Source organism: Pseudomonas sp. PSPC3-2 (genome assembly GCF_049897085.1).
GTDB lineage: Bacteria > Pseudomonadota > Gammaproteobacteria > Pseudomonadales > Pseudomonadaceae > Aquipseudomonas > Aquipseudomonas paraveronii.
In genome coordinates this window covers 54,760-164,280 of sequence record NZ_JAFCVO010000007.1, presented here as the reverse complement: position 1 = coordinate 164,280, position 109,521 = coordinate 54,760, and the positions used below count along the sequence as shown (strand labels likewise).

Sequence of the window (109,521 nt, the reverse complement as noted above, 5' to 3'; positions counted from 1 at the left end):
CTATCGGGGGCAAGCCCCCTCCCACATTTGATCTCTATTGCCCGGGCTGGATCATCCGGCGCAATACCGTGCAATCCTCGGCATGCCAGTCGGCCAACTCCGGCCATGGGTTCTCCGGCAAGTTGACCAACACGGTCCGCGTGCCTGCGGCGCGGCCGCAATCCAGGTCAAAGCGGTAATCCCCCACCATCACCATCGCACTGGGCGATACGTCCCAGGCCGCCGCCAGTTTGAGCAAGCCACCCGGATCAGGCTTGGGTGGCGCATCATCACGCCCCAACACATCCTCGGCGGCAAAGCAGTCCGCCAGGCCAATCGCTTCCAGGGTGATATGCGCCAGTTCCCGCGCATTGCGGGTCAGGATGCCCAGGCGACAACCGCGCCCGGCCAATTCCCGCACCAGTTCCACCGCGCCTTGCGCCGCAACCGAACCCAGCGCCAGCTCGCGCTCATGCTCAAGCAACCAGGCATGTTTGGCTGCCGCGACATCCGCCGGCAACTCCGCGAGGTGGCTGAGGATGTCGTCCTCTGGCGGAATATCCAGCGCCACGCGAATCGCCGCAAAGTCATGCACGGCCACCGTGAGGGTGCCGTCCATGTCGAACACCCAGTGTTTAATGTCCGCCAGGCTCATGCCCAATCCTTGCGGTGGCGGATCAGGCCTTCCTGGGTGACCGAGGCCACCAGTTGCCCGGCGCGGTTGTACACGCTGCCGCGGGAGAAACCACGGGAATTGCCGGCCCACGGGCTGTCCATGGCGTAGAGCAACCAGTCATCGGCGCGCAAGTCGGCGTGGAACCACAGCGCGTGGTCGAGGCTGGCGACCTGCATGTCTTTCTGCCACACGGTCTTGCCATGGGGCAGCAGCGACGTGGTCAGCAGGCCGAAGTCCGAGGCGTAGGCCAGCAGGTATTTATGCAGCGCCGGGGTATCGGCCAGGGCACCGTCGGCGCGGAACCACACGTACTTGACCGGGTCGGACGGCTGCGGGTTGAACGGGTCGGTTTCGGTCACCGGGCGCACTTCGATCGGCTTGGGGCACAGCAACTTGTCGCGCATGTGCTCGGGGATCAGGTGGGCGCGCTGCTTGGTCAGCTCCAGCTCCGACGGCAGGTTTTCCGGGCCAACCACGTCGGGCATGGAGGTCTGGTGTTCGAAGCCGGCTTCGTCGTACTGGAACGAGGCGCTGCAGGTAAAAATCGGCTGGCCCTTCTGGATCGCCGTCACCCGGCGCGTGCTGAAGCTGCCGCCATCGCGCACGCGGTCCACCGAATACACCACCGGCAATGCCGCATCGCCGGGGCGCAAAAAATAGCCGTGCAGGGAATGCACGTGCCGCTCGGCCTCTACGGTCTGGCTGGCAGCCGACAGCGACTGGCCGAGCACTTGCCCGCCGAACAGTTGGCGAAAACCCAGGTCCTGGCTGCGGCCGCGAAAGAGGTTTTCCTCGATCGGCTCCAGGGTCAGCAAGTCCACCAGATCTTCCAATACTTGGCTCATAGAGCAACTCCTACAATCTATGGGGCATTCCGGGCTGCTTATCCGTGCAGCGTGTCCAACCATTGGGCGCGGGTGATGCGGTACAAAACATGCGGGCGCAGCGGGTCATCAACTGCGACCTTGGGGTGTTCAAAATCTGCCTGGGGATCGTAATGCATCCCGATGGCTTGCATGACTTTTTGTGATGGCAGATTGGTTTGGGTGGTGAAGGCGACGATTTCGTCCAGTTGCAAGCGGTCGAAACCACAGCGCAACGCAGTCCATGCCGCCTCGTTGGCATACCCGAGGCCCCAATGCTCGCGAGCCAGGCGCCAGCCGATTTCCACCGCAGGGGTGAAGCCGGCTTCAAAGCTGACATTCTGCAACCCGGCCAGGCCGATAAATGCGCCACTGTCCTTGCGCTGCAAGGCCCACAGGCCAAAGCCGTATTCGGCGAAATGCCCACGAATCCGGCCGATCAATGCGGCGCTTTCCAGGCGGTCCAATTGGGCCGGGAAATAACGCATCACCTGCGGGTCGGCGCACATGTGCGCAAACTCCGTCAGGTCGGCATCGCGCCATTGGCGCAGCACCAGGCGTGCGCTTTCCAATTCCAGTATCGGCTCCATGGGTCCCCCTCCCTTGCCATGTGCGTGAGTGTAACGCGCTGTTAAGATCCGTCGCAGGTTCCCGTCAGAAAATCCCATGCCTTTGCCATTGATCTACCACGATGACTACAGCCCCGAATTCCCGGCGGACCACCGCTTCCCCATGGACAAGTTCCGCCTGTTGCGTGACCACTTGGTGTCCACCGGGCTGACCCAGGACAGCCAATTACTGCGCCCACCGCTGTGCCCGGCAGAGATTCTGGCCCTGGCCCATGAACCTGGGTATATAGAACGCTACATGAGCGGCGAGTTGTCCCGCGAAGACCAACGGCGCCTCGGCCTGCCCTGGAGCGAAGCCCTGGCGCGACGTACCGTGCGTGCGGTGGGCGGTTCGATCCTAGCGGCAGAACAGGCACTGGAACACGGCCTGGCCTGCCACCTGGCGGGCGGCACCCATCACGCCCACTACGACTACCCGGCGGGCTTTTGCATCTTCAATGACCTGGCCGTGATCAGCCAATACCTGCTGGCCAGCGGCCGGGTCGACCGCGTGCTGATCTTCGACTGCGACGTCCACCAGGGCGACGGCACCGCACGTATCCTCCATGACACGCCAGACGCGATCACCGTGTCGCTGCACTGCGAAAAGAACTTCCCGGCGCGCAAGGCCCAGAGCGACTGGGACATCCCGCTGCCCATGGGCATGGGTGATGCCGAGTACCTCAAGGTGGTGGACGACGCGCTCAACTACCTGCTGCCGCTGTACCAGCCGGACCTGGTGCTGTACGACGCGGGCGTCGACGTGCATAAGGATGACGCCCTTGGCTACCTCAAGCTGACAGATGAAGGCCTCGCCGCCCGCGATGAAAGCGTGATACGCCATTGCCTGGGCCGCGACATTCCGGTGATGGGCGTGATCGGCGGCGGCTACAGCAAAGACCGCCCGGCCCTGGCTCGCCGCCACGGCATCCTGCACCACAGCGCGCAACGGGTGTGGACGTCATCAGGTTGTCATTGAAGTGTGGGCGTTACCCACAATGCCTGTGGAACGGCCTGTGGATAACTTGAGCGTAAAGCGTTGAAAGCCAGTAACTGCATAGCCTGTAGGAAGCTGTACGTTTTTTGATCAGGAACTTGCGGCGTCCTCGGGTAGAATGCTCGGCCTATTCACGCGACCGTAGCCCTGCCCATGCCTCACACCCCTGCTCAACACGTCACTATTATCGGCGGCGGCCCTGCCGGCCTGATGGCCGCTGAAGTCCTGAGCCAGGCAGGCCTGCGGGTGGACGTGTACGACGGCATGCCCTCGGTGGGGCGCAAGTTCCTGCTGGCCGGCGTGGGCGGTATGAACATCACCCACTCCGAGGCTTACCCGGCGTTCCTCTCACGCTACGCCGAACGTGCACCGCAGATGGCGCCATTGCTGCGCGCGTTTGGCGCGCAAGCGCTGTGCGAATGGATTCATGGCCTGGGCATCGAGACCTTTGTCGGCACCTCCGGCCGGGTGTTTCCTACCGATATGAAAGCCGCCCCGCTGTTGCGTGCCTGGCTCAAGCGCCTGCGCGACCACGGTGTGGTTATCCACACCCGCCATCGCTGGCTGGGCTGGAGCGCGGACGGTGGTTTACTTATCCACAGCCCGGACGGCGAAAAAACCATCCACAGCGACGCCGTGCTGCTGGCCCTTGGCGGCGGTAGTTGGTCGCGCCTGGGCTCCGACGGCGCCTGGCTCAAACTGCTGGAAGATAAAGGCGTGCCCTGCGCGCCGTTACAGCCCAGTAATTGTGGCTTCGAGGTGTCGGCCTGGAGCGAACTGATGGTCAGCAAATTCGCTGGCGCGCCGTTGAAAAACGTCGCCATTGGCCTGGGTGATGACAAGCCACGCCTGGGCGAATGCGTGATCACCGCCACCGGCATCGAGGGCAGCCTGATCTACGCGCTGTCGGCGCCGATTCGTGAAGCGATCAATCGCGAGGGCGTGGCCACGGTGCATATCGACCTGCTGCCGAGCAAACCGCTGGACAAGGTCCAGGCCGCGCTGGCTAAACCGCGTGGTTCGCGCTCGATGAGCAAGCATTTGCACAGTCAGTTGGGGTTGGATGGGGTCAAGGCGGCGTTATTGCGCGAACTGGCACCCGCCGGACACTTCAACGACCCGGCGCAATTGGCTGTGGATATCAAGGCATTGCCCCTGAGCCTGGCGAAAACCCGGCCGATGGATGAAGCGATCAGTACGGCGGGGGGCGTGCCGTTTGAGGCGCTGGACGAGCGGTTGATGCTCAAGCAATTGCCCGGGGTGTTCTGCGCGGGGGAAATGCTGGATTGGGAAGCGCCGACCGGCGGGTATTTGCTGACGGGGTGTTTTGCCAGTGGCAGAGCCGCCGGGCGGGGCATGTTGGAATGGTTGAACACTTCAGATTTGCGGTGAACTCTAGTCCGCCATCGGGGGCAAGCCCCCCTCCCACATTTTGAATGTATTCACAGATCAAAACTGTGGGAGGGGGCTTGCTCCAGATAGGCCATCAGCCGCGCCGAAAAATCACTTCTTCTTACGCGGCCCGGTGTTGAACACCGGCACTTTGCGCACCGGCTTGATCGACGGCTCCGCCGGCGCCACTTCGCCACTGTCCACCCACTTGCCCAGGTTGCGCTTACCGCCACCACCGGACGCCTTGGGTTTCTTAGGCTTTTTCGGCTTCTTCACCACCTGCCCACTGGCATCGGTATCCGGCACTCGGTGTTCCGGTTCGAAATCCTGCTCCATATGCCGGGTCAAGGTCTGACGGGTCAGCATCTCGATGGCCGACAGCATGTTCACTTCATCGGCACACACCAGGGAAATCGCTTCACCGGTGTTGCCCGCGCGGCCGGTACGGCCGATACGGTGGATGTAGTCCTCAGCCACGATCGGCAGGTCGAAGTTGACCACCAGCGGCAGGTCTTCGATATCCAGGCCACGGGCCGCCACGTCGGTGGCCACCAGGATCTGCACATCGCTTGACTTGAAGCGGTCCAGCGCACGTTGGCGGGTCGCCTGAGGCTTGTCGCCGTGGATGCCGTCGGCATTGATACCCAAGCCCTGCAGCTTATCCACCAGTGCATCCACGCCGTTACGGGTCTTGGCGAACACCAGCACCTGCTTCCAACGGCCCTTGCGCATCAGGTGGACAAACAGCTCCGGCTTGCGCTTCTTGTCGACCGGCACCACCCATTGCTTGACGGTATTGGCGGCGACGTTGCGCGGGCTGACTTCGATGCTCAGCGGGTCGTTGAGCATTTGCCCGGCGAGCGTGCGGATTTCATCGGAGAAGGTCGCGGAGAACAGCAGGGTCTGGCGCTTTTTCGGCAGCATGCGGTAAATATTCGCCAGCTCCTCGGAGAAGCCCAGGTCGAGCATGCGGTCGGCTTCGTCGAGCACCAGGGTTTGCAGTTGATTGAGTTTCAGCGCGTTCTGGCGAAACAGGTCGATCAGGCGGCCAGGCGTGGCAACCAGCACGTCGACGCCTTTGCGCAGCTTCATCATCTGCGGGTTGATGCTCACGCCGCCGTACACCGCGTAGGTGGTGAGCGGCAGGTTTTGGGCGTACTCAGCAACGCTGGCGTGAACCTGCTCGGCCAGCTCGCGGGTCGGGCACAGAATCAGCGCACGCGCCGAGTTGGCAGCGACTTTCGGCCCTTCCATGGTCAGCAGTTGCAGGAGCGGCACGGCGAAAGCGGCGGTCTTGCCAGTGCCGGTCTGGGCGGCGGCCATCAGGTCGCGGCCGGCCAGCACCGCCGGAATGGCTTGCGCCTGCACCGGCGTCGGAGTCTGGTAGCCGAGCGTCTCAAGGGCGCGCTGCAAGGGTTCGATCAGGCCAAGGGTGGCGAAAGTCATGTGTTTACCGTAGGGAAAATTCAGCGCCTAAGGGGGTAAAAAGGCGTTATGCGCGGCAGTTTACCTTATTTTCGGCCCAGGCTTTCGCCACTGGGGCAGGCTGATCAACAGCACGGCGCTGATGATCACCAACATGGCCAACGCCTCCTCGATACCGATGGACTCGCCGACAAACACAATCCCCAACAACACCGCCACTGCCGGGTTGACATACGCATAGCTGGTCGCGGCCGCCGGGCGCACGTGCTTGAGCAAGTACATATAGGCGTTGAAGGCGATGATCGAGCCGAACACCGTCAGGTAGGCCAGCGCCAGCCAGCCTTCCAGCGGCGGCATGGCTTGCAGGCGCTCACCGGACACCGCACTGCCAATCAACAACGCCACACCGGCCACCAGCATTTCCGCTGCACTGGCCATGGCGCCCTGGGGCAGCGACAGTTGCCGGCTCCAGACCGAACCGAATGCCCAAGAGGCGGCGGCAAACAACAGCAAAGCCGCGCCCATCGGGCTCGATTGCAGGGTGCTGCCCATGTTGAGCATGGCGATGCCGACAATGCCCAGAATCACCCCGGCCCATTCCAGCCGGGTATTGCGCGCCCCCCAGAAGTAACCACACAGCAAGGTGAACAGCGGCACGGTCGCCACGGCCAACGCGGCGACCCCGGACGACACGCCCGCATGCTCCGCCAACGTGACACCACCGTTACCGAAGGTGAGCAGCAAAATCCCGATCATCCCGGCAGCCTTCCACTGCGCCCACGTCGGCGCCGGCACCCCGCGCCAGCGCAAAAACGCGTACATCAGCGCACCCGCCGTACAAAACCGAATCCCCGCCAGCAACAGCGGCGGCCAGTACTCCACACCGATCCGGATCACCAGGTAGGTAGATCCCCAAATCACGTACAACGCAAAAAAGGCGGCGATCAACGGTAAGGGAAAGCGACGTGGGCCAGGCATTGGGCAGCTCTGTGGCAAAAAAAGAGAGGCTTATTCTAAAAAGGCAGGCGCATAAACATAAGTTACAAAACCTGTTTAAACCGCCCATACACTTTTCAAAGCATGGTTATGAAGGCTATAAACCATGTTTTCGAAAGCCGCTTAGCGCTGGAGCCTTTTCATGGACAAATACGACCGCATGCTCCTCAGTGCCCTGCTCGAAGACGGCCGCGCCTCCTTCGCGCAACTCGCACGCACGGTCAACCTCTCCGCCCCCGCCGTGGCTGAACGTGTGGCCAAGCTGGAAGCCAGCGGCGTGATCACCGGCTACCAGGCCAAGGTGGACCTGTCCAAAGTGGGTTTGCCGATCCAGTGCGTGATTGAACTGCGCCTGACCAACCATGGCAGCCAGAAGGTGTACGACGCCCTGGCCGAAATCCCCGAACTGACCGAATGCCACCGGGTGACTGGCGACCCGTGCGTCATCATGCAAGCGGCGGTGGGCTCGATGCCGGAGCTGGAGAGTTTGATTAATCGGATAGCGAAGTTCGGGTTCAGCAAGACCTCGATCATTTTATCGAGCGCGATAGAACGGCGGGTGCCGTTGGGGCAGTTGGAGGGGAATGGCAAAAGTGGTGGCTGATCTACCGTCATCGGGGGCAAGCCCCCTCCCACAGTTTGCATGTATTCGCACATCAAAATGTGGGAGGGACGGTGCGACGATTCGACTTGCCCCCGATGGCGTCAGAGGCCGCACTGCTGATTTGAACGCTGAACGATCAAGTCGACAATTTGCTCGAGGGTGGTGATGTGATCCCAATCTGCCTGCGTCGCGCGCAGCTTGAATTGCCACTTGATCTGCATGACGAAGCAAGTCAAATCGTCATCGATGATCTTGAAGTCATGGATGAAATCCGTTTGCTCCGTCACCTGGCTGCGGTCGATGAAGCCGATGATATCGACGAACAGTTGAATGACCTTTTCGCTGATCTCGGCTCGGGTCAGATTACTTTGCATTTCTTGCCTCGTAGGCACACTTACCAATACTGATTAGATCAAAAACAGCCAACCCCGCAGCCACGAAGGGAATGCCTCGCCCGATAATGCCAAATACCCTGACAGTTCCAAATGTTGCTTTCGCCATTCTGGCCACGGTTGGCTGCCTGATCAATGTACGAGGGAAGAAGCGCATTCCGATGAGGCTAGCCAGGTTCGTCGTTTTGCTGGAGCCGACTTAAACCCAAGTGCCCAAGGCAATTTTGCTTATCGGTATGCCCGCCGCACCAATGAGAACCGTTGCAGCCGTCAAGCCGTAGTGTTGCTTTGTACACTTCCAGAGTTCGTCAAAAGTAGTGCTCGGCACCGAGGATTCCGCATGAATGGGCTTGAGTAACTGATAACTGGCGCCATGGGTCCAGCCTGGCGAATTAGGCAAAGCCATGACTGCCGGGCAGCTTGTCATTGTGTTTCCCATATGAAACGCCATGCTTGAAGTTGAGCCGAAATCGATGCCCTTGCTTTCGAGCTCAAACTTGCTTCGCATGATTGCTGTATGAAGATCGCTTTCCTGCATGCCGTAGTCCCTGTACGTAAATGACAGGCGGATAGTAAGTTTCAGCAAAGGGCGATTGGTGGTTGGCGGGAAAAACCAGAAAGGTCCGACGAAGCAGTAGCGCTTAGCCTACTGACGTTTCAGAAGACCGCTAAAAGCCTCCACAAAGAACTGATGTTTTAGTGGCCAGCAAGACCAATCCCTTTCATTTGCGGGACGTTTCCTAGAGAATTCCACGGCCTTGTTTCCGTCGGATCAGGTCGCTAGTCTCGCTCAGTCATCGAATGTTCGGTGGCCGGACGTGCAAGTCCGACGGCAAGTAGAATCCACAAATCAACATACAGCTTATTAATGCCCAGCTTGATGCTTGGCGTTCGCCCATTATGGCGGCTGTGCGTGGGAGGCCTTCGGGCCTGCTGGGTTTCGCTCCTTGCCCCGGTCTTGCACACCTACGTACAGTTGCCACCCCAATTCGCGTGCAAGCGGACGGTTGCAACTTCTTCCTGCAAGGAGTTCCACCATGGTCAAAGTCACCCCCGATCCACCCAACTTCCTCAGCGAAGACGCCCTACTCAACCGCCGCGCCATCGACTACTACCTCAAAGCGTCCGCCCCGGATGGGCCCACCTTCATCCTGAATGACAACCTGAGCCTCGAAGATGCCCTCGCCCATGCGGCGGACTTGCTGCATTGCGCGGTGAAAACTGCGCACTTGCCGGGAGAGGCGATGAACGCGCAGCAACGGGCGGTGATGCATTTGGTGGAAATGGCGAAGGGCGTGGTGGATCGGGCGCTGGAGTGTGTGCAGCCTCGATAGGCACCGCATAACCAATGTGGGAGGGGCGGTGCGACGATTCGACTTGCCCCCGATGGCAGTGTGTCAGCCAGTACATCTAGTGACTGACACTCAGCTATCGGGGGCAAGTCGAATCGTCGCACCGCCCCTCCCACATTTTGAACGGCGTTGTTCTATCAGAACCCGCGATGCTTCTTCAAATGCTCATTGATCTTCGCCGCCGGGACTTTCTGCAACGTGCACAGCAAGTCATGGGACAGCTCGCGCAAGCCATGGGTCCGCCGCAGTTGCTCGGCCAGGTGTGCCGTCAGGTTGGCGGCCATTTCCGCATCCGCCATGGCCCGGTGCGCCTTGCCGGTGTGGGGCAGTTGGGCGAACGAATTAAGGGTGCCGAGTTTATGGTTGGGTGCCGCCGGCATCAGGCGGCGGGCCAATAGCAGCGAGCAGGCGAATTTTTGCAGGCGGGTACGGCGGATCAGGCCCAGTTCGAAGTCCCAGAACTTCTGGTCGAACGCGGCGTTGTGCGCCAACAGCGGTGTGGTGCCGACGAACTCATTGACTTCGTTCATCACCCGCTCTGCCGCTGGCGCGCTACGCAGCATGGCGTTGCTGATGCCGGTGAGCTGTTCGATAAAGCCCGGTACGCGCACACCTGCGTTCATCAGGCTCTGGTAACGGTCCACGATTTGGCCGCGCTCAAGGATGACCACCGCGATTTCCGTGGCCCGGCAGTGGCTGCTCGGGGTGATGCCGGTGGTTTCAAAGTCGATGACCGCTATACGTTCCAAACCTGTTCCAACTCCGTCTAAGCATTTATTTATTGAGCCGCCGCGCTTATTTGAGCAGCAACGCGCCTTCGATCGGCACGTAGCGGCTGGCGGCGCGTATCAATGAGTTGGCCGTCAACCCCGGCACGCCGTAGGCCACGGCTTCGACGCCATGCTTGTGGATGATGCGGTCGAGCAGCATGTCGAAGTCACCGTCGCCGGAAGCCAACACCACTTCGTCAACGTTAGCGGCGGCGTCCATGATGTCGATAGTGATGCCCACGTCCCAGTCGCCCTTGGCCGAGCCGTCGCTGCGCTGGATGTAGGGCTTGAGCTTCACGGTAAAGCCCAGGTTGCGCAGGATCTGCTGGAATTGCTGCTGCTTGCTGTCGCCACGGTCGATGGCATAGGCATACGCCTCGACGATCTGCCCGCGCGAGCTGATGTCAGCCCACAGGGCGGCGTAGTTAAAGTGACAGCCATACGCCTGGCGCACGGTGTAGTAGAGGTTTTGTACATCGGCGAACACTGCAATTTTCTTCACCGCACTTCCCCATGACTGCCGCTTAGACCCCGGACGCGAAGGTCCGCAAAGGTTGCCAGTATGCCAGTCACGGGAAAGTTTCCGGGAAAAATCAGCCCGGGGCGGCAAAGCGCCCCGGGCCTGGGTGCGTCAGACGAAGGAATCGTCGTCGTCGAAGGAAGAGGAATCGCTATCGGCGAAGCTGTCCGAGGCGTTGTCGCTGCCCCAGCTATCATTGCCCGCGAATTTCTGGTCATCGTTGCCCCAGTTGCTGTTGTCACTGGCGGGCGCCGGCTCTTCACGGATGATTTCTTCCACCACTTGCGGCTGTTGCGAGTTGTGGTTGAACAGGCTGCTGATGCCTTCCGCCAGCATCACGCCACCGGCCACACCCGCTGCGGTTTTCAGGGCGCCACCGAGGAAGCCACTGCCAATCGGGGCGGCGGGTTGTTGTGGCTGTTGATAGTTCTGCTGCGGGGCGCCGTAGTTCTGCTGCGGCGCCGGCTGTCCGAAAGACGGCCGCGCCGGTTCACGCCAACCGCCGCCGGAAGAGGCCGGAGCGCTCTGTGCCGGTTGTGCATCACGTGGACCGCCGCCAAAGATGCTCGACAGAAAGCCACCGCTGCTCGGCGCCGGTTGTGCCGCCTGGGACTTGGCCCGCTGCAGTTCATCCTGCAATTGCTGGATCTGTTGCGCCTGTTGCTTGTTCTGCGCGTCGAGACTCTTGAGCGCGTGTTCCTGCACCAGGATCGACTGGGTCATGTAGTACCCGGCCGCCGGTTGGCGCGTCATATGCTCCTTGATCCGCGCTTCGGCCTGTGCGTCGCGGGGGGCTGTGTCCGTTTCGGCTTGTTGCAGCCGTGAAAACAGTCCATCGATCAGGGTTTGCTCTTCGCTGTTCATGGCGACCTCGTTAGATTGCCGGTAGAAATCATGGTCCGGTCTGTGATCAGGCCCGGTCCTTCTAGTTATGGGGGTGTTACCAGTTGTTTCAATGGTCTTTACTCAAGGTTTACGTTTGCTTGCTCACGGCACCTATCGGTTAAAGTGTGCCCCTGCTTTTTTCGGCCTGTGATGACTCTGATGAATCCGTTAGACGTACTGCGCGACTCCTTCCGCTTCACCCGGCACAACCTGGGCGCCATCGTCCAGCTATGCCTGCCGCTGGTGATCCTCGAAGCCCTGCTGCAACAGGTGCTCGACCACACGCTCGGCCCGGACGCATTCCCAGGCTACAGCGTGGTGGTGGGGTTGCTGGTGTATCCGCTGTACACCGGCGCGCTGATCCTGTTTCTCGATGCCCGCACCCGTGGCGAATCGCCGCGCCCCCAGGATGTGTGGGCCACGGCCCTGACCCTGTGGCCGCGCTTCGCCCTGCTGACGGCGATGAGCACGCTGCTGATATTGCTCGGGCTGTCGCTGTATTTCCTACCCGGCCTGTGGCTGATGGTGGTGCTCGCGTTTGCCGAGTACCTGCTGGTGCTGCGCGGTATGCCCGCACTGCAGGCGATGAAGGAAAGTTTACGTCTGACCCGTGGGCATTTCTGGCGAATCCTGGTGTGCATGCTGTGCGTAATGACGCCGCTGTGGCTGCTCAAAGGCGCCAGCGTGGCGGCGTATCCCGAGCCCGCGCCGTTGCTGGGGGTGCTGATCGACAGTGCACACAGCTTCCTGCAGCTGTTTACCAGTGTGGTGCTGTTCCGTTTATTCATGCTGATCGGTGGCGATGCCGACGCGCGGTGATATGCTCGGTGCCACTCCTGACACGCTATAAGCCGAGCCGATGACCCGTTTCTTGCGCATCACCTTGCTGGGCCTGCTGCTTATTGCAGGCCTGCTGACGGCCCTGATCTACAGCCTGACCTGGCGCCCCGCCGACAAGCAAACCCTGCCCGTGAGCTGCATCGCGCCCCGTGCGCCGACCCTGCTGCCCGGGCAGGCGCTCAAGGTGATGACCTGGAACGTGCAGTACCTGGCCGGCAAGAACTACGTGTTCTGGTACGACACCGCCGACGGCAGCGGCCCGGACGACCGCCCCACCGTCGAAGACATGGCCTTCAGCCTCGACGAGGTGGCCCGGGTGATTCGCGACGAACAACCCGACATCCTGCTGTTGCAGGAACTCGACGAAGGCGCCAAGCCGTCCCACTACCAAGACCAGGTGACGCTGCTCCAGGAGCGCCTGGCCGACCTCTACCCCTGCAGCGCCCAGGCCTTCGACTGGAAAGCCGACTTTATCCCCAACCTGCATATCTTTGGCAGCGTCGGCCGCAAGCTGGTAACCCTCAGTCGCTACCAGATCGAACACGCCGAACGCCTGCAACTGCCCGTGCCGCCCGCCAACTTCATCAGCCGTCAGTTCCAACCCAAACCGGCGTTGCTGCTGACCTACCTACCGCTGAGCGACGGCGGCCAACTGGCGGTACTCAACACCCGTCTGGAGGGCGACGTGCCGGGGCGTAGTGCGGTGCAAGAACAAATCCAGGCCACGGTGAAACTACTCGACAAATTCGAAGGCCGCGGGACGCCCTGGTTGATCGGCGGGGATTTCAATGTGCTGCCGCTGGGGCAATTCCTGCGCCTGGATGCCGGTAAACGCGGGCAGTATTCGCCAGACAGCGAACTGCATCTGCTGTGGGACAAATACCCGATGATCCCGAGCAACAGCGAATCCAGCGGGATTGATCGTGAGCAGTGGCTGACACACTTTCCCAATGACCCGAGCCTTGACGGGCCGGATCGCACCCTGGATTACCTGTTCTACAGCTCGCGGATCAAACGGGTGGAGGCGAAGGTGCGGCAGGCGGATACGTTGCGCATTTCCAACCATTTGCCGGTCATCGCACGGTTCCTGCTGCCGGCCGCGCAATAACCGCCCCTCCCACATTTGAATCGCTGTCACGCTTACTTACGCGGTTTGATTCGGGCGGTGGCCTCGGCCACCAACGGGTCATCCGGCCAGTAATGCTTGGGATAGCGCCCCTTCAGATCTTTCTTCACCTCGGCGTAGGTACTGCGCCAGAAGTTCGCCAGATCCTGGGTCACCTGCACCGGCCGTCGCGCCGGGGATAACAGGTGCAGCTTGACGACCTGGCGCCCGCCGGCAATGCGCGGTGTATCTGCCAGGCCGAACAATTCCTGCAGGCGCACCGCCAGAATCGGCGGATGCTCGCTGTAGTCCAACCGCACCGAAGAACCCGACGGTACTTTCAGATGCTGCGGCGCCAGTTCGTCCAGGCGTTGGGGTAGCGGCCAGGGCAACAGGTTGTGCAGGTAGCTGGAAATATCCAGGTTGGCGAAATGGCTGAGGCGCGAGACCTTGCCCAGGTAGGGCATCAGCCAGTGTTCCAGGCTGGCGAGTAAGGCGCTGTCGCTGACGTCGGGCCATTCGCTGGTTTTGCCGGTGTCGAGCTGGCGCAGTAGCCTCACGCGGGCCTGCCATTGGCGCAGTTCCGGGGTCCAGGGCAACAGCTCCAGGCCTTTGCGCCGGACCAGGTTGACCAGCGCCTGGCTGCGCGCGTTTTCGTCGAGGCCGCTGAGGGGTTCGCGGCTGAGCACCAGTTCGCCGACTTTGCGTTGGCGTTCGGCGCGCAGCACGCCTTCGCGTTCGTCCCAATCCAATTGATCGACGTTGCGCACTTGTTCGGCGAGCACCGTGTCGAACAGCGTCGGATCAAAATCCGCCGCCAGGTAGATGCGTTCTTCGCGCTGGCCCTGGCGGCTGCCCAGGTCGGCAATCACCAGCCAGGCTTGCTTCATCAGGCTGTCAGCCTCGGCGAAGACTGCGGCGCGGCCATTGGCCAGGCGGTATTCGGCGCCGCCGGGTCGGCGTTGTTGGGCGACGCGGTCGGGATAGGCCAACGCCAACAAGGCGCCAAGCCAGCGCGGGTGCTCGGGGTCGGCCACCGGCTGGGTCGCCCGGCCGCGCAAATAGCCACGGTATTGCCGCGCCAACTGCTTGGCGCGCTGCACACCGCCCTGGGTGCCCCGCGCGCGCTCTTCGCCAGACAGCAGGGCCAGGCGAGAGTGCAAATCCGCCCCGCCCCCGCGCAGGATATCGCGCTCGCCCAGCAGCGCCGCGACATCACACGCGGTGGCCGCAAGCCCCAAATCCTGCCCGCGCAACAGCAGATGGGCGATCCGCGGATGGGCCGGTAGCTCGGCCATCTTCTGGCCGTGGGCGGTCAGTTTGTTGTCATTCAAGGCGCCAAGACGTTGCAGCAGGTCCTGGGCCTGGGCATACGCGGCAGCGGGCGGCATGTCGAGCCACACCAACTGTGCGGGCGTCACGCCCCAACGCGCCAGTTGCAAGGCCAGCCCGGCGAGGTCGGCCGCGAGGATTTCCGCGCTGCCATAGGCGGCCAGGCCTTCGTGCTGGTCCTCGGACCACAGGCGATAGCACACGCCCGGCTCCAGGCGCCCGGCCCGACCGGCACGCTGGGTGGCACTGGCGCGGGAGATGCGCTGGGTGTCGAGGCGAGTCATGCCGCTGCCGGGGTCGAAACGCGGCACGCGTGCCAGCCCGGCGTCGATCACCACACGCACGCCATTGATGGTCAGGCTGGTCTCGGCGATGTTGGTGGCCAGCACCACTTTGCGCTTGCCGGCGGGCGCCGGGTCGATGGCGGCACGCTGGGCGTTCAGGTCGAGCTCGCCATGCAGCGGGCAGAGCAGTACATCGGCGCGATCACCCAGAGCGTCCGCCAGTTGCTGGTTGACCCGGCGGATCTCCGCCTGGCCGGGCAGGAACACCAGCACGCTGCCGGTTTCGTCCTGCAGCGCGTCGAGGATAGTCTGCACCAGGCGCGGCTCGATAAACTCACCGACCTGGTACGGCCGCCCCCAGCGCATCTGCACCGGGAACATGCGCCCTTCGCTGCGCAGGATCGGCGCGTCATCCAACAGCGCGGCCAGGCGCTCGCCTTCGAGGGTGGCGGACATCAGCAGGATTTTCAGCGGCTGCTCGTCGCGAAACAGGTCGCGGCCATTCAGGCTCAGGGCCAGCGCCAGGTCGGCGTCGAGGCTGCGTTCGTGGAACTCGTCGAAGATCAGCAGGCCCACGCCGTCCAGCGCCGGGTCGTCCTGCAGGCGGCGGGTGAGGATGCCTTCGGTGACCACTTCGATGCGCGTGTTGGGGCCGACTTTACTGTCGAGGCGGATGCGATAACCGACGGTTTCACCGACTTTCTCCCCCAGCTCGCTGGCCAGGCGCTCGGCGGCGGCGCGCGCGGCCAGGCGTCGCGGTTCGAGCATCAGGATGGTCTGCCCGGCCAGCCAAGGCTCATTCAACAAGGCTAACGGTACGCGGGTGGTTTTACCGGCGCCGGGCGGCGCTTCCAGCACGGCTTCATGGCGATTCGCCAAGGCGTCACGCAAGGCGGGTAAAACATCATCGATCGGCAACGAATTCATACTGGCTCCAAAGCAGAGCGGCGAGTATAACGGCGAACTGCTGAAGGCCGGTGGTGGTCTCACAAGCACCTCACCGGATCATCGTCGCCTGGCGGATCTGGCTTATAGTCACCTTTCAACCCTGTTCAGGAGTTTTCTCATGCGTATCGCTTCCCGTGTCATCGGCGGTGTCCTCGCCGTCACGCTGCTGAGCCAACTGACGGCCTGCGGTTCGATTTTCTACCCTGACCGCCGCGGCCAGATCGACGGCAAGATCGACCCAACGATTGCCGTGCTCGATGCCGTCGGCCTGCTGTTCTACGTGATCCCTGGCCTGATCGCCTTCGGCGTCGACTTCGCCACCGGCGCGATCTACTTCGAACCGGGCAAGACCGCACAAGTCGCCCCGGAGAAACTGCAGCAAGCCATCGGCGCCGACGGCAAGGTCGACACGGCCAAGCTGCAGACCATCATCCAGCAGGAAACCGGCCGCACCTTGCCGCTGGACGACCCGCGCATGATCCAGTTCAAGGGCAGCGTGCAACAACTGGCTGCCCTCGGCTTACAACCGTCCGCCTAAGGATCTGACCCGCTTATGACCACCAGTCCCGAACACGCCCGGCTCTTGCGCTTGGCCACCCGCGCTTCGGTTGGCGTGGCCTCTGTGCTGATTGTGACCAAGGCGATCGCCTGGTGGCTCAGCGGCTCGGTGAGTATGCTCGCCGGGTTGACCGACTCACTGCTCGATGGCGTCACCTCACTGCTCAATCTGCTGGCGGTGCATTACGCCCTGCGCCCGGCCGATGACGATCACCGTTACGGGCATGGCAAAGCGGAGTCACTGGCCGGTATGGCGCAGGCGTTGTTTATCGCTGGCAGTGCGGTGCTGATTGCGTTGCAGGCATTCGAACGGATCAAGCATCCCGAGCCCGTGGGGGCGCCGTGGCTGAGCATTGGGGTGATTATTTTGTCCCTGGCGCTGACCGTGGCCCTGCTGTTCCTGCAACACCACGTGGTGCGGGAAACCGGCTCAAGCGCCGTGCGCGCCGACTCGCTGCACTACCGCTCGGACTTGCTGCTCAATGGCAGTATTTTGATTGCACTGGTCTTGGCCGGTTTCGGCTTCCATCAGATCGACGCCTGGTTTGGCCTGGGCATCGCGGCCTACATTCTGTGGAGCGCGATTCAGATCGCCCGGGAAAGTTTTGCCGTGTTGATGGACGAAGAACTGCCGCCGGACGTCAGCCAGCACATGCTGGAATTGGCCCGTGGCATACCCGGCGTGCTGGGCGCCCACGACTTGCGCACGCGGATCTCCGGCAACCACTGGTTTGTGCAGTTGCACCTGGAATTGCCGGGGGAGTTGACGCTGTCTGTTGCCCACGGCATCAGCGACCAGGCCGCCGATGCCATTCACGCTGCCTACCCACGGGCCGAAGTGCTGGTACACGCCGACCCGTTGGACGTGGTGAGCGGCGCCCAGGCCTAGTACTGCACCTGGTAGCCGCGACTGCTCAGGCAGTTGCCCTGGGCCTGGCGGTAGGTTTGCACCACTGCCGGGGCCGGGGCGTAGGTGACCGCTTGCGGGTCAAAGCCACTTTGCTGCACAGCCCAGCGATAACAGTCATAACCGTCCTGCTGCACCTGCGCCGGTGACTGGCCATTGGCGGGATAGGCCACCACGTCATAGCCGTTGCCCTGAGGCGCCGGCTGCGGTGCCGGTACTGCGGTCGGCGGCTCCACCACCACGTACTGCTGGGAACTGCTTTCGTAGGTGTAATAGGCACCCGCCGCGAGGAAGAACAGCGCGCTGCCCACCCACACTTCCCGCGCGTAATCCGGCAGGTAATGCACGCGGATGCCATACGGCGGCGCCACCACTACATAGCGCGGGCCTTGCGGGCGATACCAGTAGCCGCCGGAGAAGAAATAATCCTGACCACGGTAAGGCACACGGTAATTGCGCTCGGGAAAACGATCCACCATATAGCCCGGGCGATACTGCGGGCCTGGGCCCCAGCCGTTGCCGTGCCCATCGGGGCGACCTGGCCAGCGATTATCACCGGGACGCTCATTGTGGTAGCCGCCGCCGTTGTTGCCTGGGCGTGAACCGGGGCCGCCAGCCTCCCAATGTTGATTGCCGTCGTTGCGGCGCGGGATGTCGCGGTAGTCACCCTGACGCGGCTCCTGGGTCTGGCGCACAGTATCGGGGCGACCTTGGATCGGCAGGCTGTTCGACGGTTGTGGCTGCGGCGCCGGGCGGCCCGGCTCATTGCCCTGGGGCCGGCCTTGCCCCTGACCGCCACCGTTCGGGCCGCCGCGATCAAAATGCGGGTTCTCCGGGCGCGGCTGATTATTCTCGGGCCGCCCGCCACCTTCAGGGCCGCGTTCATGCTGCCCGCCGCCGCCCTGCGGCCGCTGCCCCTGGCTCTGGCCCTGACCGGGTGAATTATCACGTTCGTCGGCCGTTACCTGCGCGCTGACGCTGACCACCAGCAAACCAACACCTGCCATTCGCCAGATGCGCTTCATGCTCTTCCTCACTGCGGTTTAGGGCTTATCAATGAGACTGGAAAAGCCTCGCCCGGTTCTGGCACAGGTTATCAGTCACGAGAAGAATTTTCTTAAGGCAAAAAGAAAGGGGCGACCCGTCGGCCACCCCTTGAGAACTTCGTCCGGGCTCAACGCTTATGACGTTGGCTCACCTCACGCCGTCTTGTGGACAGTGTGCAGCCTGGAGGCCGGCTCAACCCTGCTGGGGTGGCGGCCGCAGCAGGCCTGATTGGGCGAGCTGCTGTGGACTATGTCCAGGCGGTGATTCTGTTGGTAATCATAGGCGCAGCGCCCCGACAGATGATTGCGAAGATTGCGTCAATAAACAGTGCTTGCGCAATTTTTAACCCTTAAGGGATAATTCACCGCAATAGTTACGACAAAGGCCAGCCCCATGAGCAAACTTGACCGATACGACCTGAGTATTTTGGCGGAATTGCAGCGCGACGCGAGGATCTCCAACCAGGAGTTGGCCGAGCGTATCGGGCTGTCGCCGTCGCCCTGCTCGCGCCGGGTCAAGCAATTGGAGGACGACGGCTACATCGCCCGCCAGGTCGCCCTGCTCGACCGCAAGATGCTCGGCCTGAGCCTCACCGCCTACGTGCTGATCGGCATGGACCGACACACCCCCGAGCGCTTCGAGAACTTCGAAGCGGCCATCCGCACCCTGCCGCAGGTGCTGGAATGCAGCCTGGTGACCGGGATGGATGCCGACTATCAATTGAAAGTCGTGGTGCCGGACATGGACCACTACCAGAAGCTGCTGCTGGGCCACCTGACCCGCATTGAAGGCGTCACCAGCGTGCGTTCGAGCTTTGTGCTGAACCAGGTGCTCAACAGCACCGAGTTACCACTGACCCACCTGCGTACTTAAGATCGGTGAAGGTCAAATGTGGGAGGGGGCTTGCCCCCTCCCACATTTAAGTCTGCGTGCGACGCACCGACGCAGGGCAATGCCCAGCCCGAGCACTGCCGTATACTTGCCACCTGCCCCGTCGGAAGAAACCAATGAACTCGATTGACCCCGCGCTACTTGAAGAATGGATGATGACCGGCCTGGTCACGATCCTGATCATTTTCATGGGCTTTATCGTCTGGGACCTGGCGAAGAAATCCAAGGCCGGGCGTTTCGGCTCGTTCATCCTGTTTTTCGTGCTGGGCCTGGGCGTGGCCGCATTCGTCATCAAGAGCGTGGTGATCGGCCTGATCGAGTCCGGCGTCTTATAAGCGCGCCGGTACGGCCTTCCATTGGCCCTGATCCAGGCCGTCGATGGACCAATCGCCAATCCGCACGCGCACCAGGCGCAAGGTGGGCAACCCCACCGCCGCCGTCATGCGCCGCACTTGGCGGTTTCGCCCTTCACGAATCACCAACTCCAACCAGTGGGTCGGCACGCTTTTGCGAAAGCGCACCGGCGGGTTGCGTGGCCATAACTCAGGCTCGTCCAACCGCCGGGCTTCGGCGGGCAAGGTCATGCCGTCGTTGAGTTGCACACCGTCGCGCAGGCGTTGCAGTTGTTCTTCAGTGGGTTCGCCTTCCACCTGCACCCAGTAGGTTTTCGCCAACTTGTGCTTGGGGTCGGCAATGCGCGCCTGCAATTGACCATCGTTGGTCAACAACAACAGACCTTCGCTGTCACGGTCCAGGCGACCCGCCGGGTAGATACCGGGGATGTCGATAAAATCCTTGAGGGTCGCCCGCCCGCCTTCGTCGCTGAACTGGGTCAGTACGTCGAAGGGTTTATTGAACAGGATCAGCTTCGGCTCGGCCGGTGGCGCCTTGGCGACGCGACGAGCTGCGGAATACGGGGCTTTCACGCCAGGGCGGCGCGAATCGGGACGGGGGGGACGGGACATGGCGAAGGAACATCTAACGGTCAGGACCGACAATGCTAGTGGCCTGACCGCTAAATGACCATCCCAACCGCTTAGCGGAACGGCGGCTCGTCGAAGCTGCGCAGTTTGCGCGAGTGCAGCGAGTTGAGCTCGGTGCGCAACAGGTCGACCGCCTCGATGCCGATTTTCAAGTGCTGGCTGACCGCACGCTCATAGAACGCGTTGGCCGAGCCCGGCAGCTTGATCTCGCTGTGCAACGGTTTGTCCGACACGCACAACAAGGTGCCGTAGGGCACACGCAAACGGTAGCCTTGGGCGGCGATGGTGCCGCTTTCCATGTCCACGGCGACGGCGCGGGACAGGTTGATCAGCGGACGCTCCTGGGCCCAGCGCAGTTCCCAGTTGCGGTCGTCGTAGGTCAGCACGGTGCCGGTGCGCAGGCGTTTTTTCAGTTCTTCGCCCTTTTCGCCGGTGACGTTGGCCGCCGCTTGCTGCAAAGCCATTTGCACTTCGGCCAGGGCCGGGATCGGAATGTTCGGCGGCACCACGCGGTCGAGAATCCCATCACGGCGCATATAGGCGTGAGCCAGGACGTAGTCGCCGATGGTCTGGGATTGGCGCAGGCCGCCGCAGTGGCCGATCATCAGCCAGCAATGTGGACGCAGCACGGCCAGGTGATCGGTGATGTTCTTGGCGTTGGACGGGCCGACGCCGATGTTGACCAGCGTCACGCCGTGACCGTCAGTGGCCTGCAGGTGGTAGGCCGGCATCTGGTAACGGTGCCAGACCACGCCTGCGGCAATGGCGGACGCTTCGCCGTGGTCCATGCTCTTGTCGATGATCACGTTGCCCGGCAGCACCATGCGGATAAAACGCGGGTCGCTGCGCAATTGCTCCAGGCCATGCAGGATGAACTGGTCGACATAGCGGTGGTAGTTGGTCAGCAGAATCCACGGTTGCACATGGCGCCAGTCGCTGCCGGTGTAATGCACCAGGCGGCGCAGGGAAAAGTCCACGCGGGCCGCATCGAACAGGGCCAGTGGCAGCGGGTCGGTGTTTTCCCAGTCATACAGGCCGTCGGCGATGCCATCGGTGGCGGCCGACAGGTCGGTGCTGGGGAACACACGGGCCAGGGTCGCGGCGGTCACGCCGGAGCCGGCCAGTTCGTCGCCCTGCTCGACCACATACGGGTAAGGAATATTCTGCTGGCTGACGCCGACTTCCACCGTCACGGTGAAGTCGTGCATCAACGGCACCAATTGTTCCAGCAGGTATTTACGGAACGCCGACGGATGGGTGACGGTGACGCTGTAAGTCCCCGGCAGTTGGACCTTGGCATATGCCCGGGTAGTCTGTGGGACTTCGCCGTGGCACTGGTAAGTCAGGCGCAGCTCCGGGTAACGAAACATCGCGCGTTGTTCGGCGTCGGGCTCGACGCGGTCCTTGAGGTATTGCTTGAGGGCTTGATTGAGCGCGCCGGTAGCACGCTCATGCAGAGCCGCCAGCCGGTCGACGGCTTCTTCGGCGGTTTGAACGACAACAAAAGCTTCGGTCACGGTAAGCATCCTGTGTGCTGACTTGCAGACCTTTATCTTGCCTGTATCCCGGCCTCACTGAAACAGCCGAAGTGCAATGCGCTGAATAATGTGGGAGGGGCGGTGCGACGATTCGACTTGCTCCCGATGGCGGTGGTGCAGTTAACGCATGGGCTGACCGACACACCGCTATCGGGAGCAAGCCCCCTCCCACCTTTTGGAGCGTATTTATTCAGACACTTGGGGGGTGGACCGCGTAACGATGGCCCGCACGTCCACCCCACGTGGCAAGGCGCCATACACGCGCCCCGACGACTCACCCAGCCGGCTGGCGATGAACCCATCGCTGACGGCTGCATTCCCGGCCTCCAGCAACAACTTGGCCTGCAACGCCACGGCAATGTCCTCGGTCAGTTGCCGCGCGCGGTATTGGATGTCCTGGGTGTCCATGAACGCCGATTTCAGTTGCTCGATATGCTGCGCCAACTGCCTGTCGCCATGCCCGTCGCCCAGTTCGACAAACAGCGCTTCCAGCACACCCGGCTCTTTGGACAATGCGCGCAGCACGTCCAGGCACTGCACATTGCCGGAACCTTCCCACGTCGAATTCACCGGCGCCTCGCGATACAAGCGCGGCAGGATGCTGTCCTCCACATAACCGGCACCGCCCATGCACTCGGCGGCTTCGTTGATCATCGCGGGCGCGCGCTTGCAGATCCAATACTTGCCCACCGCGGTCACCAGCCGGGAGAACTTGGCTTCCTGTTCATCGCCCAAATGATCGAGGGCGCGGCCCATGCGCAGGCTCAAGGCCAGCGCGGCTTCGCTTTCCAGCGCCAGGTCGGCCAGCACGTTTTGCATCAGCGGTTGTTCGCTGAGTACGCGACCGCTGACCGAGCGATGGGCGCAATGGTGACTGGCTTGGGTCAGCGCTTGGCGCATCAAGGCGCTGGAGCCGACCATGCAATCGAAGCGGGTCATGGCGACCATTTCGATGATAGTCGGCACGCCACGGCCTTCTTCGCCGACCATCCAGGCCAGGGCGCCGCGAAACTCGACTTCGCTGGAGGCGTTCGAGCAATTGCCGAGTTTGTTTTTCAGGCGCTGGATATAGAACTGGTTACGCGTGTCGTCCGGACGGTGCCGGGGCAGCAGGAAGCAGGTCAGGCCCTTGTCGGTCTGGGCCAGGGTGAGGAACGCATCGCACATCGGCGCCGAGCAGAACCACTTGTGCCCCACCAGTTCATAGGCTTGGCCGGGGCCGCCCGCGCCCACGGGGTAAGCGCGGGTGGTGTTGGCGCGCACGTCGGTGCCACCCTGTTTCTCGGTCATCGCCATGCCGATGGTGGCGCCGGCCTTGTGGGCGATGCCGACGTTGCGCGGGTCGTAGTCGGTGCTGAGAATTTTCGGCAGCCAGGTCTGCGCCAGGTCCGGTTGCAGGCGCAGGGCAGGGACGCAGGCGAAGGTCATGGTCAACGGGCAGCCGGTGCCGGCTTCGGCTTGGCTGTGCAGGTAAGTCAGGGCGGCACGGGCCACATGCGCGCCGGATTGTGGATGCGCCCACGGCAGCGATGGCAGGCCATGTTCGACAGCGGTGCGCATCAGCTCGTGGTAGGCCGGGTGAAACTCCACCAGGTCGATACGATGGCCATAGCGGTCATGGCTGCTGAACTGTGGTTTGTTCTGGTTCGCCAGGAACCCGGCCGCCATCAGCGGCCCGCCGGCCAGCGCGCCGTAGGCATCGATGCGCGGCGCGGCCCAGCCGGCGCCGAAGCGGCGCGACCAGTCTTGCAGCGGCACGTCGATGCGGTACAGGTTGACGCCGTCCAGGGAGGGCGGCTGGTTGGTGACGTCGTGGGTTTCGGCGAACTGATGCAAGTTCATGACGGGCCTCCTGGAAAAAGGCCACCGGGGGTTGCGGCCCAAATTTCAGTTAAGCACCGTCACCTCGCTTAAAAAAGTGGCATACGCGCCGAATGTCCGGCGCTTTCACCCTCTAGCGGGCACAGCAGCCGGCGCTCCAATACCGCCTGCAGCGCGTCGAAACGTACCGGCTTGACCAGGCGTTCGGTGATGCCGATGCCATGGCTACGCTCACGTTCAGACACATTCAGCGTGGCGCCCAGGGCGATCACCGGTAACTCGCCGCAGCCGGGCAACGCACGAATCTGACAGCACAACGAGAAGCCGTCTTCAGGTGTATCCAGCAGCACCGCGTCGAAGGTTTCCCCCTGCAACGCCGCCAACGCCGCCGGCCCGCTGTCCACGGTTTTCACCCGATAACCGAGCTTGAGCAACATGCCACGCACCGCCCACTGGCCGACGCTGTTGTCGTCCACCAACAGCACCGTGCACTGCGCAGGCGTGCGTTCGCGCTCAGGGCTCGCCGGGCGTGGCTCGAGCTGCAGCGCGGTGACCGCCAGTTCCAACTGGAAGCGACTGCCCTTGCGCGGTTCGGAATGATGGGTGAGGCGCCCGCCGAGTAATTCGATCAGTTGCCGGCAGATCGCCAGACCAATCCCCAGGCCGCCGTATTCGCGCGTCGTCGAGCCATCGAGCTGGAAGAAACGCTGGTACAGGGTGGCCTCGTCGAGGAAAGCAAAGCCGATGCCCGTGTCGGTGACGATAAAACTCAGGCGCACTGCGCCGTCGCTCAGGGGTACGCCGACCACCCGCAGACGCACGGCGCCTTCGTGGGTGAACTTGAAGGCGTTGTCCAACAGGCAATCCAGGCACTGGCTGAGTTTGTCGGCGTCGCCGTGCAGGCGGTCGGGCAACTCGTCGGCGACATCGATGGAAAAGGCCAGACCTTTGCTCTGCGCGCTGGCGCTGAACTGCTGGCGCAAGGTGCCGAGCACGCCGCGCAGGCTGAACACCTTGGGCTGGGCGCTCAGGCGTCCGGCCTGCAATTCGGTGAGGGTGAGGATGCCATTGACCATGCGCATCATGTCCCGCGCCGAGCCGGCGGCGGTTTGCTGGTACTGCGCCAGGTCGTCGTCCAGGGGCACGGTCTGCATCAGCTCAAGGGAGCCGATCACGCCATTCATCGGCGTGCGCAGTTCGTGGGTCAGGGTGGCAAGGAACTCGTCCTTGAGCCGGTTACTGCGGGCCAACTGCTGGTTGAGTACTTCGAGTTTCTGGCTCGCGTCGTAGAGGATCTGCGCCTGTTGCTCACGCATGCTGTTGATGCGATCCGCCAGGGCCAGGGACAACAGCGCCACTTCGATCGCCGAGCCGATCTGGCTGGCGTACATGGTGAGGAACACGTTGGGCAGGTAGCCCAGCACCATCAGGGTGTTGACCACACCGCCCAACAGGAACGCCGACCAGGCAATGATGAAATAGCGCGCCACCCGCTGCCCGCAGTACCAGGCCTTGATGGCGGCGACAAAGATGGTCACGGTAAACACCAGCGCCAAACCCGTGGCCAGGCGCAGCGCCAGGGCGTAGCTGGTCATCAGCGAGAGCAGCATCACCACCGCGCCGCAGGCCACCAACCCCAGCAACAGGCGATTGATCCAGCGGCTGTGCTGGGCGGTGTGCAGGAAGCTGCGGGCGAACAAGCTGCCGAACAACGCCGCCGAGCCGATCAGGAAGGGCGTCGCGGCATTCGCCCACCAGGGGTTGTTCGGCCAGAAATACTCCACCGCCGCGCCGTTCACCGACAACTGGTATAGGCCAAACGAGGCGATGTAGAAGATGTAATAAAGGTAGCTGGTGTCGCGCACGCTGAGGTAGATGAACAGGTTGTACACCAGCATCCCCAGCAACACGCCATAGATCAGGCCCAATACGTACAGGCGCAGCGGTTGCTGCTCAAGGTAGGCGGTGCTGGACCACAGCGTCAGCGGCGCCTGGATCGAGCCTTCGCTTTGCAGGCGCAGGTAGACGGTCTTGGTTTCGCCCGGTGTGAAGTCGAGCTTGAACAGGTAGTTGTTCTGGCGAATCTCGCGACTGGAAAACGGCAGGGCATCCCCGGTGCGACCGGCCAGGCGATAGTTGCCGGTGCTGTCGGGCAGGTACAGGTCAAGGTGGTCGAGGGGCGGATAGGCTAACTCCAGCAGCCAGGTGCGCTGGGTTTCAGGCTGCTTGGGCAGGTAGCGCAGGTTGACCTTGAGCCAGAACACCGAGCGCGAATAGCCGGCGTTGAGGGTGTCTTTGTCGTGGGGTTTGAACTGTGTGGCGGCGGTGGGAGCACTCACATCGGCGATGGTCAGGGCGTTAGTTGGGTCTTCGAGCACTTGCATGGCACGGCCCAAGGGCAGGCTTCGAGTGTCTTGGGTGAACTCAATGGCGTTGGCGAACAGCGGTAGCCCGCACAACAATAAAATCAGCAAATAGCGCATAGAGCCCCAGCGTGGCCTGTCCGGTTATGTCAAATAGCCCCCATTCCTTTTGAGAAGACGTATACCGGCGATACAGTAAGTTATTTGAATCCACTTTAGCATAGCCGCTAAAGGCCATTGGACACCATCAAGATAATTTTTAAAGAGGCTCTAGAACAAGGCTTTCAGCGGCTTATTCAACTAAAAATCGATACTAGCAAACAGCCATAAACACCCACGAATACCGACAAAATTCAGCCATCGCCAGACGGCCACGCCAAAAGCGTTTGGTGGTAAGCTCGCGCACCATGAATATCTACAGCTCTCGCCCCGTTGTCCTCTGTCTCTCCGGCCATGATCCCAGTGGTGGCGCCGGCTTGCAGGCAGATATCGAAGCCCTGCTCGCCCAGGGTTGCCATGCGGCTCCGGCCGTTACCGCGCTGACGGTGCAGAACACCGTCAATGTCAGCGATTTCCGCGTGCTCGACCGCGAGTGGGTACTGGCCCAGGCCAATGCCGTGCTCGGCGATTCGCAAGTGGCGGCGGTCAAGCTGGGTATGCTCGGTTCCACCGCGATGGTCGACACCGTGGTCGAACTGCTGCAGGCGCACCCGCACTTGCCGGTGGTGTGCGACCCGGTGCTGCGCGCCGGCGGCGGTGGCAGCCTGGGCAAGGACGAAGTCGGCTACGCCATGCGCGAGCGGCTGTTGCCGCTGTCGCTGATCGCCACGCCCAACCTGCCAGAAGCACGCATCCTTGCCGAACTGCCTGAGGGCACGGCGGACGACTGCGCTGAAAGGCTGTTGCCGTTTATCAAGCACCTGCTGATTACCGGCGGCCATGGCGATGAGCATCAAGTCCACAACCGCCTATACAGCCGCGACGGCACGCGCCAGACCTTTACCTGCCAGCGTCTGCCCGGCAGCTATCACGGTTCGGGGTGTACGCTGGCCAGCGCGCTGGCGGGCCGGATCGCCCAGGGTGAAGGCTTGGTCAGCGCCGTGCAATCGGCCCTCAACTACACTTGGCGCACCCTGCGTGACGCCGAACAACTCGGCCAGGGCCAGTTCGTGCCTCGCCGGCTGCCGCTGGATTTCTGCTCGTAACACCAAGAGGCCTGCCCGATGAAACTACGTGGCCTTTATGCCATTACCGACAGCCAATTATTGGCCGGTAAATTCCTCGCCTACGTCGAAGCGGCACTGGATGGCGGCGTGACCCTGCTGCAGTACCGTGACAAAAGCAGCGACGAGGCCCGGCGCCTGCGTGAAGCTGAAAAACTGCGGGAACTGTGCTCGCGCTACAAGACCCGACTGATCATCAACGATGACGCCGAGCTGGCCGCACGCCTGGGCGTCGGCGTACACCTGGGCCTGACCGATGGCCCTCTGACCACTGCCCGTGCGTTGCTGGGCTCCAAGGCGATCATCGGCGCCACCTGCCACAGCCAGATCGAACTGGCCGAGCAGGCCGCGAAAGAAGGCACCAGTTACGTCGCCTTCGGCCGCTTCTTCAACTCCAGCACCAAGCCCGGCGCCCCCGCCGCCAGCGTCGAAATGCTAGCCCAGGCCCGCGCGCGCTTGCAGTTGCCGATCTGCGTGATCGGTGGCATCACCCTGGAGAATGCCGAACCGCTGGTGGCACACGGTGCCGACCTGCTCGCGGTGGTCCACGGCCTGTTTGGTGCCGACAGCACCCAGGAAGTCACGCGCCGCGCCCGCGCCTTCAACGATCTTCTTAAATATCAAGTTTAGAGAGCCCGACCATGTCCCGTTCCGAAACCCTGTTTGCCAATGCACAGAAACACATCCCCGGTGGTGTTAACTCCCCCGTGCGTGCGTTCAAGAGCGTGGGCGGCACGCCGCTGTTCTTCAAGCATGCCGAAGGCGCCTACGTCACCGACGAAGACGACAAGCGCTATGTGGATTACGTAGGTTCCTGGGGCCCGATGATCCTCGGCCACAGCCACCCAGACGTATTGGATGCGGTGCGCAAGCAACTGGAACACGGCCTGTCCTACGGCGCTCCGACCGAGATGGAAACCGAGATGGCCGATCTGGTCTGCGCGATCGTGCCGTCGATGGAGATGGTGCGCATGGTCAGCTCCGGCACCGAGGCCACCATGAGCGCGATTCGCCTGGCCCGTGGTTTCACCGGTCGCGACAGCATCATCAAGTTCGAAGGTTGCTACCACGGTCACTCCGACAGCCTGCTGGTGAAAGCCGGTTCCGGCCTGCTGACGCAGGGCGTCCCAAGCTCGGCCGGTGTGCCGGCGGCATTCGCCAAACATACCCTGACCCTGCCGTTCAACGACATCGCGGCCGTCGAGCAGATGCTCAATGAAGTAGGCCAGGAAGTGGCGTGCATCATCGTCGAACCGGTCGCTGGCAACATGAACTGTGTACCGCCGGCCCCGGGTTTCCTCGAAGGCCTGCGCGAGCAATGCGACAAGCACGGCGTGGTGCTGATTTTCGACGAAGTGATGACCGGTTTCCGCGTGGCCCTCGGTGGCGCTCAGGCGCATTACGGCGTGACGCCGGACCTGAGCACCTTCGGCAAGATCATCGGCGGCGGCATGCCGGTGGGCTGCTTCGGCGGCAAGCGCGAAATCATGCAGCACATCGCACCGCTGGGCCCGGTGTACCAGGCCGGCACCTTGTCCGGTAACCCGCTGGCCATGGCCGCCGGCCTAACCACCCTGCGTCTGATCAGCCGCCCGGGCTTCCACGCCGAGCTGACCGACTACACCTCCCGCCTGCTCGACGGCCTGCAACAGCGCGCCGATGCCGCCAGCATTCCGTTTGTCACCACGCAAGCAGGCGGCATGTTCGGCCTGTATTTCAGCGGTGCCGACAATATCGTCACCTTTGAGGACGTGATGAGCAGCGACGCCAACCTGTTCAAGCGCTTCTTCCACTTGATGCTGGACGGCGGCGTGTACCTGGCACCGAGCGCCTTTGAAGCCGGCTTCACCTCGATCGCCCATGGCGACGCCGAGTTGAAACTGACCCTGGACGCTGCCGAACGCGCTTTCGCCGCCCTGAAATAACTGACACAAAAATCTGACGCGGCCCCCGGCGGCGTCAGATTTGCTACTTTGCTTACAGATTTTTCCTAACTTTTTCGAGAAAACTCCTGCAATCCGGCAGATAACTTGCCCAAGCAGCAGAAAAACGAGTAAAGACTTTGTAAGCAGAGGCCTGCTTATTTCATAATGCGCGCTTATTGGACCCCCGAGGGTCCGCGCGCCCCGTCAGAGGTAAGTCGATTCCCATGAAACGCACCGGCCGCACCCTGGTCCTGGGCTGCCTGTTGCTCCTTCAGCCGCTGCTGGCACATGCACAAGCAGGCGGCAACTCGTTGTTAATCCCAGCGATGGGTCGTTGCACCCTCAATACCCAGCCAGACAGCCAGGCCGAAGCGCTGAGCGCGTGCCATAAACAGGCCGACGGCGGGGATGCGCAGGCGCAATACGAGTTGGGCGAGTACTACCACGACAGCAAGAACCCCGCGCGCGACCTCAACAAAGCGTTGAACTACTTCGAGAAAGCCTCGCTGCAGGGCCACGCCCAGGCACAATTCCAGCTGGGCACCATGTTCTTCCATGGTGAAGGCGTGCCGGCCAATAACGTCCAGGCGTATATCGTGCTGAAAATGGCGGCGGTCAACGGCGCCGAGGACGCGCTGGACACGGCCGACGAAGTCGCCGAGCACATGCAGCGCGATGAACTGGAACTGGCGACCCAGGTGCTGGGCCAGATCTTCCGCAACTACCTGCAGGAACTGCAGAGCGCGGATGGGCGTTCGCCGTTCTCGCCCCTGCCCTGATCGACCTGTGGCGAGAGAGCTTGCTCCCGCTGGGCTGCGAAGCGCCCCCCACAACCGTTCAATGATTTCTATCTGACACATCTGTAAATTGCATTAGGGCCGCTTCGCGCCCCAGCGGGAGCACGCGCCCTCGCCACAAACGCCCTACTTCTCAGGCATCGGCATCGGAAACGGCATGACATTGCTCGTGCCACGGGCTTCGCTGATCTTCGGCGTGCCCAGGCGCTCGACTTCATCGATGCGCACAATCGAATGCATCGGCACAAAACTGCGCACCACGCCTTCGAACTGGGCCTTGAGTTTTTCCTCGCCCGGGTCGACGACCAGTTGTGTGCGCTCGCCAAAGACGAACTCTTCCACTTCCAGGAAGCCCCACAGATCACTTTGATAGATCTGCTTGGCGTACATTTCGAACACCTGGCCCTGGTTGAGGAAAATCACCTTGTAGATTGGAGCTTCACGTTTGGTCATGGTGGGCGGGGAACACATCGGGGATTTAAAAGAGGGCGCGAACTATAGCATGGCACCCGATGCACAGCGCTAGGAACCGATGGACATGACCCCTATAATGCGCGGTTCTTTACCACCAGTTGACGATTCCCATGGCCAAGAAGCTCTACATTGAAACCCACGGTTGCCAGATGAACGAGTACGACAGCTCGCGCATGGTCGATCTGCTGGGTGAACATCAGGCCCTGGAAGTCACCGCTCGCGCCGAAGATGCCGACGTGATCCTGCTCAATACCTGCTCGATCCGCGAACGGGCCCAGGACCGCGTGTACTCGCAACTGGGCCGCTGGCGTGAATTGAAACTGGCCAACCCGGACATGGTGATCGCCGTCGGCGGTTGCGTCGCCAGCCAGGAAGGCGCCGCCATCCGCGACCGCGCGCCCTACGTGGATGTGGTCTTCGGCCCGCAAACCCTGCACCGCCTGCCGGAAATGATCGACGCTGCGCGCCTCACCAAGCTGCCTCAGGTCGACGTCTCATTCCCGGAAATCGAAAAATTCGACCATTTGCCCGAACCGCGCGTCGATGGGCCGAGCGCCTACGTGTCGGTGATGGAGGGTTGCAGCAAGTACTGCACTTTCTGCGTGGTGCCCTACACCCGTGGCGAAGAAGTCAGCCGGCCGTTTGACGATGTGCTGTCAGAAATCATCCACCTGGCCGAAAACGGCGTGCGTGAAGTGACCTTGCTGGGCCAGAACGTCAACGGCTATCGCGGCCAGACTCACGACGGGCGCCTGGCAGACCTCGCGGAGCTGATCCGTGTCGTCGCCGCAGTGGATGGCATCGAGCGCATTCGCTACACCACCTCACACCCGCTGGAATTCTCCGACAGCCTGATCCAGGCCCATGCCGAGGTGCCGGAACTGGTCAAGCACCTGCACTTGCCGGTGCAATCGGGTTCGGACCGCATCCTGTCGGCAATGAAGCGCAACCACACCGCCCTGGAATACAAATCCAAACTGCGCAAATTGCGTGCGGCGGTGCCGGGCATCTGCATCAGCTCGGACTTTATCGTCGGCTTCCCCGGCGAGACCGAGAAAGACTTCCAGCAGACCATGAAGCTGATTGAAGACGTCGGTTTCGACTTTTCCTACTCGTTCGTCTACAGCCAGCGCCCCGGCACCCCGGCAGCCGATTTGGCCGATGACACCCCGGAAGCGTTGAAAAAAGAGCGTTTGAACGCGCTGCAACATCGCCTGAATCAGCAAGGCTTCGAGATCAGCCGACAAATGGTGGGGTCTACCCAGCGCATCCTGGTCACCGACTACTCGAAAAAAGACCCGGGCGAACTGCAAGGCCGCACCGAGAACAACCGCATCGTCAACTTCCGTTGCGACAACCCGACGCTGATCGGCCAATTTGCCGATGTACATATCGATGCGGCGCAACCGCACTCGTTGCGTGGGTCTCTGGTGTAATAAATGTGCGAGGGGACTTGCCCCCGATTGCGGTACATCAGCAGCACATGAGCTGCCTGACACTCCGCTATGGGGGGCAAGCCCCCCCCCACACTGGATCGGGTTGGATAAGTGCTTTCGCACACCGGCGCGTGGCGTTATCCTCTCTTTCACCTCAACAGCCAAAGGGCGGCTAAAAGCGACCTTGAACGCACCCATCGAACCCCATCGTTTTCTCCTCGAGCCGTTTGAGGCTCGCCGTTTCGCCAATCTGTGCGGACAGTTCGACGAGCACCTGCGCCTGATCGAACAACGCTTGAGCATCGAGATCCGCAACCGCGGCAATCAATTCGAGCTGATTGGTGAACCCCAGCAAACCACGTCTGCAGAAAATCTGCTCCGCCGCCTCTACCGCGAAACCAAGGGTAGTGAGCTGTCGCCGGAGACGGTCCACCTGTACCTGCAGGAATCTGCCGTGGAAGACTTGGCCAACAACCCGGTGGCCGAAGCCAGCGTGGCCCTGCGCACCAAAAAAGGCATGATTCGCCCGCGCGGCTTGAATCAGCAGCGCTACGTCAAGGAAATCCTCGGTAACGACATCAACTTCGGCATCGGCCCTGCCGGTACCGGCAAGACCTACCTGGCCGTGGCCTGTGCGGTCGACGCCCTGGAGCGCGAGCAAGTGCGCCGCATCCTGCTGGTACGCCCGGCGGTCGAGGCCGGCGAAAAGCTCGGCTTCCTGCCCGGCGACCTGGCCCAGAAGATCGACCCATACCTGCGCCCGCTCTACGACGCACTCTACGAGATGCTTGGTTTTGAATACGTGGCCAAGCTGATCGAGCGCCAGGTGATCGAAATCGCGCCGCTGGCCTACATGCGCGGCCGGACCTTGAACAACAGCTTCATCATTCTCGACGAAAGCCAGAACACCACCGTCGAGCAGATGAAAATGTTCCTGACCCGTATCGGTTTCGGCTCCACCGCCGTGATAACCGGCGACGTCACCCAGGTCGACCTGCCCAAGGGCACCAAGTCGGGCCTGGCCCAGGTGATCGAAGTGCTCAAAGACGTGCCAGGCATCAGCTTCACGCACTTCATGCCCAAGGACGTGGTCCGCCACCCGCTGGTCCAGCGCATTGTCGAAGCCTACGAGCGCTTCGAACATCGCGACGACGCCCCGGCCAAGGACACCCGCCGCGATGCTTGAGCTTGACCTGCAACTGGCAACCGACGCGCACGCCCCCAGCGAAGAGCAGTTCCGTCAATGGTGCGCCCTGGCCCTGCGCCAGCGCAGCGCCGACTCGGAGCTGACCATCCGCCTGGTGGACGAACCCGAAGGCCGCGAACTGAACCACACCTGGCGCCAGAAGGACTACGCGACCAACGTGCTGTCGTTTCCCGCCGACGTACCCGACGAACTGCTGGATATCCCACTGCTGGGCGACCTGGTGATCTGCGTCGAAGTCGTCGAACGTGAAGCGAAGGAGCAAGGCAAGGCCCTTGAGGCCCATTGGGCCCATCTGGTCATCCACGGCTGCTTGCATCTCTTGGGTTACGACCATATAGACGATGACGAAGCCGAAGAAATGGAAGCACTGGAACGATCGTTGCTTGCAGAACTGGGTCACCCTGATCCGTATGCAGATGACGAAAACTGATTAACACTCAACTGAAACATCAAAGGATTTAGAGTAATCGCTATGAGCGAAGACCGATCGAGCAACGGGCAAAAGTCATGGCTGGGTAAACTGACCCAGGCTTTTGCCCACGAGCCGAAAAACCGCCAGGAGCTCCTGGAGCTGCTGCGCGAGGCCCATCAGAACAAGTTGCTGGACAGCGAAGCGCTGGCCATCGTCGAAGGCGCCATCCAGGTGGCTGACCTGCAGGTCCGGGACATCATGGTCCCGCGTTCGCAGATGATCAGCATCAAGGCGACCCAGACCCCACGGGAGTTCCTCCCGGCCGTGATCGACTCGGCGCACTCGCGCTACCCGGTGATCGGCGAAAGCCATGACGACGTCATGGGCGTCCTGCTGGCCAAGGACCTGTTGCCGCTGATCCTCAAGGAGAACGGCGACAGCTTCAACATCAAGGACCTGCTGCGTCCGGCCACCTTCGTCCCGGAATCCAAGCGCCTGAATGTGCTGCTGCGCGAGTTTCGCGCCAACCACAATCACATGGCCATTGTGATTGACGAGTACGGCGGTGTCGCGGGCCTGGTGACGATCGAAGACGTGCTGGAACAGATCGTCGGCGATATCGAAGACGAGCACGATGTCGAAGAAGACAGCTACATCAAGCCGCTGCCGAGCGGTGATTTCCTGGTCAAGGCGCTGACGCCGATCGAGAACTTCAACGAGTTCTTCGACAGCGAATTCTCCGACGACGAGTTCGACACCGTCGGCGGCCTGGTGATGAGTGCGTTCGGGCACCTGCCCAAGCGTAACGAGACCACCGTGATCGGCGCTTATCGCTTCCGCATCCTAAATGCCGACAGCCGCCGGATTCATCTGATTCGCCTGACACCTATTGCCCGCTAAGGACTGACATGCGCCGTTTCATCGCTCCCGGCTGGCCCGGTAACTTGCTGGCCGTGGTGGCCGGCGCCATCACCACCCTGGCGCTGGCGCCATTCGATCTGTGGCCGTTTGCGCTGGTGGCAGTCGGATTGTTCTATATAGGGCTGCGGGAACTGACCCCACGCCAGGCCCTCGGCCGTGGCTGGTGTTTCGGTTTCGGCCTGTTTGGCGCCGGCACTAGCTGGATCTACTACAGCATCCACCACTTCGGCGGCGCTTCGGTGCTGCTGGCCGGCTTGCTGATGCTGGCGTTCACCGCCGCCATTGCCTTGTTCTTCGCCCTGCCCGCCTGGCTGTGGGCGCGCTGGCTGCGCCGCAATGAAGCGCCATTGGCCGATGCCCTGACGTTCGCAGCGTTGTGGGTCGGCCAAGAAGCGTTCCGTGGCTGGTTCCTGACCGGTTTCCCCTGGTTGTACTCCGGCTACAGTCAACTCGATGGCCCCCTCACCGGCCTCGCGCCGCTGGGCGGAATGTGGCTGATTTCCTTCGCCCTGGCCCTGACCGCCGCCGTGTTGTGCAACCTGCCGCGCCTGCTAGCAACCAAGCGCAATGCCTTCATCGGCGCCGGCCTGTTGTTGCTGGTAGCGCCCTGGGCCATCGGCCTGGCCCTCAAGCATCACGCGTGGACTTCACCGTCCGGCGCACCGCTGAGCGTGGCGGCGATCCAGGGTAACGTCGAACAAAGCATGAAGTGGGACCCCGAGCAGCTCAATGCGCAGTTGGCGCTGTACCGCGACATGAGCTTCAGTTCCAAGCGTGTCGACCTGCTGGTATGGCCGGAAACGGCCGTGCCGGTGCTCAAGGACTCCGTCGAGGGCTACCTCGGGATGATGGGCAGGTTCGCCGCCGAGCGGCACACCGCGCTGATCACTGGCGTGCCGATTCGCCAGGAAGTGCATCACCAGAAGCGCTACTTCAATGGCATCACCGTGATGGGCGAAGGCGACGGCACCTACCTCAAGCAGAAGCTGGTGCCCTTCGGCGAATACGTGCCGCTGCAAGACATGCTGCGTGGCTTGATTGCCTTCTTCGACCTGCCCATGTCGGACTTCGCACGCGGCCCGTCCGACCAGGCGATGTTGCAGGCCAAGGGCTATCAGATCGCGCCGTTCATTTGCTATGAAGTGGTCTACCCCGAATTTGCCGCCAGCCTCTCAGCCCAGAGCGACCTGCTGCTGACCATCAGCAACGACACTTGGTTCGGCACCTCCATTGGCCCGTTGCAGCACCTGCAAATGGCGCAGATGCGTGCGCTGGAAGCCGGTCGCTGGATGATCCGCGCCACCAACAACGGCGTGACCGGGCTGATCAACCCGTATGGGCAGATCACCGCGCAGATCCCGCAGTTCGAGCGCGGCATCCTCTACGGCGAAGTGGTGCCGATGCACAACCTCACGCCGTATCTGCAATGGCGGTCGTGGCCGCTGATCGTGGTGTGCCTGGTGTTGTTTGGTTGGGCGCTATTGGCCGGCCGGATGTCCAAAACCGTCTAACCGCATCAAACCGAACCAAAAGTGGGAGGGGGCTTGCCCCCGATAGCAGTGTGTCAGTCAGTACATTTGATACTGATACACCGCAATCGGGGGCAAGCCCCCTCCCACATTTTGATTTGCGGTGCTATCGGTAGAACAACCGATACCCCACCTGCCCCACCGCCTCATTGAGCAACTGCCCGCTCTGCCACACCGACTTGAACTCCGGCATCCAGCCACCCAGCGGCCGGGCGTTATCCTGGCCAAGGAAGCCGACCGGCGCCGGCACCACGCTGAAACCGGCTTTTTCAAAGCTCCAGACCGCACGCGGCATATGCCAGGCCTGGGTCACCACCACGACGCGTTTGATCCCTTCGGGCAACAGAATCTCGGCGCTCATCTGTGCATTTTCCCAGGTGGTGCGGCTGCGCTCTTCCTTCCAGCGCACCGTCACAGCGAAGTCGTCCCGCATCGATACCGCCATCAACTCAGCCTCGCTCGGCGGCGTACCGTAGTGCAAACCGCCGCTGGTCAACACCGGCAGCCCGGAGGCCTTGGCCAATCGCGCGGCATAACGTTGACGCTCCAACCCGATGCCGGTTGGCTGGTCCGAACCCCAGGCCGGGTCCCCACGCTCGCGCCCCGAACCCAGTACCACAATGGCATCGGCGTGCTGGGCCAGGCTCGACCAATCCTCCCGGGCCAACGGCGGCGCCGTCTCGAGGGCGCGCGCACCCCACTCCACCATGACCGGTAGACTCATCAGCCACATCCCGCCCAACCCGAGAGCAAAGCAACACCCCGCCAGGCGCGGGCGGCTGCGCCGAAACCACCAGGCAAGGGCCAGCAACAGCAAGAGAATGCCGGGCGGCAGCAACAATTGTTTGATGAAATAACGAATAGGCATCGAGCATCTCCATAGATGCCCGAAGCCTAAGGTGTAACGGGGTTTAGCGACAATCTTTACAAGAACTAAGCAGTGTCAGCGATGATCAGGCCGCGAAGGGGGCATGTATTACTTAAACCGCACGGCCCGATGTTTTTCCGGACCGCGAGCGGCTGATACATCCTTGAGCCACACCACCTTGGCCGACCGCACAGGCTCATTGGGTGGCGTGCAAGCCACGCCGACAGAGGCCAAGCGTTCGTTCCTTGCCAGGTAAGCCTTGATCAGTTCCATCTCCGCGTGGCTCAAGCCTCGCAGTTCCAACTCGACGGGCTGTTCATCACGCAACCGGCCCGCTGTACTGGCTGCATCCAATGCGCGACCCAAGCGGTCGATGAGTCCTTGGTAAACATCCGATTTAGATAACATTCGCTGCGATTCCACCATCCCCTCACCTCATTGAAGATAAGTCTTGCTCCCCAATAAACAGCGTAGCCCCCATGGCTGCGCCTGCCCGGCGCCGCGACAGACGGCCTCGACCGAGCAATCAGGGTTTCCCTCGATAGAGTGGGGTCATGTATGCTACGGCGCTTCCTGTAACTCCACTTCCCGCAGGGTTTGGGCACGGACGCGGCGCTTTTTGGTGCCGCTCGACCCGGACAATGTACCGAAGAGGATTAGGCCACCCCTATTCAGTTCAAAAGTAGCCATGCACGAACAATATCAGCCCCGTGAAATAGAAAATGCCGCCCAATCTTTCTGGGACGAGCAAAAGTCCTTTGAAGTCAGTGAACAGCCAGGCAAGGAGACCTTCTATTGCCTATCGATGTTCCCTTACCCCAGCGGCAAGCTACACATGGGGCACGTGCGTAACTACACCATCGGCGACGTGATTTCCCGCTTCCAGCGCATGCAAGGCAAGAACGTCCTGCAACCCATGGGTTGGGACGCCTTCGGCATGCCGGCGGAAAACGCCGCGATGAAGAACAACGTAGCGCCCGCCAAGTGGACCTACGAGAACATCGCCTACATGAAGACCCAGCTGCGCAGCCTGGGCCTGGCGGTGGACTGGTCCCGCGAAGTGACCACCTGCAAGCCGGACTACTATCGCTGGGAACAATGGCTGTTCACCCGCCTGTTCGAAAAAGGCATGATCTACCGCAAGAACGGCACCGTGAACTGGGACCCGATCGACCAGACCGTGCTGGCCAACGAGCAGGTGATCGACGGTCGCGGCTGGCGTTCCGGCGCGCTGATCGAAAAGCGCGAAATTCCGATGTACTACTTCAAGATCACCGCCTACGCGGATGAACTCTTGTCGAGCCTCGACGACTTGCCGGGCTGGCCTGAACAGGTCAAGACCATGCAGCGTAACTGGATCGGCAAATCCAAGGGCATGGAAGTGCAGTTCCCGTACAACGTCGATTCGATCGGCGAAGCGGGTGCCCTCAAAGTCTTCACCACCCGTCCGGACACCTTGATGGGCGCGACTTACGTCGCCGTCGCGGCTGAACACCCGCTGGCTAGCCGGGCCGCACAGAACAACCCTGAGCTGCAGGCGTTCATCGCCGAATGCAAAGGCGGCAGCGTGGCTGAAGCCGACGTCGCCACCCAAGAGAAAAAAGGCCTGCCGACCGGGCTGTTCGTCGAGCACCCGCTGACCGGCGAAAAACTGCCGGTGTGGGTCGCCAACTACGTGCTGATGCACTACGGCGATGGCGCAGTAATGGCTGTGCCGGCCCACGACGAACGCGATTTCGAATTCGCCACCCAGTACAACTTGCCGATCAAGTCCGTGGTGCGCACCAGCTCGGGCGACACCAACCCAGCCCCGTGGCAAGACGCCTACGGCGAGCACGGTGAGCTGATCAACTCTGGCGAGTTCGACGGCCTGGACTTCGTCGGTGCCTTCGACGCCATCGAAGTGGCGCTGATCAAGAAAAACCTCGGTGCCTCGCGCACCCAGTTCCGCCTGCGCGACTGGGGCATCAGCCGCCAGCGCTACTGGGGCTGCCCGATCCCGATCATTCACTGCGAGACCTGCGGTGACGTGCCGGTGCCGGAAGACCAGTTGCCGGTGATCCTGCCGGAAGACGTGGTGCCGGACGGCGCCGGTTCGCCTTTGGCGCGCATGCCCGAGTTCTACGCGTGCAACTGCCCGAAATGCGGCCAGCCTGCCAAGCGTGAAACCGACACCATGGACACCTTCGTCGAGTCCTCGTGGTACTACGCCCGTTACGCCTCGCCGCACTACGAGGGCGGCCTGGTCGAGAAATCGGCGGCCGACCACTGGTTGCCGGTGGATCAGTACATCGGCGGTATCGAACACGCCATTCTTCACCTGCTGTACGCGCGCTTCTTCCACAAGCTGATGCGCGACGAAGGCCTGGTCAGTTCCAACGAGCCGTTCAAGAACCTGCTGACCCAAGGCATGGTGATCGCCGAGACGTATTACCGTCGCGAAGCCAATGGCAGTTACACCTGGTTCAACCCGGCCGATGTCGAGCTCGAGCGCGACAGCAAAGCCAAGGTCATCAGCGCCAAGCTGATCGCCGACGGCCTGCCGGTGGAGATCGGTGGCACCGAGAAGATGGCCAAGTCGAAGAACAATGGCGTCGATCCGCAGTCGATGATCGACCAGTTCGGCGCCGACACCTGCCGCCTGTTCATGATGTTCGCCTCACCGCCTGACATGAGCGCCGAATGGTCCGACTCCGGCGTCGAGGGTTCGCACCGCTTCCTCAAGCGCGTCTGGCGCCTGGCGCACGCCCATGTCAGCCAGGGCCTGCCGGGCAAGCTGGACGTGGCCGCCTTGAGCGACGAGCAGAAAGTCATTCGCCGCAGCACCCACCTGGCCATCAAGCACGCCAGCCAGGATGTGGGCCAGAACCACAAGTTCAACACCGCCATCGCCCAGGTGATGACGCTGATGAACGTGCTGGAAAAAGCGCCACACGTCACCGAACAGGATCGTGCGCTGGTTCACGAAGGCCTCGAGGCGGTCACCCTGCTGCTGGCCCCGATCACGCCGCACATCAGTCATGAACTGTGGAACCGCCTGGGCCACAACGATGCCGTCATTGATGCCCGCTGGCCGGTGCAGGATGACAGCGCGCTGGTACAGGACACGCTGCAGTTGGTGATCCAAGTCAACGGCAAACTGCGCGGCCAGATCGACATGCCGGCCAGCGCCAGCCGCGAAGACGTCGAAGCAGCCGCGCGCTGCAACGAGAACGTGCTGCGCTTTACCGAAGGCCTGACGATCCGCAAAGTGATCGTGGTGCCGGGTAAACTGGTCAACATCGTCGCCAGCTAAATCGGATCGGGCGCAGGGCTTGAGCGCTGCGCCGAACTAAACCTTCAGGGCCTCGATAAGGCCCGCATGGTTTCAAGGGGAGCAATAAAATGATCAAACGCAACTTGCTGGTGATGGGCCTTGCTGTGCTGCTGAGCGCTTGCGGCTTCCAGCTGCGTGGTACCGGCACCAATGAACTGACCATCAAGGAATTGGACGTCAGCGCCCGCAACGCCTATGGCGAAACCGTTGTGCAACTGCGCGACACACTGGAAAACAGTGGCGTGCATGTCTACACCGGCGCGACCTACAAGCTGTTCCTGGCAGACGAGAAAGAAACCCAGCGTAACCTCAGCTACGCCAGCGCTGGCCGTGCGTCCGATATCGAGCTGAACACCTCGTTGGTTTTTGAAATGCAGGGCCGCGACCATCTGCCATTGATGGGTGACAAGATCGAAGTGCAAAAGGTCGTAAGCCACGATGGCAACAACCTGGTGGGCTCGGACTCGGAAATGACCCAGGTACGCAAAGAAATGCGTCGTGAGCTGGTCCAGCGCGTGATGCTGCGCCTGCAACAGCTGACGCCGGAAAAACTGGAACTCCTGCAACAAACCGCCGACAACAAGGCCAAGGCTGACGCCGATGCCCTGAAAGCCGCGCAAGAGTACGAAAACAACACGCCGAAACAATCGCCTGTTGAAGTCCCTGTAGAGTAAGCCAGACGGGGTGCCCCAGGCGCCCCGTTCATCTCGCCTATGAAACTCGCCCCCGCCCAACTCGCCAAACACCTGCAAGGTGCTCTGGCGCCTGTCTATATCGTCAGCGGTGATGACCCGTTGCTGTGCCAGGAAGCGGCAGACGCCATTCGCACCGCCGCACGCCAGCAAGGCTTCGACGAACGCCAGGTGTTCAGCGCCGACGCCAGTTTCGACTGGGGCACGCTGCTGCAAGCCGGCGCAAGCATGTCGCTGTTTGCCGAGAAACGCCTGCTGGAACTGCGTCTGCCGTCGGGCAAGCCTGGGGACAAGGGCGCGGCGGCCTTCATCGAGTACTGTTCGCGGCCTGCCGAAGACACGGTGTTACTGATCAGCCTGCCCAAGCTCGACGGCAGCGCGCAGAAAACCAAGTGGGGCAAAGCGCTGGTGGAGGGGGCACAGACCCAGTTCATCCAGATCTGGCCGGTGGACAGCAATCAGTTGCCGCAGTGGATTCGTCAGCGCCTGTCCCAATCCGGGCTGTCGGCCACGCAGGACGCCGTGGAGCTGATCGCCGCCCGGGTCGAAGGCAACCTGCTTGCCGCTGCCCAGGAGATCGAAAAGCTCAAGCTGATGGCCGAAGACGGGCAGATCACCGTCGAAACCGTGCAGGGCGCGGTGGCTGACAGTGCGCGCTTTGACGTGTTCGGGCTGGTGGACGCCATCCTCAATGGCGAGCCCACCCATGCCCTGCGCATGCTCGAAGGGTTGCGCGGTGAAGGCGTGGAACCGCCGGTGATTCTCTGGGCCCTGGCCCGCGAGTTACGGGTACTGGCCAATATTGCACTGCAATACAGCCAGGGCACGCCGCTGGACAAATGCTTCAGCCAGGCCCGGCCGCCGGTCTGGGACAAACGCAAACCACTGATGAGCAAAGCCCTGCAACGGCACTCGGCGCAACGCTGGGCGCAATTGTTGCTGGAGGCCCAGCGCATCGATGCACAAATCAAAGGCCAGGCAGCCGGTTCGCCGTGGATGAGCCTGAGTCGTTTGTCACTGTTGATGTCTGGCCAGCGCCTGACACTGCCTGCCGAATAACCCCCCCTCTTAAAACACTGCAAAACCAATGTGGGAGCAAGCCCCCTCCCACATGTTGGCTGTGTTTTCATTTCAAAAAATTTGTCAGGCTTTACAGCGGCCAGACTTCGGCAGATGATTTGCACCGCTGCATCCCACCTGAAGAGAGTAACGACCATGAGCAAAAAGCCATCTAAGCATGGCCCCAACAAGGCCAAATCCATCATCGCCCAGCCACTGTTCCGCAGCCGTCAGGAACGCGCCGGCAAGGGCAAAGGCAGCTACCGCCGCGAAGCCTTCCAGTCTAATAGCTGGGAGGCTTCTTACTTTCTGGCTGCCTGAAGGCAAGCGGCCCTCCGGCATGATAAGGTCAGCACTTGATTTGTAATCCCTGGACCTGTGCATGCCCTCTAGTCTTTCCCGTCGTTGGCACCTTCGCCAATTGATCGCTGCCTCCAGCCTCATTCTGCTTGTCGCCTGCGCGGAAAAACCCACCGCCGCAGATGCTCAACCCCTGCCAACACTGTCGACCGCACCGGTCGTTGCGCCCGCTGTCGTGGCCCCGCTGGCCGTGGACAACCTGGACATCCAGCCCACCCAGACCTTTGCCGAATGGCAGGCTGGTTTCCGTGCGCAAGCCTTGGCTGCCGGGATTACGCCAGCCGTCTTTGATACGGCCTTCGCCAATATCACCCCGGACATGGCAGTGATCCGCGCCGACCGCAGCCAGCCGGAATTTTCCCGCCCGGTGTGGGAATACCTCGACGGCGCGCTGTCACCAGTACGCGTGCGTAATGGCCAGACACTGTTGATCAAGTACGCCGACACCCTGCAAAGCATCGAGCAACGTTATGGCGTCGACCGCCAGGCGCTCGTCTCGGTGTGGGGCATGGAGAGTAACTTCGGTCAGTTCCAGGGCAATAACTCGGTGATCCGCTCCCTGGCGACCCTGGCCTACGAAGGTCGGCGCCCAGCCTTTGCCCAGGCGCAATTGCTCGCGGCGCTGCAGATCATCCAGCACGGCGACATCCAGGCCGACCAGATGCGCGGCTCGTGGGCCGGCGCCATGGGCCAGACCCAGTTCATCCCGACCACCTACAACACCCACGCCGTGGACTTCGACGGCGACGGTCGCCGTGATATCTGGAACAGCCCAGCCGACGCCCTCGCCTCCACCGCGCATTACCTGCAAAGCTCCGGCTGGCAGAAAGGCCAGCCGTGGGGCTTCGAAGTCAAACAACTGCCGACCAACTTCGATTACGCCCTGGCCGACGGTGGCGTGCGCAAGACCGTCGCCGACTGGCTGAAACTGGGCATCCAATTGCCGCCGGGGGCGAGCATGCCGCCTAACGTCGACCAGCTCTCCGCCGCCCTGTTGCTGCCGGCGGGCTACCGTGGCCCGGCGTTCCTGGTGCTGGATAACTTCCGCGCAATCCTCAAGTACAACAATTCGTCGTCCTACGCATTGGCCGTTGGCCTGCTGTCGGAGCGCTTCGGCGGAAGCGGTGTGATTCGGGGCGATTGGCCGAAAGATGAACTGCCGCTGAGTCGTTCCCAGCGTATTGATCTGCAGACCGTACTCAACACCCACGGCTATGACGCGGGCAACCCGGACGGGATTATCGGCGCCAACACGCGCAAGGCGATCCGTGCGGCGCAACAGTCACTGGGCTGGCCGGCGGATGGTTATCCGACGGTGAAGTTGCTGGAGTCGTTGCAGAGCCGTTAGATCGGCTTATGGCGACTACCGCTATCGGGGGCAAGCCCCCTCCCACGTTTGACTGCATTTCAAAGGATGTACGCGGTCCAAATGTGGGAGGGAGCTTGCTCCCGATAGCGGTTTAGCAGACGACAGATTCAGGGGTTGAACACCACATCCTGCTCCAACACCACCCGCTGCTCCCCCGCATCCAACCGCACCCACGCCCCCATCGGCAGCGTCAGGTTCGGATCGCAATGCCCACTGCGCCAGCCGTACAGTACCGGGATGCGTAGCGGTTCGAAGGTCTGTTTCAGCAGCCGCTCCAACGCGGCGTTATCCACACCCGCCACATCCCCCACCAGCACACCCGCTACCTGGGCCAGCTTGCCGGCCAGGCGCAGATGCGTCAGCAAGCGGTCGATGCGGTAGATCGGCTCGTTGACGTCTTCGATAAACAGAATGATGCCCTCGGCATCGATTTCGTAGGACGTGCCCATCACCGCTGCGATCATCGACAGGTTGCCGCCGAGCAAGCGCCCACAGGCGATACCGGGCTCGATCGTGGTCAACGGGTAGGCTGCAGGGTGAGTCAGCACGCTGCCTGCGCCGAGCTGGCCACGCAGCATGTTGAACAGCGACGATTCGGTCGGTGGCTGCTTGTCGCCGAGCAGGTCGGCATTCAGCATCGGGCCGTGGAAGGTCACAAAACCGGCATAGCGGTTGATTGCCAGGTGCAACGCGGTGATGTCGCTATACCCCACAAATGGCTTGGGGTTGGCGCGCAGCAGGTCGAAGTCCAGGCGGTCCAGCAGGCGGGGCGTGCCGTAGCCGCCGCGCAGGCAGAAAATCGCATCAATCGCGGGGTCGGCGAAGGCGGCGTGCAGGTCGTGCAGGCGCATGTCATCGCTGCCAGCCAGGTAGCCGTCGCGTTCATATACACCCGCGAAGATGCGCAGCTCATAGCCGCGGGCGCGCATCCATTGCCCGGCTTTTTCCACGTCCAGCGCGGCAGGGCCGGCGGGCGCGATCAGGCCAATGGTGGCTTCAGAACGCAATGCAGGTACGGCGGCGGTCATCCACGATTCTCCCTAATCAACGCGGAACGAAATGTGGGAGGGGGATTGCCCCCGATAGCGGTGGTTCAGTCACCAGAGGCAGTGACTGACACTCTGCAATCGGGGGCAAGCCCCCTCCCACATTGGACCTGCGGTGTTGCACAAATGCCTATCAGGAAACCAGGCTAGCCTTGACCAGCTTGGCCTGCTCGTCGGCGTGGTACGAGGAACGTACCAGCGGGCCCGACGCCACGTTCTTGAAGCCCATCTTGTAGCCTTCCTCGGCGAACCAGGCGAAGACGTCCGGGTGTACGAAACGCTGCACCGGCAAGTGGCTGCGGGACGGCTGCAGGTATTGGCCCAGGGTCAGCATGTCGATGTCGTGTTCGCGCATGCGCTGCATGACTTCGATCACTTCTTCGTCGGTTTCGCCCAGGCCCAGCATCAGGCCGGACTTGGTTGGGATGTGCGGCATCATCTGCTTGAATTTCTGCAGCAGGGTCAGCGACCACTGGTAGTCCGAACCTGGGCGCGCAGCCTTGTACAGGCGTGGCACGGTTTCCAGGTTGTGGTTGAACACATCCGGCGGCTCGGCGGCGGTGATTTCCAGCGCGACGTCCATGCGGCCACGGTAGTCCGGCACCAGGGTTTCGAGCATCACGTCCGGCGACAGCTTGCGGATTTCGCGGATGCAGTCGGCAAAGTGCTGGGCACCGCCGTCACGCAGGTCGTCGCGGTCGACCGAGGTGATCACTACGTACTTGAGCTTCAGGTCGGCGATGGCGATGGCCAGGCTTGCCGGCTCGTTGACGTCCAGCGGCTTCGGCCGGCCGTGGCCGACGTCGCAGAACGGGCAACGACGGGTGCAGATGTCACCCATGATCATGAAGGTGGCGGTGCCGCCGGAGAAGCATTCGCCCAGGTTCGGGCAGGACGCTTCTTCGCACACGCTGTGCAGCTTGTGCTTGCGCAGCAAAGCCTTGATCCGGTCGACTTCCGGCGAGACCGGGATGCGCACGCGAATCCAGTCAGGCTTTTTCGGCAGTTCGGTGGTCGGGATGATCTTGACCGGGATGCGTGCAACCTTGTCGGCGCCGCGCAGCTTGACGCCGGCTTCCACCTTGGCACGCGGGGCCGGGGCCGGACGCTCGGTGACGTCCAGCGTCGGGATCATGGTTTGCACTGCATCAGTAGTCATAGTCAGTCGATTCCGCCCGTAAGGGTCGTCTGCTCAGCATAGTCGAGGTGTTTGACGAGCTGCGCACGCAGCCGGGCACTTACCTCGGCAAATTTAATCGGTGTGGCGTGGTCGCTCAACTGGGTCATCGCCAACCCGGCATAACCGCACGGGTTGATACGCCGGAACGGCGCCAGGTCCATGTCCACATTCAGCGCCAGGCCATGAAACGAACAACCGTGGCGAATGCGCAGCCCCAGGGAGGCGATTTTCGCGCCATCCACATACACACCGGGCGCATCGGGCTTGGCCGTGGCGCTCACGCCGTAACTGGCCAACAGCTCGATCAGGCAAGCCTCCATGCGGTTCACCAGGTCGCGCACGCCAAACCCCAGCTTGCGCACGTCCAGCAGCAGATACGCCACCAGTTGACCGGGCCCATGGTAAGTCACTTGCCCCCCTCGGTCGACCTGCACCACCGGAATATCACCCGGAAGTAGTAGATGCTCGGCCTTGCCGGCCTGGCCCTGGGTGAACACCGGCGGGTGCTCCACCAGCCAGATTTCATCGGGAGCCGAGCTGCCGCGCTCGTTGGTGAAGCGCTGCATGGCGTGCCAGACGGGCTCGTAGTCCATCCGACCGAGCTCGCGAAAGCCCAGGACCTGTGGCATCACAGCACCATGTGTACGAAGCCGGTGGCCCGCAGTTCGCTGTTGATGTCGTAGAGCTGGTCTTGACCGATCGCAACGATGTGCAATTGGATCGTGGTGTACTTACCGTTGGTGCTCGAACGCTCATCCACACGGTTGTCGTTGATCGTCGCGTGTTTACGCACGATGTCGATAATCTTGTCCTTGTTGCCCACACCGGTATCGCTGATCACCTTGACGGGATAATCCGTCACCGGGAATTCGATCTTTGGCGCCTTTACTTCTTTATCGGTCATGGCGTAACAGCCTCGTAAGCGTAAGCCGTGGCGACGGGCAAAGCCCCGTGTCGGATCAACACGGGGCTTTGCAGGTGCACACTTATCAGTTGAACAAGCTGTAGAAGAATAGACGGATGCTATCCCACACGCGGCGGAAGATACCACCTTCGTCGACGGCGTCCAGGGCGATCAGGTCGGCACTGTGTACCACTTTATCGTCCAGTTTCACTTCGACCTTGCCGATCACGTCGCCCTTGGCGATTGGCGCAACCAGGTGCGGGTTCATGGTCATGCTGGCAGCGAGCTTTTTCAACTGGCCTTTAGGCATGGTCAGGGTCAGGTCTTCAGCCAGGCCGGCCTTGACTTGCGAGGTCGCGCCTTTCCATACCGGCGCGGTCGCCAGTTCAGCACCCTTCTGATAGAAGGTCTGGGTTTCGAAGAAGCGGAAACCGTAGGTCAGCAGTTTTTGCGTCTCGGCCGCACGGGCCTGCTCGCTGTTGGTGCCGAAGACCACGGCGATCAGGCGCTGGCCATCACGCACGGCGGACGACACCATGCAGTAGCCGGCTTCTTCGGTGTGACCGGTTTTCAGACCGTCAACGGTCTTGTCGCGCCACAGCAGCAGGTTGCGGTTAGGCTGCTTGATGTTGTTCCAGAAGAATTCCTTCTGGGAGTAGATCGCGTAGTGGACCGGGTCGACACGAATGATCGCGCGCGCCAGGATCGCCATGTCGTGAGCCGACGAGTAGTGCTCTGGGTTCGGCAGACCGGTCGGGTTCATGAAGTGGCTGTTGGTCATGCCCAGGTCGGCCACGGTTTTGTTCATCATGTCGGCGAACGCGTCTTCGCTGCCGGCGATGTGCTCGGACAGGGCGACGCTGGCGTCGTTACCGGACTGGATGATGATGCCGTGCAGCAGATCGCTGACCGTCACCTGCGAACCGACCTTGATGAACATCCGTGAACCGCCGGTGCGCCAGGCGTTTTCGCTGACGGTCACCGGGTCGTTTTCGCCGATCTGGCCGCGACGGATTTCCAGGGTCGCAATGTAGGCCGTCATCAGCTTGGTCAAGCTGGCGGGTGGCAGGCGCTGGTCACCGTTGTTTTCCACCAGCACGTTGCCACTGGCGGCATCCATGAGGACCCAGGCCTTGGCGGCCAGTTGCGGTGAAGCCGGCACCATTTCAACCGCCCAGGCGGCCGGGGTGATGATCAGCGAGATAAGCAGGCACGTGCGTTTGGCTAAGGTGATGATGTTCATCCGTCTCTCGAAATTACTTATGGAAACTTGCCCTCGCGGGCAAAACTTATTCAGACAGCCCGTTACCAGTCTGTCGCGTGTTCGGTTGCCTGCCCACCCCTTGCCCCTGGGTTTTATTGTTCAACGAGCCAACAACCAGGGCTCAGGCGCGCGCACGAACCTGAACCTTCAATCCTTTACGGTTTATTCGGCGCTGACCACGCTGGGTTGCCCCAGGTTGGCCAAACGCACGCTGTTCTGCACTTGCGCGACCTCGCTCGGCGAACCGATCGGGCCCATGCGCACGCGGTGCAAGGTCTGTTGATTGCGCACGATGGAGCTGATGAAGACCGGCGCATTGACCATGCCGCTCAGCTTGGACCTTAACAGCTCTGCCGCATCCGGGTTGGCGAAAGCGCCCACTTGCAGGTATTGCCCGCCAGCGGCCGAGGCACCCGGCGCAGCGCGGGGCACGACGACCGTGTCAGGGGCGTGCTGTTGCGCAGGTGGCGTCCACTGCTCGATCTTGCCGGTCGACGCCGTCACTTGGGGTTGCGCGACCTGCGGCTCGTTGAGCATCAAGGGTGCCGGCTTACCACGCTGGGCCCAGTATTGCGCGGGGTCGATCCCTTCGACCTTGACCCGCGCGGTGCCGGTTTCGGCATAACCGAGTTTCTTCGCGGCAGCGTAGGACAAGTCGATGATCCGGTCCGAATAGAACGGCCCGCGATCGTTGACCCGCAGGATCACCGTGCGATTGTTGTCCAGGTTGGTCACGCGCACATAGCTGGGCAGCGGCAGGGTCTTGTGGGCCGCGCTCATGCCGTACAGGTCATAGACCTCGCCATTGGCCGTGTTCTGGCCGTGGAACTTGGTGCCGTACCACGACGCTGTACCCGACTGTACGTAGGTCTTGGAGTCCTGCAGCGGGAAGTAATTCTTGCCCAGCACGGTATAGGGGTTGGCCTTGTACGGGCCGGTGTGCAGGGTTGGCGTGGCATCCGGGATTTTCGACACGTCGACGTCCCACCACGGCGCACCGTCTTTATGCGCGCGGTTGATGTCCAGGCCCGGCTGGGAACGAACGGCGGCCCCCCCGGACTTTTGCGTCGGCGCGCGACTGGTGGAGCAACTGGCAACCAGCAAGGACAACGCGGCAAACGCCACCAGCTTGAGCGGTTTTTTCAACGGCGATGCCCGCATTACTTGTTGCCCCGTGCTTGGACCAGCATGTCAGACAGTTGATGCACGGCCATGGCGTACATCACACTGCGGTTATAACGCGTGATTGCGTAGAAATTCTTCAGGCCCATCCAGTATTCAGGGCCGTTTTCGCCTTCCAGGCGGAAAGCCGTAACCGGCATATCATCGCGCAGCGCATCATGACTTGACCAGCCCAGCGCCCGCAACTCCCCGACCGTCTTGGCCGGCTCGATACCCTGGGTCAGGCCTTCATCGGCGCGCTCACCGCTCACGTCGGCACGGCTGACCACCGGTTCGCCGCCCACCCAGCCATGGCGCTTGAAGTAGCTGGCCACGCTGCCGATGGCATCGTCCGGGTTGCTCCAGATATTGATATGGCCGTCGCCGTCAAAGTCCACCGCGTAGGCGCGAAAGCTGCTCGGCATAAACTGCGGCAAGCCCATCGCACCGGCGTAGGAGCCTTTGAGGGTCAGCGGGTCGACCTGTTCTTCGCGGGCCAGCAGCAGGAATTCGCGCAGTTCCTTACGGAAAAAATCGGCGCGGGGCGGGTAATCGAAGCCCAGGGTCGACAAGGCGTCGATCACCCGATAACTGCCGGTATTGCGCCCGTAGAAGGTTTCAATGCCAATGATCGAGACAATCACCTGGGCGGGCACGCCATATTCCTGCTCGGCGCGGGCCAGCACGGCTTCGTGCTCGCGCCAGAAGTCCACACCCCGTGCCACGCGGGCATCGGTCAGGAACATCGGGCGATAGTCCTTCCACTGCTTCACGCGCTCGGCCGGGCGGGAGATGGCGTCAAGGATCGCCTGCTTGCGCTGCGCCTCGCGGAACACGCCCATCAGCTGTTCACCGGCGAAGCCGTAGTCGCGGGTCATCTCACCGACGAACTCGGCGACTTGGGGCGAACCATCGTAGTCACCGGCCCGCGCCTCGTGCATGGCGCCCAGCAGCCCAATCAGGCTCATCCAGGACGCATGCCGAGTCGCCCAGCAGCGCATTACTTGCATTGACATCTTCACCTTATTCAAACCTGTGCGATCCATTTGCGATGCGTATGAATCGACATCAAAACCCCAAACGCTGACATCAATGTCACCAGCGAAGTTCCGCCGTAGCTAATGAACGGCAACGGCACCCCAACCACCGGCAACAGGCCACTGACCATACCGATGTTGACGAAAACGTAAACAAAAAAAGTCATGGTCAACGAACCCGCCAGCAATTTGCCGAACAACGTCTGCGCCTGCGCGGTGATCACCAGGCCACGACCAATCAACAGTAAATAGATCAATAGCAACGCGCAAATGCCCACCAGGCCGAACTCTTCGCCCATCACCGCAATAATGAAATCGGTGTGGCTCTCAGGCAAAAAGTCCAGGTGCGACTGGGTGCCCATCAGCCAGCCTTTGCCAAAGACACCGCCAGAACCGATGGCCGCCTTCGACTGGATGATGTTCCAGCCAGTACCCAGCGGATCGCTCTCCGGGTCGAGAAACGTGAGAATCCGCTGCTTCTGGTAGTCATGCATAAAGAAGAACCACATGGCCACGGCCACCGGCACGGCGGCGGCGAGCACGCTGAGAATCCAGCGCCAGCGCAAGCCGCCCATGAACAGCACGAACGCGCCGCCCGCCAGGATCAGCAGCGAGGTACCGAGGTCCGGCTGGCGCACGATGAGGATAAACGGCACGCCGATCAGGATCAGGCTGATCCCCACATGCTTGAGTTGCGGCGGCAAGGTGCGCTTGGACAAGTACCAGGCGATGGTCGCCGGCATCAAGATCTTCATGAATTCCGACGGTTGGAAGCGAATCACCCCCGGAATATTGATCCAGCGGGTCGCGCCCATGGCGTTGTGGCCCATCACGTCCACCACCACCAGCAGCAACACGCCGGCGACATACCCCAACGGCACCCAGCGCGCCATGAAACGCGGCTCCAACTGGGCAATCACCACCATCGACAACAGGCCCAGGCCGAACGACGACGCTTGCTTGATCAGCAGGTCCCAGTTCTTGCCGCTGGCCGAATACAGTACGAACAGGCTGCCGGCCGCCAGGGTCAGCAGCAGGATCAGCAACGGGCCATCAATGTGCATGCGCTGCAGCAATGTCGCGCGGCGACGCATCACATCCTCGCTGGAAAGGATGCGGTCAAAATTACTCTTCACTGGCCGTAACCTCGGTGCTTGAAGGGGGGCCGCCATATTCGGGCTTGAGCTTGCCGTCGTCGGTCAACAGCCAGGCATCCATCACTTGACGGACCACTGGCGCCGCGACGCCCGAACCGGACTCGCCGTTCTCGACCATCACGGCGACCACGATCTTAGGGTCGTCCGCCGGGGCGAAGCCGACAAACAAGGCGTGGTCGCGGTGGCGTTCCTGAACTTTGGAACGGTCATATTTTTCGCCTTGCTTGATCGCGACCACCTGGGCCGTACCGCTCTTGCCAGCAATGCGATATTGCGCCCCGATCGCCGCCTTGCGCGCCGTGCCCCGGGCGCCGTGCATCACCTGCTGCATGCCGTGGTTGACCTTGGTCCAGTCCGACGGGTCACGCAGCACAATGTCCGGAATCGGGTTTGCATCCACCGGCTTTTCGCCCTCGATGGTGCGGGCCAGGTGTGGCCGGTTCCAGATGCCTTTGTTGGCGACCAGTGCCGTGGCCTGGGCCAGTTGCAGCGGCGTGGCCTGCATGTAGCCCTGGCCGATGCCGAGGATCAGCGTCTCGCCGGGGAACCACGCCTGACGGCGGGTTGCACGTTTCCATTCGCGCGACGGCATCAGGCCGGGCGACTCTTCGAACATGTCCAGGGAGACTTTCTGACCGAGCCCGAACTTGCCCATGTAGGCCGACAGGCGATCGATCCCCAGCTTGTGGGCCAGGTCATAAAAATAGGTGTCGTTGGAACGCATGATTGCGGTGTCCAGGTCGACATAGCCGTCACCGGTGCGGTTCCAGTTACGGTATTTGTGATCGTAATTAGGCAGCATGTAATAGCCGGGGTCGAACACACGACTCGACGCCGTGACCACGCCCGCGTCCAGGCCGGCAATCGCCACCGCCGGCTTGATCGTCGAACCCGGCGGATACAGGCCGCGCAACACCCGGTTGAACAGCGGCCGGTCGATGGAATCGCGCAGCTCGGCGTAGGCCTTGAAGCTGATCCCCGTCACGAACAGGTTGGGGTCGAAACTGGGCTGGCTGACCATGGCCAGGACTTCGCCCGTATTCGGGTCCAGCGCCACCACAGCACCACGTCGCCCACCCAGGGCCATCTCGGCGGCTTCCTGCAGCTTGATGTCCAGGCTCAGCACAATGTCCTTGCCCGGCACCGGGTCGGTACGCTTGAGCACCCGCAGCACGCGGCCGCGAGCGTTGGTCTCGACCTCTTCGTAACCCACCTGGCCGTGCAGCTCGGGCTCGTAGAAGCGCTCGATGCCGGTCTTGCCGATATGGTGGGTGCCGCTGTAATTGACCGGGTCGAGGCTTTTCAGCTCTTTCTCGTTGATCCGCCCCATATAACCGACGGAGTGCGCGAAGTGCGGCCCTTGCGGGTAATGCCGCACCAGTTGCGCCACCACTTCCACGCCCGGCAGGCGGAACTGGTTCACCGCAATCCGGGCGATCTGCTCTTCGGTCAGCTCAAACAGGATCGGCACCGGCTCGAACGGCCGACGCCCCTGTTTCATGCGCTTTTCGAAGATCGCCCGGTCTTCCGGGGTCAGTTGCAGCACGTCGACGATCACATCGAGGACCTGCTGCCAGTCGCCGGAGCGTTCGCGGGTCATGCTCAGGCTGAAGCTGGGCCGGTTATCCGCGACCACCACGCCGTTGCGGTCGAAAATCAGGCCACGGGTCGGCGGAATCGGCTGCACATGCACCCGGTTGTTTTCCGACAGTGTGGAGTGATACTCGTACTGGATCACCTGCAGGAAATACAGGCGCGCAATCAACACCCCGATCAACGTCACCACCATGATCGCGCCAAAAACCACGCGCGCGCGTACCAGACGTGCGTCTTTCTCGTGGTCCTTGATGCGGATCGGCTGAGTCATCGGGAGGGGCGCAGACTATTTGTGGTAAGGGTGCCCGGACAGAACTGTCCAGGCGCGATACAGCTGTTCACCGATCAGAATCCTTACCAACGGGTGCGGCAACGTCAGCGCCGACAGCGACCAGCGTTGGTCCGCCCGCGCACAGACCTCCGGCGCCAGCCCCTCGGGGCCGCCGACCATGAAGTTGACAGTGCGCGAGTCCAGGCGCCAGCGATCCAGTTCAACCGCCAATTGCTCGGTGCTCCAGGGCTTGCCGTGGACTTCGAGGGTGACGATGCGCTCGTTGGGGCCGACCTTGGCCAGCATGGCTTCGCCTTCCTGACGGATAAAGCGAGCCACATCGGCGTTCTTGCCCCGGGTGTTGAGCGGTATTTCCACCAGCTCAAGCGACAGCTCGGCGGGCAGACGCTTGGCATATTCGTGCCAGCCTTCTTCCACCCACTTGGGCATGCGTGAACCGACAGCGATCAGACGCAGGCGCACAGCCGTTCCTTATTCCTGGTCTTTGTTGAGCTTGTCGAAGTGCGCATGGCCCACTTCAGGGTTGTGGTGCTTGCCATCCGCCGCGCGGCTCTGCTCGGCACCTTTCCACAAACGCTCCAGGTCGTAGAACTGACGGGCGTTGGAGGTCATCATGTGAACGATCACGTCGTCCATGTCCAGCAGCACCCAGTCGCTGTCGCCCTTGCCTTCTTCACCCAGCGGCTTCACGCCTTGGGCTTTGACGGCTTCGCGCACTTTGTCCAGCATCGCGCCGATCTGGCGGTTGGAGGTACCGGTGGCGATGATCATGAAGTCGGTGATGCTCTGCTTGTCGCGCACGTCCAGCACCTGGATGTCCTGGGCCTTGACGTCTTCCAGGGCAGCCACGGCGACTTTCACCAGCTCTTCGCCAGCCAGTTCCGGGCCAACATGGGCTTCAACCGGCAGTGGCGCGCTTTTGAAGGTGCCTTTGCGCTTAACTTTGCTTACGTCTTTGTTCGTCATATAAAACTCGTTTTGCTCGTATGTTCGGGCGCTCGCTGCACGATTGTTCGTGCGTTCAAGCGCGCCTTTTCAGTTCGACGCACGGTAAAGTCCGTGCGCATCGATGTAGGCCAGGACCGCGTCAGGCACCAGGAAACGTACCGACTTCCCGCTGGCCAGCAGTTGACGGATCTGGGTGGCGGACACCGCAAGCGGGGTCTGCCAGACGAATGCAATATTCCCGTTCGGCCCGGTCAGGGCCAAGGGGTCACTTACCGACCGCGCGGCCAGCAGGTTGCGCAAGGCATCCGGCGGTTCGCTGTCGGCATCCGGGCGTTGCAAAACCAGGATGTGGCAATGCTGGAGGAGTTCCTCCCAGCGATGCCAAGAGGGCAGGCCGCAAAATGCGTCCCAGCCCAAAAGCAGAAACAACTGGTCGTCCGCGGCCAACTCGGCACGCATCAGCTCCAGGGTGTCGACAGTGTAGGACGGTTTATCGCGCTTGAGCTCGCGGTCGTCCACCACCAACGGCGGGATGCCAGCGACGGCAAGGCGCACCATTTCCAGGCGCTGCTGCGCTGACACCTGCGGCGTATCGCGGTGCGGCGGCCGGGCATTGGGGATCACACGCAATTCGTCCAGCGCAAGGGCATCCGCGACTTCCAGGGCGCTGCGCAAATGGCCGATATGCACGGGGTCAAAAGTGCCGCCGAGCAACCCGATGCGTTTACCCATCAAGTGCGCACATGACCGTCGCCGAACACTACATACTTCTCGCTGGTCAGGCCTTCCAGGCCAACCGGGCCGCGTGCGTGGAGCTTGTCGGTGGAGATACCGATCTCCGCCCCCAGGCCATACTCGAAGCCGTCGGCAAAACGCGTCGAGGCGTTGACCATCACCGAAGCGGAGTCCACTTCGGTGAGGAAACGCCGGGCATCGCTGAAATGCTCGGTAACAATGGCGTCGGTGTGCTTGGAGCCGTATTTGTTGATGTGTTCGATGGCCTGGTCAAGGTCGTCGACGATGCGGATCGACAGGATCGGCGCCGTGTACTCGGTGTACCAGTCTTGCTCGGTGGCTTCGATCACGTCCGCGCCGAGCAGCGCACGGGTACGCTCGCAACCACGCAGTTCAACACCCTTGTCGCGGTAGATGGCAGCCAGCGGCGGCAGCACGCGATCGGCAATGCCGGCGTGCACCAGCAGGGTTTCCATGGTGTTGCACGGGGCGTAACGGTGCGTCTTGGCGTTGTCGGCGATGCGGATCGCCTTGTCGATGTCGGCCGCGATGTCGATGTAAACGTGGCAGACGCCGTCCAGATGCTTGATCACCGGCACCTTGGCATCACGGCTGACGCGTTCGATCAGGCTCTTGCCACCGCGCGGCACGATCACGTCGACGAATTCCGGCATGGTGATCAGCGCGCCGACGGCGGCGCGGTCGGTGGTTTCCACCACTTGCACCACTTCGGCCGGCAACTCGGCCACGGCCAGGCCTTGCTGGATGCAGGCGGCAATCGCGCGATTGGAATGAATCGCCTCGGAACCGCCACGCAGGATGGTCGCGTTGCCGGACTTGAGGCACAGGCTCGCCGCATCGATGGTCACGTTCGGGCGCGACTCATAGATGATACCGATCACGCCCAGGGGCACGCGCATCTTGCCGACCTGAATGCCGGACGGCAGGTAACGCATATCGCGGATTTCACCGATGGGGTCAGGCAGCTTGGCGACCTGACGCAGGCCTTCGATCATGTCGTCGATACGCGCAGGGGTCAGCGCCAGGCGGTCGAGCAGCGCCGGCTCCAGGCCATTGGCGCGGCCGTGGGCCAGGTCCAGTTCGTTGGCGGCAGCCAACTCGGAGCGCGAAGCATCCAGAGCATCGGCGGCGGCCAACAAGGCGCGGTTCTTCTGTGCGGTGCTCGCACGGGCGATCAACCGCGAGGCCTGACGGGCAGCGCGACCCAGGCGGGTCATGTAGTCAAGAACGGACTCAGTCATGGTCAGGGAGTCTTGGCAAAGAGGAAAGCGGCAGATTATAGCTGTGACGCCGCCCGACTGACAGCGGTGAGGGGCGGATGGTCGAAATGAACTGTAAAAACCTGGGGTTCAGCCGTAATTAAGGTGGGAGTTGTTATTATTCCGTCACATTTAGCCGTATTTACCCTGAACGCCATGTCGAGTGTTACCTCCCAACTCCCCGCCAGCGCCCTGCCCGACCGCTTCTTCGACCGCGATGCGCAACTCCTTGCGCGGGAATTGCTCGGCAAAGTCATCCGCCATCGTGTCGGAGATATCTGGCTTTCGGCACGGATTATTGAAACCGAAGCGTATTACATGGCCGAAAAAGGCAGCCATGCCTCACTGGGCTACACAGAAAAGCGTAAGGCTTTGTTTCTGGATGGTGGGCATATCTATATGTACTACGCCCGTGGCGGCGATTCGCTGAACTTCAGCGCCCAAGGCCCGGGCAATGCGGTATTGATCAAATCCGCCTATCCCTGGGTCGATGACATCTGCGGCCCGGCGAGTTTGGCGCAGATGCTGCTGAACAACCCGGACGCCAATGGCGGCCCGCGCCCCTCGCAGAAGCTCTGCGCCGGCCAGACCTTGCTGTGCAAGGCGCTGGGCCTGAAAGTGCCAATGTGGGATGCCAAGCGCTTCGAACAGGAGCGGCTCTATGTGGAAGACGTCGGCCAGGTGCCGATGCACATTATCCAGACCACTCGCCTGGGCATTCCCAGCGGCAGGGATGAACACTTGATGTACCGCTTCGTCGATGCTGGCTATGCGGCCTATTGCACGCGGAACCCGCTGCGCCGGGGCCAGGTCGAAGGCCGCGACTATTTTTTGCTTTGAAGGCTTGAACCGGTTGTTCCTGCTGGAAATGGCTACCTGCAACGCAACCGATCCTCTGTGGGCGCTGATCGTCGGTGGATTGCCAATTGAAAAAACTGCATAAGTGGAGTGGATTGTATGGGCCAATGGCTCGATAGCATCACCGTCTGGCTGACGCTGAACCCCCAATGGCTGGCGGCGGCGGTATTTATCGTCGCATGCATAGAATGCCTGGCCATTGCCGGGTTGATCGTGCCCGGTACGGTGCTGCTGTTCGCCATTGCCACGCTGGCCGGCAGCGGCGCGCTGCCCCTGAGTGAAACCCTGCTGCTGGGTTTTCTCGGCGGCCTGTTAGGCGATGGGGTGTCCTACTTCCTGGGGCGACATTTCCACCAGAACATCCGGCGTCTGCCAGGCCTGCGGCATCACCCTGAATGGATGAACGGCGCCGAGACCTACTTCCACAAGTACGGCATTGCCAGCCTGCTGGTAGGGCGTTTCATTGGCCCGCTGCGCCCCATGCTACCGATGGTGGCCGGCATGTGCGACATGCCGTTCCCGCGCTTTGCTCTCGTCAGCATTGTCGCGGCGGCCAGTTGGACGGTCGCCTACCTGCTGCCGGGCTGGGCGACCGGCGCGGCCTTCCGCCTGCCATTGCCGGCGGGGTTCTGGCCCGAAGCGGGGATTGTCGCGGCATGCCTGGCGGTGTTGCTGGGGTTGAGTTTGAACAGCAGCCTGCGCGGCCATCGCCAGGCCACGTTGTGGACCGGTTGCGCCAGCCTGATCCTGTTGATCGCGCTGTTTATCGGCTACCCGCACCTCAACGACTTCGACCAGGGGCTGAGCACCCTGGTGCAGGAGCATCGTAGCGCCTGGCTGGACGAGACCATGGTGAGGCTCACTCAACTGGGCGAGTTCAAGAAGATGTTTGTCGCCAGCGCCCTGCTCACTGGCCTGTTGTTACTGGCACGACAATGGCGCCACGCATTGTTTGTCGGCGTCACGCTGGGCGGGGCCGCGCTGATCAATACCACCACCAAGCAATTTTTTGCCCGTGGTCGCCCGGAAATCCTCACTGACCCGCTGACCAGCTTCAGCATGCCCAGTGGCCACGCCTCCGGCGCATTCGCGTTTTTCCTGGCCTTGGCGGTACTGGCCGGGCGCGGGCAACCCACGCGCCTGCGCCTGACCTGGCTGCTGCTGGGCTGCATTCCCGCCGCATTCATCGCGCTGTCGCGGGTCTACCTCGGCGCCCACTGGCCCACCGACATCCTGGCCGGAACACTGCTGGCGATGACCGTCTGCGCATTGAGCCTGAGCGCGGTCCAATACCGCAGCCCGCTGCCACCCATGCCGCAGAAAGCCTGGTGGCTGGTATTGCCCGTCGTAGTGGCGGTGCTCGGTTTCATCGCCTTTACCGGCACCCCGCACGCGCTGCTCAGGTACGCCTACTGACCCTTGGCCGGACCGATCCAGTCAATTGGGGCGGTTCGACGCTCGATGCACCTTTCGCGCCGCTCCAGCAGCATTTCGTCGGCAATTTCTGCGCCGCGCTCGGCGATGTATTCCGGACTACGCGTTGCTTCCTGCGCAAGCAACTGCGAAGTAATGCTGACAAAAAAAACGTCCCAGGCCGCCTGCTCCGATTGCACTAGCCGAATCATGTTCATCCCCTGATCAGTGGTTGTGTGATCGGAAACTATTTCAGCCAGTGCGATGGGAGCAACGCAGGAAAGTCTGAAAGCAGCGCCAGACAATTCCGAAGATCAGGTGAACAACTCACCTTGCAACTCATCCAGCAGCATCTGGATCGCATCCAGCCGCTGCTGCGGATCATCGAGTTGCAGCAGGTCGATCTTGTCGGCCTCAGTGAACGGCAGCAAATACGCCAATTGATTGCCCAGGGCCTGCTGACCATCGGCATGGGTGCCCATGTCCAGCGAGGCCACCATCGGGTGTTCGGCCAGGGCCTGGAGCAGGGCCAGCAGATCGGCGTCTTCCTCTTCCAGCGCGTGGTCCGGCAGCTCCTCCAGCCATTGCACCTCGGCCACCAGCAACTGGTCCTTCTGCACCTCGGCGTCGCGGACACGAAAGCGGCGCCCGCCCTCGACGCGAATGCCCAGCAGGCCGTTATCCTGCTGCTTGAAGTCACGTATCAGCGCTTCACAGCCGATCAGCGCGTAGCCTTCCGCAGCCGTGCCTACCTCCTTGCCATCGAGGATGCACACCACGCCGAAACTTTCGCCCTTTTTCATGCAGCGGCTGATCATGTCCAGGTAGCGCACCTCGAACAATTGCAGGTCGAGGGTGCAGCCGGGAAATAGCACAGTGTTGAGCGGGAACAGCGCCAGACTCATAAAGGTTTCCTTAACCCCGATTCAAACAATCACCGACACGGCCAGCGGCAGGAACACCGCCGTCGCCACGCCCATGAGGCTCATGGCCAGCGCCGCAAAGGCGCCACATTCTTCGCTTTCCTGCAGGGCCACCGACGTGCCGACGGCGTGGGCGGTCATGCCCAGGGCCATGCCGCGCGCCTCGGGGCTGTGCACGCCCAGGCGCGACAAGTATGCCGGGCCGATCATCGCCCCGATCACCCCGGTGATCAGCACAAACACCGCAGCCAATGCAGCCACGCCGCCGATCTGCTCGGCCACCAGCATGGCAATCGGCGAGGTCACCGACTTGGGCGCCATCGTCATCAACATCCTGTGTTCGGCACCGAACCACCAGCCCAGCAATACACAGAGACCAGTGGCCAACACGCCACCTATCACCAGCGTAGTAAAAATCGGCCAGAACAATTGACGAATCCGTCGCAAGTTCAGATAGAGCGGCACCGCCAGGGCCACGGTCGCCGGGCCCAGCAGAATGCTCATGATCTCGGTGCTCTTGCGGTACTCGGCGTAACTCAGGCCACAGGTGAGCAGCACGCCAATCACCAGCAGCATCGACACCAGCACCGGCTGCAGGAAGATCCAGCGGGTTTTCTCGAAGCCCGCGAGTACCAGTTGATAGGCGCCAAGGGTGATGCCGATGCCGAATAGCGGATGATGAATCACCGCTGTCCATGCGCCTTGCCAGTCGAAGGTCATGATTGCTCCTCCCTCTGCGCCTGGCGCTTGACCAGTTTTTGCATCAGCACGCCGACGAACCCCATGGCGATCACCAGCGACAACACCAACGCGCCGACGATGGCCCAGAAGTCGGCGGCAATATCCTTGGCGTACACCATCACTCCCACCGCCGGCGGCACCAGCAGCAACGGCAAGTAACGCAGCAAGCTGCTGGCCGCCAGGCTCAGGGGCTCAGCGACTTCGCCACGCCACACCAGGTAACCCAGCATCAACAGCAAACCGATGATCGGCCCCGGCAACACCGGCATCAGCAAATGGTTGATCGCCGTGCCGATCAATTGAAACAGCACCAGCCACGTCAGACCGCGTAACAGCATCCGTTCTTCCCCCTCAAGACTCGCCCGCATTATAAACATGCCCACGCTATGCTCAGGCATTCGCAATAAGCATGGTGGATTGACCGGGCTGGTTGCCCATGATGATCTAACCTCGTTCTCGCACATCAATAAAAACCGATGAACCAAGGAGAGACGCAATGCCCTATGTACCTGTAGCGCAGCTCAAAGATTATGTCGGCAAGGAACTGGGACGTTCCGAATGGCTCACCATCGACCAGGCCCGTATCAACCTGTTCGCGGAGGCCACTGGCGATTATCAGTTCATCCACGTCGACCCGGTCAAGGCCGCGCAAACCCCGTTCGGCAGCACGATCGCCCACGGTTTCCTGTCACTGTCGCTGATGCCCAAGTTGATGGAAGACATCCTGATCATGCCCGAAGGCTTGAAGATGGCGATCAACTATGGCTTGGACAGTGTGCGTTTTATCCAGCCGGTGAAGGTCAATTCCAAGGTGCGCCTGAACGTGACGCTCACCGACGTCACCGAGAAAAAACCCGGCCAATGGCTGTTCAAGGCCACCGCCACCCTGGAAATCGAAGGCCAGGAAAAACCCGCTTACGTTGCCGAGTCGCTGTCACTCTGCTTCGTGTAAGCGCCGCCCTGTGGTGAGGCGCTGAAACTCACCTCAGGGCACGTAAATTTATGTATGTAAGTCGTAGCTGCGGCATACTCGGCGCTCAATTATCCGGATCCCGCTATGCGCCCACTCGCTCCCCTTGTCCTTGCCCTGTTGCTCACCGCTTGCGGAGACGGCGAATCGCTGTTGCCGCCCGATGCGCGCCTGCCCGATGGCGGCCGTTACCGGGGTGACGTGGTCAATGGCTTGCTGCAGGGCCAGGGGCGCGTGGACTACCCCAACGGCAGCTGGTACACCGGCCAGTTCGACAAAGGCCAGTGGCACGGCCAGGGCGAATGGCACGGCAGCAACGGCGAAGTCTATAAAGGTCAATTCCAGCAAGGCCTGTTCGACGGCCAGGGTAGCCTGACCACTGCGGGCAGCCAGTATGTCGGCGGTTTCAAGCAAGGCCGACGCAACGGCGAAGGCACCCTCAAAGAGGGGCAGATGACCTATCGCGGCGAATTCAAGGACGATCAGTATTCCGGCCTCGGGCGCCTGGAGCTGGCCGACGGCAGCCAATACCAGGGCCAGTTCGCCCACGGCAAGCCCAATGGCGAAGGTCAGCGCAACGATGACAGCGGCAACCAGTTCAGCGGCCACTTCGTCGACGGCCAACTCGAAGGCAACGGCACCTTCAACAGCGCTGACGGCGACATCTACGTCGGCCAGTTCAAACAAAACCAACTGAATGGCAAGGGTCGCTACGAAAACGCCGACGGCGACGTGTGGATCGGCGAGTTCAAGGAAGGCGCCCTCAGCGGCAAGGGCGAGTTGATCGGCGTCGATAGCAGCCACTACGTCGGCCAGTTCAGCGATTGGCGCTTCAGCGGCGAAGGCCGCCTGAACCTCACCGACGGCAGCTTCTATATCGGCGGTTTCGACAGCGACAACTACCAGGGTCGTGGCACCTTGGTGCTCACCGATGGCACCGTGCAAGCGGGCACATGGGTCAACGGCATGCGCGTGCGCGACGCCGACGGCAAGCTGTTGCCCGACCCGTTGGAAATTGGCGTACTGGCCCAGGGCCACTTGCTCGATGCCGCCCTCGCCGCCGTGCCCGCCTCGACCCCCGCCGTGGAGCTGTACACCCTGGTATTGGCTGGTGACGGCAAACAAAGTGTGTTCCTGCGCGAAGCCGATTACGTCAGCAATATGCTCGCCAGCCGCTTCGGGGCGCGCGGACAGATTCGCCTGGTCAACCATCGCGACCATATCACCGACCGCCCCCTGGCCACCCGCGAAAGCCTGCGGCGTGCGGTGCAGACCCTGGCCGAACGTAGCGGGCCGGAGGACTTGGTATTTATCTACCTGACCAGCCACGGCACCCACGAACACGAACTGGTACTCGACCAACCGCGCATGGAACTGGCCGATCTGCCGGCCGATGAGCTGGCCGCAGTACTCACGCCGCTGAAGAACCGCGACAAGATCGTGGTGATTTCCGCGTGCTACTCCGGCGGCTTCATTCCGGCACTGAAAGACGAGCACACCTTGATCATGACGGCTTCCCGCGCCGACCGCGTGTCATTCGGTTGCTCCGAAGAAGCCGACTTTACCTACTTCGGCGATGCCCTTTTCGCCCAGGCTTTCAACCAGACCGACGACTTGCAGCAAGCCTTCAAGCTGGCGCAACTGCACGTGACCGAACGCGAGCAGGCAGACAACTTCGAAGCCTCCGAACCGCAGATCTGGGCCCCCAAAGGCGTGATCGCCCATTGGCAACTATTACGCAAGCAGCAGGCACGAAAGGCGCTCGAAAGCGTCTCACTAAATAGCAGGGAAGCTAAAGGCAACTAAGCTGTAACGTGTAATAAGGGGGAAACACCATGTACCTGACACCTCAGCATATCTTGCTCGCCGGAGCTTCTGGCCTGACAGGTGAACACCTGCTCGATCGCCTGCTCAATGAACCCACCGTGACCCGCGTGCTGGCGCCCAGCCGCAAGCCGCTGGCCAAACACCCACGCCTGGAGAACCCGGTGGGCGACCCGGCGGTGTTCTTGCCGCAACTGCAGGGCCAGGTGGATATCGCCTTCTGCTGCCTGGGCACCACGATCAAGCAAGCCGGCTCCGAAGAAGCCTTTCGCGCCGTCGACCTGGACATGGTCGTGGGGTTTGCCAAGCGCGCGCGGGACATGGGCGCGCGGCACCTGATCGTCATCAGCGCGATTGGCGCCGACCCTAAATCCTCGATCTTCTACAACCGGGTCAAAGGGCAAATGGAAGAGGCCTTGAAGGCCCAGGGTTGGCCGCAACTGACCATCGTGCGGCCTTCGCTGTTACTGGGGGAACGCCTCGAACCGCGCCTGGCCGAGCAATTGGCCGGGCCGCTGTCACGGCTGATTCCCGGCAAGTACCACGGCATCGAAGTCTGCGAACTGGCCCGCGCCATGTGGCGGCTGGCGCTGGAAGAGCAGGACGGGGTGCGCGTGGTTGAGTCGGATGAGTTGCGCAAGCTTGGTAAGTAATTTTGCGGTGACCGGGCAGCCCTCATCGCGGGCAAGCCCGGCTCCCACATTTGGAACTGCGTGAACCACAATCAAATGTGGGAGCTGGCTTGCCGGCGATGAGGCCAGCACAGGTAATACACTTCTATAGGCCGCCTGTGGCGTTGAATCCTACGCCCACCACCGTCAACACCGACAGCGGCAACAGCAAGGTGTCGAGCAACGCGCTGGCCGGCAGGTCGACGCCGGGATAGCTCGGCGCCTCGGCACCAAAACGGTCCATGGCACAACAGCCGCCATTCATGGCGTACAGATCCAGCCGCGTGCCAGCGTACACCACCGGCGCACCGGGCTTGGCGGCATCCAGCGTGCGCGCGGTGGCGCAGCCCGTCAGTTGCAAGGCCAACAAGACCAGCAGTAGCTTATTCATCGCTGCTCAAATGATGCTCACCCCAACGCGGCAGCATGTCCTGCGGAATGTTCAGCAGATTGAGAATCCGCGCCACCACAAAGTCCACCAGGTCATCGATCGTCTGCGGTTGGTGATAGAACCCGGGCGACGCGGGCAAGATGGTCACACCCATGTTTGACAACTTGAGCATGTGCTCCAGGTGAATGCTCGAATAAGGCGCTTCACGCGGCACCAGAATCAACTGACGACGTTCTTTCAACGTCACATCGGCGGCCCGCTCGATCAAATTGTTGCAGGCGCCGGTGGCAATCGCCGACAACGTACCCGTGGAACACGGCACCACCACCATCGCCGCCGGCGCGCCGGAGCCCGAGGCCACCGGCGACATCCAATCCTCTTTACCGTAGACCCTGATCTGCCCCGCCGCCGCACCGGTGTACTCGGTGAGGAACGCCTGCATCATCTGCACCTTGGGTGGCAGCGCGACATCGGTCTCGGTGGCCATCACCAGTTGCGCGGCCTTGGAGATCAGGAAGTGCACCTCACGCTCCTCGCGCACCAGGCAGTCGAGCAGGCGCAGGCCATAAGGCGCGCCGGATGCGCCGGTCATGGCCAGGGTAACGCGCTCCGGCCCGCTCATTTCAGGGCCTCGGCCAGTTTACCGTGCAGGCCGCCGAAGCCGCCGTTGCTCATCACCACCACGTGGGTGCCGGGCTTGGCCTGTTGCTTGACGAATTCGATGATGCCTTCGATGGAATCGCAGACCTTCGACGGCACGCGACACAGCGCCGCAATGGCGGGCAAGTCCCACCCCAGGTTGGCCGGCGCGTACCAGACCACTTGGTCCGCGTCGTTGACGCTCTCCGGCAAACCATCGCGGTGTGCGCCGAGCTTCATGGAGTTGGAACGCGGTTCGATAATGGCAATGATCGGCGCATCACCGACACGCTTGCGCAGGCCATCAAGGGTGGTGGCAATCGCCGTCGGGTGGTGGGCAAAGTCGTCGTAGATGGTAATCCCATTCACATCGGCGACCTTTTCCATGCGCCGTTTCACGCTTTTGAACGCACTCAATGCCGCGATGCCCATCGAAGGCACCACGCCAACATGCCGTGCGGCCGCCAGAGTGACCAAGGCGTTGGCGACGTTATGCTGGCCGGTCATATCCCAATCGACAATGCCTTGGGCTTCGCCTTCCAACAGCACTTCAAATTTGGAGCCGTCGTCACTGAGCAACCTGACCTGCCACTGCCCGCCCGCGCCGGTGGTTTGCACCGGGGTCCAGCAGCCCATGTCGATGACGCGCTGCAAGGCCGGTTCGGTGGTCGGATGGATCACCAGGCCTTCACTTGGGATGGTGCGCACCAAATGGTGGAACTGCCGCTCGATGGCCGCCAGATCGGGGAAGATATCCGCGTGATCGAACTCCAGATTGTTCAGGATCGCGGTGCGTGGGCGGTAGTGGACAAACTTGGAGCGTTTGTCGAAGAAAGCGCTGTCGTATTCATCGGCTTCGATCACGAAGAACGGCGTATCGCCCAAGCGCGCCGACACCGAGAAGTTCTGCGGCACACCGCCGATCAGGAAACCCGGGCTCATGCCCGCGTGCTCCAACACCCAAGCCAGCATGCTGCTGGTGGTGGTCTTGCCGTGAGTGCCCGCGACCGCCAGCACCCAACGCCCTTGCAGCACATGGTCCGCCAGCCATTGCGGGCCGGACACATAAGGCAAACCTTTGTTCAGTACGTACTCGACCGCCGGGTTGCCACGGGACATGGCGTTACCGATCACCACCAGATCGGGGGCCGGATCGAATTGGGATGGGTCATAGCCCTGGGTCAACTCGATGCCCTGGGCTTGCAGTTGCGTACTCATGGGCGGGTAGACGTTGGCGTCGGAACCCGTCACATGGTGGCCCAACTCTTTGGCCAGAACCGCCATCGAGCCCATGAAAGTACCGCAAATACCGAGAATATGAATGTGCATGGTCGACCTCGTAAAACATCGAGGCAGGTTAGCGCAGGGAGTGGGAAATCGCACTCTTTTAGCGGTACGCGCCGGATCAATCTGCTCGATTCGACCGGCAGCGCCGTCGTTGAGTCCGGTGCCGGCGCACGCCTTTACTGCACCGGACTCATGCGCAGACGAGTGTCACTATGGAGTGCCAGCAATCAACTGCCTACCGGCGCCGACATAACCTGCATCAGACAACCTGCGTTGAGGATGGCAGCCCCTTCGGCTCCAACACCGTATTGATACGGGAGATCTGATTTAAAACAGCCTGATTTCGTCGATCCAATGTTTCAAGGCGGCGCACAGGATCTTTCTCGGTGGTGACGGCATCACGCTTAAAAGGCCTGAATATAAAATCGTTTTCCTCAGAAATTAATTTCAAGTTCGACTCGACGGTGGCGTATTGTTTTTCCACCATATCAAGTCGAGCAGTTGTCTCGGTTGGCCAATCAGGGCTTTTATCCAAGGCTTTACCCTCGCTCCCTTCGGTGTATGCCTGGATCGTATTACTGACCAGTACAAGTTTTAACTCCGCATTTTCCAAGCGCAACTCCAGATCTTGCGGCGATGCAAGACTCGACGCCGATCCCGCCACACCGTTCTGTTGACTCGGGGCGGGTTGGTGCGCAGGAGGAAGTAACGGGGTGTTGGCGCTAAACGTCCCCTTGATATGCTCACCACTCCACACGGAGCCTGCGTAAGTAGCAATACTCAATGGCGTACTGACCAAGCCGTTGACCGCGGCATTCACGAAAGCGTCGCGTGTCACGGTTTTCAAATCAGGCCCGGTCTTAAAAACGCCGGCCTTGACCAAGCGATCGGCAGTGACCAGGTTTTGCGCCACCTCTCCAAACGTCCTGGGAACGGGATGGGACCTGGAAGGAAGAGTACCGGCGCCGCTGAACGAATTGGTATTCACTAAAAGATTTCGAATGGGATTGGTTGTTGCAGAAGTGGGAGAGGGTTTGGGGAGAGACGATACCGGAACAGGATTATAGTGACCGGGCGTCCCCGAAGCCGGCAGGCTGGACCCTCTCAATGCTGGCCTGCGGAAAAGGCCTCCGATATTAATCCCTCTTTTACTACGAGCGTGTACGTTCGAGTTTAAACGTTCAGAGTCGTCAGCTTTGTCGCAGTGGTCACTTTTCCAAGTAGTTGAACCGCCCTCGCGCGGACTACCCGTCGATCTACCATTATTGGCATCCGGGGTAAAATCAGCTGAAACATCAGCCGAGGGTGCTGCGGCACAAATGGAAATACCTGCAATATTCATATTCATCACCTGAGTTAATCAATAACAAACTTGCATTCACTGGGTGACAAAAAGATCCAACTCAGTTCCACCAACATAACATTACAGGTACTCGCCTACTTGCACCCCCGCTGCCATTGACACACACCACCCCAATAAACCCCCTATAAAAAACAGAAGTAAATCACCCTACAACCAAAAATCAAAAACCGCACTTATGCACTTGATAACAACTTACGCATTACAGCGCCGAACGCAGTTCAATCCCATGTTTTCGTAACTTTCTATATAACGTATTGCGGCTCACCCCCAACCGTTCAGCCACAAGTGTCATATGCCAGCGCTGCTGCGTCAGGACTTTCAACAATGCCAGGCGCTCGGCATCATCGAGCAGCGACAGGGATGGCACATCCGCAGCAGCCGTAGCCAAGGACGCCGGACGAATCATCGGCGGTAGATCATCGACACGGATTAACGCCCCCTCACACAGCGCAACCAGGGTGCGCAACACCGTGCGTAACTGCCGCACATTGCCCGGCCAGGTGAACGCCAGCAATGCCTGTCGCGCGCCAGCATCGAGCGTTATCGTCTGCCCACCGACTTCCTGGGCCAGCAAAAAATCCAGCACTTGCGACTTATCACTACGTTCGCGCAACGGTGGCAAGCCAATTTCGAAACCGTTAAGCCGGTAGTACAAATCTTCACGAAAGCTGCCGTCCTGCACACGTTGCAACAAATCCCGGTGGGTGGCACTGATGACCCTCACGTTGACCGCCTGGGGTTCGCCGCCGATGGGCACCACCAGGCGATCCTCCAGCACCCTTAATAGCCGGGTTTGCAAGGCCAGCGGCATGTCGCCGATTTCGTCCAGGAACAACGTGCCCCCGTCCGCCTGTTGCAGCTTGCCGCGCATGCCTTCCTTGCGGGCGCCAGTGAAGCTGCCGCCGCGATAGCCGAACAGTTCGCTTTCGATCAGGCTTTCCGGGATGGCGGCGCAATTGAGCGCGACAAAAGCCTTGTCCGCACGCTGGCTGGCCTGGTGTACGGCCTTGGCGAAGGCCTCTTTGCCGGAACCGGTTTCACCGTTTACCAGCAGCGGCACGTCACGCTCGAATACGCGTAGCGCCTTGCGAAAATCGCTTTGCAACGCGGGATCGCCCAGGCAGATACCGGGCCGCCGCTCGGGCTTGGCGGCAGCCACCGACGCTGGCACCGGCACACTGCGCGGCTGGCCGCGCAACGCCGCAAACAGATGCCGACCGTCCCGCGTAAGCAACGGCCAACTTGCCGTGGCATTGGCGCTGGCGCGGCCCAGCAGTTGATCCAGGGAGCATTCGAAAAGCGCCTCCACCGGCTGCCCCAGCAGGCCACCGCGCACCTGCCCCAGCAGGTTCAGGGCACTTTGGTTGACCGCACAAATGCGCCCTTCCCCGTCGAACGCCAGCAGCCCTTCACTGAACAAGCCCACGGACTCCGCCTGCAGGTGAAAACGCAGTAGCCAGTGGTGCTCAAAGTGACGCAGGAAGTAACAACTCTCGATCATCTTCGCCGACAGGTTAACCAGCGCCATGGTGTGGAACTGACTCTGGCGCGACACCGCTTCCCGCGCCGATGACACGTCCAGCACCGCTAGCAATTCACCCTGGTGATCGAACACCGGGCTCGCCGAACAGGTCAGCCCGGTGTGGCGACCGCGAAAATGTTCATCGCGGTGAATGGTCAACGACTGACGCTCCACCAGGCAGGTGCCGATGCCATTGGTGCCCTCGCAGGCCTCGCTCCAGTCGGCGCCGAGCCACAGCCCGGCGCCTTCGAAAATCTTGCGTTCGGACGGCGCGGTGACACAGTTGAGGATCACCCCGTGCGCATCGGTGAGCAACACGGCGTGGCCGGCGCCCGACAGTTGCTGATGCAGGCTGTTCATCTCGCTGCCGGCAATGTGCAACACCTGCTGCAGGCGCTCGCGGCTTTCCAGCAGACGGCCATGTTCGAGCACCGTGGGAGCGATGGTCAGCGCTGGGTCAAGGTGATAATCCTCCAGGCAACGCAGCCAGGAGCGGGCGATGGACGGGTCGCTGCCGGGGCCCTGGGAAAGGTCTTGCCCACGAGTGACGGTCAAGACTTGCTGGGCATGGCGACTGAAATGATCGTGACGCATGTTCTTATTATTCTCCCTGCGTGAGAACACCCAGCATCCCCCAGCCACCCGGGCATTGCAATCCCGCGCCGGCCCACCGGTCACAGGCTGTACCGTTGATGGGACAAACTGTCACACCGACTGTACCAAGGCTGGCACAGCAGCGCTTTTCAGCACTCGCCAACCCCCTGATTTAACTGGCTTGCAAGGCAGTGGCCCGACCTTTGCTCTACGCTTTATCAAGCGCTTGCCGCGCTGCACTCCAATAAACATAAAAAGCCAGGAGATACCCACCATGCGTTACGCACACCCCGGTACTGAAGGCGCGATCGTTTCGTTCAAGGCCAAGTACGGCAACTACATCGGCGGCGAGTTCGTGGCGCCGGTCGATGGCAACTATTTCACCAATACCTCGCCGGTCAACGGCAAGCCAATCGCCGAATTCCCACGCTCCACCGCCAAAGACATCGACAAAGCGCTGGACGCCGCCCATGCCGCCGCTGACGCCTGGGGCAAAACCTCTGCCCAGGACCGTTCGCTGGTGCTGCTGAAGATCGCCGACCGTATCGAACAGAACCTCGAACTGCTGGCCATCACCGAAACCTGGGACAACGGCAAGGCCGTGCGTGAAACCCTCAACGCCGACATCCCGCTGGCTGCCGACCACTTCCGCTACTTCGCCGGTTGCATCCGCGCCCAGGAAGGCAGCAGCGCCGAAATCAACGAACACACCGCCGCCTATCACTTCCATGAGCCCCTGGGCGTGGTCGGCCAGATCATCCCGTGGAACTTCCCGCTGCTGATGGCCGCCTGGAAACTCGCCCCGGCCCTGGCCGCCGGCAACTGCGTGGTGCTCAAGCCAGCCGAGCAAACTCCGCTGGGCATCAGCGTGCTGATGGAAGTCATCGGCGACCTGCTGCCGCCGGGCGTGCTGAACGTGGTACACGGTTTCGGCAAAGAAGCTGGCGAAGCCCTGGCCACCAGCAAGCGCATCGCCAAGATTGCCTTCACCGGCTCCACTCCGGTGGGCGCGCACATCATGCATTGCGCGGCCGAGAACATTATTCCGTCCACCGTTGAACTGGGCGGCAAGTCGCCGAACATCTTCTTCGCCGACATCATGAACGCCGAACCGCAATTCATCGAGAAAGCCGCCGAAGGCCTGGTGCTGGCGTTCTTCAACCAGGGCGAAGTGTGCACCTGCCCATCCCGTGCGCTGGTGGAAGAATCGATCTACGACGACTTCATGAAAGTGGTGATGAAGAAGGTCGAGGCGATCAAGCGTGGCGATCCGCTGGACACCGACACCATGGTCGGCGCCCAGGCGTCCGAGCAGCAGTTCGACAAGATCCTGTCGTACCTGGAAATCGCCAAGGGCGAAGGCGCCGAGTTGCTGGCTGGCGGCAAGGTCGAGAAGCTGACCGGCGATCTGGCCACCGGTTATTACATCCAGCCGACCCTGCTCAAGGGCACCAACAAGATGCGGGTGTTCCAGGAAGAAATCTTCGGCCCAGTGGTGAGCATCACCACCTTCAAGGATGAAGCCGAAGCCCTGGCGATCGCCAACGACACCGAGTTCGGCCTCGGCGCCGGTCTGTGGACCCGCGACATCAACCGTGCCTACCGCATGGGCCGGGCGATCAAGGCCGGCCGCGTGTGGACCAACTGCTACCACCTATACCCGGCACATGCCGCGTTTGGCGGTTACAAAAAGTCCGGCGTGGGCCGCGAGACGCACAAGATGATGTTGGATCACTACCAGCAGACCAAGAACTTGCTGGTGAGCTACGACATTAATCCACTGGGCTTCTTCTAACTGACAACTCCCTCCCACATTTAGATATTCATAAGTACTTGCCAATTGCATCCGGCACACAGAGGCCGAATTAAAAACAATAACAATCAAAGGTACTTCCCCATGCCTAGCGAACCCACTAGTTCTACCGTCGACTTCGAAAAAGTCGGCACCGACTACTTCCAACAACGCGAACTGAAAAAAGGCGCCGCCGGCTGGGTGCTGTTAGTCGGCCTTGGCGTTGCCTACGTAATCTCCGGCGACTACGCCGGCTGGAACTTCGGCCTGGCCCAAGGCGGCTGGGGCGGCATGTTCCTCGCCACATTGCTGATGGCCACCATGTACCTGTGCATGTGCTTTTCCCTGGCCGAACTGTCTTCCATGATCCCCACCGCCGGCGGTGGCTACGGTTTTGCCCGCAGCGCCTTTGGCCCTTGGGGCGGGTTCCTGACCGGCACCGCGATCCTGATCGAATACGCCATCGCCCCCGCCGCCATTGCGGTGTTCATCGGCGCCTATTGCGAGTCGCTGTTCGGCATTGGCGGCTGGATGATCTACCTGGCGTTCTACATCATCTTCATCGGCATCCATATCTTTGGCGTGGGCGAAGCCTTGAAGCTGATGTTTGTGATTACCGCCGTCGCCGCCATTGCGCTGGGTGTGTTTCTGGTGGCGATGGTGCCGCACTTCAACGTCGCCAACCTACTCGACATTCCAGTGACCGAAGCCAAGGGCGCCAGCACCTTCCTGCCATTTGGCTACGTCGGCGTGTGGGCGGCGATTCCGTATGCGATCTGGTTCTTCCTGGCGGTAGAAGGCGTTCCGTTGGCTGCCGAAGAAACCAAGAACCCGAAGCGCGATCTGCCCCGCGGCCTGATCGGCGCCATTGTGGTGCTGACCAGTTTTGCCCTGTTGATCCTGGTGATTGCACCGGGCGGCGCCGGCACCTATGCGCTGATCAAGTCCGGCAACCCACTGGTTGAAGCGTTGGCGCTGTCGTATGGCGGCTCGACCTGGATGGGCAGCTTCGTCAACCTGGTCGGCCTGGCGGGCTTGATTGCCAGTTTTTTCTCGATCATCTACGCCTATTCGCGGCAGATCTTCGCGCTGTCCCGCGCCGGCTACCTGCCGCGCAAACTGTCCCAGACCAATAAAAGCAAGGCGCCGGTCCTGGCGTTGGTGATCCCCGGCATTATCGGTTTCGGCCTGTCGCTGACCGGCCAGGGTGACCTGCTGATCCTGGTGGCGGTGTTTGGCGCGACCATTTCCTACGTGCTGATGATGGCCGCGCACATCACGCTGCGCATCCGTCGCCCCAAAATGGATCGTCCGTACCGCACGCCGGGCGGCATCTTCACCTCCGGCGTGGCGCTGGTATTGGCCTGCGTGGCCGTGGTAGCGGGCTTTCTGGTCGACCCACGGGTGGTGATTGGCGCTGCGATCATCTATGGAGTATTAATTGCTTACTTTGCTTTCTACAGCCGGCATCACTTAGTAGCAGGCACGCCGGAAGAAGAATTCGCGGCGATCCAGGCCGCAGAGGCCGCCTTGCACTAAATGCCGTAAACCTCGACGCGGGCGCCTTACCCACATTTGCCCGCGTCATCCAGGAGACACTGTATGGCAAGTTTTTCCCACGCGGTGGGTGCATCGACCTACCGCTTCGACAGCCTCAAGGACGTGATGGCCAAGGCCAGCCCCGCCCGTTCAGGGGATTTCCTCGCCGGCGTCGCCGCACAGAACGACGGCGAGCGGGTGGCGGCGCAAATGGCGCTGGCCAATATTCCGCTGAAGCACTTTCTGCAAGAGGCGCTGATCCCTTATGAAAGCGACGAAGTCACCCGTCTGATCATCGACACCCACGATAAACAGGCGTTTACCGCCGTCAGTCACCTGACCGTCGGCGGCCTGCGCGACTGGCTGCTCAGTGATGCGGCCGATGAACAATCCCTACGTGCACTAGCGCCAGGGCTGACACCGGAAATGGCCGCCGCCGTGTCGAAGATCATGCGCGTGCAAGACCTGGTGCTGGTGGCGCAGAAGATCCGCGTGGTCACCCGGTTTCGCGGCACCATGGGCCTGCGTGGCCGCTTGTCGACCCGCCTGCAACCCAACCACCCCACTGACGAACCGGCGGGCATCGCCGCGAGCATTCTCGACGGACTGCTCTACGGCAACGGCGACGCCATGATCGGCATCAACCCGGCCACCGACAGCATCGCCTCGATCTGCGCCATGCTGGAGATGCTCGACGCGATCATCCAGCGCTACGAAATCCCCACCCAGGCCTGCGTGCTGACCCACGTCACCACCTCCATCGAAGCCATCAACCGTGGCGTGCCGCTGGATCTGGTGTTCCAGTCGATCGCCGGCACCGAAGCGGCCAACGCCAGTTTCGGCATCAGCCTGAGCCTGCTGCAGGAAGGCTACGAAGCGGGCTTGAGCCTGAACCGTGGCACCCTGGGCCAGAACCTGATGTATTTCGAAACCGGCCAGGGCAGCGCCTTGTCGGCCAACGCGCACTTCGGCGTCGACCAGCAAACCTGCGAAACCCGCGCCTACGCCGTGGCCCGGCATTTCAAGCCGTTTTTGGTGAACACCGTGGTCGGTTTTATCGGCCCCGAGTATCTGTACAACGGCAAACAGATCATCCGCGCCGGCCTCGAGGACCACTTCTGCGGCAAGCTGCTGGGAGTGCCGATGGGGTGCGACATCTGCTACACCAACCATGCCGAGGCCGACCAGGACGACATGGACACCCTGCTGACCCTGCTGGGTGTGGCCGGGATCAACTTCATCATGGGCATTCCCGGTTCCGACGACATCATGCTCAACTACCAGACCACCTCGTTCCACGACGCCCTGTACGCCCGGCAAACATTGGGTTTAAAGCCGGCGCCGGAGTTTGAACAGTGGCTGGCGAAAATGGGCATCTTCACGCAAGCCGACGGCAAAGTGCGCTTCGGCAACAGCCTGCCACCGGCGTTTCGCCACGCCTTGGCGCAATTGGGATGAAGGAGCCGCCCGTGCAACCAGACTTACCCGAAAACCCGTGGTTGGAACTGCGTCGCCTGACCCCGGCGCGCATTGCCCTGGGCCGGACCGGCACCAGCATCCCGACCAACGCACAGCTAGACTTCCAATTCGCCCACGCCCAGGCGCGCGACGCGGTCCACCTGCCCTTCGACCACGCTGGCCTCAGCACTCAGCTTGCCGAGCGCGGGCGTGACAGCCTGTTACTGCACAGCGCCGCCCTCGACCGCCACAGCTACCTGCAACGCCCGGACCTGGGGCGGCGCCTGAGCGACGCATCGGCCCAGGCCCTGCGCGACCATGCGGCGGCCAACCCCGGCGGCGTCGACCTGGCCGTAGTGGTGGCCGATGGCCTGTCGGCGTTGGCGGTGCATAAACATACGTTGCCGTTTCTCACGCGCATGGAAGAACAGACCCACGCCGAAGGCTGGTCCCTGTCGCCGGTGATCCTGGTGGAACAGGGCCGCGTCGCGGTGGCCGATGAGATTGGCCAGTTACTCGGCGCCAAGATGGTGGTGATCCTCATCGGTGAACGGCCGGGGCTGAGTTCGCCGGACAGCCTGGGCCTGTATTTCACCTACAACCCCAAGGTCGGCCTCACCGATGCGTACCGCAACTGCATCTCCAACGTGCGCCTGGAAGGCTTGAGTTATGGCATGGCAGCCCACCGCCTGCTGTATTTGATGCGCGAGGCCTGCCGTCGACAGTTGTCGGGGGTCAATCTCAAGGATGAGGCGCAGCTTCAGACCATCGAGTCAGATGACCCGGACTTGGTGAAAGGCAATTTCCTGCTCAGTCCACCCACGGACTGATCCCCACACGATTGCGCTTTTTCGCGTCTTTAGGCAGCATCAAGTTACGGCCCCTCGCGGGGTCGTACCCCATTTGGAAGTTGAGGCCTGGCATGCGGATCACTCAAGCGACCCCGGAACACCTGGACCTGTTGACCCCGTTGTTCGTCAAATACCGCGAGTTCTACGGGGCCCTGCCGTTCCCGGACTCCTCGCGGGCCTTCCTGGAAAAGCGCCTGCGCCGCAAGGAATCGGTGATCTACCTGGCCCTGGCCGATGACGACGACAAACGCTTGCTCGGGTTCTGTCAGCTGTATCCGAGCTTTTCTTCGTTGTCGCTCAAACGTGTGTGGATTCTCAACGACATCTACGTCGCCGAAGACGCGCGCCGGCAACTGGTGGCGGATAACCTGATGCGCACGGCGAAGAAGATGGCCAAGGAGACCCATGCCGTGAGGCTGCGGGTGTCGACCAGCAGCAACAATGACGTGGCGCAGAAGACATATGAGTCGATGGGGTTTCGCGAAGACACCGAGTTCAAAAACTACGTGCTGCCGATCAGCGAAGACTAAACTCAACGCCTCCAGACACCAAAAACCCCCTGTGGGAGGGGGCTTGCTCCCGAAAGCGGTGGATCATTCAGACTCTTTATAACTGACACGACTCCATCGAGGGCAAGCCCCCTCCCACATTTGGTTCTGTGGTGCTCGGGAGCCGAGTGCCATGACATCCCCCGCTACAAAACCCACACGCTTTTCACTTCTCAATCCGTATAATGCCGACCTTTCAGGGTTGTAAGAAGCGCGACAAATACTTGTAGCCTTATTACCCGAGCCTCCGCACAGGCCTGCCGAGCCGGGCCATTCACACAGGTGCCATCCATGGATTTCAACCCGCTTGACCTTATCCTGCATCTCGACGTTTACCTCGACCTGCTGGTAAAAAATTACGGTCTGTGGATCTACGCCATTCTGTTCCTTGTAATCTTTTGCGAAACCGGCCTGGTGGTCATGCCTTTCCTGCCGGGTGATTCATTACTGTTCATTGCCGGCGCGGTGGCGGCGGGCGGTGGCATGGACCCGGTCTTGCTCGCGGGCCTCTTGATGTTGGCGGCGATCCTCGGCGACAGCACCAACTACGTAATCGGGCGAACGGCCGGCGAACGCTTGTTCAGCAACCCGAATTCGAAAATCTTCCGCCGCGACTACCTGCAAAAAACCCACGACTTCTACGACAAGCACGGCGGCAAAACCGTGACCCTGGCGCGCTTCCTGCCGATCCTGCGGACCTTTGCACCGTTCGTCGCCGGCATCGCGAAAATGCCCTACCCGCGCTTTTTCGGTTTCAGCGTGCTGGGCACCGTCTTCTGGGTCGGCGGCCTGGTGACCCTCGGCTACTTCTTCGGCAACGTACCGTTTATCAAGAAAAACCTCTCGCTGCTGGTGGTGTTCATCATCCTGCTGTCGCTGGTGCCGATGATCATTAGCGTGTTCCGCAGCCGCTTTGGCCGCGCGTCTTCCGAAGCCAAGCCGCAGTAACCTGCGATGTGGTCCCTCAGCGCCTGGCGTCGCCGGCGCCTGCTGGCCAAGCACCCGATTGCCGATGACACCTGGCAGCGGGTGCGCGAGCACCTGACCTTCCTCGACGGCATCAGCGCCGAGCAAGACCAGTGGCTGCGCGAAGCCTGCGTGGTGTTTCTCGCCGAAAAACACCTCACCGCCCTGCCCGGCGTCGAGCTGCACCAGGAACAACGCCTGCTGCTCGCCGCCCAGGCACAACTGCCCCTGATGAACCTCGGCGACCTCGATTGGTATCAGGGCTTCCACGAGATCGTGCTGTACCCCGACGACTTCCTCAGCCCGCAACGCCATCGCGATGCCAGCGGCGTCGAGCACGAGTGGGACGGCGAGCACAGCGGCGAAGCCTGGCAACAAGGCCCGGTGATCCTCGCCTGGCCCGGCGTGCTGGCCAGCGGCAATTGGGAAGGCTACAACCTGGTGATCCACGAGCTGGCGCACAAGCTCGACATGCTCAACGGCGACGCCAACGGCCTGCCGCCCCTGCACCACGACATGCGTGTGCAAGAGTGGGCCAGCGTGATGCAAGGCGCCTACGACGAGCTTAATCGCCAGTTGGACGCCAACCCCGACGCCGAAACCGCCATCGACCCCTACGCCGCCGAAAACCCGGCGGAATTTTTCGCCGTCACCAGCGAATATTTTTTCAGCGCGCCCGATTTACTGATCAACAGTTATCCACAGGTGTACGCGCAACTGAGCCGCTTTTACCGCCAGGACCCTCTAGCCCGCCTCACCCAGCTGCAAGCGCACCACCCACGTTATCAGCCACAAGGCGAATGACTGTACGACGTCTGGTGAATGGCATCGGCGTCAGAATATGCCTATAATCGCCGCCACTTTTAGGCCAATCCGGCCATGTCCATGGCCAACTACGGGGGCAACGCCCAATGAGCTACAGCAAGATTCCGGCTGGCAAAGACCTGCCGAACGACATCTACGTCGCCATCGAGATTCCGGCCAACCACGCGCCGATCAAATACGAAATCGACAAAGACAGCGACTGCCTGTTCGTTGACCGGTTCATGGCCACCCCGATGTTCTACCCGGCCAACTACGGTTTCATCCCCAACACCCTGGCTGACGACGGCGACCCCCTCGACGTGCTGGTCGTAACCCCTTACCCGGTTACCCCAGGCTCGGTTATCCGCGCGCGTCCAGTCGGCATCCTGAACATGACCGACGACGGCGGCGGCGATGCCAAAGTCATCGCAGTCCCCCACGACAAGCTGTCCCAGCTGTACGTGGACGTGAAGGAATACACCGACCTGCCGCCACTGCTGCTGGAACAGATCAAGCACTTCTTCGAGAACTACAAAGACCTCGAAAAAGGCAAATGGGTGAAGATCGAAGGTTGGGGCAACGCAGACGCCGCCCGCGCCGAGATCATGAAGTCGGTCGCAGCCTACAAAGGCTGATACCTGCTCCTCATTGCTGCGACAATCAAAAAAGCCCCGATCATTCGGGGCTTTTTTTGTCGGAAAAACTAAACATCAAGTTCAACACTTAACACTCTATGTTGAACTAACAAGCAACAAAGAAAGATCAGGCTACAACTAAGCAAAAACCTACACCGGCAATTGAACGCATGGTTTATTTGATCTATTTTCCCGGCCAGTAAACTCTGCGTTTATGAATACATCAGGTGATCGCTTAAAAGCGTTATTACGGGAAGTTCATCTTTCCGCTTCCGACTTCGCCAAGAACCGCGGTGTCACGCCTCAACACGTGAACAACTGGTTCAAACGCGGCGTCCCCATGGGCCGACTCAACGAAATCGCAGAACTGCTGTGCGTCTCCAGCCGCTGGCTGCACGCCGGCGTAGGCCCTAAACACCCACCGGCCAACTTCCTGTTGGAAGGTCACGATGCAAGGAAAGCATTGCCCACCCGCGAAGAAAGCGGCAAATACCTCACAGGCCCCGTCCGTCACCCGGAAACCATCGACGTGGAGATCACCCTCCATCCGTCCTTCACCTCAACCGAACACATCCGCCTCTCGCGTCACACCCTCGACACCTTAAACGTAAACCCCGACCGCGCCCTCGGCGCCTACATGGTCGACAACAGCATGATCGACATCATCCAACAAGGCGCCACCCTCGCCATCGACCGCGGCCGCACCCAAATCGTCGACGGCGAAATCTACGCCGTCGAACACGACGACATGCTGCGCATCAAATACCTCTACAACCGCCCCGGCGGCGGCCTGCGCATGCGCAGCCACAACGCCGGCGAACACCCCGACGAATACCTGACCTTCGATCAACGCTTCGAACAGAACTTCCAGATCGTCGGCTGGGTATTCTGGTGGTCCACCCTCAACAACCGCCGCCCACCCGTGCCACTGGATGAACACCTACTGGGCTGGGAAGGCTCTAAATCCGATCCGGAGGTGGGCAACTGAGGGGAATGTGGGTATCATGCGCCGCACATTTGGCAGGGGTTGGTTTTAGGCCATTCACCCTGCCAGGCGATGCGGAAAACTCCCGCGGATGCCCCGACTATTCAGCCAGACGCGATGTTGGCTGAGCGATTTGAAGGCTGCTGAGGTTTGTCAAAAACAAGCTGAGGCAGTCCCCGAGAAGCCGGCCACAAGCCGGCTTTTTAATGCCTGCAGTCATCGAAATCCAAATACCCAACGCCCGTTCCGCCACCAGCTTCGCCATCTCCACCAAATGCATCACCGCCCTCTGCGGCGCAGCCAGCGGCTCCCCGAGCGCCTGCGATGTCGCCACCGCACATTGCAGCAACTCAGCCACACGCACCCAGCATCCTCAAAGCTCAGTTCTTCATTAACAGTAAAGGGGTTGGTCGTAGGCTATGACGGCGAATCCGAAACAACGTTATCCATAGCAAAACTCCTAGCAGTAAGTGAATACCACCGTCCTTTCGCGACTAAACGAGCAGAGGTGGCGGCTGTACGCAGGTTAGTCGACCGGCCGCTAGGCACCGGCGCACCCGGAGGTGCCCTGCGCACAGCCACCATAAAGTGCAGGTGAGAAGACACCTGTCTTTGGGATGGCGCGTGCGCCTAGCGAAGTCCGGGCGACTAAACCCGATCACTGAATTTGCAGTGACGGACCGCAGCCTAGTCACGGAATTTCGCTGACGCAAGCGACTCGGATTTTCTAGGAAACGTCCTGCAAATGAAAGGGATCGATACTGCTAGCAGCTCAACCAATTGTCCCTTTTAAGTTGACAGTAAGACGCCTCCAAGCCGATTTATCCCCCACACCCCACCCATTAATCTGTGCCCATGTTGAACGCAACGCCCAACCCACTTAAACAAAAAAGGATTCAACCATGAGCGCACCAACCTACAACCGCTTGAACAAAGACGACGCCGTAGTCCTGCTGGTCGACCACCAGACCGGCCTGATCTCCCTGGTGCAGGACTTTTCGCCCAACGAGTTCAAGAACAACGTGCTGGCCCTGGCGGATCTGGCCAAGTTCTTCAACCTGCCGACGATCCTCACCACCAGCTTCGAGCAAGGCCCGAACGGCCCGCTGGTGCCGGAGTTGAAGGAGATGTTCCCGGACGCGCCGTACATCGCCCGTCCTGGTCAGATCAACGCGTGGGACAACGAAGACCTCGTCAAGGCGATCAAGGCCACCGGGCGTAAGCAGATCATCATTGCCGGTGTGGTGACGGATGTGTGCGTGGCGTTCCCGACGTTGTCGGCGCTGGCGGAGGGGTTTGAGGTGTTTGTGGTGACGGATGCGTCGGGCACGTTCAATACCACGGTGCAGCAGGCGGCGTGGAGCCGGATGACGCAGGCCGGTGCGCAGTTGATGAACTGGTTTTCGGTGGCGTGTGAGTTGCATCGCGACTGGCGCAACGATATCGAAGGCCTGGGCAATCTGTTGTCCCAGCGTATTCCGAACTATCGCAACTTGATGAATGGTTATGCGGCGCTGACGGCGCAGCAGAAGTAAGAGAACCGCCGTCAACGATAGGCCTGCTTGAAAAAGCAGGCTTGCTTCGTTAAATACCGCTATGGACGTTGCGGCGCCCGCGCTTTACTCAGTAGAAATAGTTGGACTCCGCTTTTTTATCGAGCCCCACCAAAACACTCTGAGCAATTCGGCAGGCCGTCGGCGCGGCGTTGGGCCCCCAGTGCTGGCAGTAGTAACGACCTTCGTTGACTGATTTACCTTCCTCGGTGAAGACTTCGATCACCGCATTCCAGAGTGACACCCGTGGGGCGTCGCTGGTGGGGTCGAGGCACAGCAGGTGGGTGATTTGTAATTCATCATCATCGTTTGCCTGGTAGCCCTGATAGCCGATAACCAGCAGCCAATGCCCCGCCAGGCCACCGTCCCAATCGACACCAACGATCGGGATTTTGCGGTTGTCGACGGCATCGGCAATATTGCGGATGGTCGTTTGTCGTCGCGGAGCCGCATCCAGCACTTCGGTCACAACCCCGGCGCGCTTGAACACGTCGACCAGCCAGCTCACATCGAAATCGTCGGTGCCTTCCGACACCAGAGCGCCGAAGGCCAGCAGGCTTTCGCGAAAGCGACCCAGTCGAGTTCGGCCATCATAGGTGTCGAGTGATTGAGCCTGCTCGCGAGACATGACGCCCAGCGCGATCAAGGTCATCGCCACGCAATAGGGTCCACAGGCGCCATCCATTTCGCCTTGGCGCAAATGCACATAATCATGTGCCTGGGGGTGGGCACAGGTCACCGGGCCGTTGGGGGATACCGACAACCACGGGCTTACAAACATTCGATTCATGCAGTGTCATTCCTTTGCAAAAAAAGCAGCCGCCCTGTATGGGCGGCGTCACGATGAAAAGGCTGATTCAACTCAGGCGTTCAAGCTGGGAACTCCAGCGCCTGCAATGTGCGCGTCAGTTCATGCCAGTCGCTGCAGTCTTTTTCACGTTGGCTGGCGGCGCCTTGCAAGGCGGTACGGCTCTCTTCGTAAGGTTTTCTCTGCTCGCGGAAGAGTTGGTCAATCAACTCACAGACGCTTTGGACCAAGGCGCTCTCCACCTCGGCGCTTGTTTCTTCAATCCACTGTATGCGTTGAAGAGCACGGCTGTGGTTGCGCTCGTTCTCCTTGTCTTCGCTGCGAGCGGCCATAAAAATTTCTGCAATGGCGAATACCAGTTGAACCACCGGCGCTGCACGCCCCGCCCATTTCTGCAAGGTCGAGAGCCAACGGCCTTTCAACATCGGTATCTTCAGTTTGCGGCCCAGTACCAGCAACGAGGTCAGGTGATCCTGGTTGATGCCCTTGAGCTGAGCGAAGATCGGTCCGGACAACTTGTCCAGCAGTTCGCTTTCTTCGATGTTCGAATACAGCTTGGGGTCGATCCCGGCGCCCGATAGCAACTCGTTGATTTGCGCCTTGCGCATGCTCTGCAACTCGCCTTCCAGCCATTGCTGCAGTTTCTCGGCAATGCCCTGCGCCTGAACCTCCAATGCACGGGTCAACGACGCGGGATCGGTACACTGATCGAGCGCGGCCTCGATGGCCGGCCGTGCCGCGAGAATCTCACGGCGCACCAAATGCCTGGCGCTGTTTTTCAGCTGTTGCTGCTGACGAGCCATATGCTCCAACTGAGCATCGATCGCGCCTAACTGCTGGGCGTGTGGTGTTTCGCCGTCGATGCAGTTGGCCACTGGCGCCAGCAATGCCCTTTCGATAATTCCGAAGGTTTGCTTGAGCAGTTGTTGCTCACTGTCGAAATGCTGCAGCCATTGTTTGAATCGAACGATGAAGGCTTCAAAACCCGAGTGCTCAAGCAGTTTCGCCTTGCCCTCGAGGCGTCCACGACTTGCCGTTCTGATATTCATCAATATCACGTGCAACTGTTGAACCAGGCGCTCATCGATAGCATTTTTGCGCGCATGGTTGAGCAGTGTCAGAGAGAAGCTGGACTGGATGCGATCGATAGCGGCAGGGTCGCTGTCTTCATAGTTCAGCACGACGAACAGCGGGCGACGCTGGGCAATCAAGGCAAAAATACGCTCGATTATGTTTTGCGCGTCCTGATCCTCCTGGCGCAACACGAACAGAATCAGGTTGGCCCGTTTCAACTGCTCTGTGCTGACTTCTTCGTGTGCAATGGGTGCATTGATGCCCGGAGTATCGAGCAAGACATGCCCATCCCAATCGTAGCGATGTACCGCATCGGTGGTTGGAATATCGCCAACCACAGCGCGCTCTTCACCCAGCAAAGTATTGATCAACGTACTTTTGCCGGCGTTGTAGGCACCGAACAACATCACGTGTACTTTGCGTTCATCAATCTGTTCGACTAATTGTTCAATACGCTGGGACGCATCTGGCAGGTAGCGCGAAGCAATGCCACAGGCGCTGGCGAGTAGGGTTTTGTAGTGTTCAAAAGGGTTCATCACGCAATACGCTCCTTCAACTGCTTCAGGTCCTGTTCGCTGGTCGCGATGATGTCGAACAGGCGCATGGCCTCGACTTCCACCAGGTTGATCGACTCGATGCAGGTGTCTACCGCCACGTTAACGGCCTTGGGCAAGCGAGCACGCAGGTCGCTCTCAAGCTTGGCATGCAGGCGTGCATAACTGACGCCGACGACTTGCCGGACCATCTCCGTTTCAACCATGTACTTGCCAACGGCGCCGCCGATCATCCCACCCAGCAGGCCACCGGCAAGGGCACCGAGCGGGCCGCCAAATGCGGTGCCGATTGCGGTTCCGATAGCACTTGCGCTCGCCGCCGCCGCCGCTTGTTTGCCTCGGCCGGTCACCCGTTCAATGTCAACGCCAAGGTCCTCGAAGCTGCCGATGTCATCACTGGACATATCGACCAGCGCACCCTTGAGCTCATTGACATAGTCTTTCAACTCCCGCGTCAGGTGATGTTCGATCGTGGCCTGGCACAGCGCGTTAACATCCTGGGTCAGCGCCTTAACATCCTGCGTAGCCTTGTGGGTCTCCAGCAGGTCGCCCAGTTTGAGCAGCACATCGGCGAGCACCGCTGAGGCGATCTGATCGTTACGCACCTTGAGGCCATGAACCGCAGCGCGCGTCGCATTGCGCAGTTCATCCAACTGGGGGAGCACCGTGCTGCGCAAACTGTGCAGTACGTTGTTCTCCAGATGGCTGATCATCAACTGCGTCGCCTTGCCTTCTTTGTAGGTTCGAGCCTCTTGCGCAGTCAGCTGCAATTGCTGGAACAGGCGCTCGAAACCTGCGGCGTCCAAGGCATCCGCCTGCGATGCGTGCACGCGGGCAAAACGCACGGAAACAGCGACAACCGGCTTAAGCAGTGCCGCGTCGAGGTGGGATTTGGTGAGCTGCTCGCCAGCCCTTTTATGCACATCCTCTTCTTGCATCTTGCGGTTTGCCGCAGTCTTGTTGCGCAGCACCTTGACCAGTTCGTCCTGACCCGGCACCTCATCCTCGTCGAAGAAGTCGCTTTTGGTGATGATGGGCAGCAGTGGCTTGTTACGCTTGAGTTCACCTTCGAGTTCAGCCAACTCCTGCACCTGCCCGGGCGCCGTGGAGCTGCTCAACCACAGCACCGCATCGGCGCTGTCGGTGTAGCGTTTGGTCAGTTCGCCATTGACCCCCGTCACCGACAACAGGCCGGGCGTATCGATGAGAATCAACTTCTGACCCAGGCGAATGCCCTGGATCTGCGACGTGGTTTCCGTCTCGCCTTCGGCGAACGGCTCATCACGGTCGACAATCGAATCGTTCGCCAGATGAAAGTACTGAACGGCTTCGCCCTGAGCGGCAAAGCGCTCGGCGATGAAGTTACAGAACGAACTCTTGCCGGCATTGACCTTGCCGAACACCAGAATCACAGCTTTGTCGCCAAAGGTTTCGGCAAGCTGGGCAGACGGCTGATTGCGCGCCCATGACTTACCCCAATCGTTAATGCACACCTGCACCACTTCGCGCACACCTTGCGCTTGGCGTGCGAGGTGGCCATCGCGGTTCAGCTTGCCCAGCGATGGCTGAACGCTCAGCGCGCGCGTCAATGCAGCCTGCCAATCGCGTAATTCACTTTCTTCGGCTTCCACGCGCTGGGTCAGGTATTCAAACCCTTTGAGCGCGTCGATAAATGCTTTTTCCTGCATACACAATCCTGTGCCTGTTAACGCCACTCGAAGTCGCGAACAGAGAGTCCAAAAAGGGGCGGTGCGAGCGCAAATACGCGTCACACCGGTATCAAGAGGCAGTCAGCCAATCGGCAAACTGTCAAGGAAGGTCTTGGCTTGGCTGCGCTGTGCAATCTGCTGCTCCAATGCGCTGACTTGCGCATCGATGGCGCGCATGGAGGCGGTGCGCTGGAAGGCTTTTTTCAGCGTCTCGCTGGGGTATCTATCCGGCTGACTGATCATCGACTTAATCAATGCCGCAAACTGCACGGCCGTCACTTCAATGCCTTTGCTCTGAAGGAAAGCCTTGAGCTGACGCTCCGCCGCGTCGGTGTTGGCTTGAAGTTTTACTTTGTGCGCTTTCTCAGCCGCTTCACGTTCATAGTCGCGGGAAGGCCCCGAAGAAGAGGAAGAGGACGAAGACGAAGACGAACTGCTGGACACCGCAGCAGCGACGGCAGCGATTGCAGCACCGGCCAACAAAAATAGTGGAAGCATTGCTCAGGTCCCTTTGAGTTGTTGATGGAGTTTGCTGTGCAGTTGCCTGTAGTCATCCATAAACCCAGTCAATTGCGCTTGCTGAGTGGATTGCCGATGTTCAAGCTGCGCCTGCAGGTTGCTCAGGCCCTGATCGATGAGGCCACCGAGGGTTTCTCCCAGCGCCGACACTTCATCGAGACGGGTTTGCGACACATCGTCCAATGCCGTTTGCAAAGCCTGGCGCAACGCTTTGACGCCACTCTTCTTCACCTTCAACGCACTACCGCTTTGTAAGCCCTGAAGGTAACGATGGGCAGAGACGGGGATGATCGACAGCGTTGGCGCCTGTTTTCTGATGCTCGCCTGAACATTGGCCAGGGCCTGTTCTTCGACTTGCTCGATCTGGGTCAGTACGATCAAGGTTTGACGCCCACTGTCTGACGCGTCCCGTTGCAACGCATCAATCATCTCGCTTTCGCTTTGGTCGAACTCGCCCTCTCGAACGCAATGCACGAACAGCCGAATATCCGATTGCTGCCATGCGCCATTCATCGCCTCGCGGTCGTCTTCGCGCGCCACGTCAGCATCCAACCCCGGTGTGTCCAACCACCTCACGCCTTCATGCTCGAAGTAGCTCAATACAGTTGTTTCCCGAGCATCGGACACGGCGAACTGCTCGCGCTCCACGAGGGCGTTGAGCAAGGAGCTCTTGCCATGGTTGTATTTGCCGATCACCGACACAACCGGCAACCGTGCTTCAGCCAACAGGTACTGCAAGCGGCTTATTTCGGCCACCTGATCCGGCAGCACCGCATAAATCGTATCGAACCCCATGGTTACTGCTCTCCCTTAAATAGCGCTGATGCAGTCCGTGCTTAGAAAATGCCGAACAGTTTGGGGCGAATGAAGACGCGTCCCGTTAGATGGCTGGCGAAGAAGTTGTCGTCCTCGGCATATTTGATGAAAAGCTGATCGAGTGCTGTGTGGACGCGGCCAAAACCTTCATCCAGCCATTCGATCATGGTCGACTTCAGGGTCAGGATGATCTTTGCCGCTTCGTAGAGCGCGCCCACCTTGCGCAGGAGGCTATCGGACTCGAACCCTTCTTCGATCTCTTTGAAACGGCTCTCCATCTCGCCCTGGAAGTCATCAAACACACGGGTTACTGCGTTTTCCAGCTCATCGCTGGTCTCCCAGTCCCCCACGAAACCAAAGGATGAGAGGTAGTCATCGAAACCTTTCAGATCGGAAAACACTTCATCGAAATCGGGCAACTCGATTTCCGTATCCAGATCGAGGTCCGCGATTCTAAAAATGCTGAGGTCGGCCTGTTCTATCTTGGCAACCACCGTATTGCGCATTTCGCGAAGTACACCCTTGAAGTTCAAGCAGCTCATCGCTGCCAGACGCTTGCTGAGAAAGGCGTGCGACTGTTCCAGGTAGAGCGAAAGCACTTCATCGCGGCCAAAGGCTTGCGTCGACTGGCCACCACGCCTGCGTACCGATACCGAACACAGCGGCGTCACCGATACACCCGGGCATAGGTGGTGAATTTCTCGCTGGAGGGCCTCGACCTTATCGCCCGCAACGTCGGCATTGGTCAGGATGACTTGCAGGGGAATCCTGGCATCCTGCCCGAGCCGTTTGATCAGGTTCACATCCACCGGTTCCAGGCGTGCCGAGCTGGCGTTGATCACATAAAAGGCGCCATGAATCCAGGTTTCCGGCTCCATCGGGCGGGCGCGACGTTGCTGCATGAAACTGTCGAACTGTTTGAGCCATCGCTCATAGTTGTCAGCTTCCAGGCCAACGCTGTCGAACACATTCAACAGGTGCCCCTGATGCTCGAAGGTGTGCGACTGGAAGTTTTTCTCCCAGGAGGTGACGGGCTTGCCGCTGCCCGTCTCAAACAAACCCGCCTGGTCGAAAAGATAGTTGCAGAAGCTGCTTTTGCCGACGCCGCTTTTACCCAGCACGATGATGTTGATCGCAAACTGATCCATGTCTCTCTAAACCCTGAACCGCGGAAAGGGGATGAAGACCTGCACAGAAACAGCGTGATCTGTCTCTCGCCACGGCCTTCAAAGTGCGCCAAGTAGCTTCAAGCTTTTTGATTGCCCCATTTTCCCAGCGCAATCTTGAACGCCTGCATGAACTGCTCGTTAGAAAAGAGGCGGGCCCAGTCCGGCGACTTGCCTGTCTTAAGGTAGCCGTCCACGGCTCGTTCATAGACCTCGACCAGGGCCAAGCCAAGCGCTCCGGTGATAGCCCCGGCGACAGCGGCGTTAATGATCTGCCCAAGCACGGGGATCATCTTGGTCAGGCTGGCTGCCAACTGGCGCCCCACCAGGCTGAGGATCTGGCCCTTGAGCATGCTGACGGCCATTTCACCCATCGAGCCAAACCCGTAGAGCTTGGCCAGGGATGCGGCCATCGCCATCTGCTGAGGCACAATGAGTAACGCGTCCGACATCGGCACCGGGTTAAGCCCGGCGCTGGCGGCGGTGGTGGCGCTGTAGGTCATGATGATCGTCATCGCTTCGCTGCGTTTGGCCGGTAGCGAGGCGATCTGGGCAGCCACAAAGGACTGGCGCAACGCATCGTTCTTGAGCGATGCGCTCGACCAGGCGATCAACTTTTCAAGGTCCAGTTTCAGCTCTGGGTCATGGTTGGGGTTATTTGCACAGGTCTCAAAAACCTCACAATGAACACCATGCTCGCGCAGGACTTTGCGAAACGCCTGGGAAGTCTCACCGCGACCTTCGTCGTCGACGGGCTCGGCATCGCACTGGGTGAGTACCACAGCCACCGGGATATCCAGTTCGCCGGTAATGAGTCGCAAGTTTTCCAGGTCAAAATCGGTAACGCGGTGGTTGGCCACGCTCAGGCAGTACCAAATGAGATGGATGTGCTCATCCAGCACTTTGGATTTGCGCTGAATGATCTCGGGAATGATTTTTTCCCGAAAATTGCCTGCCGAAGGCCCGCCTTCAGTCACCTCGTAACCTTCGGTATCAAAGATGACCAAAGGGATGTTGGCATCTTCGTACCGATGACAACCCCGAGTGACAGGCTGCCCGGTACCGACCTCGGCAATCGTTTTGCCGAAGATATAATTGATCAGGCTGCTCTTTCCAACACCGGTGCCGCCGACAATCATCAGGTTCGGGCGTTTGACCGCAGCCATTTCCTTATCGAACTGCTCTTCCAATTGAGCTTCCATACTTGCCATCGTTCTTTTCTCCGTCACTGCGCGACGCTCGCAAACGTGCGCGCTAAAAAAGGTTTTCGCCCTGGATCCAAAATTCTTAAGCCTCAATCGCATTTTGCCACTATCCGTGTCAAGCGTAGGCTCCTACGGGTATCGGGGTTCAAGACGCCTGCTCTCGTCCGAATATCAATGAGCAAGACATCCCGCCCCTACTCTCCTTGCGCAATCACCCCCTGCAAAATCCCCACCTTCCTCTGCAACTGCTTGATATGCGCCTTCTCAGCGCGCAGCGCAGAACGCAGCTCCCGGTTCTCAGCCTCCCAGATCCGCCCCCAGCGTGCGTCTCTGCGGCAGTTAAGCGCCATTTTCCAGAGTTCACGCAGCCGCAAGTATTGCAGCAGGAGGACCAGCAAGATGCTCCCCAGCACTACCAGCGCCCCTGTCGACACTGCTTCTGCCATAGTCATGTGTACTTCCTTGGGTGTGTTCGATTTGTTTAAACGACAGCCACACGATATGTAGTGATAGACGACAGGTCTAGAATGTAGACTTATACAGGTAAAGTATTCGCGCACATGGAGAGGGTATGAAACGCAAGCAATCCATCGAACAGGTTCGCTGGGACCTGGCACTTCGCTATCGTTTGATCGAAACCGTTGTCTGGTGGGAGGGCCGGCTGACCACGGGCCACTTGATCCAGAGCTTTGGTATCAGCCGTCAGCAGGCCTCCAAAGACATCAATACGTACATCACCGAACATGCGCCTAAAAACCTTACATATGACAAAAAAATAAAGGGCTATGTGCCAAGCAAAACGTTCAAGCCGCTGTTCATCGACGACAGCGCGAGCGCCTATTTGCACCTGCTTTATCAAAACCACGAACGCGCGCCCCACATTGATGGCTTGGCGTTGGCCTACGCGCATACCAAGGTTCTGGATGTTCCGGATCGGCCCATCCGCCCGGAAATTCTGCGCCCTCTGTTGAAGGCTTGCCGCGATGGCCTGCGCCTGGAGACCGAGTATGTGTCGCTGAATTCGCCCCAGGTCGATATCCGCCTGATCGCACCACACACCCTGGTCTACACCGGCATGCGCTGGCACGTGCGCGCGTACTGTGAGAAGAATCGAGAGTACCGGGACTTTGTGTTGAGCCGGCTGCGGGGCGAGCCTGGTTTGCTGGACGTATCAGAGAACACCCAGGCGCTGGACGATGACTGGAACACCGAAACACCCGTGATCATCGCGCCCGACGGGCGTTTGAGCGCGGCACAAAAGGCGATCATCGAAACCGACTTTGGCATGGTTGACGGCCAGCTCGTTGTGCCCAGCCGCAGGGCGCTGGTGAAGTATGTCCTGCAGCGTTATCAGATTGATGCACGCAACCTGGACCCAAACCCTGAAGCACAACAGATTGTGGTGACGAACCTCAAGGACTTGAGACCGTGGCTCTATGACTAACGGATGCTGCAGCGCCGCCGCCGCTTGACTCTCCCCTATACGGCAGCCCCTACTCTGCAAGCCCCTTTTCAGGACTCGCCACCATGGCTCAGCGCATTCTGGTCATCCTCGGTCACCCCTGCGGCTCCAGCTTCTGTTCGGCGCTGGCAGACACCTACATCCAATCGGCAACAAACGCTGACCATGAAGTACGCGTCCTACGGCTGGGCGCGCTGGCTTTCGACCCTGTCCTGCATAACGGCTACAACGACATTCAAGCCCTGGAGCCGGATTTACTCGGCGCCCGGGAAGATATCCTTTGGGCCACCCATTTGGCGTTTGTCTTCCCGATTTGGTGGGGCGGTATTCCGGCCTTGATGAAGGGCTTCATCGACAGAGTTTTCCTACCCGGCTTTGCCTTCAAGTACCGTGCAGGCAAGGCATTTCCTGACAAACTGCTGCATGGCCGAACCGCGCACTTACTGGTGACCATGGACACGCCGCCGTGGTATTACCGCTGGTTCTACCGCATGCCGGGCATCCATCAGATGCGCAAGACGACGCTGGAGTTTTGCGGCATCACGGTGACCAAGACCTTGTTGCTCGGCCCGGTGCTGGGCTCCACGTCCGCGCAGCGCAATCGCTGGCTGACGCGGGCCGGCGGATTATTTGAAAAAGGGCGTTTTCATGTTCATCGGCAAAGCCGCGCAACTGTCGGGCACGACCATCAAGGCGATTCGTCACTATGAGGCGATCGGCCTGCTGCCCACCCCGCAGAGAGAGGGGCGCTATCGGGTCTATTCGACACAGAGTGTCGAGCGGCTGATGGTGATCAAATGTGCTCAGCAGTTGGGTTTCAAGCTCAAGGAGCTGCAGGCCATTTTGCAGGGGCACCAGGGCGACGCGCTGCCTTGGGAGCGCGCGAGCCAGGCGATTGCTCGCAAGCAAGAGGAGCTGGCGCGGCAAATGACGGCACTGCAGAAGATGCAGGCGGGGCTGGCCGAGTTTGACGCAATGCTTAAACACTCAAACGATAATTACACAGAAAATACAAATTAGACAAAAAATATAAATCAGGCTAGTGTCGCGCTTTCGCCCCGCTGATCGTCAGGAACGCGCCATGGCCACACCCTCGAATTTCAATCTCAAAACCTGCTTTTCCACGTGGGAGCGTGCCTGATGAGCGCGGCACCACTGGCGGTTTACGGGCTCAGTGCGTTACGCGCCACGCTATCGCGCCAAGACATGCTGTACGCGGTGGAACAGGCATTGATCAGCCACGCCGACGGCCGCATCGTGGCCCCGCCGCCGGGGGTGTTGCTGTTTGAAAACCCGCCGGGGGACTGTCATATCAAGTCCGGCTATGCGAAAGACGGTTCGGTGTTTGTGGTCAAGCTGGCCATGGGCTTTTACGAGAATCCTTCCCGCGGCCTGGAGACCAATAATGGCCTGGTATTGGTGTTCGATTCTCACACCGGCAAGACCCGCGCCGTCCTCAATGACGAAGGCTGGCTGACCAGTTGCCGCACTGCCGCCGCCGGCGCCCTGGCTGCGCGGGCCGGGGCACCTCGGCGGGTGAGCGCGTTAGGGATAATCGGCAGCGGGCATCAGGCGCAACTGCAGGCACGCTGGACCTGCGAACTACTGGAAATCGAACGTGTAGTGATCTGGGCGCGCGCCCCTGACAAGGCACAACATCTCGCCAGGACGCTGACTCAAGAGGGGCTCAAGGCCCAAGCAGCCGACAACGTTGAGGCTGTTTTCGCACAGTGCAATCTGGTGATTACCTGCACGCCGTCGACCCAGGCAATCGTGCCGGCCGCCGTGGTCCGTAAAGGCACGCATATTGTCGCCCTGGGTGCAGACAGCCCTGGCAAACAGGAACTGGACCCGCTACTGCTGCAACGGGCACGCGTGCTCATGACGGATGACCGCAGCCAATGCGTCGACCATGGCGAAATGAGCCACGCAGTACGGGCCCATTTGATCAGCGACCACGCCGACGTTTCCCTCGGCCATGTGCTGGCCGGCAAGGCGTGCGGACGTTTCAGCGACGACGACCTGACCATTGCCGACTTGACCGGCCTGGCCGCTCAGGACATCGCACTGGCCACCCTCGCGGTGCAGCGCATGCAGGCCGTGAACTGACAACTGTTCGGACGCCTGCGTACAATCACCGTTCCTTTCCCTGTGCCCGGTTAACCCATGGTCGATATCGCGTTCATCAAGGCAACCGCCGACGGCATCGCCGCCCTGCTCTATCCGGACCTGGAAGCCGTGGTACACGACCTGAGCAGCGGGCGCATTGCCCACATCGCCAATGGATTTTCCCGACGTAAGGTCGGGGATGAATCGCTGATCACCGATTTGGCTGAGTTGGATGCCGGACCCGACGTAGTCGGGCCGTATGAAAAGACCGGCCTCAACAGCCGTCAGTTGCGTTCAATCTCCCTCGTCGCCCGCGCGGCAAACGGGGAGCCCAACGCCTTGCTGTGCCTGAACTTCGATGTAACCGCACTGGCCCACGTGCAAAAACTGCTCAGCGGCTTTGCCGTAGGCCAGCAGTCCCAAGTGCGCCCAGAATCGCTGTTCAGTGGCGATTGGCGGGAAAAACTCAATGAGATCATCGAAACCCTCGCCGCCGCGAATCATTTGAAACCCGCCGATTTCGGTCGAGGGGAAATCATCCAGGTGCTGGTACAGGCACGGGAGCACGGCTTGCTGGACGTGCGTAATTTTGTCGAATACGTCGGCGATTACTTCAAGATTTCCCGGGCCAGTGTGTATAACTATTTGCGTGCCGCTGCGGCGCAGTCATAGGCGAGCGCACAATCGGCTCACCCCTGTTGCACAGCCTACAGCAGGCGATGACCGGGTCGTCTGCCCCCCCCGCTCATTTGCCCCCATCCCCCATGTCTGCTAGTGTCGCGCCGGTTTACCGTCTACCGGAATAGCCGCCATGGCCCGCAAAAAAGTTGCACTCGATTTCGAACAATCCCTCGCCGACCTGCAAACCCTGGTCGAGCGTCTGGAGAACGGCGAGTTGTCGCTGGAAGACTCGCTGACCGCGTTTGAGCAAGGCATCGGCCTGACCCGTGACTGCCAGAGCGCGTTGGCGCAGGCGGAGCAGAAGGTCCAGGTGTTGCTGGAACGCGACGGGGAGTTGGCCGAAGAACCTTTCGATGCGGAACAGCCGGAATGATCGACGCGTATCAGGCCAGTAGCCAAGCCCGGGTCAATGCGGCGCTGGAGCCCTTGTTTGTTGCGCCAAGCCCCGAAATCAAACGTCTCTATGAGGCCATGCGCTACAGCGTAATGAATGGCGGCAAGCGTGTGCGCCCGTTGCTGGCGTATGCGGCGTGCGAAGCCCTCGGCGCGCCCGCCGAACAAGCCAATGGCGCGGCCTGTGCGGTGGAGTTGATTCACGCCTATTCGCTGGTGCATGACGATTTGCCGGCGATGGACGACGATGACCTGCGTCGCGGCCAGCCAACCACCCATAAAGCCTTTGACGAAGCCTGCGCGATTCTCGCCGGCGATGGCCTGCAAAGCCTGGCGTTCAGCGCGCTGCTGGACCCGAGCTTGAGCAGCGTGAACGCCGAGATCCGCTTGCGCATGGTCACTGCCCTGGCGGTGGCCGCAGGCCCCGCCGGTATGGTTGGCGGCCAGGCCATCGATCTTGGTTCGGTGGGCCAGAAGCTCGATCAACCGGCACTCGAACACATGCACCGGCACAAGACCGGCGCCCTGATCGAAGCCTCTGTCCACTTGGGCGCCCTGGCCAGTGGTCGTGCCGACGCCGCGCAATTGGCGGCCTTGCAGGTCTACTCCCGGGCCATCGGCCTGGCGTTCCAGGTGCAGGACGACATTCTCGACGTAGAAAGTGACACCGCCACCCTGGGCAAACGCCAGGGTGCCGATATCGCACGGGACAAACCGACTTATCCTGCGCTGCTCGGGCTGGATGCCGCCAAGGCCTACGCCCTGGAACTGCGCGACCAGGCCCTGGCCGCCCTGCGACCTTTCGACGCGGCGGCAGAGCCCCTGCGTGACCTGGCGCGGTACATCGTCGAACGTCGCTACTGATAACAGCGGCCATTACGGCCGCATATCAGTCAAGTTCGGCGCTCCGCGTGGGCAGTTTGCGATGCTTGAGGTAAACTGCCGCCTCTTCTATACCTATAACGATTCGCCTGATGCCCACGACGTTTCAAGAGATTCCCCGCAAACGCCCGTCCACGCCCCTGCTCGACCGTGCTGCCACGCCGGACGGCCTGCGGCGTCTGGGTGAAACCGAGCTGGTAACCCTGGCCGATGAATTGCGCCTGGAATTGCTCTACACGGTCGGCCAGACCGGTGGGCATTTCGGTGCCGGCCTGGGCGTCATCGAGCTGACCATCGCGCTGCACTACGTGTTCGACACCCCGGACGACCGGCTGGTGTGGGACGTGGGCCATCAGGCGTATCCGCATAAAATCCTCACCGGCCGTCGCGAGCGCATGAGCACCCTGCGCCAGAAGGACGGCATCGCCGCCTTCCCGCGCCGCTCCGAGAGCGAGTACGACACCTTTGGCGTCGGCCACTCCAGCACCTCCATCAGTGCCGCACTGGGCATGGCGATTGCTTCGCGCCTGCAAAACAGTGATCGCAAGGCGATTGCGGTGATCGGTGACGGCGCGCTGACCGCCGGCATGGCTTTCGAAGCGCTGAACCATGCGCCAGAAGTGGACGCCAACATGCTGGTGATCCTCAACGACAACGACATGTCGATCTCGCGCAATGTCGGCGGGCTGTCCAACTACCTGGCGAAGATCCTGTCCAGCCGGACCTACGCCAGCATGCGCGAAGGCAGTAAGAAAGTGCTGTCGCGCCTGCCCGGCGCGTGGGAAATCGCCCGCCGCACCGAAGAATATGCCAAGGGCATGCTGGTGCCCGGCACGCTGTTCGAAGAGCTGGGCTGGAACTACATCGGCCCCATCGACGGCCACGACCTGCCGACCCTGATCGCCACGCTGCGCAACATGCGTGACCTCAAAGGCCCGCAGTTCCTGCACATCGTCACCAAAAAAGGTAAAGGCTTCGCGCCGGCGGAAGTCGACCCGATCGGTTACCACGCGATCACCAAGCTCGACCCCCTGGACGCCCCCGCCGCGCCGAAAAAGGCCAGCGGGCCGAAGTATTCCGGGGTGTTCGGCGAGTGGCTGTGCGACATGGCCGCCGCCGACCCGCGCCTGGTGGGGATTACCCCGGCGATGAAGGAAGGTTCCGACCTGGTGGCATTCAGCGAGCGTTTCCCGCTGCGCTACTTCGACGTCGCCATCGCCGAGCAACACGCGGTGACGTTCGCCGCCGGCATGGCCTGCGAAGGCGCCAAGCCGGTGGTGGCGATCTACTCCACCTTCCTGCAGCGCGCTTACGACCAACTGGTGCATGACGTCGCGGTGCAGAACCTCGACGTGCTGTTCGCCATCGACCGCGCCGGCCTGGTTGGCGAAGACGGCCCAACCCACGCCGGCAGCTTCGACCTGTCCTACCTGCGCTGCATCCCCGGCATGCTGGTGATGACGCCGAGCGACGAAAACGAACTGCGCAAGATGCTCAGCACCGGCCACTTGTACAACGGCCCGGCCGCTGTGCGTTACCCGCGTGGTAACGGCCCGAATGCAGTGATCGAAAAAGACCTGGCGCCGATCGAAATCGGCAAAGGCATCGTGCGACGCCAAGGCAGCAAGAGCGCATTCCTGGTGTTCGGCGTGCAACTGGCCGAAGCCCTGAAAGTGGCCGAGAAGATCGACGCCACCGTGGTCGACATGCGTTTCGTCAAACCCTTGGATGAAGCCCTGGTACGCGAGATCGCCGCTAGCCATCAATTGCTGGTGACGGTCGAAGAAAACGCCATCATGGGCGGTGCCGGAGCGGCGGTCAGCGAGTTTCTGGCACGCGAGAACATCCTCAAGTCGGTGCTGCATCTGGGCTTGCCGGACATGTACGTCGAACACGCCAAGCCGGCGCAGATGTTGGCCGAGTGCGGCCTGGATGAAGCCGGGATCGAGGCTTCGGTACGCAAACGTATGGCGCTGCTGGGCCTGTAGAAACCGGATCAAAATGTGGGAGGGGGCTTGCCCCCGATGGCAGTGGGTCAGTGACAGATACGTTAACTGGTACACCGCTATCGGGGGCAAGCCCCCTCCCACATTGTTTTTGTGCCAACTTTCAACGCTGTGGACAGCCATGAATCACCTTCGCTTTGTCCTGCCCTTGCTGCTTCTGCCCACACCCGACCTGCTCGCCGACACCCGCGACCAGGCGCTTAAACTCCCCGATGTGGTCATCAGCGCCAACCGCCAGGTCCAGGCGCGCAACGACAGCAGCGCCGCCAACACCGTCTTCACCCGCGACGACATCGACCGCCTGCAACCCACCAGCCTGACCGACCTGCTCAGCCGCGTGCCCGGCGTGCAAGTGGCGCCCACTGGAGGCCGTGGCAGCTTGCCGGGCATCTACCTGCGCGGTACCAAGTCCGCGCAAAGCCTGGTGCTGGTGGACGGCCAGCGCATTGCCAACACCACCTCCGGCGACAGCGGCCTGCAGTACCTCAACGTCGATCAGGTCGAGCGGGTCGAAGTGCTGCGCGGCTCGCGCTCGGTGATCTACGGCAGCGATGCGATAGGCGGGGTGATCCAGGTGTTCACCCGGCGCAATGCCGAACAGGGCCTGCAGCCGCGCCTGAAGCTGGGCTTCGGTAGCCACCAGAGCTGGGAACGCAGCCTCGGGCTGTCCGGCGGCGACGAACACACGCGCTTCAACCTGGGCGCGAGCCTGGATGAAACCGCCGGCATCAACTCGACGCGCACCTCGTTTCCCAGCGATGGCGACCATGATGCCTACCGCAACCAGTCCGTCAGCCTGAACCTCAGCCACAGTTTCAGTGACGAGCTCGAAGCGGGTTTCAATCTGTTGGATAGCCGCGGCAAGTCGGAGTACGACAACAGTTTCGGCCGCTATGACGTCGCCACCATGCAGACCGTCGGCCAGAAACCCTACACCGACTACGCCGTGAGCAGCGCCAGCGGCTATGTCGACGCCAAGCTCACCGAGCGCTGGCAATCGCGCCTGGAACTGGGCCACAGCGAGAACCGCGATACCAAGCGCGACACCCTCAGCGATGACTTCAGCGTGTTCAACACCTACCGCGACTCGCTCAACTGGCAGAACGACCTGACGCTGAATGACCGCAACAGCCTGATCCTCGGCGGTGACTGGTACGAAGACCGCTTCCACGGCTCCACCACCTTCACCGAAAACAGCCGCTGGAACCGCGCCGCGTTTGTGCAGCATCGTTTCCACAGCGAATGGTTTTCCACCGAACTGGGCCTGCGCCATGACCAGAACCAACAGTTCGGTAGCCAGAACAGCTGGAGCGGCACCCTCACCGTGCCGATCAATCCCGACAATGATGTGCTGCTGAGCTACAGCGAAGGCTTCCGTGCGCCGACCTTCAATGACCTCTATTACCCGGACACGCAGTACAGCAACCCCAACCTTCAGCCCGAGACGTCGAAGAGTTACGAGCTGCAATGGCGCAGCCAACTCGGCGACCGCACGCGCCTGGAAGCCTCGCTGTACCGCACCGACTTGAGCGACGCGATCATCCTCGACGGCGGCAAACCGCAAAACGTCGCAGCGGCGCGGATCAATGGCTTTGAAGGCGCGCTCAAGCAGGAGCTGTTTGGCTGGCAGGGCAACCTGGGTGTCTCGTTCATCGACCCGCGTGACCGCGACAGCGGCCACACCCTGGCCCGCCGCGCGCGACGCACCCTAAGCCTGGACCTGGATCGACAATTCGATCAACTCGGCGTGGGCGCGAGCTGGCAGGCGATCAGCAGCAGCTACGACGACGAAGCCAATCGCAATCGCCTGAGCGGTTATGCCTTGCTCGGGCTGCGCAGCAGTTGGGCGGTAAGTCGGGAGGTGGCGCTGTCGCTGAACGTCGATAACCTGCTGGACAAGACTTACGCACGGGCGCGTTACAGCTATGACGATCCGGCGTTTCTGAATAATCAGGATTACCGGGAAGAAGGCCGGGTGTGGAAGGTTGGGGTGACCTGGACGCCGGCGCTCTGATCGAAACGTCGGTTTGCCTGCGATTGCCTCAGCGGTTCGGCGCAATCACCTGACACAACCGCGCCAACGCCTCCAACATTTGCCCACTCGGCCGCTCCAGGCCTTTATCCGGCACCAACAGCAACCGCCCCTGCGCCACCGCCGCCACCTGCGGCCAGGCTTTCCAGGCATCCAACTGCGGTTGATCCGCCGCCAGAATCACCTCGGGATTGCGCTGCAACACCGACTCGATGCTGACCTGCGGCGCGGGCAGCGTGAGGTCGTCGAACACATTGCGTGCGCCGCACACACTCAGCGCATCGCTGATGATCTGCCCACCGCCCACGGTGTACAGCGGCGGGCTCCACACCTGGTAAAACACCCGCAAGGGCTCGGCACGCTGATAGCGCTGGCGCAACTCGGCCAGGCGCTGGCGCAACTGCGCAGACAATTGCCGGCCGGCGTCGGCGCGCCCCAGTTGCTCGGCGATGGCCTGGACCTGGTGGGTCAGTTGTTCGAGGTTGTGGGGTTCGGCGACATAGACGGGGATATTCAGGCGCTGCAACTGTTCACGCTGGGCCGGGCCGATACTGCCGGGCCAGAGCAGGATCAAGTCGGGCTTGAGGCTGAGCAAACGCTCGATGTTCAATTGCCCATAGCGACCTACCGACGCCACCTTCGCCAGCGCCACCGGCCGATCGCCGCCGTCGAGCACGCCCACCAGCAGGTCGGCAGCGCCCAGTTCAACCACGATTTCCGACAGCGACGGCGCCAGGCTGACCACCCGCTCGACCGCCAGCGCCTGGGCACCGAACGCCAGCAGCAGGACCGCCAGCCAGCGAAGCCTCATCCCAACTGACGCGGGATGCGGTAGAGGTAAAACAACACCAGGGTCGACAGCACGAGCAAAAACAACGGCACCGCTTCCAGGCCGACAAACACCGCCAGCGCGCCAATCCACGCCGGCACGGCAGCAATCAGCAAGGCCATGCGGCGACGGGCGGCAAGGGTGAGCCAGGCTGCCGGTTCCTCGGCGGTATCGAGGGCTTTGGACGTGGCGATCAACGCATGTTTATAGCCATGGAAATACCGCAGGCTGAGAAACATCGAGGCCACGCCGGCAATGAAGAACGGCATGGCCAGCACCGGCAACAGCGGCTCGGCCCGACCGAACACCAGGTTGATCACGAACAAAGGCAGCAACGCGAGCGCCAGGTATTGCCACCAATTGAAGGTCAATCGCCGTTTCACCTGGCCTCGGGTCACGCGCGGTCGACCTCGCCCTGATGCTCGTTGCCCATCATGTGGTCGAGCTTGCTGGCTTTGGTGGCCAGGTAGAGTTTGTTGTGCGGGTTATGCCCGGTGTGCAGCGGCACGCGCTCGGCGACGGTGATGCCCATCTCGGTCAAGGCTTTGACCTTGCGCGGGTTGTTGGTCATCAGGCGCAGGGATTTCACGCCCAGGTGCTGCAGCATCGGCAGGCAGATGCCGTAGTCACGCTGGTCAGCGGCAAAGCCCAGGCGCTCGTTGGCTTCGACGGTGTCGGCGCCGCCATCCTGCAACTCGTAGGCGCGGATTTTGTTCAGCAGACCAATACCACGACCTTCCTGGCGCAAGTACAGCAAGACGCCACGGCCTTCATGGGCGATGGCGCGCATCGCGGCTTCCAGTTGCGAGCCACAGTCGCAGCGCTGGCTGAACAGCGCGTCACCGGTGAGGCACTCGGAGTGGACGCGGCCAAGCACCGGCGCGCCATCGGCGATATCGCCCAGGCTGAGCACAACGTGCTCGCGCCCGTTGGCTTCTTCGAGGAAGCCATGCATGGTGAACGAGGCAAAAGGGGTAGGCAGCTTGGAAGCAGCGACGAAAACGACGGGCACCGTGTGCTCCTGATTTCAGATTTCACAGAGGCACGCATTGTAACAGCACGTTCCTACAGACGCTTAAGCTGAATTATCGCTGATAAAGATCAATCGGTTCGATTGGCCTTCGTCTCGGTTCTATGCAAGCCAGAACACTGGCTCAGGGCGTCTCGCGAAAATGCTGATAGCCGCGAATGGCCGGGGTGATGTCGTGCCCGTTCACGTCGAGCAGTGTCACACCCTGCCCCACCTCGACCCGGCCGATCACATGCACCGGCCAGCCGTCCGCCAGCAACGGCGCGAGTTCGGCCGGCGGCAGGGTGAACACCAACACGTAGTCGTCGCCCCCACTCAAGGCCGCCACCCGCGCCGCGTCATCGCCGACAAACGCGAGCAAGGCCTGGGACAACGGCAGCGTCTGGCGCTCGATAAGCAGGCTGACAGCCGATGCCTTGGCGATATGCCCACAATCGGCCAATAACCCGTCGGAGATATCCATCGCAGACGTCGCCTTGCCCCGAAGGGCCACCCCCAAGGCCAACTGCGGTTGCGGCGACCAGTAATGAGCCAGCAGCGGATCGGCGATGCTGGCATCGGCGCTGCGCTGGCCCAGTACCAACGGCAGGGCGCCCGCCGCGTTGCCCAATTCACCGCCCACACACAGCAAGTCACCCGGCCGCGCACCGCTGCGGGTCAGCGCCTGGCCGGCCGGTACGCGGCCGAACACGGTCATGGTCAAGCTCAGCGGCCCGCGCGTGGTATCGCCGCCGACCAGGCCCACACCGCAGTTCTGCGCCATGGCGTTCAAACCCTGGGCATAGCGTTGCAGCCAGTCGGCATCGACGGTGGGGGTGGTGAGGGCCAGGGTAAATGCAACGGGGTGGGCGCCCATGGCGGCCAGATCGCTCACTGCCACGGCCAGCGAGCGCTGGCCGAGCAGGAACGGATCACAGGGGTCGGCGAAATGCACGCCGGCCACTAAGGTATCGGTGGAGATTGCCAACTGCTCCCCGGCGGGGAGCGCCAGCAAGGCGCAGTCATCGCCGATCCCCAGGGCAATGCCCTCGCCGCCCTGCGCACAGGGCGCGGCGGCGAAGTATTTGCGGATCAGCTCAAACTCGCCCATTCAGGACTCAAGCGCAGGTTAGCGCTTGTACGCCTTCACTTCGGCTTCACGCAGGCGCGGGGCCAGCTTGTCGAGCACGCCGTTGACGAACTTGTGACCGTCGGTCGAACCGTAGACTTTCGCCAGTTCGATACCTTCGTTGATCACCACGCGGTACGGCACGTCGACGCGCTTGAGCAGTTCCCAGGTGGACAGGCGCAGTACAGCCAGTTCAACCGGGTCCAGCTCATCGATAGTCAGGTCCAGACACGGGGTCAATGCAGCATCGATCTCGGTCAGGTTGGCCGGAACACCGTGCAGGATGTCGTGGAAGTAACTCTGGTCGGCGAAGGCGAAGTCATTGTCGACGCGAAATTGCGCTTCGATTTCGTTCAGCGAAGTGCCGGCCATGTGACGCTGGTACAGCGCCTGGGTGGCGAGCTGACGGGCAGCACGGCGCTTTTCGCTTTTCGATGGCTTACCGGCGTCCGCCGGACGCTCGTCGCGTGGGTTGAAACGATCGCTCTCGTCGGAAATCACTTGGCCTCCAACTGCGCCAGCAGGCTGACCATTTCCAGGGCGGACAGGGCAGCTTCAGCACCTTTGTTACCGGCTTTGGTGCCGGAACGTTCGATGGCTTGTTCGATCGAATCCACGGTCAGCACGCCGAAAGCAACCGGTACGCCGAACTCCATGGACACCTGGGCCAGGCCCTTGGTGCATTCGCCAGCCACGTATTCGAAGTGCGGCGTGCCGCCACGAATGACCGCGCCCAAGGCGATGATCGCCGCGTATTCACCGCGTTGCGCAACTTTTTGCGCAACCAGTGGAATTTCGAAGGCGCCAGGGGCGCGGATGATGGTGATGTCGCTCTCGCTCACACCGTGGCGAACCAGGGCGTCCACGGCACCGCTTACCAGGCTTTCAACCACGAAGCTGTTGAAGCGGCCAACCACCAGGGCATAGCGGCCTTTGGGGGCAATGAAGGTACCTTCGATGGTCTTCAGGGTCATTCGACAAATCTCTTAAAGAGCCGGGACGCTAAAAGTGCGTCCCTCAGTGATGATTTAACCGCGAACAAGGCGCAACAATCGCCAGCCTTTATTCGGAGGGCACGTATTCTACAACTTCCAGGTCGAAACCGGATATCGCATTAAATTTCATCGGTGCGCTCATCAGACGCATTTTGCGCACGCCGAGGTCGCGCAGGATCTGCGAACCGGCGCCGACGATGCTGTAGGTGGTCGGCGTTTTGACCGGAGTTTGCTCGGCGGACTCGCGAATATGCGCGAGCAAGACGTCGCCATCCACCGCGTTGCCCAGCAGCAGCACCACTCCGCTGCCGGCCTCGGAGACCGCAGCCATCGCGGCGCGCAGGCTCCAGCGTCCGGGTTGTTTGACCATCAACAGGTCGCGCAGCGGGTCCATGTTGTGGACACGCACCAGGGTCGGCTCGTCGGCGCAGATGGTGCCCAGGGTCAGCGCCATGTGGACGTCGCCTTCCACCGAATCACGGTAGGTCACCAGGTTGAATTGGCCCAGTTCGCTGTCCAGCGGCTGCTCGGCAATCCGCTGAACGGTACGTTCGTGGATCATCCGGTAGTGAATCAGGTCGGCAATCGTGCCGATCTTGAGGTTGTGTTGGGCGGCAAAGGTTTCGAGCTCGCTACGACGGGCCATGGTGCCGTCGTCGTTCATCACTTCGCAGATCACCCCGCTCGGCTCGAAACCGGCCATGCGCGCCAGGTCGCAGGCGGCTTCGGTATGACCGGCACGGGCCAGGGTGCCGCCTGACTGCGCCATCAGCGGGAAGATGTGACCCGGGCTGACGATGTCTTCGGCCTTGGCGTCTTTCGCAGCAGCCGCTTGCACGGTGCGCGCACGGTCAGCGGCGGAGATCCCGGTGGTCACGCCCGTGGTGGCCTCGATCGACACGGTGAACTTGGTGCCAAACCCGGAACCGTTGCGCGGTGACATCAGCGGCAGCTTGAGCAACTCGCAGCGCTCGCGGCTCATGGGCATGCAGATCAACCCACGGGCATGCTTGGCCATGAAGTTGATGTGCTCGGGCTTGCACGCCTCGGCGGCCATGATGATGTCGCCTTCGTTCTCACGGTCTTCGTCATCCATCAGGATGACCATCTTGCCTTGGCGGATGTCTTCAACCAGTTCTTCGATGCTATTGAGCGCCACAGGGCACCCCCTTGGTCAGGATTTCAGGTAGCCATTAGCGGCCAAAAAACTTTCGGTGATGTTCCCGGCAGGCTTTTGTCGAGAGTCAGACTCTGCGGCCTTATCGCCCAATAGAAGGCGCTCCAGGTAACGGGCAAGCAAGTCGACTTCCAGGTTCACCCGGCGACCTGGCTGGTACGACGCCATGATGGTTTCGCTCAGGGTGTGAGGAATGATGGTCAGTGCGAATTCGGCGCCGTCCACGGCGTTCACGGTCAGGCTGGTGCCATCGACGGTGATCGAGCCTTTGTGGGCGATGTACTTGGCCAGCGCCTTGGGCGCACGGATGCGGAACTCGACAGCGCGGGCATTTTCGCTGCGGGCCACCACTTCGCCGACGCCGTCGACGTGGCCGCTGACCAGGTGACCGCCCAGGCGCGTGGTCGGGGTCAGGGCTTTTTCCAGGTTGACCGGGCTGCCGGCAGCAAGATCGCTCATCGCCGTGCAGTCCAGGGTTTCCCGGCTGACATCGGCGGCAAAGCCGTTACCCGGCAAGTCGACGACAGTCAGGCACACGCCGCTGACGGCGATGCTGTCGCCCAGCTTGACGTCGCCCAGGTCGAGCTTGCCGGTGTCAACCAGCAGGCGCACGTCGCCGCCCTTGGGGGTCATGGCACGGATGCTGCCGATGGATTCGATAATGCCGGTGAACATGGCCTTCTCCTGGAAAACGGGGCGAGCGCTTGAGCGCCCGGTCAGAATTATACGCTCGCTACTGGGATGGCAGTGATTCGCCAGTCATCGCCCACAGCGCGCATTTCAGTGATCTTGAGTTGGGGCGCGTCGGCCAGTTTCTCAAGCGGCCAGTCCAGCAAAGGCCGGGCCGCAGAACCGAGGAACTTGCCGGCGACGAAAATCACGTATTCGTCCACCAGGCCCTGCTGGGCGAACGCGCCCGCCAGGCTTGGGCCGGCTTCCACCAGGACGTCGTTGACACCACGGGCCGCCAACGCCACCAGCGCCGAGCGCAGGTCGACCTGGCCATCGACACCGGGCACCACCAGGCACTCGGGCCCACGGGGAAACTGGTTTTCCGCCGTGACGCAGGTGATGACCAGCGCCGGGCCGGCCTTGAAGAACGGCGCATTGAGCGGCACCCGCAAGCGACCGTCGATCAGCACACGCAGCGGCGGACGCGACATGGCCAGGGCGGTGGTTTGCGCGTCCAGGCCGAGTTCGGCGGCGCGCACGGTCAGGCGAGCGCCATCGGCCAGCACGGTGTCGGCGCCGGTCAGCACCACGCTGGCCTCGGCGCGCAGGCGCTGCACGGCGGCGCGAGCGGCGGGGCCGGTGATCCATTGGCTCTCGCCGCTGGCCATCGCGGTGCGGCCGTCCAGGCTCATCGCCAGCTTGACCCGCACAAATGGCAGGCCGTGTTCCATGCGCTTGAGGAAACCTTTATTGAGGGCCCGCGCGTCCACTTCGAGCACACCGCTGTGTACCTCGATGCCGGCCTGGGCCAGGCGCTGCATACCGCGCCCGGCGACGTCCGGGTTGGGGTCCTGCATGGCCGCGACCACCCGCGCCACCCCGGCACTCACCAGCGCATCGGCGCACGGCGGGGTGTGACCGTAATGGCTGCAGGGCTCGAGGGTGACGTAGGCCGTGGCGCCGCGGGCTTTGTCAGCGGCAGCGCGCAAGGCATGCACTTCCGCATGGGGCTCGCCGGTACGCACATGCCAGCCTTCGCCGACGACCTGCCCGTCACGCACGATCACGCAGCCCACACGCGGGTTGGGATGGGTGGTGTACAGGCCGTTGCGCGCCAGTTCGAGGGCGCGGGCCATGTAATGGGCGTCGAGGACGGCCTGTTCAGCAGACGGTGGGTTCATTTTTTGACCGGCTCACGGGCCAGGCGGTCGATCTCTTCGCGGAACTCATTGAGGTCCTGGAAGCGTCGATACACCGAAGCGAAACGGATATAGGCGACTTCGTCGAGCTTTTGCAGCTCGCCCATCACCAGCTCTCCAACCACCAGGGACTTGACCTCGCGCTCGCCGGTCGCGCGCAGCTTGTGCTTGATATGCGCCAGCGCCGCCTCCAGCCGCTCGACACTCACCGGGCGTTTTTCCAGGGCGCGCTGCATACCGGCGCGTAATTTTTCTTCGTCGAAAGGCTGGCGGCTGCCGTCGGATTTGATCAGACGTGGCAATACCAGTTCGGCGGTTTCGAAGGTGGTGAAACGTTCACCGCAGCCAGAGGCCAGGCATTCGCGCCGGCGACGCACTTGATCGCCCTCGGCGACCAGACGCGAGTCAATGACCTTGGTTTCGTTGGCACCGCAGAAGGGACAGTGCATGGTGGCAGGCAACAAAAAAAGGGAGGGCCATGGTAGCGCATCCCCGTGGCAAGACAAGCCATAGCCTTTGCGGTATATAGGCTGACGATTATGTTTCATGTTTTTTAAGCCACGGATATTGTCCTTTCTGGAGCCTTACATGCAGTTACGACCACTCGTTTTACTCACCTTGTTCGGTTTTCTGGTCGCCTGCAGCAGCGAAGCCCCGAAACCGTCGACGCCGCAACCTCAGCCTGCACAAGAGAAAAAAGTCCCCGGCATTGAAGACCTCGGCCCGCTGCCGGCCTACCAGCGTGAAATCAACGGCAGCCTGACCAACGTGCCCGCCGGCGCCGAAGTCGAGATGGCGCTGTTGGTAATCGACGACCGCAGCCGCCCGCAACAACTGCTCGCCAGCAGCGTGCTGAGCGGCAACGGCAAACCCCTGGCGTTCCGCCTGCGCTTCAGCCCCGACGCGTTCCCGGCCGGTGCACGGGTTGAACTGCGCGGGCGCGCCAGCCAGTCCGGCCAGTTGATCCTGCACCTGCCCGCCGTGCGCATCACCCAGGCGATCACCCAGACCACCGGCCCTCTGCAACTCGTCACAGCACCATGACGCCACCGCTGGACCTGCAACGCGCGCTGAGCGCCCTGATCGGTGACGCACAGTTAGTGCCCTGCCCGCTGCCGGGCACCGACCTGGCGTTATGGCTGCTCGACGCCGACAACATGGACCGCGCCTTCAGCCCCGAAGAAACCCGGCGCATCCTGCATGAGCCGCCCTACTGGAGTTTTTGCTGGGCCAGCGGCCTGGCACTGGCGCGCTACCTGGCGGCGAACCCGACGTGGGTTGCGGGCAAGCGCGTGCTGGATTTTGGCGCCGGCTCCGGCGTCGCCGGGATTGCCGCCGTCAAAGCCGGTGCGTTGGAAGTGGTGACCTGCGACCTTGATCCGCTGGCGTTGGCGTCCTGCCGGGCGAATGCCGAACTCAACGGAGTTGAACTGGGCTATTCGGCGGACTTTTTCGCCGAAGCCGACCGTTTCGACCTGATCCTGGTGGCCGACGTGCTCTATGACCGCGCCAACCTGCCGCTGCTGGACCAGTTCCTCACGCGCGGGCGTGAAGCGCTGGTGGCGGATTCGCGGGTACGGGATTTTCAGCATCCGGATTATCAGCGCCTGGCGATACTAGAGGCGCTGACATTGCCGGACTTGGCGGAGCCTTGGGAGTTTCGCAAGGTGAGCCTGTACCATTCGCGGCGCCAGCCCTTATAGTTGCCCCATTCCCGCTTTATTCGAGACGCCCCATGAGTGAGCCCACGCCGTATATCTTCGACGCCACCACTGCCACGTTCGACCAGGCGGTGATCCAGAACTCCTTCGAAAAGCCCGTGCTCGTGGACTTCTGGGCCGAATGGTGCGCGCCGTGCAAAGCGCTGATGCCGATGCTGGCGAAAATCGCCGAGAGTTATCAGGGCGAGTTGCTGCTGGCCAAGGTCGATTGCGAGGCCGAGCAGGACATCGTTGCGCGCTTTGGTATTCAGAGCCTGCCGACGGTGGTGCTGTTCAAGGACGGCCAACCGGTGGACGGGTTTGCCGGGGCGCAGCCGGAGTCGGCGGTGCGGGCGATGCTCGAACCTCACGTGCAGATGCCGCCGCCAGCCGCAGCGGCCCCACTGGAGCAGGCCCAGGCGCTGTTTGCCGAGGGCCGCATCAGCGAAGCCGAAGCCGTGCTGATCGCGCTGTTGGGCGAGGACAACAGCAACGCCGCCGCGCTGATTCTGTACGCGCGCTGCCTGGCCGAGCGCGGTGAACTGGGTGAAGCCCAAGCCGTTCTCGACGCAGTGAAGAGCGACGATCACAAAGCCGCCCTCGCCGGCGCCAAGGCGCAAATCACTTTCCTGCGCCAGGCTGCCGACCTGCCGGACGCCGCCGACCTGAAAAGCCGCCTGGCGCAAAACCCGCAGGACGATGAAGCCGCCTATCAGTTGGCCATTCAGCAACTGGCGCGCCAGCAGTACGACGCCGCGCTGGAAGGCTTACTCAAGCTGTTTATCCGCAACCGCAGCTACAGCGAGGGCCTGCCGCACAAGACCTTGCTGCAGGTGTTCGAACTGCTGGGCAATGATCACCCACTCGTGACCGCATACCGCCGCAAGCTGTTCGCCGCGCTGTACTAATCGCCAACCCAGCGGTACAGCGGCGTATCGCCGCCGCTGGTGACTTTCACCTGGGCGCTGTGGCGCAGGCGCACCAGCAGGCGCTTGCCCGCCGCCGCATCGCCGGCCAGTCCTTCGAGTTGATCGAGCAATTCCAGCCCGTTGAGTTGGCCGGCGGCGCGCAACAGGTCCTGGGCGTTCTGCCACAGGTCATCATTGTGCTTGACCGCAACGGCCGGCGCGGCGGTCGCGCTGGCCACGGGCGTTGCCTGCAACTGCGCGCTCAGTCGCGCCCAATCAGCGTCATCGAGCTCCAGGGTCAAGTCCACTGGCAGGTCACCGACGGTTCCACGAATTCGCAACATCGTCCTTACTCCTGCATTTTTCCGACGGGCATGCTCCCATGCGGCTTGCGCAACGCCAAGCGTGCGGTCAAACTCCCCGCACTATTGTTATAAGATCACATAACATAACTTTCATGTTCTGGAGCCTCCCCATGCGCCGTCTGCTGCTTGCTTTGCCGTTTGCCCTGCTGCCACTGGCTATCGCCCATGCCGCTGACGAGCATGATCATGAGCACGCCAGCCTCGGCGCCCATGAACACGGGGTCGGCCGCCTCAACGCGGTGCTCGATGGCCAGGCCCTGGAGCTTGAGCTGGACAGCCCGGCGATGAACCTGGTGGGTTTCGAACACCTGGCCACCAGCGCCGCCGACAAAGCCAAGGTCGCCGCCGTGCGCAAACAGCTGGAAAATCCCGTGGCCCTGTTCAACCTGCCAAAGGCCGCCGGTTGCGTGATCAGCACCCAGGAACTCAACAGCCCGCTGTTCGGCGACAAGCCCGAAGTCGAGCATGACGACGACGATGACGACCACGCCACCGACAGCAAAGGCGCGGCTGCCCACGAGCATCATCACGACCACAGCGAAATCCACGCCCACTACCAATTCACCTGCGCCACGCCGACTGCCTTGAGCAACCTCGACCTGAGCCAAGTGTTCAAGACCTTCCCCGCCACGCAAAAAATTCAGGTACAACTGATCGGCCCGAGCGGCCAGCAAGGTGTGGAAGCGACGGTCACAGCAGCCACCCTGAAGTTCTGAGTAGCCATGACCCACGCATTGATCGAACTGTCCGACCTGGGCTTCAACTGGCCCGGGCACCCACAGTTGCTGGACATCCCCGCGTTCCGCCTGGAACCGGGGGAGAGCCTGTTTCTCAAGGGCCCCAGCGGCAGCGGCAAGACCACCCTGCTCGGCCTGCTGGGCGGCGTGCAGACACCCAGCCGGGGCAGCATTCGCCTGCTCGGCCAGGAGCTGACCGACCTCTCGGCCGGCGCCCGCGACCGTTTTCGCGTCGACCACACCGGCTACATCTTCCAGCAGTTCAACCTGCTGCCGTTCCTGTCGGTGCGCGAAAACGTCGAGCTGCCGTGCCACTTTTCCAAACTGCGCGCGCAGCGGGCCAAGCAGCGCCACGGCAGTGTCGACCAGGCCGCCGCGAGCTTACTCGCGCACCTGGGGTTGAAGGACAGCGCCCTGCTGGAACGCCGCGCCGATTCGCTGTCGATCGGCCAGCAACAACGAGTGGCCGCCGCCCGAGCGTTGATCGGCCAGCCGGAACTGGTGATCGCCGACGAGCCGACCTCGGCCCTGGACTACGACGCCCGCGAAGCCTTCCTGCAACTGCTGTTCGCCGAATGCCGCGACGCCGGCGCCAGCCTGTTGTTTGTCAGCCATGACCAGAGCCTGGCCCCACTGTTCGACCGTCACCTGTCGCTGGCCGAACTCAATCGCGCCGCCACGCCCGCAGAGGTTTGAGATGTATCTGTTCCGTCTAGCCATGGCCAGCCTGGCTAACCGCCGCTTTACCGCGATCCTCACCGCCTTCGCCATCGCCCTCTCGGTGTGCCTGCTGC

Annotated in this window: 114 protein-coding genes and 1 pseudogene (1 of these 115 only partly in view); 54 read left to right on the top strand and 61 right to left on the bottom strand. The window is 61.4% G+C overall.

Annotation, left to right across the window (positions count from 1 at the left end; translation table 11 throughout):
- Positions 1-34 precede the first annotated feature (34 nt).
- Genes ACP7CJ_RS13905 through ACP7CJ_RS13895 form a run of 3 tightly spaced genes read right to left on the bottom strand, consistent with a single transcriptional unit; the run spans position 35 to position 2,108 of the window.
- Positions 35-634: an HAD family hydrolase gene (locus ACP7CJ_RS13905; protein ID WP_426100582.1), complete on the bottom strand. Its 600-nt coding sequence runs from the start codon at positions 632-634 to the stop codon at positions 35-37.
- A complete protein-coding gene (gene tesB / locus ACP7CJ_RS13900; protein ID WP_426100580.1) occupies positions 631-1,500 on the bottom strand; it encodes an acyl-CoA thioesterase II in 870 nt (289 codons plus the stop codon). Before tesB ends, ACP7CJ_RS13905 begins: the two co-directional genes overlap by 4 nt.
- 38 nt (positions 1,501-1,538) lie before the next feature.
- On the bottom strand, positions 1,539-2,108 hold the full coding sequence (locus ACP7CJ_RS13895; protein ID WP_276194984.1) for a GNAT family N-acetyltransferase: 570 nt from the start codon (positions 2,106-2,108) through the stop codon (positions 1,539-1,541).
- A 76-nt stretch (positions 2,109-2,184) separates the two neighbouring features.
- Between ACP7CJ_RS13895 and ACP7CJ_RS13890 the strand changes: the two genes are divergently transcribed.
- Both ACP7CJ_RS13890 and ACP7CJ_RS13885 read left to right on the top strand, forming a co-directional pair.
- Entirely contained in the window at positions 2,185-3,105 is a 921-nt protein-coding gene (locus ACP7CJ_RS13890; RefSeq protein ID WP_276194985.1) for a histone deacetylase family protein, read from the top strand.
- A gap of 171 nt (positions 3,106-3,276) precedes the next feature.
- Entirely contained in the window at positions 3,277-4,515 is a 1,239-nt protein-coding gene (locus ACP7CJ_RS13885; protein WP_276194986.1) for a TIGR03862 family flavoprotein, read from the top strand.
- A gap of 111 nt (positions 4,516-4,626) precedes the next feature.
- Here the strand turns inward: ACP7CJ_RS13885 and ACP7CJ_RS13880 are convergent, their stop codons facing one another.
- Positions 4,627-5,961, bottom strand: coding sequence for a DEAD/DEAH box helicase (locus tag ACP7CJ_RS13880; RefSeq protein WP_126588946.1), 1,335 nt, complete (start codon positions 5,959-5,961; stop codon positions 4,627-4,629).
- Positions 5,962-6,021: 60 nt separating this feature from the next.
- A complete protein-coding gene (gene yedA, locus ACP7CJ_RS13875) occupies positions 6,022-6,918 on the bottom strand; it encodes a drug/metabolite exporter YedA (protein ID WP_276194988.1) in 897 nt (298 codons plus the stop codon).
- Positions 6,919-7,078: 160 nt separating this feature from the next.
- Here yedA and ACP7CJ_RS13870 point away from each other — a divergent pair, with 160 nt between their 5' ends.
- Positions 7,079-7,540, top strand: a complete 462-nt coding sequence (locus ACP7CJ_RS13870; RefSeq protein ID WP_247405006.1) for an Lrp/AsnC family transcriptional regulator — start codon at positions 7,079-7,081, stop codon at positions 7,538-7,540.
- A gap of 101 nt (positions 7,541-7,641) precedes the next feature.
- On the opposite strand, the gene ACP7CJ_RS13865 is transcribed toward ACP7CJ_RS13870, so the two are convergent.
- Complete coding sequence (locus tag ACP7CJ_RS13865) at positions 7,642-7,914, bottom strand: acyl carrier protein (RefSeq protein WP_276194989.1); 273 nt, start codon at positions 7,912-7,914, stop codon at positions 7,642-7,644.
- A 217-nt stretch (positions 7,915-8,131) separates the two neighbouring features.
- Positions 8,132-8,470: a hypothetical protein gene (locus ACP7CJ_RS13860; RefSeq protein ID WP_276194990.1), complete on the bottom strand. Its 339-nt coding sequence runs from the start codon at positions 8,468-8,470 to the stop codon at positions 8,132-8,134.
- Positions 8,471-8,969: 499 nt separating this feature from the next.
- Here ACP7CJ_RS13860 and ACP7CJ_RS13855 point away from each other — a divergent pair, with 499 nt between their 5' ends.
- A complete protein-coding gene (locus ACP7CJ_RS13855) occupies positions 8,970-9,266 on the top strand; it encodes a DUF6124 family protein (protein ID WP_276194991.1) in 297 nt (98 codons plus the stop codon).
- Positions 9,267-9,421: 155 nt separating this feature from the next.
- On the opposite strand, the gene ACP7CJ_RS13850 is transcribed toward ACP7CJ_RS13855, so the two are convergent.
- The 3 genes from ACP7CJ_RS13850 to ACP7CJ_RS13840 form a co-directional block, all read right to left on the bottom strand.
- Positions 9,422-10,033: a 3'-5' exonuclease gene (locus ACP7CJ_RS13850; RefSeq protein WP_276194992.1), complete on the bottom strand. Its 612-nt coding sequence runs from the start codon at positions 10,031-10,033 to the stop codon at positions 9,422-9,424.
- A gap of 46 nt (positions 10,034-10,079) precedes the next feature.
- On the bottom strand, positions 10,080-10,556 hold the full coding sequence (locus ACP7CJ_RS13845; protein ID WP_017848308.1) for an NYN domain-containing protein: 477 nt from the start codon (positions 10,554-10,556) through the stop codon (positions 10,080-10,082).
- Between the two features lie 129 nt (positions 10,557-10,685).
- Entirely contained in the window at positions 10,686-11,438 is a 753-nt protein-coding gene (locus ACP7CJ_RS13840) for a DUF2076 domain-containing protein (RefSeq protein WP_426100577.1), read from the bottom strand.
- Positions 11,439-11,618: 180 nt separating this feature from the next.
- On the opposite strand from ACP7CJ_RS13840, the gene ACP7CJ_RS13835 reads away from it, so the two are divergent.
- Both ACP7CJ_RS13835 and ACP7CJ_RS13830 read left to right on the top strand, forming a co-directional pair.
- Positions 11,619-12,278 carry a YciC family protein gene (locus ACP7CJ_RS13835; protein ID WP_426100575.1) on the top strand — a complete coding sequence of 220 codons (660 nt, stop codon included), beginning with the start codon at positions 11,619-11,621 and terminating at the stop codon, positions 12,276-12,278.
- A gap of 40 nt (positions 12,279-12,318) precedes the next feature.
- The gene (locus ACP7CJ_RS13830; RefSeq protein ID WP_426100574.1) at positions 12,319-13,407 is read left to right on the top strand and encodes an endonuclease/exonuclease/phosphatase family protein; all 1,089 of its coding nucleotides are present in this window, start codon (positions 12,319-12,321) and stop codon (positions 13,405-13,407) included.
- Positions 13,408-13,439: 32 nt separating this feature from the next.
- On the opposite strand, the gene hrpB is transcribed toward ACP7CJ_RS13830, so the two are convergent.
- Positions 13,440-15,947, bottom strand: coding sequence for an ATP-dependent helicase HrpB (hrpB, locus tag ACP7CJ_RS13825; protein ID WP_276194996.1), 2,508 nt, complete (start codon positions 15,945-15,947; stop codon positions 13,440-13,442).
- Positions 15,948-16,086: 139 nt separating this feature from the next.
- Between hrpB and ACP7CJ_RS13820 the strand changes: the two genes are divergently transcribed.
- Positions 16,087-16,506 (top strand): hypothetical protein, encoded by a 420-nt coding sequence (locus ACP7CJ_RS13820; protein ID WP_017848313.1) that lies wholly within the window; start codon positions 16,087-16,089, stop codon positions 16,504-16,506.
- Positions 16,507-16,521: 15 nt separating this feature from the next.
- Positions 16,522-17,415 carry a cation diffusion facilitator family transporter gene (locus ACP7CJ_RS13815; protein ID WP_426100572.1) on the top strand — a complete coding sequence of 298 codons (894 nt, stop codon included), beginning with the start codon at positions 16,522-16,524 and terminating at the stop codon, positions 17,413-17,415.
- Here ACP7CJ_RS13815 and ACP7CJ_RS13810 read toward each other — a convergent pair.
- Positions 17,412-18,458: a DUF6515 family protein gene (locus ACP7CJ_RS13810; protein ID WP_426100570.1), complete on the bottom strand. Its 1,047-nt coding sequence runs from the start codon at positions 18,456-18,458 to the stop codon at positions 17,412-17,414. The genes ACP7CJ_RS13815 and ACP7CJ_RS13810 overlap by 4 nt on opposite strands.
- A 415-nt stretch (positions 18,459-18,873) precedes the next feature.
- On the opposite strand from ACP7CJ_RS13810, the gene ACP7CJ_RS13805 reads away from it, so the two are divergent.
- Both ACP7CJ_RS13805 and ACP7CJ_RS13800 read left to right on the top strand, forming a co-directional pair.
- Positions 18,874-19,353 (top strand): Lrp/AsnC family transcriptional regulator, encoded by a 480-nt coding sequence (locus tag ACP7CJ_RS13805; RefSeq protein WP_003194418.1) that lies wholly within the window; start codon positions 18,874-18,876, stop codon positions 19,351-19,353.
- Between the two features lie 143 nt (positions 19,354-19,496).
- A complete protein-coding gene (locus ACP7CJ_RS13800; RefSeq protein WP_276197999.1) occupies positions 19,497-19,706 on the top strand; it encodes a DUF2788 domain-containing protein in 210 nt (69 codons plus the stop codon).
- On the opposite strand, the gene ACP7CJ_RS13795 is transcribed toward ACP7CJ_RS13800, so the two are convergent.
- The 4 genes from ACP7CJ_RS13795 to ACP7CJ_RS13780 form a co-directional block, all read right to left on the bottom strand.
- The gene (locus tag ACP7CJ_RS13795) at positions 19,701-20,336 is read right to left on the bottom strand and encodes a pseudouridine synthase (protein ID WP_426100568.1); all 636 of its coding nucleotides are present in this window, start codon (positions 20,334-20,336) and stop codon (positions 19,701-19,703) included. The two genes, ACP7CJ_RS13800 and ACP7CJ_RS13795, sit on opposite strands and share 6 nt — an antisense overlap.
- A gap of 71 nt (positions 20,337-20,407) precedes the next feature.
- Positions 20,408-21,880 (bottom strand): AMP nucleosidase, encoded by a 1,473-nt coding sequence (gene amn / locus ACP7CJ_RS13790; RefSeq protein WP_164886999.1) that lies wholly within the window; start codon positions 21,878-21,880, stop codon positions 20,408-20,410.
- Positions 21,881-22,078: 198 nt separating this feature from the next.
- On the bottom strand, positions 22,079-23,734 hold the full coding sequence (locus tag ACP7CJ_RS13785) for an acyl-CoA dehydrogenase family protein (RefSeq protein WP_426100566.1): 1,656 nt from the start codon (positions 23,732-23,734) through the stop codon (positions 22,079-22,081).
- A gap of 68 nt (positions 23,735-23,802) precedes the next feature.
- Positions 23,803-26,196 (bottom strand): hybrid sensor histidine kinase/response regulator, encoded by a 2,394-nt coding sequence (locus ACP7CJ_RS13780; RefSeq protein ID WP_426100564.1) that lies wholly within the window; start codon positions 26,194-26,196, stop codon positions 23,803-23,805.
- A 287-nt stretch (positions 26,197-26,483) separates the two neighbouring features.
- On the opposite strand from ACP7CJ_RS13780, the gene ACP7CJ_RS13775 reads away from it, so the two are divergent.
- From ACP7CJ_RS13775 to ACP7CJ_RS13760, 4 genes are all read left to right on the top strand, one after another.
- Positions 26,484-27,281, top strand: coding sequence for a hydroxymethylpyrimidine/phosphomethylpyrimidine kinase (locus ACP7CJ_RS13775; protein ID WP_426100562.1), 798 nt, complete (start codon positions 26,484-26,486; stop codon positions 27,279-27,281).
- A gap of 18 nt (positions 27,282-27,299) precedes the next feature.
- Positions 27,300-27,929 (top strand): thiamine phosphate synthase, encoded by a 630-nt coding sequence (gene thiE / locus ACP7CJ_RS13770; RefSeq protein WP_426100560.1) that lies wholly within the window; start codon positions 27,300-27,302, stop codon positions 27,927-27,929.
- 11 nt (positions 27,930-27,940) lie between these two features.
- Positions 27,941-29,224: a glutamate-1-semialdehyde 2,1-aminomutase gene (hemL, locus tag ACP7CJ_RS13765; protein WP_276195001.1), complete on the top strand. Its 1,284-nt coding sequence runs from the start codon at positions 27,941-27,943 to the stop codon at positions 29,222-29,224.
- 224 nt (positions 29,225-29,448) lie between these two features.
- Positions 29,449-30,003: a tetratricopeptide repeat protein gene (locus ACP7CJ_RS13760; RefSeq protein ID WP_247403760.1), complete on the top strand. Its 555-nt coding sequence runs from the start codon at positions 29,449-29,451 to the stop codon at positions 30,001-30,003.
- A 144-nt stretch (positions 30,004-30,147) separates the two neighbouring features.
- Here the strand turns inward: ACP7CJ_RS13760 and ACP7CJ_RS13755 are convergent, their stop codons facing one another.
- Entirely contained in the window at positions 30,148-30,474 is a 327-nt protein-coding gene (locus ACP7CJ_RS13755; RefSeq protein WP_003194436.1) for a DUF1820 family protein, read from the bottom strand.
- Positions 30,475-30,605: 131 nt separating this feature from the next.
- Here ACP7CJ_RS13755 and miaB point away from each other — a divergent pair, with 131 nt between their 5' ends.
- The 5 genes from miaB to lnt all read left to right on the top strand — a co-directional run bounded on the left by miaB (position 30,606) and on the right by lnt (position 35,982).
- Positions 30,606-31,931 (top strand): tRNA (N6-isopentenyl adenosine(37)-C2)-methylthiotransferase MiaB, encoded by a 1,326-nt coding sequence (miaB, locus tag ACP7CJ_RS13750; protein ID WP_276195002.1) that lies wholly within the window; start codon positions 30,606-30,608, stop codon positions 31,929-31,931.
- A gap of 184 nt (positions 31,932-32,115) precedes the next feature.
- Entirely contained in the window at positions 32,116-33,117 is a 1,002-nt protein-coding gene (locus tag ACP7CJ_RS13745; protein ID WP_276195003.1) for a PhoH family protein, read from the top strand.
- Positions 33,110-33,568, top strand: coding sequence for an rRNA maturation RNase YbeY (ybeY, locus tag ACP7CJ_RS13740; RefSeq protein ID WP_276195004.1), 459 nt, complete (start codon positions 33,110-33,112; stop codon positions 33,566-33,568). The genes ACP7CJ_RS13745 and ybeY overlap by 8 nt, the downstream gene beginning before the upstream one ends.
- A gap of 42 nt (positions 33,569-33,610) precedes the next feature.
- Positions 33,611-34,450: an HlyC/CorC family transporter gene (locus tag ACP7CJ_RS13735; RefSeq protein ID WP_247403765.1), complete on the top strand. Its 840-nt coding sequence runs from the start codon at positions 33,611-33,613 to the stop codon at positions 34,448-34,450.
- Positions 34,451-34,458: 8 nt separating this feature from the next.
- The gene (lnt, locus tag ACP7CJ_RS13730; RefSeq protein ID WP_276195005.1) at positions 34,459-35,982 is read left to right on the top strand and encodes an apolipoprotein N-acyltransferase; all 1,524 of its coding nucleotides are present in this window, start codon (positions 34,459-34,461) and stop codon (positions 35,980-35,982) included.
- A gap of 124 nt (positions 35,983-36,106) precedes the next feature.
- Here lnt and ACP7CJ_RS13725 read toward each other — a convergent pair whose 3' ends face one another.
- A complete protein-coding gene (locus ACP7CJ_RS13725; protein WP_426100558.1) occupies positions 36,107-36,868 on the bottom strand; it encodes a YdcF family protein in 762 nt (253 codons plus the stop codon).
- A 108-nt stretch (positions 36,869-36,976) separates the two neighbouring features.
- Positions 36,977-37,294 (bottom strand): hypothetical protein, encoded by a 318-nt coding sequence (locus ACP7CJ_RS13720; protein ID WP_253399409.1) that lies wholly within the window; start codon positions 37,292-37,294, stop codon positions 36,977-36,979.
- A 262-nt stretch (positions 37,295-37,556) separates the two neighbouring features.
- Between ACP7CJ_RS13720 and leuS the strand changes: the two genes are divergently transcribed.
- The 5 genes from leuS to ACP7CJ_RS13695 all read left to right on the top strand — a co-directional run bounded on the left by leuS (position 37,557) and on the right by ACP7CJ_RS13695 (position 43,643).
- Positions 37,557-40,163, top strand: coding sequence for a leucine--tRNA ligase (gene leuS / locus ACP7CJ_RS13715; RefSeq protein WP_276195007.1), 2,607 nt, complete (start codon positions 37,557-37,559; stop codon positions 40,161-40,163).
- An 89-nt stretch (positions 40,164-40,252) separates the two neighbouring features.
- The gene (gene lptE / locus ACP7CJ_RS13710; protein WP_426100556.1) at positions 40,253-40,858 is read left to right on the top strand and encodes an LPS assembly lipoprotein LptE; all 606 of its coding nucleotides are present in this window, start codon (positions 40,253-40,255) and stop codon (positions 40,856-40,858) included.
- Between the two features lie 39 nt (positions 40,859-40,897).
- Complete coding sequence (gene holA, locus ACP7CJ_RS13705) at positions 40,898-41,935, top strand: DNA polymerase III subunit delta (RefSeq protein WP_321863947.1); 1,038 nt, start codon at positions 40,898-40,900, stop codon at positions 41,933-41,935.
- 156 nt (positions 41,936-42,091) lie between these two features.
- A complete protein-coding gene (gene arfA / locus ACP7CJ_RS13700) occupies positions 42,092-42,256 on the top strand; it encodes an alternative ribosome rescue factor ArfA (RefSeq protein WP_003176285.1) in 165 nt (54 codons plus the stop codon).
- 61 nt (positions 42,257-42,317) lie between these two features.
- Positions 42,318-43,643: a lytic murein transglycosylase gene (locus ACP7CJ_RS13695; RefSeq protein ID WP_426100554.1), complete on the top strand. Its 1,326-nt coding sequence runs from the start codon at positions 42,318-42,320 to the stop codon at positions 43,641-43,643.
- 128 nt (positions 43,644-43,771) lie between these two features.
- Here ACP7CJ_RS13695 and ACP7CJ_RS13690 read toward each other — a convergent pair whose 3' ends face one another.
- The 13 genes from ACP7CJ_RS13690 to ACP7CJ_RS13630 all read right to left on the bottom strand — a co-directional run bounded on the left by ACP7CJ_RS13690 (position 43,772) and on the right by ACP7CJ_RS13630 (position 56,246).
- On the bottom strand, positions 43,772-44,692 hold the full coding sequence (locus ACP7CJ_RS13690; protein ID WP_426100552.1) for a S66 peptidase family protein: 921 nt from the start codon (positions 44,690-44,692) through the stop codon (positions 43,772-43,774).
- A 151-nt stretch (positions 44,693-44,843) separates the two neighbouring features.
- The gene (gene lipA, locus ACP7CJ_RS13685) at positions 44,844-45,845 is read right to left on the bottom strand and encodes a lipoyl synthase (protein WP_276198000.1); all 1,002 of its coding nucleotides are present in this window, start codon (positions 45,843-45,845) and stop codon (positions 44,844-44,846) included.
- Positions 45,846-45,871: 26 nt separating this feature from the next.
- Entirely contained in the window at positions 45,872-46,519 is a 648-nt protein-coding gene (gene lipB / locus ACP7CJ_RS13680) for a lipoyl(octanoyl) transferase LipB (RefSeq protein ID WP_247398643.1), read from the bottom strand.
- Positions 46,519-46,794: a DUF493 domain-containing protein gene (locus ACP7CJ_RS13675; protein ID WP_276195013.1), complete on the bottom strand. Its 276-nt coding sequence runs from the start codon at positions 46,792-46,794 to the stop codon at positions 46,519-46,521. The genes lipB and ACP7CJ_RS13675 overlap by 1 nt, the downstream gene beginning before the upstream one ends.
- An 85-nt stretch (positions 46,795-46,879) precedes the next feature.
- A complete protein-coding gene (locus ACP7CJ_RS13670) occupies positions 46,880-48,037 on the bottom strand; it encodes a D-alanyl-D-alanine carboxypeptidase family protein (protein WP_046381929.1) in 1,158 nt (385 codons plus the stop codon).
- A gap of 183 nt (positions 48,038-48,220) precedes the next feature.
- Entirely contained in the window at positions 48,221-49,219 is a 999-nt protein-coding gene (locus ACP7CJ_RS13665) for a septal ring lytic transglycosylase RlpA family protein (RefSeq protein WP_276195014.1), read from the bottom strand.
- Positions 49,219-50,229, bottom strand: coding sequence for a lytic murein transglycosylase B (gene mltB / locus ACP7CJ_RS13660; protein ID WP_276195015.1), 1,011 nt, complete (start codon positions 50,227-50,229; stop codon positions 49,219-49,221). Before mltB ends, ACP7CJ_RS13665 begins: the two co-directional genes overlap by 1 nt.
- 17 nt (positions 50,230-50,246) lie before the next feature.
- The gene (gene rodA / locus ACP7CJ_RS13655) at positions 50,247-51,350 is read right to left on the bottom strand and encodes a rod shape-determining protein RodA (RefSeq protein WP_017848344.1); all 1,104 of its coding nucleotides are present in this window, start codon (positions 51,348-51,350) and stop codon (positions 50,247-50,249) included.
- 31 nt (positions 51,351-51,381) lie between these two features.
- Entirely contained in the window at positions 51,382-53,280 is a 1,899-nt protein-coding gene (gene mrdA / locus ACP7CJ_RS13650) for a penicillin-binding protein 2 (protein WP_276195016.1), read from the bottom strand.
- Between the two features lie 15 nt (positions 53,281-53,295).
- A complete protein-coding gene (gene rlmH, locus ACP7CJ_RS13645) occupies positions 53,296-53,763 on the bottom strand; it encodes a 23S rRNA (pseudouridine(1915)-N(3))-methyltransferase RlmH (protein WP_003176297.1) in 468 nt (155 codons plus the stop codon).
- 9 nt (positions 53,764-53,772) lie between these two features.
- Positions 53,773-54,267, bottom strand: a complete 495-nt coding sequence (gene rsfS, locus ACP7CJ_RS13640; RefSeq protein ID WP_058412893.1) for a ribosome silencing factor — start codon at positions 54,265-54,267, stop codon at positions 53,773-53,775.
- A gap of 69 nt (positions 54,268-54,336) precedes the next feature.
- Positions 54,337-54,981 (bottom strand): nicotinate-nucleotide adenylyltransferase, encoded by a 645-nt coding sequence (nadD, locus tag ACP7CJ_RS13635; RefSeq protein ID WP_253399436.1) that lies wholly within the window; start codon positions 54,979-54,981, stop codon positions 54,337-54,339.
- Positions 54,981-56,246 carry a glutamate-5-semialdehyde dehydrogenase gene (locus ACP7CJ_RS13630; protein WP_276195017.1) on the bottom strand — a complete coding sequence of 422 codons (1,266 nt, stop codon included), beginning with the start codon at positions 56,244-56,246 and terminating at the stop codon, positions 54,981-54,983. The genes nadD and ACP7CJ_RS13630 overlap by 1 nt, the downstream gene beginning before the upstream one ends.
- A gap of 174 nt (positions 56,247-56,420) precedes the next feature.
- Here ACP7CJ_RS13630 and ACP7CJ_RS13625 point away from each other — a divergent pair, with 174 nt between their 5' ends.
- Positions 56,421-57,104 carry a DNA-3-methyladenine glycosylase gene (locus ACP7CJ_RS13625; RefSeq protein ID WP_276195018.1) on the top strand — a complete coding sequence of 228 codons (684 nt, stop codon included), beginning with the start codon at positions 56,421-56,423 and terminating at the stop codon, positions 57,102-57,104.
- Positions 57,105-57,221: 117 nt separating this feature from the next.
- Complete coding sequence (locus ACP7CJ_RS13620) at positions 57,222-58,538, top strand: bifunctional DedA family/phosphatase PAP2 family protein (RefSeq protein WP_426100550.1); 1,317 nt, start codon at positions 57,222-57,224, stop codon at positions 58,536-58,538.
- Here ACP7CJ_RS13620 and ACP7CJ_RS13615 read toward each other — a convergent pair.
- The 4 genes from ACP7CJ_RS13615 to ACP7CJ_RS13600 form a co-directional block, all read right to left on the bottom strand.
- A complete protein-coding gene (locus tag ACP7CJ_RS13615; RefSeq protein WP_426100668.1) occupies positions 58,532-58,747 on the bottom strand; it encodes a hypothetical protein in 216 nt (71 codons plus the stop codon). The two genes, ACP7CJ_RS13620 and ACP7CJ_RS13615, sit on opposite strands and share 7 nt — an antisense overlap.
- Before the next feature lie 102 nt (positions 58,748-58,849).
- Positions 58,850-59,440, bottom strand: a complete 591-nt coding sequence (locus tag ACP7CJ_RS13610; RefSeq protein ID WP_426100548.1) for an LON peptidase substrate-binding domain-containing protein — start codon at positions 59,438-59,440, stop codon at positions 58,850-58,852.
- Positions 59,441-59,461: 21 nt separating this feature from the next.
- The gene (locus ACP7CJ_RS13605; RefSeq protein WP_253399451.1) at positions 59,462-60,178 is read right to left on the bottom strand and encodes an LrgB family protein; all 717 of its coding nucleotides are present in this window, start codon (positions 60,176-60,178) and stop codon (positions 59,462-59,464) included.
- A complete protein-coding gene (locus ACP7CJ_RS13600) occupies positions 60,175-60,537 on the bottom strand; it encodes a CidA/LrgA family protein (RefSeq protein ID WP_276195021.1) in 363 nt (120 codons plus the stop codon). Before ACP7CJ_RS13600 ends, ACP7CJ_RS13605 begins: the two co-directional genes overlap by 4 nt.
- A 158-nt stretch (positions 60,538-60,695) precedes the next feature.
- Between ACP7CJ_RS13600 and ACP7CJ_RS13595 the strand changes: the two genes are divergently transcribed.
- The 3 genes from ACP7CJ_RS13595 (at position 60,696) to ACP7CJ_RS13585 (ending at position 63,646) form a co-directional block, all read left to right on the top strand.
- The gene (locus ACP7CJ_RS13595; RefSeq protein WP_276195022.1) at positions 60,696-61,151 is read left to right on the top strand and encodes a MaoC family dehydratase; all 456 of its coding nucleotides are present in this window, start codon (positions 60,696-60,698) and stop codon (positions 61,149-61,151) included.
- A 105-nt stretch (positions 61,152-61,256) separates the two neighbouring features.
- Positions 61,257-62,975, top strand: a complete 1,719-nt coding sequence (locus ACP7CJ_RS13590) for a C13 family peptidase (RefSeq protein ID WP_276195023.1) — start codon at positions 61,257-61,259, stop codon at positions 62,973-62,975.
- Positions 62,976-63,004: 29 nt separating this feature from the next.
- A complete protein-coding gene (locus ACP7CJ_RS13585; RefSeq protein WP_276195024.1) occupies positions 63,005-63,646 on the top strand; it encodes an oxidoreductase in 642 nt (213 codons plus the stop codon).
- 124 nt (positions 63,647-63,770) lie between these two features.
- On the opposite strand, the gene ACP7CJ_RS13580 is transcribed toward ACP7CJ_RS13585, so the two are convergent.
- The 5 genes from ACP7CJ_RS13580 to ACP7CJ_RS13560 all read right to left on the bottom strand — a co-directional run bounded on the left by ACP7CJ_RS13580 (position 63,771) and on the right by ACP7CJ_RS13560 (position 69,460).
- A complete protein-coding gene (locus ACP7CJ_RS13580) occupies positions 63,771-64,055 on the bottom strand; it encodes a YceK/YidQ family lipoprotein (RefSeq protein ID WP_276195025.1) in 285 nt (94 codons plus the stop codon).
- Positions 64,048-64,677: a flavin prenyltransferase UbiX gene (gene ubiX / locus ACP7CJ_RS13575; RefSeq protein ID WP_276195026.1), complete on the bottom strand. Its 630-nt coding sequence runs from the start codon at positions 64,675-64,677 to the stop codon at positions 64,048-64,050. Before ubiX ends, ACP7CJ_RS13580 begins: the two co-directional genes overlap by 8 nt.
- On the bottom strand, positions 64,674-66,023 hold the full coding sequence (mpl, locus tag ACP7CJ_RS13570) for a UDP-N-acetylmuramate:L-alanyl-gamma-D-glutamyl-meso-diaminopimelate ligase (protein ID WP_276195027.1): 1,350 nt from the start codon (positions 66,021-66,023) through the stop codon (positions 64,674-64,676). The genes ubiX and mpl overlap by 4 nt, the downstream gene beginning before the upstream one ends.
- Before the next feature lie 217 nt (positions 66,024-66,240).
- The gene (locus ACP7CJ_RS13565) at positions 66,241-67,323 is read right to left on the bottom strand and encodes a hypothetical protein (RefSeq protein WP_426100546.1); all 1,083 of its coding nucleotides are present in this window, start codon (positions 67,321-67,323) and stop codon (positions 66,241-66,243) included.
- A gap of 220 nt (positions 67,324-67,543) precedes the next feature.
- Positions 67,544-69,460: a sigma-54-dependent Fis family transcriptional regulator gene (locus ACP7CJ_RS13560; RefSeq protein ID WP_426100544.1), complete on the bottom strand. Its 1,917-nt coding sequence runs from the start codon at positions 69,458-69,460 to the stop codon at positions 67,544-67,546.
- A gap of 274 nt (positions 69,461-69,734) precedes the next feature.
- Between ACP7CJ_RS13560 and exaC the strand changes: the two genes are divergently transcribed.
- The 9 genes from exaC to ACP7CJ_RS13515 all read left to right on the top strand — a co-directional run bounded on the left by exaC (position 69,735) and on the right by ACP7CJ_RS13515 (position 79,041).
- On the top strand, positions 69,735-71,255 hold the full coding sequence (exaC, locus tag ACP7CJ_RS13555; RefSeq protein WP_253399469.1) for an acetaldehyde dehydrogenase ExaC: 1,521 nt from the start codon (positions 69,735-69,737) through the stop codon (positions 71,253-71,255).
- Between the two features lie 102 nt (positions 71,256-71,357).
- Positions 71,358-72,791 carry an ethanolamine permease gene (eat, locus tag ACP7CJ_RS13550; RefSeq protein ID WP_276195030.1) on the top strand — a complete coding sequence of 478 codons (1,434 nt, stop codon included), beginning with the start codon at positions 71,358-71,360 and terminating at the stop codon, positions 72,789-72,791.
- 63 nt (positions 72,792-72,854) lie between these two features.
- The gene (locus tag ACP7CJ_RS13545; RefSeq protein ID WP_247401420.1) at positions 72,855-74,249 is read left to right on the top strand and encodes an ethanolamine ammonia-lyase subunit EutB; all 1,395 of its coding nucleotides are present in this window, start codon (positions 72,855-72,857) and stop codon (positions 74,247-74,249) included.
- Positions 74,246-75,079 (top strand): ethanolamine ammonia-lyase subunit EutC, encoded by an 834-nt coding sequence (eutC, locus tag ACP7CJ_RS13540; RefSeq protein ID WP_426100542.1) that lies wholly within the window; start codon positions 74,246-74,248, stop codon positions 75,077-75,079. The genes ACP7CJ_RS13545 and eutC overlap by 4 nt, the downstream gene beginning before the upstream one ends.
- Before the next feature lie 92 nt (positions 75,080-75,171).
- On the top strand, positions 75,172-75,630 hold the full coding sequence (locus ACP7CJ_RS13535; protein WP_276195032.1) for a GNAT family N-acetyltransferase: 459 nt from the start codon (positions 75,172-75,174) through the stop codon (positions 75,628-75,630).
- A 309-nt stretch (positions 75,631-75,939) separates the two neighbouring features.
- Positions 75,940-76,596, top strand: coding sequence for a DedA family protein (locus tag ACP7CJ_RS13530; RefSeq protein WP_057005938.1), 657 nt, complete (start codon positions 75,940-75,942; stop codon positions 76,594-76,596).
- A 6-nt stretch (positions 76,597-76,602) separates the two neighbouring features.
- Complete coding sequence (locus ACP7CJ_RS13525) at positions 76,603-77,418, top strand: zinc-dependent peptidase (RefSeq protein WP_426100540.1); 816 nt, start codon at positions 76,603-76,605, stop codon at positions 77,416-77,418.
- 107 nt (positions 77,419-77,525) lie between these two features.
- Entirely contained in the window at positions 77,526-78,053 is a 528-nt protein-coding gene (gene ppa, locus ACP7CJ_RS13520; RefSeq protein WP_003237090.1) for an inorganic diphosphatase, read from the top strand.
- A 214-nt stretch (positions 78,054-78,267) separates the two neighbouring features.
- On the top strand, positions 78,268-79,041 hold the full coding sequence (locus tag ACP7CJ_RS13515; protein ID WP_276195034.1) for a LexA family transcriptional regulator: 774 nt from the start codon (positions 78,268-78,270) through the stop codon (positions 79,039-79,041).
- 232 nt (positions 79,042-79,273) lie between these two features.
- Here the strand turns inward: ACP7CJ_RS13515 and ACP7CJ_RS13510 are convergent.
- Positions 79,274-79,488: pseudogene (locus ACP7CJ_RS13510) on the bottom strand (DUF6124 family protein); the annotation flags it as partial.
- A 452-nt stretch (positions 79,489-79,940) separates the two neighbouring features.
- On the opposite strand from ACP7CJ_RS13510, the gene ycaC reads away from it, so the two are divergent.
- Positions 79,941-80,573: an isochorismate family cysteine hydrolase YcaC gene (ycaC, locus tag ACP7CJ_RS13505; protein ID WP_276195035.1), complete on the top strand. Its 633-nt coding sequence runs from the start codon at positions 79,941-79,943 to the stop codon at positions 80,571-80,573.
- 88 nt (positions 80,574-80,661) lie between these two features.
- Here ycaC and ACP7CJ_RS13500 read toward each other — a convergent pair whose 3' ends face one another.
- From ACP7CJ_RS13500 to ACP7CJ_RS13465, 8 genes are all read right to left on the bottom strand, one after another.
- Entirely contained in the window at positions 80,662-81,381 is a 720-nt protein-coding gene (locus ACP7CJ_RS13500) for a hypothetical protein (RefSeq protein WP_276195036.1), read from the bottom strand.
- An 80-nt stretch (positions 81,382-81,461) separates the two neighbouring features.
- The gene (locus ACP7CJ_RS13495; RefSeq protein ID WP_426100538.1) at positions 81,462-83,009 is read right to left on the bottom strand and encodes a GTPase; all 1,548 of its coding nucleotides are present in this window, start codon (positions 83,007-83,009) and stop codon (positions 81,462-81,464) included.
- A complete protein-coding gene (locus tag ACP7CJ_RS13490) occupies positions 83,009-84,715 on the bottom strand; it encodes a GTPase (protein WP_426100536.1) in 1,707 nt (568 codons plus the stop codon). The genes ACP7CJ_RS13495 and ACP7CJ_RS13490 overlap by 1 nt, the downstream gene beginning before the upstream one ends.
- A 102-nt stretch (positions 84,716-84,817) precedes the next feature.
- The gene (locus tag ACP7CJ_RS13485; RefSeq protein ID WP_276195039.1) at positions 84,818-85,234 is read right to left on the bottom strand and encodes a hypothetical protein; all 417 of its coding nucleotides are present in this window, start codon (positions 85,232-85,234) and stop codon (positions 84,818-84,820) included.
- Between the two features lie 3 nt (positions 85,235-85,237).
- On the bottom strand, positions 85,238-86,050 hold the full coding sequence (locus ACP7CJ_RS13480) for a GTPase (RefSeq protein ID WP_426100534.1): 813 nt from the start codon (positions 86,048-86,050) through the stop codon (positions 85,238-85,240).
- 41 nt (positions 86,051-86,091) lie between these two features.
- Entirely contained in the window at positions 86,092-87,219 is a 1,128-nt protein-coding gene (locus ACP7CJ_RS13475; RefSeq protein ID WP_426100532.1) for a GTPase, read from the bottom strand.
- 98 nt (positions 87,220-87,317) lie between these two features.
- The gene (locus ACP7CJ_RS13470) at positions 87,318-88,439 is read right to left on the bottom strand and encodes a YcjF family protein (protein WP_426244288.1); all 1,122 of its coding nucleotides are present in this window, start codon (positions 88,437-88,439) and stop codon (positions 87,318-87,320) included.
- A 197-nt stretch (positions 88,440-88,636) separates the two neighbouring features.
- Positions 88,637-88,894 carry a hypothetical protein gene (locus tag ACP7CJ_RS13465; protein WP_276195044.1) on the bottom strand — a complete coding sequence of 86 codons (258 nt, stop codon included), beginning with the start codon at positions 88,892-88,894 and terminating at the stop codon, positions 88,637-88,639.
- 119 nt (positions 88,895-89,013) lie between these two features.
- Between ACP7CJ_RS13465 and ACP7CJ_RS13460 the strand changes: the two genes are divergently transcribed.
- The 9 genes from ACP7CJ_RS13460 (at position 89,014) to ACP7CJ_RS13420 (ending at position 97,989) form a co-directional block, all read left to right on the top strand.
- The gene (locus ACP7CJ_RS13460) at positions 89,014-89,886 is read left to right on the top strand and encodes a WYL domain-containing protein (protein ID WP_247404830.1); all 873 of its coding nucleotides are present in this window, start codon (positions 89,014-89,016) and stop codon (positions 89,884-89,886) included.
- Positions 89,887-89,969: 83 nt separating this feature from the next.
- Positions 89,970-90,614, top strand: coding sequence for an NAD(P)H-dependent oxidoreductase (locus ACP7CJ_RS13455; RefSeq protein ID WP_276195045.1), 645 nt, complete (start codon positions 89,970-89,972; stop codon positions 90,612-90,614).
- Positions 90,553-90,924, top strand: coding sequence for a MerR family transcriptional regulator (locus tag ACP7CJ_RS13450; RefSeq protein WP_276195046.1), 372 nt, complete (start codon positions 90,553-90,555; stop codon positions 90,922-90,924). The genes ACP7CJ_RS13455 and ACP7CJ_RS13450 overlap by 62 nt, the downstream gene beginning before the upstream one ends.
- A gap of 120 nt (positions 90,925-91,044) precedes the next feature.
- Positions 91,045-92,013 (top strand): ornithine cyclodeaminase, encoded by a 969-nt coding sequence (locus tag ACP7CJ_RS13445; RefSeq protein WP_426100528.1) that lies wholly within the window; start codon positions 91,045-91,047, stop codon positions 92,011-92,013.
- 57 nt (positions 92,014-92,070) lie between these two features.
- Positions 92,071-92,685, top strand: a complete 615-nt coding sequence (locus tag ACP7CJ_RS13440) for a helix-turn-helix transcriptional regulator (RefSeq protein ID WP_276195048.1) — start codon at positions 92,071-92,073, stop codon at positions 92,683-92,685.
- 139 nt (positions 92,686-92,824) lie between these two features.
- The gene (locus ACP7CJ_RS13435) at positions 92,825-93,067 is read left to right on the top strand and encodes an exodeoxyribonuclease VII small subunit (protein WP_003176346.1); all 243 of its coding nucleotides are present in this window, start codon (positions 92,825-92,827) and stop codon (positions 93,065-93,067) included.
- Positions 93,064-93,951: a (2E,6E)-farnesyl diphosphate synthase gene (gene ispA / locus ACP7CJ_RS13430; protein WP_426100526.1), complete on the top strand. Its 888-nt coding sequence runs from the start codon at positions 93,064-93,066 to the stop codon at positions 93,949-93,951. The genes ACP7CJ_RS13435 and ispA overlap by 4 nt, the downstream gene beginning before the upstream one ends.
- A 110-nt stretch (positions 93,952-94,061) precedes the next feature.
- Entirely contained in the window at positions 94,062-95,957 is a 1,896-nt protein-coding gene (gene dxs / locus ACP7CJ_RS13425; protein WP_426100524.1) for a 1-deoxy-D-xylulose-5-phosphate synthase, read from the top strand.
- Positions 95,958-96,096: 139 nt separating this feature from the next.
- Positions 96,097-97,989, top strand: coding sequence for a TonB-dependent receptor domain-containing protein (locus tag ACP7CJ_RS13420; RefSeq protein WP_426100522.1), 1,893 nt, complete (start codon positions 96,097-96,099; stop codon positions 97,987-97,989).
- 28 nt (positions 97,990-98,017) lie between these two features.
- Here ACP7CJ_RS13420 and ACP7CJ_RS13415 read toward each other — a convergent pair whose 3' ends face one another.
- From ACP7CJ_RS13415 to nrdR, 10 genes are all read right to left on the bottom strand, one after another.
- The gene (locus ACP7CJ_RS13415) at positions 98,018-98,818 is read right to left on the bottom strand and encodes a cobalamin-binding protein (RefSeq protein ID WP_426100520.1); all 801 of its coding nucleotides are present in this window, start codon (positions 98,816-98,818) and stop codon (positions 98,018-98,020) included.
- Complete coding sequence (locus ACP7CJ_RS13410; RefSeq protein ID WP_276195053.1) at positions 98,815-99,234, bottom strand: MFS transporter; 420 nt, start codon at positions 99,232-99,234, stop codon at positions 98,815-98,817. Before ACP7CJ_RS13410 ends, ACP7CJ_RS13415 begins: the two co-directional genes overlap by 4 nt.
- Positions 99,231-99,848, bottom strand: coding sequence for a GTP cyclohydrolase II (gene ribA, locus ACP7CJ_RS13405; protein ID WP_276195054.1), 618 nt, complete (start codon positions 99,846-99,848; stop codon positions 99,231-99,233). The genes ACP7CJ_RS13410 and ribA overlap by 4 nt, the downstream gene beginning before the upstream one ends.
- Before the next feature lie 142 nt (positions 99,849-99,990).
- A complete protein-coding gene (gene thiL / locus ACP7CJ_RS13400) occupies positions 99,991-100,956 on the bottom strand; it encodes a thiamine-phosphate kinase (RefSeq protein ID WP_426100518.1) in 966 nt (321 codons plus the stop codon).
- Positions 100,957-100,974: 18 nt separating this feature from the next.
- On the bottom strand, positions 100,975-101,475 hold the full coding sequence (gene nusB, locus ACP7CJ_RS13395) for a transcription antitermination factor NusB (RefSeq protein ID WP_276195056.1): 501 nt from the start codon (positions 101,473-101,475) through the stop codon (positions 100,975-100,977).
- The gene (gene ribH / locus ACP7CJ_RS13390; RefSeq protein WP_247408428.1) at positions 101,472-101,948 is read right to left on the bottom strand and encodes a 6,7-dimethyl-8-ribityllumazine synthase; all 477 of its coding nucleotides are present in this window, start codon (positions 101,946-101,948) and stop codon (positions 101,472-101,474) included. Before ribH ends, nusB begins: the two co-directional genes overlap by 4 nt.
- A gap of 88 nt (positions 101,949-102,036) precedes the next feature.
- On the bottom strand, positions 102,037-103,128 hold the full coding sequence (ribBA, locus tag ACP7CJ_RS13385) for a bifunctional 3,4-dihydroxy-2-butanone-4-phosphate synthase/GTP cyclohydrolase II (protein ID WP_276195057.1): 1,092 nt from the start codon (positions 103,126-103,128) through the stop codon (positions 102,037-102,039).
- 15 nt (positions 103,129-103,143) lie between these two features.
- Positions 103,144-103,821 (bottom strand): riboflavin synthase, encoded by a 678-nt coding sequence (locus ACP7CJ_RS13380; RefSeq protein WP_253399543.1) that lies wholly within the window; start codon positions 103,819-103,821, stop codon positions 103,144-103,146.
- 47 nt (positions 103,822-103,868) lie between these two features.
- Positions 103,869-104,999, bottom strand: coding sequence for a bifunctional diaminohydroxyphosphoribosylaminopyrimidine deaminase/5-amino-6-(5-phosphoribosylamino)uracil reductase RibD (gene ribD, locus ACP7CJ_RS13375; protein WP_276195058.1), 1,131 nt, complete (start codon positions 104,997-104,999; stop codon positions 103,869-103,871).
- Complete coding sequence (gene nrdR / locus ACP7CJ_RS13370; RefSeq protein ID WP_276195059.1) at positions 104,996-105,466, bottom strand: transcriptional regulator NrdR; 471 nt, start codon at positions 105,464-105,466, stop codon at positions 104,996-104,998. Before nrdR ends, ribD begins: the two co-directional genes overlap by 4 nt.
- Positions 105,467-105,605: 139 nt before the next feature.
- On the opposite strand from nrdR, the gene ACP7CJ_RS13365 reads away from it, so the two are divergent.
- The 3 genes from ACP7CJ_RS13365 to trxA are packed head-to-tail and all read left to right on the top strand — an operon-like array spanning position 105,606 to position 107,625.
- Complete coding sequence (locus ACP7CJ_RS13365) at positions 105,606-106,061, top strand: YbaY family lipoprotein (RefSeq protein WP_253399554.1); 456 nt, start codon at positions 105,606-105,608, stop codon at positions 106,059-106,061.
- A complete protein-coding gene (locus ACP7CJ_RS13360) occupies positions 106,058-106,720 on the top strand; it encodes a class I SAM-dependent methyltransferase (RefSeq protein WP_426100516.1) in 663 nt (220 codons plus the stop codon). The genes ACP7CJ_RS13365 and ACP7CJ_RS13360 overlap by 4 nt, the downstream gene beginning before the upstream one ends.
- 32 nt (positions 106,721-106,752) lie before the next feature.
- Positions 106,753-107,625: a thioredoxin gene (trxA, locus tag ACP7CJ_RS13355; protein ID WP_426100514.1), complete on the top strand. Its 873-nt coding sequence runs from the start codon at positions 106,753-106,755 to the stop codon at positions 107,623-107,625.
- On the opposite strand, the gene ACP7CJ_RS13350 is transcribed toward trxA, so the two are convergent.
- Positions 107,622-107,969: a hypothetical protein gene (locus tag ACP7CJ_RS13350; RefSeq protein ID WP_276195062.1), complete on the bottom strand. Its 348-nt coding sequence runs from the start codon at positions 107,967-107,969 to the stop codon at positions 107,622-107,624. The two genes, trxA and ACP7CJ_RS13350, sit on opposite strands and share 4 nt — an antisense overlap.
- 131 nt (positions 107,970-108,100) lie before the next feature.
- Here ACP7CJ_RS13350 and ACP7CJ_RS13345 point away from each other — a divergent pair, with 131 nt between their 5' ends.
- The 3 genes in view from ACP7CJ_RS13345 to ACP7CJ_RS13335 are tightly spaced (at most 6 nt apart) and all read left to right on the top strand, a layout consistent with a single transcriptional unit that may run on beyond the window.
- Positions 108,101-108,706: a DUF2796 domain-containing protein gene (locus tag ACP7CJ_RS13345; protein WP_276195063.1), complete on the top strand. Its 606-nt coding sequence runs from the start codon at positions 108,101-108,103 to the stop codon at positions 108,704-108,706.
- Between the two features lie 6 nt (positions 108,707-108,712).
- Positions 108,713-109,423 carry an ABC transporter ATP-binding protein gene (locus ACP7CJ_RS13340; RefSeq protein ID WP_426100512.1) on the top strand — a complete coding sequence of 237 codons (711 nt, stop codon included), beginning with the start codon at positions 108,713-108,715 and terminating at the stop codon, positions 109,421-109,423.
- Between the two features lies 1 nt (position 109,424).
- On the top strand, positions 109,425-109,521 hold the 5' end (the start) of the coding sequence (locus ACP7CJ_RS13335) for an ABC transporter permease (protein ID WP_253399571.1). The gene runs 1,169 nt beyond the window's last position; the window shows 97 of its 1,266 coding nt (coding positions 1-97); it begins with the start codon at positions 109,425-109,427; its stop codon lies off the right edge, out of view.

What these genes read in the sequence shown, in the direction of transcription:
- nadD (WP_253399436.1), bottom strand. Translation starts at nt 54,981, where the DNA reads ATGGGTAAACGCATCGGGTTGCTCGGCGGCACTTTTGACCCCGTGCAT.
- eutC (WP_426100542.1), top strand. Translation starts at nt 74,246, where the DNA reads ATGAAGGAGCCGCCCGTGCAACCAGACTTACCCGAAAACCCGTGGTTG.
- miaB (WP_276195002.1), top strand. Translation starts at nt 30,606, where the DNA reads ATGGCCAAGAAGCTCTACATTGAAACCCACGGTTGCCAGATGAACGAG.
- mrdA (WP_276195016.1), bottom strand. Translation starts at nt 53,280, where the DNA reads ATGACTCAGCCGATCCGCATCAAGGACCACGAGAAAGACGCACGTCTG.
- ACP7CJ_RS13665 (WP_276195014.1), bottom strand. Translation starts at nt 49,219, where the DNA reads ATGCGGGCATCGCCGTTGAAAAAACCGCTCAAGCTGGTGGCGTTTGCC.
- ACP7CJ_RS13865 (WP_276194989.1), bottom strand. Translation starts at nt 7,914, where the DNA reads ATGCAAAGTAATCTGACCCGAGCCGAGATCAGCGAAAAGGTCATTCAA.
- ACP7CJ_RS13720 (WP_253399409.1), bottom strand. Translation starts at nt 37,294, where the DNA reads ATGGTGGAATCGCAGCGAATGTTATCTAAATCGGATGTTTACCAAGGA.
- ACP7CJ_RS13595 (WP_276195022.1), top strand. Translation starts at nt 60,696, where the DNA reads ATGCCCTATGTACCTGTAGCGCAGCTCAAAGATTATGTCGGCAAGGAA.
- ACP7CJ_RS13515 (WP_276195034.1), top strand. Translation starts at nt 78,268, where the DNA reads ATGAATACATCAGGTGATCGCTTAAAAGCGTTATTACGGGAAGTTCAT.
- nrdR (WP_276195059.1), bottom strand. Translation starts at nt 105,466, where the DNA reads ATGCACTGTCCCTTCTGCGGTGCCAACGAAACCAAGGTCATTGACTCG.
- ACP7CJ_RS13670 (WP_046381929.1), bottom strand. Translation starts at nt 48,037, where the DNA reads ATGAACATCATCACCTTAGCCAAACGCACGTGCCTGCTTATCTCGCTG.
- holA (WP_321863947.1), top strand. Translation starts at nt 40,898, where the DNA reads ATGAAACTCGCCCCCGCCCAACTCGCCAAACACCTGCAAGGTGCTCTG.
- ACP7CJ_RS13420 (WP_426100522.1), top strand. Translation starts at nt 96,097, where the DNA reads ATGAATCACCTTCGCTTTGTCCTGCCCTTGCTGCTTCTGCCCACACCC.
- ACP7CJ_RS13485 (WP_276195039.1), bottom strand. Translation starts at nt 85,234, where the DNA reads ATGCTTCCACTATTTTTGTTGGCCGGTGCTGCAATCGCTGCCGTCGCT.
- ispA (WP_426100526.1), top strand. Translation starts at nt 93,064, where the DNA reads ATGATCGACGCGTATCAGGCCAGTAGCCAAGCCCGGGTCAATGCGGCG.
- lnt (WP_276195005.1), top strand. Translation starts at nt 34,459, where the DNA reads ATGCGCCGTTTCATCGCTCCCGGCTGGCCCGGTAACTTGCTGGCCGTG.
- rodA (WP_017848344.1), bottom strand. Translation starts at nt 51,350, where the DNA reads ATGCGTCGCCGCGCGACATTGCTGCAGCGCATGCACATTGATGGCCCG.
- eat (WP_276195030.1), top strand. Translation starts at nt 71,358, where the DNA reads ATGCCTAGCGAACCCACTAGTTCTACCGTCGACTTCGAAAAAGTCGGC.
- lptE (WP_426100556.1), top strand. Translation starts at nt 40,253, where the DNA reads ATGATCAAACGCAACTTGCTGGTGATGGGCCTTGCTGTGCTGCTGAGC.
- ACP7CJ_RS13435 (WP_003176346.1), top strand. Translation starts at nt 92,825, where the DNA reads ATGGCCCGCAAAAAAGTTGCACTCGATTTCGAACAATCCCTCGCCGAC.
- leuS (WP_276195007.1), top strand. Translation starts at nt 37,557, where the DNA reads ATGCACGAACAATATCAGCCCCGTGAAATAGAAAATGCCGCCCAATCT.
- ACP7CJ_RS13480 (WP_426100534.1), bottom strand. Translation starts at nt 86,050, where the DNA reads ATGGGGTTCGATACGATTTATGCGGTGCTGCCGGATCAGGTGGCCGAA.
- ACP7CJ_RS13785 (WP_426100566.1), bottom strand. Translation starts at nt 23,734, where the DNA reads ATGAACTTGCATCAGTTCGCCGAAACCCACGACGTCACCAACCAGCCG.
- ACP7CJ_RS13870 (WP_247405006.1), top strand. Translation starts at nt 7,079, where the DNA reads ATGGACAAATACGACCGCATGCTCCTCAGTGCCCTGCTCGAAGACGGC.
- hrpB (WP_276194996.1), bottom strand. Translation starts at nt 15,947, where the DNA reads ATGAATTCGTTGCCGATCGATGATGTTTTACCCGCCTTGCGTGACGCC.
- ACP7CJ_RS13615 (WP_426100668.1), bottom strand. Translation starts at nt 58,747, where the DNA reads ATGATTCGGCTAGTGCAATCGGAGCAGGCGGCCTGGGACGTTTTTTTT.
- ACP7CJ_RS13340 (WP_426100512.1), top strand. Translation starts at nt 108,713, where the DNA reads ATGACCCACGCATTGATCGAACTGTCCGACCTGGGCTTCAACTGGCCC.
- ACP7CJ_RS13365 (WP_253399554.1), top strand. Translation starts at nt 105,606, where the DNA reads ATGCAGTTACGACCACTCGTTTTACTCACCTTGTTCGGTTTTCTGGTC.
- ACP7CJ_RS13445 (WP_426100528.1), top strand. Translation starts at nt 91,045, where the DNA reads ATGAGCGCGGCACCACTGGCGGTTTACGGGCTCAGTGCGTTACGCGCC.
- ACP7CJ_RS13440 (WP_276195048.1), top strand. Translation starts at nt 92,071, where the DNA reads ATGGTCGATATCGCGTTCATCAAGGCAACCGCCGACGGCATCGCCGCC.
- lipA (WP_276198000.1), bottom strand. Translation starts at nt 45,845, where the DNA reads ATGATCCCGACGCTGGACGTCACCGAGCGTCCGGCCCCGGCCCCGCGT.
- tesB (WP_426100580.1), bottom strand. Translation starts at nt 1,500, where the DNA reads ATGAGCCAAGTATTGGAAGATCTGGTGGACTTGCTGACCCTGGAGCCG.
- dxs (WP_426100524.1), top strand. Translation starts at nt 94,062, where the DNA reads ATGCCCACGACGTTTCAAGAGATTCCCCGCAAACGCCCGTCCACGCCC.
- ACP7CJ_RS13380 (WP_253399543.1), bottom strand. Translation starts at nt 103,821, where the DNA reads ATGTTCACCGGCATTATCGAATCCATCGGCAGCATCCGTGCCATGACC.
- ACP7CJ_RS13580 (WP_276195025.1), bottom strand. Translation starts at nt 64,055, where the DNA reads ATGAATAAGCTACTGCTGGTCTTGTTGGCCTTGCAACTGACGGGCTGC.
- ACP7CJ_RS13880 (WP_126588946.1), bottom strand. Translation starts at nt 5,961, where the DNA reads ATGACTTTCGCCACCCTTGGCCTGATCGAACCCTTGCAGCGCGCCCTT.
- ACP7CJ_RS13820 (WP_017848313.1), top strand. Translation starts at nt 16,087, where the DNA reads ATGCGTATCGCTTCCCGTGTCATCGGCGGTGTCCTCGCCGTCACGCTG.
- ACP7CJ_RS13470 (WP_426244288.1), bottom strand. Translation starts at nt 88,439, where the DNA reads ATGGAAGCTCAATTGGAAGAGCAGTTCGATAAGGAAATGGCTGCGGTC.
- ACP7CJ_RS13835 (WP_426100575.1), top strand. Translation starts at nt 11,619, where the DNA reads ATGAATCCGTTAGACGTACTGCGCGACTCCTTCCGCTTCACCCGGCAC.
- mltB (WP_276195015.1), bottom strand. Translation starts at nt 50,229, where the DNA reads ATGCAAGTAATGCGCTGCTGGGCGACTCGGCATGCGTCCTGGATGAGC.
- ACP7CJ_RS13535 (WP_276195032.1), top strand. Translation starts at nt 75,172, where the DNA reads ATGCGGATCACTCAAGCGACCCCGGAACACCTGGACCTGTTGACCCCG.
- ACP7CJ_RS13625 (WP_276195018.1), top strand. Translation starts at nt 56,421, where the DNA reads ATGTCGAGTGTTACCTCCCAACTCCCCGCCAGCGCCCTGCCCGACCGC.
- ribD (WP_276195058.1), bottom strand. Translation starts at nt 104,999, where the DNA reads ATGAACCCACCGTCTGCTGAACAGGCCGTCCTCGACGCCCATTACATG.
- ACP7CJ_RS13725 (WP_426100558.1), bottom strand. Translation starts at nt 36,868, where the DNA reads ATGCCTATTCGTTATTTCATCAAACAATTGTTGCTGCCGCCCGGCATT.
- ACP7CJ_RS13495 (WP_426100538.1), bottom strand. Translation starts at nt 83,009, where the DNA reads ATGAACCCTTTTGAACACTACAAAACCCTACTCGCCAGCGCCTGTGGC.
- hemL (WP_276195001.1), top strand. Translation starts at nt 27,941, where the DNA reads ATGTCCCGTTCCGAAACCCTGTTTGCCAATGCACAGAAACACATCCCC.
- ACP7CJ_RS13860 (WP_276194990.1), bottom strand. Translation starts at nt 8,470, where the DNA reads ATGCAGGAAAGCGATCTTCATACAGCAATCATGCGAAGCAAGTTTGAG.
- exaC (WP_253399469.1), top strand. Translation starts at nt 69,735, where the DNA reads ATGCGTTACGCACACCCCGGTACTGAAGGCGCGATCGTTTCGTTCAAG.
- ACP7CJ_RS13905 (WP_426100582.1), bottom strand. Translation starts at nt 634, where the DNA reads ATGAGCCTGGCGGACATTAAACACTGGGTGTTCGACATGGACGGCACC.
- ACP7CJ_RS13530 (WP_057005938.1), top strand. Translation starts at nt 75,940, where the DNA reads ATGGATTTCAACCCGCTTGACCTTATCCTGCATCTCGACGTTTACCTC.
- ACP7CJ_RS13755 (WP_003194436.1), bottom strand. Translation starts at nt 30,474, where the DNA reads ATGACCAAACGTGAAGCTCCAATCTACAAGGTGATTTTCCTCAACCAG.
- ACP7CJ_RS13890 (WP_276194985.1), top strand. Translation starts at nt 2,185, where the DNA reads ATGCCTTTGCCATTGATCTACCACGATGACTACAGCCCCGAATTCCCG.
- ACP7CJ_RS13695 (WP_426100554.1), top strand. Translation starts at nt 42,318, where the DNA reads ATGCCCTCTAGTCTTTCCCGTCGTTGGCACCTTCGCCAATTGATCGCT.
- ACP7CJ_RS13415 (WP_426100520.1), bottom strand. Translation starts at nt 98,818, where the DNA reads ATGAGGCTTCGCTGGCTGGCGGTCCTGCTGCTGGCGTTCGGTGCCCAG.
- ribH (WP_247408428.1), bottom strand. Translation starts at nt 101,948, where the DNA reads ATGACCCTGAAGACCATCGAAGGTACCTTCATTGCCCCCAAAGGCCGC.
- ACP7CJ_RS13675 (WP_276195013.1), bottom strand. Translation starts at nt 46,794, where the DNA reads ATGACCGATAAAGAAGTAAAGGCGCCAAAGATCGAATTCCCGGTGACG.
- ACP7CJ_RS13350 (WP_276195062.1), bottom strand. Translation starts at nt 107,969, where the DNA reads ATGTTGCGAATTCGTGGAACCGTCGGTGACCTGCCAGTGGACTTGACC.
- ACP7CJ_RS13855 (WP_276194991.1), top strand. Translation starts at nt 8,970, where the DNA reads ATGGTCAAAGTCACCCCCGATCCACCCAACTTCCTCAGCGAAGACGCC.
- mpl (WP_276195027.1), bottom strand. Translation starts at nt 66,023, where the DNA reads ATGCACATTCATATTCTCGGTATTTGCGGTACTTTCATGGGCTCGATG.
- rsfS (WP_058412893.1), bottom strand. Translation starts at nt 54,267, where the DNA reads ATGACGAACAAAGACGTAAGCAAAGTTAAGCGCAAAGGCACCTTCAAA.
- ACP7CJ_RS13735 (WP_247403765.1), top strand. Translation starts at nt 33,611, where the DNA reads ATGAGCGAAGACCGATCGAGCAACGGGCAAAAGTCATGGCTGGGTAAA.
- ACP7CJ_RS13450 (WP_276195046.1), top strand. Translation starts at nt 90,553, where the DNA reads ATGTTCATCGGCAAAGCCGCGCAACTGTCGGGCACGACCATCAAGGCG.
- ACP7CJ_RS13545 (WP_247401420.1), top strand. Translation starts at nt 72,855, where the DNA reads ATGGCAAGTTTTTCCCACGCGGTGGGTGCATCGACCTACCGCTTCGAC.
- ACP7CJ_RS13630 (WP_276195017.1), bottom strand. Translation starts at nt 56,246, where the DNA reads ATGACTGAGTCCGTTCTTGACTACATGACCCGCCTGGGTCGCGCTGCC.
- ACP7CJ_RS13455 (WP_276195045.1), top strand. Translation starts at nt 89,970, where the DNA reads ATGGCTCAGCGCATTCTGGTCATCCTCGGTCACCCCTGCGGCTCCAGC.
- amn (WP_164886999.1), bottom strand. Translation starts at nt 21,880, where the DNA reads ATGCTTACCGTGACCGAAGCTTTTGTTGTCGTTCAAACCGCCGAAGAA.
- ACP7CJ_RS13525 (WP_426100540.1), top strand. Translation starts at nt 76,603, where the DNA reads ATGTGGTCCCTCAGCGCCTGGCGTCGCCGGCGCCTGCTGGCCAAGCAC.
- ACP7CJ_RS13345 (WP_276195063.1), top strand. Translation starts at nt 108,101, where the DNA reads ATGCGCCGTCTGCTGCTTGCTTTGCCGTTTGCCCTGCTGCCACTGGCT.
- ACP7CJ_RS13565 (WP_426100546.1), bottom strand. Translation starts at nt 67,323, where the DNA reads ATGAATATTGCAGGTATTTCCATTTGTGCCGCAGCACCCTCGGCTGAT.
- ACP7CJ_RS13610 (WP_426100548.1), bottom strand. Translation starts at nt 59,440, where the DNA reads ATGAGTCTGGCGCTGTTCCCGCTCAACACTGTGCTATTTCCCGGCTGC.
- ACP7CJ_RS13795 (WP_426100568.1), bottom strand. Translation starts at nt 20,336, where the DNA reads ATGTCCCGTCCCCCCCGTCCCGATTCGCGCCGCCCTGGCGTGAAAGCC.
- lipB (WP_247398643.1), bottom strand. Translation starts at nt 46,519, where the DNA reads ATGCCACAGGTCCTGGGCTTTCGCGAGCTCGGTCGGATGGACTACGAG.
- ACP7CJ_RS13885 (WP_276194986.1), top strand. Translation starts at nt 3,277, where the DNA reads ATGCCTCACACCCCTGCTCAACACGTCACTATTATCGGCGGCGGCCCT.
- ACP7CJ_RS13500 (WP_276195036.1), bottom strand. Translation starts at nt 81,381, where the DNA reads ATGAATCGAATGTTTGTAAGCCCGTGGTTGTCGGTATCCCCCAACGGC.
- ACP7CJ_RS13460 (WP_247404830.1), top strand. Translation starts at nt 89,014, where the DNA reads ATGAAACGCAAGCAATCCATCGAACAGGTTCGCTGGGACCTGGCACTT.
- ACP7CJ_RS13780 (WP_426100564.1), bottom strand. Translation starts at nt 26,196, where the DNA reads ATGCGCTATTTGCTGATTTTATTGTTGTGCGGGCTACCGCTGTTCGCC.
- ACP7CJ_RS13895 (WP_276194984.1), bottom strand. Translation starts at nt 2,108, where the DNA reads ATGGAGCCGATACTGGAATTGGAAAGCGCACGCCTGGTGCTGCGCCAA.
- ybeY (WP_276195004.1), top strand. Translation starts at nt 33,110, where the DNA reads ATGCTTGAGCTTGACCTGCAACTGGCAACCGACGCGCACGCCCCCAGC.
- ACP7CJ_RS13490 (WP_426100536.1), bottom strand. Translation starts at nt 84,715, where the DNA reads ATGCAGGAAAAAGCATTTATCGACGCGCTCAAAGGGTTTGAATACCTG.
- ACP7CJ_RS13585 (WP_276195024.1), top strand. Translation starts at nt 63,005, where the DNA reads ATGTACCTGACACCTCAGCATATCTTGCTCGCCGGAGCTTCTGGCCTG.
- ACP7CJ_RS13810 (WP_426100570.1), bottom strand. Translation starts at nt 18,458, where the DNA reads ATGAAGCGCATCTGGCGAATGGCAGGTGTTGGTTTGCTGGTGGTCAGC.
- ycaC (WP_276195035.1), top strand. Translation starts at nt 79,941, where the DNA reads ATGAGCGCACCAACCTACAACCGCTTGAACAAAGACGACGCCGTAGTC.
- arfA (WP_003176285.1), top strand. Translation starts at nt 42,092, where the DNA reads ATGAGCAAAAAGCCATCTAAGCATGGCCCCAACAAGGCCAAATCCATC.
- ACP7CJ_RS13560 (WP_426100544.1), bottom strand. Translation starts at nt 69,460, where the DNA reads ATGCGTCACGATCATTTCAGTCGCCATGCCCAGCAAGTCTTGACCGTC.
- ppa (WP_003237090.1), top strand. Translation starts at nt 77,526, where the DNA reads ATGAGCTACAGCAAGATTCCGGCTGGCAAAGACCTGCCGAACGACATC.
- ACP7CJ_RS13815 (WP_426100572.1), top strand. Translation starts at nt 16,522, where the DNA reads ATGACCACCAGTCCCGAACACGCCCGGCTCTTGCGCTTGGCCACCCGC.
- ACP7CJ_RS13840 (WP_426100577.1), bottom strand. Translation starts at nt 11,438, where the DNA reads ATGAACAGCGAAGAGCAAACCCTGATCGATGGACTGTTTTCACGGCTG.
- ACP7CJ_RS13360 (WP_426100516.1), top strand. Translation starts at nt 106,058, where the DNA reads ATGACGCCACCGCTGGACCTGCAACGCGCGCTGAGCGCCCTGATCGGT.
- ACP7CJ_RS13605 (WP_253399451.1), bottom strand. Translation starts at nt 60,178, where the DNA reads ATGACCTTCGACTGGCAAGGCGCATGGACAGCGGTGATTCATCATCCG.
- ACP7CJ_RS13600 (WP_276195021.1), bottom strand. Translation starts at nt 60,537, where the DNA reads ATGCTGTTACGCGGTCTGACGTGGCTGGTGCTGTTTCAATTGATCGGC.
- ACP7CJ_RS13620 (WP_426100550.1), top strand. Translation starts at nt 57,222, where the DNA reads ATGGGCCAATGGCTCGATAGCATCACCGTCTGGCTGACGCTGAACCCC.
- yedA (WP_276194988.1), bottom strand. Translation starts at nt 6,918, where the DNA reads ATGCCTGGCCCACGTCGCTTTCCCTTACCGTTGATCGCCGCCTTTTTT.
- ACP7CJ_RS13690 (WP_426100552.1), bottom strand. Translation starts at nt 44,692, where the DNA reads ATGACCGCCGCCGTACCTGCATTGCGTTCTGAAGCCACCATTGGCCTG.
- ACP7CJ_RS13775 (WP_426100562.1), top strand. Translation starts at nt 26,484, where the DNA reads ATGAATATCTACAGCTCTCGCCCCGTTGTCCTCTGTCTCTCCGGCCAT.
- ACP7CJ_RS13805 (WP_003194418.1), top strand. Translation starts at nt 18,874, where the DNA reads ATGAGCAAACTTGACCGATACGACCTGAGTATTTTGGCGGAATTGCAG.
- ACP7CJ_RS13590 (WP_276195023.1), top strand. Translation starts at nt 61,257, where the DNA reads ATGCGCCCACTCGCTCCCCTTGTCCTTGCCCTGTTGCTCACCGCTTGC.
- ACP7CJ_RS13830 (WP_426100574.1), top strand. Translation starts at nt 12,319, where the DNA reads ATGACCCGTTTCTTGCGCATCACCTTGCTGGGCCTGCTGCTTATTGCA.
- ACP7CJ_RS13760 (WP_247403760.1), top strand. Translation starts at nt 29,449, where the DNA reads ATGAAACGCACCGGCCGCACCCTGGTCCTGGGCTGCCTGTTGCTCCTT.
- ACP7CJ_RS13465 (WP_276195044.1), bottom strand. Translation starts at nt 88,894, where the DNA reads ATGACTATGGCAGAAGCAGTGTCGACAGGGGCGCTGGTAGTGCTGGGG.
- ubiX (WP_276195026.1), bottom strand. Translation starts at nt 64,677, where the DNA reads ATGAGCGGGCCGGAGCGCGTTACCCTGGCCATGACCGGCGCATCCGGC.
- thiE (WP_426100560.1), top strand. Translation starts at nt 27,300, where the DNA reads ATGAAACTACGTGGCCTTTATGCCATTACCGACAGCCAATTATTGGCC.
- trxA (WP_426100514.1), top strand. Translation starts at nt 106,753, where the DNA reads ATGAGTGAGCCCACGCCGTATATCTTCGACGCCACCACTGCCACGTTC.
- ACP7CJ_RS13475 (WP_426100532.1), bottom strand. Translation starts at nt 87,219, where the DNA reads ATGGATCAGTTTGCGATCAACATCATCGTGCTGGGTAAAAGCGGCGTC.
- thiL (WP_426100518.1), bottom strand. Translation starts at nt 100,956, where the DNA reads ATGGGCGAGTTTGAGCTGATCCGCAAATACTTCGCCGCCGCGCCCTGT.